Source organism: Pseudarthrobacter sp. CC4 (assembly GCF_048957775.1).
Taxonomy (GTDB): domain Bacteria; phylum Actinomycetota; class Actinomycetes; order Actinomycetales; family Micrococcaceae; genus Arthrobacter.
The window spans coordinates 1-92,828 of the sequence record NZ_JARCCZ010000007.1 but is presented as its reverse complement, the minus strand read 5'-3'; the positions used below and the strand labels follow the sequence as shown (position 1 = coordinate 92,828).

Below are 92,828 nucleotides of genomic sequence, written 5' to 3'. Positions count from 1 at the left end.
ATCCATCGCCTCCGAGAACGTCCCCGTCGCGTTCGCCGTCACCGCCACACCGGTCGCACCAGCGGCCGGAGACGTACCCGTCACCGTCGGAGCCGTCGTATCAGCGCCACTGCTGGGATCGTAGAAGTGCCAGTACCGGCTTGTTGCGTTGACGTCGGCGAGCACCAGCAGACCGCTTTTCGCCGTGCCCCGCGCCGCACTGTTGAGGTTCTGTTTCGTTGACGTCACGTTGTGGACATACTGGTCGGCGTCCACGATGCGGGCTGTCTTCGCTGCTGTGAAGTCGATCTTGTTTAGCGGCGTTGACTTCTCGTAGATCGCGCCCCCGGAGGTGGTGCAGACGCCCGCGTTCGTCGTGCCGTTCGGCTTCGGATACGTGGCGAAGGTGCGCAGCATCTGCGTGCTCTCGTCAATCAGGACGATCACCCGGTTCGGGCACTCTGACACCGGCGCGATCGTGTGGTGCGACCACGTCGTACCGCTCAATTCCAGGAGCTGGATCAACGGCTGGGGCGCCGACGTGAACGACGTCTTGACGGCGGCGAAAACCCGGTCGCCCGAGGAGTCCAGCCACTTCAAGTTCATATGGTCATCAGCGCTGCGCTGCCCCGAAACCGCCGCCACAGGAGTGCTCCATCCGGTGTTCGGGGCTCCGCTTGCACTGTCAGCACGGTAGCTCCAGTACATGCCGTCTGTGGCGTCACCGACCTGCCGGCTCCACATCAGCCCCATCTTGCCGGGTCCGAATGCGATCAGAGCCGATGTGTCGTCCACAGACACGTTGCTGAGAGACGCAGGATGCTGGAACGGCGTTCCCCAGGTCTTGCCATCTGTGCCAGTGGCGTTCAGATAGATCTTGTTCCCCTGCTGCCACGTGGCCCACACCCGACCAGTCGAGTCCTTATCGATGGTCAGGACCTCAACTTTGTAGTTGTTGATCTGTGTGGAACTCAGCAGCGAGTAAGTCTTCGTACTTGAGTTGTAGCTGTAACGCCGCATCAAAGTCGGGAAGTTGGCCTCAGCAGGCAGACCGTCGTTGACGAACATGTGGCTCGCCACATACAACGTCGTCCCGTCCCACAACACGTCATGATGGGTGTTCGCCCGCGTCTCCGTCGCCACGCCCGTATTGACCCACGAGCCCGTCGCGGCATTGAGCCTGAAGATATGGAAATCCGAGCTGGCGGTGTCCCACAGGTTTCCCCACCAGAGCCCGTCGTTGAACCACAACGCACTCTCCGCCCGCTTCGTGCCCGTCGGCGTGCCCGTCCCCGAATGTGACGGACCCTCTACCCCGACATCACCCGCAGCAGCCGACGCCGCAACCGGGGCCACCAGGGCACCCACCGCAACCAGCAGTGCTGTCAGCAGTGCAAAGAGCCGCAGATTCCGCGAAGCGGGTGGACCGAAGCCAGCTACATCGGAGGAATCGTGCACGACCGCGCCTCCGCGCGCAAAACAGTGGTTCATTTCTTCATCCCTCCGACTCATTCGCGCTGTGAAATTCTGACGGTTCCGCTTTCACGCTTTCACTCACTGGACGTCCCTCCAGGCTGCCTCTATGCCAGCCGTGCTACCCAGGCGGGGCGTAACGTGGGCCAAGCGCCGGCCGCGCAGGTAGCCTGCGGCTGTGAAGGCCAGAACCGAAAGCACGGCACCGGCCCGTCCGAGTCCTCCCGGATCCCCGTTTCTGCCCCAGTCATAAAGCCCGGAAACAACGGCGCGTGGCAGGACCCTACGCACATACCGCCTTTCGGGTCCGAGCGCCCTTTTGTGGCCGACCACCTGGCTCACCTGGGCCTTTGACAGGCCTTCAGACCATGACCGGGACAGCATGTAGCGGAACGTGCCCCTGTTGGCCGGGACATGGTGGCGCACCACTGCGGCCGGTTCGTACACAATTCGGGAACCAGGCGAGCCCATCTTTGAGCGAATGCAGATCTCTGTTTCCTCGCATCCCAGGGGAATGGCACCCTGGCGGCCTAAAGCAAGGTTGAAACCCCCCACCTGGCGGAGTACCTCAAGCCGGAATGACATGTTTGCGCCAATAACGTTCCTGACCTCGCAGGCAACCCGTGGCATCCCCAGGTGGCTGCATCCAACGATCCAGTCCAGCTCCTCGCCGAAATAGCCGGGGCGGCCGGTTTCCCAAATAGGCTCCACCCGGCCACCGACGGCAAGGACGTCAGGATCGTCGTACATGGCCAGCAAAAGCTCAAGCCAGTTCGGTGCCGCTTCGGCGTCATCATCCAGGAAGGCGACGATGTCCGTATCAGCCAGGCCCACGCCGGTGTTGCGTGCCCCGGACAGACCCTGCGGCCCCGTGTTCTGGACGACCGTAACGTCATCAACCACCGAAAGAAGGCGTTCATAAAGATCAATGTTGTGGTCGATTACCAGGAGCACCTCCTGCGGACTGACGGTCTGTGCCCTGACGGATTCGATGACATCCAGCAGGTTCGCCCAGCGATCCTCGGTGTAAGTGCAGATGACGACAGTAACGGTGGGCCTGCGAAAAGTCGTCATCTCAGGCTGCTTCCCGTAAGGACAGGAGGCTCTGGGGGTCGGTGGGGGTCCGGGGGAAACTAACGTTTGCATATGCGTATTTGACGCGTCGCAGAGCCTCAGGACGGGCGCCGGCCGTGGGCGCCTCCCACAAGGCACACTCTCGGGCCATTGTCCCCAGCACACGCCAGCCGTCCCGGAACGTCTGCAGGTTCGAAGCCCCCGAGATGCGCTCCAGTTCGATACTCGGCACTTCTGCGATCCGAAGCCCCGCTTTGGCTGCCCTGACGATCAACTCCGTCTCAATCTCAAACCCGTCGGATTCAAGCTGGAGGACTTCCAGGCATTCACGCCTGAAGGCAATGTAGCCGTAGCAGAGATCCGAATAATTGCTGTGCAGCACCGCATTCGCCAAGGCCGTCAGTGCCCGGTTGCCCGTGCGCCGCAGCCAGGTGAGGTCCTCGGACCCGCCTCCGGTTACGTGCCGGGAACCTTTGACAAAGTCATAGTCGTGCTGGAGGGGGGCAACGAACCAGCCGATTTCCTGGGGGTCCATGCTGCCGTCGGCATCGAGCATGACGATGATGTCGCCGGCGGCTGCGGCGAATCCTGACCGGAGGGCTACGCCCTTTCCCTTGCGTTTTTCCTCCACGATCACGACATCCTCGCGGAGGGCCCGAGCAACCCCCACCGTGTTGTCCTGGGATCGGCCGTCCACGATCACTACCTCGTCCACGTACGAGGGCATTCGACGAAGCACCCAAGGCAGGTTCTTCGCCTCATTCAGTGTCGGGATTACTACGCTTACTGACGCTCTCGCTATCGACAACGTTGGCTCGGATAGCGTGTACGGAAGCTGGGTGGAAATGGACAAATGCCTCACCACTTCATGACATCGACGGAAACTGGACAATGCCGCACTCAGCTTGAAGCAAGTGCGCCACTAGCGCTTTATCCGGTCAAGGTCTTGTCTCTGGCCCCAGCAACTCATTAGCCAAGGACTCTGCCCGTGACGAAGAGCCTACTTTTGGTCCACCCGGGTATCACCAGTAGTGAGTACTCGCTTTTGTGTGGCCATCTTTCGGCCGATCAGTAAGTAACGGGGTTAACGAATGGTGAATTCGTTAGGTATAGGGGTTGTCCATCCCATGAATGTTAATAGGTAGGGGGTTGGTTAAAGAGCCGTCCTGAAGAACACTTCCGTCACCGCGGCCAGCCGCCTGGGGTCCTCCACGCCGCACATCTCGCGCGCGGAGTGCATGGAAAGCAACGGCACGCCCACGTCGACGGTCCGGATGCCCAGCCGGGTAGCCGTCAACGGCCCGATGGTGGAGCCGCAGGGGATCGCGTTGTTGGATACGAATTCCTGGTACGGCACCCCGGCCTCCGCGCAGAGCCGGGCCCACAAAGCCGCGCCGGGCGCATCCGTGGCGTAGCGCTGGTTGGCATTGATCTTCAGCAGCGGCCCGCCGTTGAGCACGGGGTGGTTGGCGGGGTCGTGCCGCTCCGGATAGTTGGGGTGCACGGCGTGGCCGGCATCGGCGGACACACAGGACGACGACGCCAGCGCCTGCCGCCGCTGGCTCACCGTGGCGCCGAGGCCGTCAGAGATCCGCACCAGGACGTCTTCAAGGACGGGTCCGCAGGCACCCGAGCGGGAGTTGGAGCCGATCTCCTCGTGGTCGAACGCCGCCAGGACAGCGATGGGCGCGCCAGCGCCGTCGCCGGCGGGCGCGGAGGCATGCGCAATCAGCGCGGCGAGCCCCGCGTGCGTTGACGAAAGGTTGTCGAGCCGCCCGGAGGCGAAGAACTCACTGTTGCCCCCGAAAAGAGAGGGGGCCTGCGTGTCCGCAATGACGACGTCGTACCCGCCAATCTGCCCCGGATCGACGGATGCGCCGGCAACCGACGCCGCCAGCACGCCCAGCAGGTCGGAGTCTGAAGGATTTCCCAGCCCCCACACGGGATTCATGTGCCGCTGCTTGTCCAGGGTGAGCCCGTCGTTGACTGCCCGGTCCAGGTGGATGGCCAACTGCGGGAACCGGAGCATGGGACCGGTGGCGGCCAAATGCTCGGTCCCGTCCAGCATCACCAGGCGTCCGGCCAGCTGCAGCTCACGGTCAAGCCACGAGTTCAGCAGCGGCCCGCCGTAGATCTCCACACCGGCCTGGAGCCAGCCGTGGGCGCCGGTGGTGGCCTTGGGCTTGAGCTTGAAGGTGGGCGAATCGGTGTGTGCGCCCAGGATATTGAACCCGGTGGCCGGTCCGGCGTCTTCGGGGACCACCCACGCGATCAGGGCGCCGTCGCGGATGATGAAGAAGGAACCGGGCCCGGCCTCCCACGGCTGCAGCTCATCCAGGCGGGTGAACCCGGCTTCCTCCAGTCGCCGGCCGCCCTCATGCGCAGCATGGAAGCTCGACGGCGATGCGCTGACGTAGGCGCCAAGGTCCTGGATGTGGTCTGCAGCAGAGGGAGGCAAAGGCATGGTCCCGAGTCTAGCGCCGGGCCTCCTCGACAGGTGCCGGCTCAGCCTCGGTTGCCACGTCCGGCTGGCCCGCGGTGGCCAGGCCCTTCCGACGGTAGCGCAGCACGCCCACCGCCACCACAACGGCGGCCAGCGCAATCGAAAGCAGCAGGGATTCCCGGGTGGACTCCACGATCACCATGCCGATCAGCAGGGCCACGATGCTGATGATCGCTGCCCACGTGAGGTAGGGGAAAAGCCACATCTTCAGCTGCAGGTCCTTTGCTGCGGCTCCCATGCGCCTGCGGAGGACCAGCTGCGAGGCGGAGATGACCAGCCAGACGAACAGCGCGATGGCTCCGGAGGTGTTGACCAGGAAGAGGAACACCGTGTCCGGGGCAATGTAGTTCAGGCCCACCGTGATGAAGCCGACCACGGTGGAGGCCAGGACCGCGGCAGCGGGAACGCCCCGGCGGGAGATGCGGGTCCATGCCCGCGGCGCGTCACCGCGGGTGGAGAGTGAGAACAGCATGCGGCTGGCGGTGTAGAGCCCGGAGTTCAGGCAGGACAGAACGGAGGTCAGCACCACGACGTCCATGATGGTTCCGGCGCCCGGGATGCCGAACAGTTCGATGACCGCCACGTAGGGGCTCTTGGCCACGGAGGCGGAGTTCCATGGAAGCAGGGTGACCACCACGGCGATGGAGCCGATGTAGAAGACCAGGATGCGCCATACGGTGGACTTCACGGCCTTCTTCACGGCGTCCACGGGGTTTTCGGATTCACCGGCAGCAATGGTGGCGATCTCGGCGCCGAAGAAGGAAAAGACCACCACGAGGATTCCGGCCAGGACAGCGCCCGGACCGTTGGGCATGAAGCCGCCGTTGTTGATCAGGTTGCTCAGGCCGGGAGCCGGGACACCGGGGATGAGCCCCAGGATGGCGGCGGCGCCGAAGACCAGGAAGAGGACGATCGCCGCCACCTTGATGGACGCGAACCAGAACTCGAACTCGCCGAAGGACTTCACCGAGCCCAGGTTGGTGAGCGTCAGCAGCACCATGAGGACCAGGGCCCAAACCCACTGGTCAATGCCCGGCACCCAGCGGTGCATGATGGCTGCGCCTGCGGTGGCCTCGATGCCCAGGACGATGATCCAGAACCACGCGTAGAGCCAGCCGATGCTGAACCCTGCCCACCGGCCCAGTGCCTTGTCCGCATAGGTGGAGAATGAGCCCGTTTCCGGGTTTGCCGCGGCCATCTCCCCCAGCATGCGCATTACCAGGATGACCACCAGGCCCGCGGCAGCATACGCGACGAGGATACCGGGGCCGGCCTGCTGGATGGCGGCACCCGAACCGACGAAGAGGCCTGCACCAATGACGCCGGCGATGGCGATCATGGACAGGTGCCTGGGTTTCAGGGACTTTGAGAGTTGCTGGTCAGCATGCATGGAAGCGCCGTCCTGTTGGGAAATAGCATGGGTTGAGCGATGCGCCTTGGTGGACCACCGGGGACCGTGTGATGCACCACATCGTCGTTTCACCCTAGGTCGGCCATTGTGCACCTTGCTTTGTGCACTCCAACAGATCTTATTGCTTCCAACAGGACGTGCCTCCAAGCAGGAACCATCAGGGGCAAACAAAGTTTCCTGCCATGCACTTTTGTAATGTGCCCGAAACCACGCGCTGTCCCTGTCTTCGGGGTGAGCATTGGTTGGCCGCTAAACGTCCCGCCGCTTCAGCAGGACTGCAGCGAGCAGGACGGGGATGACAACCCACGCGCCAAGGACCAGTGCCGCCTGCCAGGCTTCCAGGGTGTCGGGAACATGCTGGGCGGCCGTCAGGGGCTCAACGGTGTTGCCAGGCAGGTACTTGCGGGCCTCCTTGAAGAAGTCCCCGGGAATGAGCTGGAAGGCAATGGGTGCCACGAAGAAGATGCCCACCAGGCTCATGATGCCGCCGGCGGAATTCCTGATCAGCGTGCCGAGGGCCGTGCCGATGGCGGCCACGGCGGCCACATAGATGCTGTTGACCAGCAGGAGCTTCACCGACTGGGAACTGCCAAGGTCCAGCGTGAGGGCGTAGTTGTCCAGGATGGGCACAGCCACCAGCCCTGCCACCCAGGTGGATACGGCGGTAACCACGAACGACGTCACCATGACCACCACGAGCTTTGCAGCGAACGCGGGAAGCCGCCTGGGCACGGCCGCGAAGGTGGACCGCGCCATTCCGGTGGTGAATTCCGAGCTCATCAGGAGCACACCGAGGGAACCAAGGATCAGCTGGGCGAAGGCGATGCCGGAAGTTGGCACGCTGACCGCCAGGTCGCCGCCCTGGGATGCCATCCGCGCCGCAGCCTGCGGATCCCTTGTGGCCGCGTCAGCGAACTGGCCCGTCCCCCATGCGGACAGCGCGCCGAACCCGACCATGACCACCGCGGTGGAAGCGAGCAGGATCAGCGTGGAAAGGAGGCTGCGGAACTTGATGACTTCCGAGTTGAGCACCCGGACGAACGTGGGGCCGGGCAGGGACCGTCCGCCGGCGCGGACGTTGCGGCCTCCGGCGGACGATGAGGGGTCAGGCGAAGACGTTGGTTCAGTGGTGGTTACGCTCATTACTTGCTTACCTCCGCGGCGGGCAGGGAGTGGTATTCGACGTCGTCCTTGGTCAGTTCCATGTACGCCTCCTCGAGGCTGGCGACGAGCGGCGTGAGTTCGTAGACCATGACCTGGTTTTCCAGGGCGGCGGCCGCGATGGTCCTGGGCTCGAGGCCCGTTACTTCGAGCAGTTCCCGCTCCGGGACGTCGATGGACGCGCCCCGGCCGGCGAGCAGCTGGGAGAGACGGTCGGGTTCATCGGTGCGCACCCGGACCCGCGCCTGCCCCTTGCCGGTGATGATGTCACGGATGGGTGCGTCGGCAATCACGCGGCCGCGCCCAATGACAATCAGGTGGTCGGCGGTCTGCGCCATCTCACTCATCAGGTGGCTCGAAAGGAACACCGTGCGTCCCTGCCCTGCGAGGTAGCGGACCAGGTTCCGCACCCAGACCACGCCCTCCGGGTCCAGGCCGTTGACAGGTTCGTCCAGGATGAGGGTCTGCGGATCCCCCAGCAAGGCTGCCGCTATGCCCAGCCGCTGGCCCATCCCCAAGGAGAAGCCACCGGCCTTCTTCCGTGCCACGGCGTCCAGTCCCGTCATCTCAATAACCTCGTGCACCCGGGTTTTGGGAATGCTGTGCGTCGCAGCCATGGCCAGCAGGTGGTTGTAGGCGCTGCGGCTGGTGTGGACCGCCTTGGCATCGAGCAGCGCCCCCACTTCACGGAGGGGTGCCTTGTGCTGGACGTAGGGCAGGCCGTTCACGGTGACCGATCCCGACGTCGGCCGGTCAAGCCCCATGATCATTCTCATGGTGGTCGACTTCCCGGCTCCGTTGGGGCCCAGGAAGCCGGTAACGCGGCCTGCCTGGACTGTGAAGCTGACCCTGTCAACGGCGGTTTTGTCGCCGTAGACCTTGGTCAGCCCTGTTGCCTCAATCATGGATGTTCCTTAGGACGGCAGCTGTGCACTGCGGGATGCGCTTCAGAAGACTGGTAGGCACCACGCTACCCACGGCACGGCTGGATTTCGCCCGTCTCAGGGATGATTCAGGGGCAGATCAGGGTAGTCCCGTTGGATGACCGGCCCAGGAATGACTAGGGGTGGGGAGAGTAGTAGGCAAGCGCCTGGGGCCGGACGGTGTACTCCGCGCTGCGCACGCCGGCCAGCGCTTCGCCGTCCACTGCCAGGGCCATGGGTGACCCGCCTGCGTCGATTCGCAACCGTGTGCCTTCCGACAGGTGGGTGATGCGCGAGGTTGCGACGGTACCGGTCAGCACTGCCCACAGCAGCCGCAGCCGGGCGAAGGACTCGTCCGCAGTGATCATGCGGACGTCCAGGACGCCGTCATCCATCACGGGCCGGAGCAGGGGCGCGTGGTCCCGCGGATAGTATCGGCCCCGCCCCACGTAGGCGATCCACACTTTATGCCGCCTCCCGTCGACAGTCAGGGTGGTGGGAGTGCCGGCGGCAAACGTGCGGAACATTGCCACCACGCCGGCCAGCGGTTTTCCAAGGGCGGGCTGCAGCTGCTCTCGGCGCCGGACAAAGTTCGGGTACAGGCCCACGCTGGACGTGTTCAGCATGGTCAGCTGGGCCGTTTCCGGATTGCCGGCGAGGCCTCTTTCAACGGTGACGATCCCGACGTCGGCCATGGCGGCCTCGCCCCTCGACGCCGCGGCGACGGCCTCCTTGAGGCTCCCGGTTCCGGCGTCCCGGGCGAAGTGGTTCAGCGTCCCGCCAGGGAGGACAAGCAGGGGGAGGGATCTTTCGACGGCGGCAGCGGCGGCCGCTCCAACCGTGCCGTCCCCGCCCCACACACCGAGCGCCCGGGTGCCGGGGTACTCCGCTGTTTTCCGGATCTCCTCGACCAGGTTCTCCTCCGGATGGACGGTGTTTATATGCGCTTCAGGGAATACTTCCTGCAGCGCCGCGGCTGTCTCCTCGGTGAAGGATCCCCCCAGGGTGTTCACTACGATGCTCAGCCCTTGGCCGCCCGGCAGTTCCGGCGCCTCAGTCCAGGTACGTCCAACCTGGGGAAAGGGCGGCCGCACCGGCCACCAGTGTCGGGTCACGAGTGCAGCCCCGGCGCCAAGCGCAGAGCCGAAAAGGACATCGGAGGGCCAGTGGGCTCCGGTGTGTATGCGTGAGTACGCCACCCCTGCAGCTACGGGAGCCAGCACTGCGCCAACGGCGGGCCGGACCAGTCCTGCCCCTACGGCAAACGCGACCGCCGACGCCGAGTGTCCGGACGGCATGGACGAGCTCGTGGGCTGGGGGTGGACGAACCGGAACACCGGAAGGTGCTCCGGCAGCGGCCGGGTTCGGGGGAGCAAGGTCTTGAAGATGCCGTTCGTGACGGCAGATGCCACAGCCTGGGCTATGAGTCCATGCAGTGCCGCGCGGCGCGTCCGCCCCGGGAAGGCCGCCATCACCGCCGCGGCGCCCATCCAGAGCTTGCCGTGGTTGGCGGAGGCGGAGAGGCGCCGGAAGAAGTCGTCGTGGTTTCCGCCAGGGAGGTCCGAAATATGCCTTAGCAGGTATCTATCAAGCCGACTGATCCAACGATGGCTTCGGCGCCAGTTGCTCTGCATCCACTCACCCTATCGCGCTGCTGCACGCGGGTCCGCGGCACGCGCTGGAAGTTTTGCTACTCCGCCTTGAGGGGTTTGGCTGCCCCCGCAAGGAGCAGGGCCAGGAGGATCGGCGCAAGGATGGCCAGGAGCGCGAGGTGGATGCCGGTGAGGTCGCCGAGGTATCCCAGCAGGGGAGGTCCTGCCAGGAACGAGATATAGCCAAGGGTTGATACAACGGAGACCCTGGCTGCAGCATGTTTCGGATCATCCGCCGCCGCCGACATCCCCATGGGGAAGGCCAGCGCGGCCCCAACACCCCACAATGCCGCCCCCACGGCCGCCAGCCAAACGTTTCCGGCAAGCACAAAAAGGCACAACCCCAATGCTGCAGCACCCATGCTGGCCCGCAGCACGGCAGTCCGGCCGTACTTGTCGATGACCCGGCCGCCGAGGAACCGCATGGCCGTCATCGCCAGGACGAAGAGGGCAAACATCAAGGCACCGGTGGACTCGGAGGTGCCCAGCCCGTCCACGGAGGCTTTCGCAATCCAGTCATTGCCCGCGCCCTCCGTCAGCGTGGCTCCCAGGACCACCACGCCGATGAGCAGGGTCCGGCTGTCACGCCATGCTGACGGGCCCTTTGCCGGCTTCGGTTCACCGTCCGGGGTGGACGTTGAGATGTGCGGAAGGAAGTAGCGGGGCGCGGTCAGCGTCACCAGAACCACGATGCCGGCGATGACCAGCAGGTGCAGGGGCAGGCCGATGCCGAGGTTGGAAAGGCCGGCGCCGATCAGGGCGCCCACAAAGGCGCCGCCGCTGAATGCCGCGTGGAACTGGGGCATGATGGTGCGCCGCAGTTTATGCTCGACGTCGGCACCTTCAATGTTCTGGGACACGTCCCACAGGCCGATGGCTATGCCGAAGAAGAACAGCGCGATTGCCGTGCCGGGGAGCGATGCCACGGAGAGCGACAAGGCGATGCCCACCCCCGCGAGGGCGGCCAGGAGCCCGCCAAACCGTACCGTGTTGGCGGTTCCGATCTTGCCCACCACCAGTCCCGCGGTGGGCAGTGCCAGCAGTGATCCCACGGCGGTGCACAGCAGCAGCGTGCCCATCTGCCCGGAGGTGATGGCCAGGATCTCCGTGACGGCAGGGATCCTGGCGGCCCAGCTGGCGAAGACAAGGCCGTTAATGCCAAAGACCACGAAGGTGGCGGCCGCGGCAGCCTTTAGTCCGGAGTCCTCCGAGGTACGGATATTGATGCTCATACAGTCACTACTTCCAGGGAACCTTGGTCGAGTTGTGCGCGCTCTTCGGCGCTGAATTTCTTGTCTGTCACCAGGACGTCCACCCGTTCCAGTCCGGAGACCAGCGCCCTCGCCTGCGCATCCCATTTGGATGCGGAGGCAGCCACCACCACGCGTCCGGCGGATTCCAGGCCAGCGCGTTTCACGGCTGCGTCATCGATGTCGTGGGCCAGGAGGCCGTCCTTGAGGTCCACCGCGCAGGGTGTTATGACGGCCGTGTCAAAGCGCAGGGAACGGATATTGGATTCAGCCATGGGGCCGCGGAAGCTCAGCTCGCCCGGGACCAGGCTGCCGCCGGGCAGCAGCAAGGCAGGGCGGGTACCTGCGGCGTCGGCACCGGCGAGGACGTTGAGGGACCGGAGTGACATCGGCATGATGGTCAGTTCCCTCGCGGACAAGGCGCGGGCAACCTCCGTGGCGGTGCTGCCGCTGTCCAGCCAGACATGTTCACGGTCAACCAGCAGGCCTGCGACGGCGGCTGCGATGCGCTTCTTGGAGTCCCGGTCCTCCAGCTCGCGCTGGCCGTAACCTGGATTTTCGCCGCGCACAATGAGGCTGCGCGCTCCGCCGTGGACCCGGCGGAGAACGCCGTTCGCTGCCAGGATCTCAAGGTCACGCCGGATCGTCGCCCCCGATGCGTCGCAGGCAACCGTCAGCTCCTCCACTGTTACCTCGTGGCGCCGCCGGAGCATTTCGGCAATGGTGCGATGCCGATCATCCGTCTTCATGATCAAATGATAGCAACTTCTGATCATTTGATCATCAGACGCTCTCTCACTTAATGCGGGAGATACCCCATCGCTCTCTCACTGGTGAGAGAGCGATGGCAAAAAAGCCGCAGAAAGTGAGAGAGCGTCGGGGTCAGCGGGCGCGCTCCACGCGTTTCTCGTCCCACACCGGTTCCGGCGACTCGTACACCTTGCCGTCGGACCCGAACACCAGGAACCTGTCGAAGGTCCGGGCAAACCAGCGGTCGTGCGTCACGGCGAGGACGGTGCCTTCGAAGTGGTCGATGGCCCGCTCCAGTGCCTCCGCGGAGTGCAGGTCCAGGTTGTCCGTGGGTTCGTCCAGGAGCAGCAGAGTCGCACCGCTCAACTGCAGCAGGAGGATCTGGAACCGCGCCTGCTGGCCGCCGGAGAGTGACTCGTACTTCTGTTCCGACTGTCCTGCCAGGCCGTAGCCGTCCAGCGCCCCGGCCGCTGCCTCGCGGCCCAGGCCGGAGCGGTGCTCGTCTCCGCGGTGCAGGATTTCCAGCAGCGTCTTGCCCAGGAGGTCCGGCCGGACATGGGTCTGGGCAAAGAACCCGGGGCGGATGCGGGCTCCAAGTTTGACCGTGCCCTCGTGCGGCACTTCGGCGATTTCCACGTCGGAGACGGGCAGGTGCTCGCGCTCCGGATCGGTGCCGCCGGTGGCGAGCAGCCGTAGGAAGTGCGATTTTCCTGAACCGTTGGATCCGAGGACGCCCACCCGGTCACCGAACCACACTTCGGTGGAGAACGGCTTCATCAAGCCTGTCAGTTCCAGTGTCTCGGCAACGATGGCACGCTTGGCGGTTCGTCCGCCCTTGAGCCGCATCTGGACGTTCTGCTCGATCGGCAGTGCCTCGGGCGGGCCGATCTCCAGGAACTTTGCCAGGCGGGTCTGTGCTGCGTGGTACCGGTTGGCCATGTCCGAGCGGAAGGCTGCCTTGTTCTTGTACATGTTGACGAGTTCCTTGAGCTTGATGTGCTCCTCGTCCCAGCGCTTGCGCAGTTCCTCGAAACGGGCATTCCGGTCCGCCCGTGCCTCCACGTACGAGCCGAAACCGCCGCCGTGGATCCAGGCGCCGGCTCCGTTGATGCCGGGTTCCAGCGTCACGATGCGTCCCGCGGCGTTGTTCAGCAGTTCACGGTCGTGGCTGATGAAGAAGACCGTCTTTTTGGATTCGTTCAGTTTGTCCTCGAGCCAGCGCTTGCCGGGAACGTCCAGGTAGTTGTCCGGTTCGTCGAGCAGCAGCAGGTCGTCGGGGCCGGCAAAGAGGGCTTCAAGCACCAGGCGCTTCTGCTCGCCGCCGGAAAGGCTCGACGCCGGGCGGTGCTGCGCGCGGTCAAAGGGAAGTCCCAGCGCGGCCATGCAGACCTCGTCCCAGACTGTCTCAACGTCATACCCGCCCGCGTCACCCCAATCAACAATGGCCTGGGCGTAGCGCATCTGGCTGGGCTCGTCGTCGTTCTCCACCATGGCGAGCTCCGCATCGTCCACCTCGCGCGCCGCTGCGGCCAGGGCCGGCGGAGCTGCGGACACCAGGAGGTCGCGGACCGTGGAGCCGTCCCGGACCTGGCCAACGAACTGGCGCATGATGCCCATGGATCCGGAGCGGCCGATGACGCCTTCATCCGGCAGCAAATCCCCTGCAATAATCCGGAAAAGGGTGGTCTTGCCGGTGCCGTTGGGGCCGATCAGGGCAGTCTTGGTGCCGTCCGGAACCTTGAAGGTCACTCCGTTGAGCAGCTGCGTGCCATCGGAGAGGAAGTAATCGATACCGGAAACGTCAATATGGGCCACGTGTTCCATCCTCCCACGGCAGGCCCGGCGGGTTCTTTCCCCGCGTCACCCGGCGGCGGTGAGGAACTCCTTCAGCAGCGGCCCCGAGGTGGTCGCGCCCAACCCGCCATCCTCCACGAAGACGGCCACGGCCAGGTCGCCGTGGACAGCCACGATCCAGGCATGCGTCTTCGGGGGATTCTCGTTGCCGAACTCCGCCGTGCCGGTCTTGGCCCCTACGGGAGCGCCGGGAACGCTCGAAAGGAAGCCGGCATGCCCGGAGGTGACCACGGCACGCATCATGTCCGCCAAGGAGGCGGCCTCCGCTGCCGTGATCGGCTCGCCCGAGGCCGTCACAGGAGCCTCAGCCGTTGCAGTGGCCGAAGGCTGGGCGGCGGGTGCCGTGGAACCGCTCGTTGTCCCGGCCGATGGGGCGCCGCCGTCGGGATTCAGCACCAGCTGGGGCGAGACGGGGGCACCCTTGGCCACGGAGCCGGCCATCATGGCCGCTGCCAACGGCGAGAGCAGCACCTTTCCCTGGCCAATCATGGAGGCGGCGTGTTCCGTCCCGGCCGCCTCGCCCGGAACGGAACCGAGGAACGCTTCGGCCCCCAGTGAAGGTGCTTCGACGGCGATGCCCATGGCCAGGGCGGCTGCCTCGAGCTGTCCCTGCGACACGGTGTCCCTGGCGGCGATGAACGCCGTGTTGCACGAGTGCGCGAAAGCGTCGCGCAGGCTAACGGAGCCGAGGGAGCCCTCCGGGTAGCCTTCGGCGTTCTTGAAGGTCCGCCCGTCCACTGTCAGCGTGGGCGTGCATTCAACCTTGGAGTCAGGGGTCAAGCCGTTGCGGAACATCGCCAGGGAGTCCACCATCTTGAAGATCGATCCGGGCGCGTACTGGCCCAGCATGGCGGTGTTGTAGCCGTTGCTTCCCGGGCCCGATGCCACGGCCAGGACGGCGCCGCTGGAAGGGCGCAGCGCCACGATGGCGGAGGCCGGAGCGACGCCTTGCAGGGTGCTTTCGGCCAGCGACTGCAGCCTCGGGTCGATCGTTGTCTTCAGCGGCGTTCCCGGCGTGGGCGCCACTTCGAAGAGCACCCGCCGGGGGTCTGTTGCCGCCGATTGGATCTGTTCGCGGGTCAGGTCCGCGCGCTGGGCACGGATCACGACGGCGTCCGTCCCCCGGAGCTGTTCGTCGTACTGCTGCTGCAGCCCGCCGATGCCGGTCATGTCCCCCGCGGTCAGCGCGCCGCCAGAGGCGTCAATCTGCTCGGCGGTGGCCTCGCCGACCGTACCGAGGACGGCACGGGCGAAGGTCCGGCTGGGCGCCAGGGGCACCGAGGCGGGAATGGCGCGGGCACCGGGAATGGCGGCAATCTGCTCGTTGGTGATGGTCCGGCCCTCTTCCCGCAGGGTGATCGCGGAAACGAAGGCTTCGGCGCCGGAGGCCTGCACCTGCTGGACATAGCCGGCGGGGTCAACGCCGACGAGGGCGGCGAGCCTGGCGGCCGAGTCTGCGGGATCGGCACCCACCAGCTGGGGCTTGTCGATACCGACGTTCACCACCGGCCTGTACGTGACCAGCGGGACATCACCGGCTCCGAGGATGTCCGCACGCTGCGGGGACTGGGAGCCCTTGGACAGGATCTCGCTGTCGGCGAGGCCGGGTGCCAGCGTGGCGGGGTCCCAGACCGGCAGCCACTTGTCCCCGGACTTCCTGAACTTTGCCTGGACTGTGTACTTCCACTCCGCCTCACCGAATTTCCAGGTGTAGTCCAGGGGCGCGGAGGCATTGTCACCGTCAAGGGTTACTTCACCCGGTTCAACCGCCGGCTTCTGTGGGTCCAGTGCCGCAAACACGCTTCTCAGCTGGTCATTGGCAGCTGCCGCGTCTTTGCCCTCAAAGGCCACGGTCCCCACGTCCAGTGACGAAAGGCCTGCGGCGAACTGTTGTACTGCCGTTTCGGCCCCGCTCCTGCCGTCGTCGCAGGCCGCCAGCGACGTTCCCAGAATCAGCACAGCGACGGCCACAGAAAGTTTTGTTGATTTCCCCATCCGGCCATTATCACCCGTTGTGCCCGGGGCCATTGGCCATTCAGCGGCCCTTCGCAGGCGGTCCGCGTCCTAGGGCGTGTTCAGGCCCAGCGCTGGAACGGGCAGTTGGAATATGTCCTTTAGCGCATGCGTTGCCGCGTGGAGGCCGGGCATGCCCGTAACCCCAGGGCCGGGCGGCGTGGAGGAGGAGCAAAGGTAGACGCCCCGGAGCGGGGTTCGCCACGGATGCCGCGACACCACCGGCCGCTGGACCAGGCCGCGGAGGTCCATGGTCCCGGCACTGAAGTCCCCGCCGATGTAATTCCGGTTGTACTCTGCCAGCTGCGCCGCGGTAACCACGTTCGTGTCCAGCACCAGGTCCCGGAATCCGGGGGCAAACCGTTCCAGCTGGGCGGTGATGGCCCCGGCCATGTCCTTGGTTGAACCGGCAGGAACGTGGCAATAGGTCCACAGCGTGTGGCGTCCGGCGGGAGCCCGGCCGGGATCGAAGCGCGAAGGCTGGGCCACCAGCACATACGGCCGCTCGGGGTGTCGGCCCGCGCTGACCTCGTTTTCCGCATGCGCGAGTTCGGCCCTGGTACCGCCCACGTGGACTGTTCCGGCGTCTGCCAGTTCCGCAGCTGTCCACGGCACGGGGCCGGAAAGAATGAAGTCCACCTTGCACGAGCCATTCCCGTAGCGGAAGGACTCCAGCGCTTTGCGGTACCGGTGGGGAAGGGAATCCCCGGCCATGTCTGCCAGTCCCCGCGGCGCTACATCAAGCAGGGTGGCCCGGGCGGCCGGGAGGTCCTGCAGCCGGTTTATCGGGGCGTTCGTGTGGAGGACCCCGCCGTGTGCCCTGATGTCCTCCGCCAGGGCGGCGGCAATGGCGGCGGAACCACCCAGGGGAATGGGCCAACCTTCAGCATGGCCCAGCGCCCCCAGCATCAGTCCCGCCCCGGACGCGGCCAGTGACGGCAGGTGGGACACGGCGTGGGCAGCGACGCCGCTGAGGAGGGCAGGGGCAAGTTCTTCGCGGAACCGGGTGTTCCACAGTCCCGAGCCCTGTTCCAGGGTCCGCAGGCCGAAGATGCCCGCAGCGACGGGATTCCGGGGGACACGGAAGAGCTGGTTCTGCGTGAAGTCCATGACGTCGTCGACGGTGCGGACCAAGGGTCCCATGAGGCGCCGGTAGGCGGCCCCGTCCCGCCCGAGTCCCGCTGCCGTCCGGTCTAGGGACCGGTAGGCAAGGGCGGACCGGCCGCCGTCCAGGGGAGAGCCGTAGGACAGCACGGGAGTCACGAGTTGCACCCGCCGGGACAGCTCGAAGGCGCGGAAGAAGGGCGATGCCAGGGCCATGGGGTGGACGGCCGAGCAGACATCGTGGAAGTGTCCCGGCTGCATGAGTTCCGCAGTGCGCGTCCCGCCGCCGATTTCGGCCGCAGCCTCGAAAACCTCTACGGAGAGCCCTGCCCGCGCCATCACCGCTGCGGCCGCCAATCCGTTTGGTCCGGCGCCCACTACCGCAACGTCAGGCATCGGATGCGGCCTTCCGCCGGGCGCCCGGGTCCGCCGGGGTGCGCAGGTTCAGACGGAACCGGTCCGGGGCGCCGGTGAAGGGTCCGCCGTGGGGATCGTCCAGATGGTGCCGCCGGACGGGATCGTAGGTGGGGTCGTAGATGTCCCACGTCACCCGGGCCATCAGGTAGGCGACGGCCACCATGTGCGCCGCCACGGCCAGGACGTAGTAGGGCATATCCAGGTTGTGCTGGGAGGAACCCGCGCTGGTCACCTGTCCAAGGTACATCCACACAGCGGCCCAATGCAGGCCTTCGATGCCCTGCCAGACCAGGAAGTCCCGCCACCGCGGCCTGGCCAGCGCGAGCAGCGGAATCAGCCAGACAACATACTGCGGTGAGTAGACCTTACTGGTGAGGATGAACGCCGCCACTATCAGGAACGCCAATTGGGCCAGGCGCGGGCGGCGTGGCGCCGTGAAGGCAATGAGTGCGATCAGGGCGCAGGCCGCCGCAAACAGGCCGAAGGACAGAAGGTTCACCGCGTCGGCGCCCAGCTCCTGGCCCCTCAACCTGTTCAGCAGCACGTTGTACGCAAACCACGGTGAGCCGTACCCGGCGCCGCGGTCGGCTGAGTACTGGAAGAAGTAGGCCCACCCGGAGGGATTTGCGACGGCGAACGGCAGGTTGACTGCCAACCACGCGGCCCCGGTGGCCACCGCCGTCGTCAGCAGGGGCCGGAAGCGGCCGGTCCGCAGGGCCAGGAGGAGCATGGCGCCCAGGATGAGCAGCGGATACAGCTTCACAGCCGTGGCCAACCCGATGAAGACTCCGGCAAGCACCAGGCGTTCCCGCGAAAAAAAATACATCCCCACGGCAAGCAGTGCCACCGCCCAGAGATCCCAATTAATGGTGCCGGCCAGGACGATGCCCGGCGCCAGCGCCACCATGGCCGCATCCCAAGGGCGGCGGCTGGTCATCCGGGCCGTAGCCAGGACGGCAACCACCGTGGCTGCGGCCAGAAGCGCAACATTGATATCGAAATAGGCGAGGATCCGGGCGTTCGTCACTCCGGTACCGGGAACCAGCCACGCCGTTACCCCCGCGATCAGGGCGGTGAGGACCGGGTACTCAAACTGGCTTCCACTGGCCACGATGGGAAACTGTCCCTCCGCGAGCCCGCGGTTCCGGAAGAGTTCCGGGAAGTCGGAGTAGCAGGTGGCGTAAAACTGGGTGGGGGATTCCCAACCGTTGGCTCGGCAGTAGCCCTTGAGCAAGGTGCCCGCGAGTGCCGCCAGCACCGTCAGCAGGATCAGTACCCGCTCCACAGTGAAGATGCCGGGGGGGACAACACCCGGAGCGGCCCGGAATCCAAGGGGGCCGCCCACCACTTCCGTGAAATTCCTCAGCAGGACATCGCTCCGGCTGGGAACCACCAGGCGCAACCTTTCTTGGTGCTCCGGCGGCTGGGACTCCTGCATGGCTTGAGCTTACCGCCGCAGCGGCCGGGTACAGGGGCCACCCGCGAGCTGGAGCCCCCGCGTCGCCGCGTGGGCTCCAGCCAGAAGGTGGCCCACGTCCATTCGGCCTCCTCGCTGATGGCCGGCACCGTTCCCGCGGACGGGCTGCGGTCCACGTGCCTGCTGCTCCGCCTACCGCGTACCGCCGATCTGCTGGTGCATCAGGACGAAGACGTCTTCGCGCTGCTTCTCCAGCAGGGGTTCGTTGATCAGCCTCCTGCCGCTGCGCCGGCCTTGTGCCGGCAGCAGGAGTTTCCGGAACTTTCTCATGGGTATCACCTCCTTTTGTACTGGCTGGCCCGCAAACCGGGCGCGGCAATTAATCCCTTTTGCGAAATGCAATCGGGACTGGAATTAGGGCGCAGGAAAGCGCACCCAGGAATAACCGGGATTTGTCAGAATTGCCGGAACAAACAGCGCTCAGACTGTTTGATTGGCAAGGCAGGGGAAAGGCCCCAAGGAAAGAGCGTGGCTCCGGCTTACGGGTCTACTCAGGGGTTCTGGCTATGGCGTTGCACGTGGGAGGCTGCGTTCCACCCAAGCGGAGCAAGGCTAGGAGCCGGTTTGTCCCCAAAACGGGCGCGCAAAGGCATCAGAGGCCGGGGCTGCGGTGACGTTCATCTTCCGTCCGCTAGTCAAAGTAATCATTTTCCCAACCTCCTTTTCTGCTCTGCCATTGCTCAGGCCAAGGGCCGTGCAACATGCGCCGATACCCCGGCAGACGCTCTGGGGTCAGGAATAAAACTACACTACGGCGAAGGATATCCGCCAGTAAGAAAGCAAAAATAAATCAAACAAATCCCGGAAAGCCTTTAAAGGCCCCAGCGGACAATAGCGGGTGTTCTTTTGTCCCAGCCCAGCGTGCAGACCTTGGCAGTGCCCAGAATGAAATGGCGGCCTTCCATGGGCGGCAATTCCAGCCAGCGTGCCGTGAGGATCCTCGAGAAGTGGCCGTGGGCCACAATCAGCACATTGTCCATGCCGGATTCCAGCACCCGGCCAATGATTTTGTCCGCCCTGGCCGCGACCTCGTCCAGCGTTTCGCCGTTGGGAACCCCGTGCGTCCAGATCAGGTATTCGGGGTTGTCCTTTCGGATCAGGTCAGAGCTGATGCCTTCGTAGTCACCGTAGTTCCATTCGACGGCCAGGGGTTCATGCTGGGCGTCAGGGAAGCCGGCCAGCTCTGCTGTCCGCCGTGCCCGCCGCAGGGGAGACGTAAGCACCAGGTCGAAGTCGACGGGATCCAGCACCTTGCGGGCCTCCACGGCCTGCTGTTCTCCCTCGACCGTCAACGGCAGATCCGTCAGCCCGGTGTACTGGCCGCTTTTGGACCATTCGGTCTCGCCGTGGCGGAGGATCCACAGCTGGGGGCGCGGGGCAAGGGCGGGAATGGTCACTTGGACTCCTCAGAAGGGGAAGGCTCGACGGCGGCGGGAGGCGTTCCGGCCGCGGCAGGTGCGGGTGCGGCAGGTGCGGGTGCGGGATCGGCTTCAACAGGCGGGCGTCCAGCTTCATCCGGGGCGGATTCCGGCTGTTCCGCCCACCAGCGGAGCAGCCGTGCTTCCGCTTCGTCCGTAGGCAGGGGCCCGCTCTCCATCCGCTCATTCAGCAGGAACTTGTAGGCGCGGCCCACCACGGGCCCTGGTTTGAGCCCCAGCAGGGCCATGATCCGGGCCCCGTCAAGGTCGGGGCGCACAGCGTCCAGCGACTCCTGTTCGCGCAGTGCGGCGATGCGGGCTTCCAGGTCGTCATAGGCGAAAGCGAGCCGTTCGGCCTTCCGCTGATTGCGGGTGGTGACGTCCGAGCGCGTAAGCCGGTGCAGCCGTTCCAGCAGTGGCCCGGCATCGGTCACGTAGCGGCGGACTGCAGAATCGCTCCAGCCGGCGTCCCCGTAGCCGTAGAAGCGCATGTGGAGTTCCACGAGGCGGGCAACAGCCTTGGTGGTGTCGTTGTCGAAGCGCAACGCCTTCATCCGCTTGGAGGTGAGTTTGGCTCCCACCATGTCGTGGTGGCGGAAGCTCACCGCGCCGCCCGGTTCAAAGCGGCGCGTAGCCGGCTTGCCGACGTCGTGCATTAATGCTGCGAAGCGCAGCACGAAGTCCGGCCCCGGCACGGAGCCTTCACCATCCGTCTCCAGCTCCGCTGCCTGCTCAAGGACCTGCAGGGAGTGCTGGTAGACGTCCTTGTGCCGGTGGTGCTCGTCCGATTCCAGGCGGAGCGCGGAAACCTCAGGCAGCACGAACTCGGCGAGGCCGGTATCCACCAGCAGGTCCACGCCGACGCGCGGGCGGGCACCGCAGATGAGCTTGACCAGTTCGTCCCGCACGCGTTCCGCGGAAATGATGGTGATCCGCTCGGCCATCTCCGTCATGGCCCGGCGGACGTCTTCGTGCACGGATACACCCAGCTGGGCAGCGAACCGTGCCGCCCGCATCATCCTCAGCGGATCGTCGGAGAAAGACAGCTCGGGTGCCCCCGGCGTGGCCAGGACGGAAGCATGAAGGTCACGGACCCCGCCGAAGGGATCCACCAGTTCCAGGGAGGGCAGCTTCAGGGCCATGGCGTTGATGGTGAAGTCCCGCCGAAGCAGGTCATCGGTTAAGGACGAACCGAACGCCACCACCGGCTTCCGGGAATCAGGATCGTAGGCCTCTGCCCGGTAGGTGGTGATTTCGATCTGGAAGCCGGCCTTGCGCATGCCGATCGTGCCAAAGGCGCGGCCGATCTCCCAGTAGTTGTCCGCCCACTTCTTGATGAGTGCCACGGTCTGGTCCGGGGTGGCGTCGGTGGTGAAGTCCAGGTCGGGGGACGTCCGGCCCAGGAAAAGGTCACGCACCGGTCCGCCCACCAGGGACAGTTCGTGGCCGGCGTCCACGAAGCGCCGGCCGAGCTCCAGGACCACCGGGTCCACCTGGAAATCAACGGTCTGGGAATCAGTCTTGTGATGTGCGTGCGCCATAGTTACTTAAGCTTGGCAGAAACCAGCGTGTCGGCAGGCCAAATTAGGGTCAAGATCGCGCGGAATCGCTCAGTGCACGGCAAAGTGCGTCATATGCCGTCCATGTTGGTGTCATGTTCCGGTCATCACGAACGGGCAACAGTCGTTAGAGTGGACTCCATGGCCCATCCAGTACCGAGCGCTCCCGGCAGGAGGACGAACGCGCCATTGCCATCGGCAATTGGTGCGCACGTTGCGCCTGCCCAGCATTCGGCACCGGCATCGCTGCCCACGGTGGAGGAGGTCTCCGCCGGCGGCGTCGTGGTGGACACGTCCGACGCCGAGTTGAGGGTTGCGATTATCGCCCGCCTTAATCGCGGCGGACGCCTGGAGTGGTGCCTTCCCAAAGGCCACCCGGAGGGAAAAGAAAACAACGAGCAGGCCGCCGTCCGAGAAATTGCCGAGGAAACCGGCATTGAAGGCGACATCCTCGCACCGCTGGGAAGCATCGACTACTGGTTTACCGTCAGCGGCCATCGGGTCCACAAAACGGTCCATCACTACCTCCTGCGGGCCACGGGCGGCGAGCTCACCATCGAGAACGATCCGGACCAGGAAGCCGTGGACGTGGCCTGGGTCCCCATCCAGGAACTGGCGCGCAAGCTGTCCTTCCCCAACGAGCGCCGGATCGCCGATCTGGCCCGGGAAGTCCTTCCCGGGCACCTTTAGGGCTGCAGCCGCCCCGGGCAGCCGGTGCCTGCATTGCGGCTTTAACTGCCTTCGGGTGAGACGATGAACTCGATGTCAGCTACCAACTTTCCTTCCGATAAAGCCGGCCCGCCCGGTGACGCCGCCCCTGACGGCGTTCCCCCCGCGCCGGCCGGCGCGGACAGTTCCCCTGGCGGCACGGTTGCCAGCGAAACCAGGTCCAGCGCCATCATGGCTGCCGGGACGCTCGTTTCGCGGTTCCTGGGTTTTGGAAAGACCTGGATGCTGGGCACTGCCCTGGGTCTTGGCTCCACCGTCAATGACACCCTCATCAACGCCAACAACCTGCCCAACCTGATCTTCCTGCTGGTTGCCGGGGGCGTGTTCAACGCGGTCCTGGTGCCGCAGATCATCAAGGCAAGCAAGGCTCCGGACAGGGGAGCGGACTACATCAGCCGGCTGCTGACGCTGGCTGTGCTCCTCCTGCTGGGGCTGACAGCCCTGGTAACGCTGGCGGCCCCGGGGGTCATTGAGCTCACCACCCAGGGATACAGTCCCCAGCAGAAGGCCCTGGCCGTCACCTTCGCGTTCTGGTGCCTGCCCCAAATCTTCTTCTACGGCCTTTACGCCCTCCTCACCCAGGTGCTGAACGCAAACGGCGCATTCGGCCCTGCCATGTGGGCGCCCATCCTTAATAACGTGGTGGCCATCGCCGGCCTGGGCATGTTCATCTGGATCTTCGGTGCGAACGAGCTGAATCCGCACACCCTGGACAACTGGGGCAGCACCCAAACCCTGCTGGTGGCGGGCTTTTCCACCATCGGCGTGATATCCCAGACCGCCATCCTGATGATTCCGGTGATCCGGCTGCGGCTGGGCCTCCGGCCCCGGTTCGGCTGGCGGGGAGTAGGACTGGGCCAGGCAGCCAGGCTGAGCGTCTGGACCTTGCTGACGGCCGCCGTCGGGCAGCTTGCCTTCCTGTACGTCATGCGCATCGCCACCATCCCCGGGGCGGAACGCATCCGGCTGCAGCAGGCGGGAGACCCTGCAGCGAACATGCTGCCCGGCAACGCCGTGCTGGAGGTTGCCAGCCAGCTCTACCTGCTGCCGCACTCCATCATCGCGCTGTCACTGGCCACGGTGCTGTTCAACCGGATGACCCGGGCTTCGCAGGACGGGAACCATGACGAGCTGCGCGATGCACTCTCCCACGGCCTGCGGACCATGGCGGTTGCCACTGTGTTTGGTGCCCTGGCCCTCTTTGCCCTCGCCGGTCCCCTGGGCATGTTCTTCTCCGGAGGGCTTCGCCAGGACGGCGTGATGCTGGCCCAGACGCTCACCATCCTGGCGCTGAGCACGCCGTTCATGAGCGCCAACTTCATGATGTCCCGGGTGTTTTACGCGAATGAGGACGCCCGGACGCCGTTCTTCATCCAGCTGCTCCTGGCCGTTGTCTACGTGGCGGGCGCGTTCGCCATCCAGTTCCTGCCGGTCACCCAGATCATCTACGCCATCGCCGTCCTCTATATGGTGGGCAACATCCTGTCGGTGGTCATCAGTGCGTACTTCCTGCGGCGCCTGTTGGGTCACCTGGACGGGCCAAGGATCGCCAACTCCTACATCCGCATGGGGTATGCAGCGCTTGGTTCGGCCATTGCAGGTGCAGGTGCGCTCTGGCTGATGGGCAGCTACAGCCCGGACGGTTTCGCCTGGCGCGACCGGATTACAGCCCTCATAACGCTCGTCGTGGTGGGCCCGGTCATGCTGGTGGCCTACTTCTTCCTGCTCAAGCTGTTCCGCGTTGCCGAACTGCGCGACCTGCTCCGCCCCCTCTTGGGACGGCTGGGCCGCGGCGCACCGCCGTCACCTTCCGCGGAAGCCGGGACCCCGCCGTCGGACTCTCCCCCCGGCGGAGCCTCCGGTGGACCACGGCGGCCCGCGCCGGAGCGTGCCACCACCTCCGTGGACACCGGGCTAATTCCCCGGATTTCCGGCGAGTTCGACGCCGTTTCCTTCAGGGCCGGGCCGGCTCCGGAACAGGAGGACGCGGAACACGGGACACGGCGGAGGCAGGCGCGCGACGGCGACGGCCCGGCTTCGTCCGACGAGGACTACCTTCCCGCGGAGGACCAGCCCAGTACGGCCCGGGGAGGTTTGCTGCGGGAACAGATTCCGCTGCCAGGACGCCGTACCTTCCAGGGGAAGCCCGGCGAGAACCCCTACTTCAAGCCACGGCGCCCCCGAAAAAAGTGACTTTCGAGCCGGCCGCCGCCGCCTTTATCCAGGGCGCAAGGGACGCAATCGGCTAGGATCGAGAAGGTACAGGGGTAGTTGCATCCAGGGCCAGCCGCCCGGCGGCTCCTGGATGGCGGTTGCATCATTCAAGCCGGCACTCCCGGACAGTCTAGGAGGAACACGTGTCCAACCCGATCGATGTCGGATCAGTACTGGGCGGCCGTTACAAGGTCACCGCCACTGTATTGGCCTCGCACGACCACGATCTGGTGCTGGACGGTGTGGACCAGGTCCTGAACCGTCCCGTCAGCATCCTGGTTGCCGGCCCCGGCAACACCGAGCAGGTTGCCCAGAGCGCCCGGGAAGTGGCTACCGGTGAGCGGCCCGGCACCGTCCAGGTCCTGGACCTTGGCATGACCGAGGCTGCCACCTACCTCATCACCAACCACACGTCGGCTGCGGATCTGCTGGACCTGGTGGTCGCGTCGAATCCGCCCTATGTGGAACCCTTCTTCACCGACACCCTGGGCAGCGAGATCTTTGGCCAGCCAAGGTCGAACGAGCCCGAACCCTACGACGACGAAGACCACATTGAAGCGGGCTACATCAAGTACTCCGATGCACACCCAAGCCAGGTGGATCCCTACCGGCAGGCACCGGTTGTGCCGCCGAAACCGCCTGCCCGGCCGGCGGCGTCGCCTTCCTCCGCCCGTAACTCCACCGGTGCCTCCGCAATGGGCGGGGCAGCAGCAGTGGGCGGTGCGGCAGGTGCTGCGGCTGCTGCTGAAGCCGGCTCCGGAACCCGTAGCGGCAGCGAAGCAGAAACCCGCGCCACTCCTCTGAGCGCTGGCCACGGACGGGACCACCAGCCGGTACCGGCTCCCGAAAGCGGGGAGGGTACCCCGGGCGGAAAGCCGAAAGTGTCCCTGTGGTCCGACGCCGATTACGCCTATGCCGAGGACCAGCCTTCCGGCGCGCCGGTTGAAGACGAACCTCAAACGGAGAACAATAAGTCCTCCTTGTTTGCGCGCTCTGCCGCGCCTGCCGCTGCAGGTGCTTCATTTGACAGCCAAAGCGGGTATGACGACGACCGTGACGAGGGCGGCCGCGAGCCCAGGTCCATGCGATGGCTCGTTGGCGGGTTGCTCGCTGTAGTCCTCATTGCCGGGCTTGTTTTCGCCGTAACAAACCTGGGCAGCCTTTTCTCCCCGCAGCCGCAGGCGGTTCCCACCGCCCCTGCCACCAATGGTGGTGCCCCGGAGACCACGGCACCCGGAACGCAGGCGCCGACCTCCGCTGCTCCCGCCGCCCCGCCGGCAATTGAAAATATCAGCAGGCAGGGGAGCTTCGATTTCGCCGCCACCTTCGATGGTGACTTGGTGAAGGCCTATGACGGCAACGCTGCCAGCTACTGGTCGGACATGGAGTTCGCAACCGAAAACTGGGGCGGCCTGGCACCCCAGGGCGTCCCGCTGGTGGTAAAGCTCAAGAACCCTGCCAAGGTTTCATCCATCACGCTTTCGCAGTTGGGGGGATCCGGTGGCAACATCACGGTGTACACCAACGACCGGCCTGCACTGGATGGTGCCAAAGCCGTAGGGACCAACAGTTTCACGTCAACCGACCTGACAATGCCCTTGGCCGAGCCGGTCCAGGCCCAGTACGTGATTGTCTCCATCAACTCCCTGCCACGGCTTGCCGCTCCTAAGACGCGCTATGGTTACGGCGTCCGGCTCGCCGAGATCAAGGTGCAGTAACCTCCCGCTACTTGAAGCGCGGCTGCCGCCGTGATGTGGGCTGTCGGGCGGTTGCCGCTGCCGGTGGCCGGGGGAGGCGCAGCGCCTGCCTGGTGGGGCTGTAACCTTGGAAGAGCGCCTGCGGTGACGGTTGTCTGCTGTCTACCTGTGTTTCAGCACGTCCAGGCGCCGGAATATTCAGGATCAAGTAACAGTTGTGCCATGTGGCCGGCCTCCACGGGGAGGCGCGTCAAATAAGGAAGAGGTTCACCGTTCAGTGACCATCGCAGAAAACACCGCGTCCGACGTACGTGATGTCATCATTGTGGGCTCTGGCCCGGCTGGTTACACGGCAGCTGTATACACCGCCCGTGCCAACCTCAAGCCGCTTTTGCTTGCAGGCTCCGTTACCGCCGGCGGTGAGCTGATGAACACCACCGACGTCGAGAACTATCCCGGTTTCCCGGAAGGGATCATGGGCCCGGACCTGATGGAGAACTTCGAAAAGCAGGCCTCACGCTTTGGCACGGAGATCCAGTTCGAGGATGTGACCTCCCTTGACCTCGAAGGTCCTGTAAAGACGGTGACCATTGCCACGGGCGAGAGCTTCCGTGCGAAGGCAATCATTCTTTCTACAGGGTCCGCCTACCGGGAGCTCGGGCTGCCGAACGAAAAGCGCCTGTCAGGCCACGGCGTTAGCTGGTGTGCAACCTGTGACGGTTTCTTTTTCAAGGACCAGGACATTGCGGTGATCGGCGGGGGAGACTCCGCTATGGAGGAAGCACTCTTCCTCACCAAGTTCGCGAAATCCGTGACAGTTGTCCATCGGCGCGACACCTTGAAGGCATCCAAGATCATGGCCGACCGCGCTTTGGCCCACGAAAAGATCAACTTCATCTGGAACAGCACCGTGGACGATGTTGTAGGCGAGGACAAAGTCAGCGGCCTGAAGCTGAAGAACCTCGTTGACGGAACAGTTTCCGATCTTTCGGTGACCGGCGTGTTCGTGGCCATCGGCAACGATCCCAGGACTGACCTGATCAAGGATGTCCTTGACCTGACACCCGAGGGGACCATTGCCGTCGAAGGCCGCAGCTCGAAGACAAGTATCCCCGGCGTTTTCGCCGCCGGCGACGTTGTGGACCCCACGTACCGCCAAGCCATCACGGCATCCGGTTCGGGTTGTGTAGCCGCAATCGATGTAGAGCATTACCTCGCTGACTTGCCCGCATAATCACCGCAACCAATATCCGAAGAGAGAGACAAGGGTTATGAGTAACGCCAAAGACGTAACAGACGCTAGCTTCAGCACGGACGTTCTGTCCTCCGACAAGCCGGTTATTGTGGATTTCTGGGCCGAATGGTGCGGGCCCTGCCGCAAGCTCGGTCCGATCCTGGACGAGATTTCGGTGGAATACAGCGAGAAGGTTGATGTCGTCAAGGTAAACGTGGACGACAACCCATCCATCGCAGCCGAATACGGCATCACCTCCATCCCGGCTGTCTACCTGTTCCAGGGTGGTGAAGTGAAGAGCACGGTTATTGGCGCTAAGCCGAAGCAGTTCTTCGAAAAGGAATTCGCTGACGTCCTGTCCTAGGTTCTGCGGTTTCTGCAGTTTCTCGAGTGGCCACCGCCTTCCGGCGGTGGCCACTTTTGTTTCAGGAACTGGACACGAGCAACTGTGAGGCTCGTGAGACTGCGGGGGCTGTGCGCGCATCCGCTCGTGAGCGCCGTCAGTCCCTGCGGTCCGCTGTTTCACGTGAAACGTGGCCGTCCGGCAGTCGCGGTACACCGCCTCTATAAGAGGACCGGGTCACCCGCACTTCACCCGCACTGCTAAGGGGAGCTCCATATTAGGGATGACGCACTGCAATCCACGTAGCTCCGCCCTATTTGGTTGGGTTAATCTCGTGCTGAGAAGGCCCCACCATGCGGCCCCGCCCTGCGGATTCCTCCCGCTCCGGTAGGCAATCGCACAGGAACCGTACTTACACCTGCGCCGGGACAGGAATTGCTTCTATCCGTACGTGGTGAGTGGTACACCTCGTGACTGAATGCTGCGGTGCGGGGGCGGCGTGTTTCACGTGAAACACGCCGCCAGCGCGGCACCAAGATTGAAATCGCTACCTAGCCGTTAGGTGAAGCAGAAGACAAATGATGCCTCACGGGCCTTTCCACAACGCACAGCTAAGTTGGGGTGAGCGCAGCCAAGGACAGCCGCCCTACTGGCCGCGCGATGCCGGGCTCAAGGTCAACGCGCAGTCCTTCTTCCGAAGGCTCGCTCTAACTGCAGTGCACCTCGTCTCTAAGTGCCTTCCCACGACCCGCGGACAATCACTGCACGCCAGCGGTGCGCGACACTGGCGAGGCAACCAAAAACCGTGCGCCCCAATCGCACCCCGCAGACTTGGCCCGACAGGCGGCCAAGGGACATTGGAGCTAATAGCCATGAATTTCTCCGGGGGAGCCACCTGGTCTCCTGTACGGACTTCACCCTGTTCTGCTGTCATCTGGTGGTCATTGAAGTTCAACCGGGGTGCTCAACTTGGCTGCGGCGGCTAGATCCAACGGAGCCTGTCCAACCGGTCTGTGTCCCTCTCCTGCCTGAGCAGGTTGGTCGTTCCCCATACTCATACTCATGACACGGCGACTACGAGACCGCCCGCTTAATGAGACCGTCGGCGATGGCTGGTGGATCTGCTCCTCCCGGGCTGCCGCTTGGTTCTAGGTTCTGGAGGCTCGAACTCTCAGGTGGCATGAACGCTGACAGCACACCCCGGCAGTTCGCCGGGGCCCCGGTCGAGTTTGGGGGCACCACCCCTCCCGTTTCAGCCCGGGGGAGCGCGCGCCTAGAACCGACCTTTGTACAGAACCGTTTCACGTGAAACACCGCGGTCGCCGCATGGGAGAGTTTGCGGTGCGACTGCAAACCTCCTGGTGAAGCTGCAGCCCCCTACGTGGTGGCCCCAGAGTGCAGGCACCGCATGATGACTGGGACCTCTCCTCTCATTGGCTAGGACGTTCCCACCTTCGTCTGGCGTCTTGCCTGTGCCTTGCGATGTGGATTTTAGGGTAGCTTGCTGTACCTGACGCCTACAGCTCCACATCGGTGTGACCACCAGGCGCGCACACCGCCGAGTATGAACCTCTCGGCAGGAGCCGGACTCGACAATCCACGAGTCTATAGCCAGCCGATTCTGTCTTGGGCCGTGCACTTACCGGCACCCCTTGGTTCTTCACCAAAACAGAGTCGGGAGCAGGGTGCACGTAATCTAGGGGGCCAACTACTTGCCTCCTACTCTTTCAATGCGTGCGTACCGGCGGCCCCATCTCACAACCGTCACGTCAGGACCATCCAACCAGCCGGCCGCAGTTAACCAATCCGCTGTCTGCCCGGTGGACCCTCAACGCCATAAATCCAGCCAGGTCCTCAATGTGCACCCCATCCATGGGCCACACCTGGGCCTCATGATCCCAAGCAGCCCGCTAGTCTATCCACAAGTTATCCACACCAGCAGTTCGCTCCTATCCACAGCCTTATCCACAGCCACCTAGCCAAGAGCCCGCGCCGCTTGCTGATCCGCCACGACAGCCCCAACCCCCAGTTGCAGCCGAGTGTGGCAAGCTATGGTCGGTCTGCGGTCTCCCGGCGAGCCTGCTCTCAAGATTCCAAGCCCTTCCCAGTCCCTGAATAAACCATAGTTAGTAGATACAGGCGCAGAAACAGCATCGTTCTGCACTCCTAGTTTGTTTCACGTGAAACGAGGCAGTGAATCAATCCGCACCGTAGAGCTGGGGATGCCCCAGAGGAACTGCCCTCTGGCGACGTACCGGTTCAACCTCCCGTTCCGTGAGGCCCACTGTCCACAAAGTTATCCACAGCGCAATCCACAGCCATGTCCACTACACCCGAAGGGTGTGTGGAAGACCACTGCCGGCAGGGACACCTCAAATGGCAAGGCGGCCGGCCCCAAAACCGCTATGTTGGGCACCCCGGGGATATGAGGAACAGGAAGGCGGAAGGGCCCCGACAGAGAACAGCAACGACCTTACCGCCCCGCAGAGGGTGGTGACACCGTAGTGAACGGCCAGTGGACGGCCTCTGCGCATCGTGCGTTGCACCGCGGTTCGAGAGCCCCTTTCGTGCTGGATCGCAGCACGGCTCTTTGCTAGCCGGGACGGCATCCCCTAGTAGCAGGACGCGACAGCCCGCGTTGTTCCACGTGAGAGACTGCAGGCACGTCCAGCCGCCCGTATCTTCTTGACTGAACCCGTGCGGACTACACGACCCCTAACCAGCCGTTGTGGAGTTCTCCGGCCCGGTGCTATGGCGCTATGACGGTCCAGGGGAGTGATGACAACAACCCGCCCACCACAGGTCTGCTCGCGCGGGGATCCGCCTCACTATTCCAGAACGCAAGATTGGATCCCAGAGCTTGACCGCTGGTGGTTATCCTTCCGAGCATCCGGCCTCCGCGTTGCCCCTTTTGAGCCGTCAGTGGCGTGCACCCGATTATGAGTCTGGTGCTTCATCGCTCACTCGCCGGTCATGAGCCTACACCTGTCAGTAGCCCTCTCATCCATACTCCTCGAAGCCAATCATCGAGCTACTGCAGGCGCAAACTCGACGACTGCTCGTGCTGTGCCTTTGCGGAAACCAAGAGCGCTAGGGGTTAGCAATCGTTTCACGTGAAACAAGCAGGGGTCCGTCCGGCAATGTGCCCCACGGACACTGCCGTACGATGCCGTACGTTCAGTCAAAACCTGCCTGGGTGTATCTGCAATGCAGGCCACCACTCACGCCCACCGCGCAGAATCTCCTGGGCCGAGTTGCATCCAGAACCAGGAACGATGTGCCTAGGCGTGTGTGCGCCTTGGTTCGCACGCCCCGGGAGTGGCGGCTGCGAAAAGTGCATGTATGTGCGCCGGATCGGGATATACGGCCCGCGAACTTTGAAGCCTAAGTGGACGGCTTTAACCCGAGTTACCAGCTCTTTGCCTCAAGGGCACATGTTCCACGTGAAACAGTGCGCCTGACACTCGTGCTACCGGCACTGTAGTCGTTACGGGGTAGGGGCCTCCGATAGGACTAAGAACGTGACCATGCGACCACACGGGAAGCTTGCCTTGCAGGACGGGACAACAGACGGCCGCCGACATACCGACGCCGAACCAATGACGATCGGAAAGACTCCGACTAACTATCAGCAGCGAGTGGGCACCGCGGCCCGTGACACTCTGGGCAACCGCTGGGTCCGCTGGGCTAACCCTTCTATCCAGCCCGAAGGAGACGTGGATGATCGGCAACATTGCCTGTTACCAGGGGTTTCACGTGAAACACGCGTGGAATCACTAAGGATTGCGGCTCAGATAGGGTCAGATGCGGGAAGTCCCACCAGGAGAAACGCCCATTTCGTTCCAGAACCTCAATTGTTCGGCTCTACGCGGGTATAGGGAAAGCCCCGAGTGCTACTTGCTTGGTAGTTGTTATCACGTAGGTACTGCCACCAAAAACTTAGAAGGTGGCATTCGAGTTCTCGGGCAACTTTCCTAGGACGACGAGAAAAGAATCGGCCGCCGACATACAACCCAACCTCAACCCCGACCACGATCGGAAATGATTCGAGTATCTATCAGCGGCAAGTGGACAGCGGGACAAGGTGAGTGGGCGCCGCGGCCCCGCGACAGAGATTCTCTGGGCTACTCTAGTGTGCCCGCCGAAGGCAGGCGGGGACACGGATGAGCGGCAACAGAGCCTGGTAATAGGGGGTTTCACGTGAAACACATTTGGGAACGCTGCGGATGGCGGCGCATAAGGACTACATACAGAGAGTTCCACCATGGAAGAGCACCGATTTCGTTCCGGCACCTCAATTATTCGGCTCTCGGGCGGGTATAGGGAGAGTCCGAGACCGCAGCTCCATGGGAGTGACGATAGCGAGCGGGGGATCATCAGTGCCGGAGACCTGGACTTCCGGGGCAGTCCGAATAGAAACCCGATCTGCCTAAGACGCAGCAACTCCACTCAGCCTTCGCGTGAAAGTCTTAACAGACTAGATGGTCAGGAAACGAAGAGATCCAGCATCCTGGCACCCCAAAACCCAGACAATGACCACTAAGCGGAAGTAGCCCCAGCTCAAAGAAGAAGGCCTGATTCACACGGAATCAGGCCTTCCTTCTGCGGAACGATGCGCTTTAGTTGTTCGAACCAGGCGCGAGGACATCCATAATCCGGTTGAGATCCTCGACGCTTGCGAATTCGATACTCACCTTGCCCTTGCGGACACCAAGGGAAATCTTGACGTTGGTATCAAGCCGGTCAGAAAGGGAGGACGCCAAGTAATCGAGCCGCTCGTGGCGGGCACCAGGACGGGGGATATTGTTCTTCGCCGGCTTGGCGGGATCCTGGTACATCGTTACGGCCTCTTCAGTGGCTCGCACTGACATCCCCTCAGCCACGATCTTCTGGGCCAGTCGCTCCATCGCTGCAGCGTCGGGCAGGGCCAACAGTGCACGGGCGTGGCCTGCGGACAATACACCTGCCGCGACCCGGCGCTGTACCAAAGGGGGCAGTTTGAGCAGCCGAAGGGTGTTCGACACCTGGGGACGCGAACGCCCGATACGATCCGCCAGCTGCTCATGGGTGGTTCCGAAGTCTTCGAGGAGCTGCTGGTAGGCCGCCGCCTCTTCGAGGGGGTTCAGCTGGCTCCGGTGCAGGTTCTCCAGCAGGGCGTCCCGCAGAAGATCGTCGTCGGTGGTGTCCCTGACAATTGCAGGGATGGTCTCGAGGCCGGCAGCCTGAACCGCCCGCCATCGACGCTCACCCATGACGAGCTCAAAGGGTTCACCACCGGGTTCGGTTGATTTGCGGACAACAATTGGCTGGAGGACGCCTATTTCACGAACGGAGTGAACGAGCTCAGCCATATCGTCTTCATCGAAGACCGATCGCGGCTGTTTGCGGTTGGGGTGGATGTCCGTGACTGAAATTTCTGCGAAGCGAACGCCCGGCACCTCTACCAGCTCCACGCCTGAGTCAGTCCAGGTGGGCTCGTCCTCCCGTTCAGCGGAATCACCAGACGCCGACGCCGTAGCGGCCACCCCTGGCTGCTCCGCCTGCAGATCAGGAGCGGCCTCAACCTTGCGAGGGGATTCACTGCCCTCTTCTGTTTTGGCGGAAACACTGCCGGAAGAACGGGGCTTTGCGGCGGCGCTTCTTCCGGCAGTGCTCTTGCCTGCGGGAGATGCGGTGGACGGCTGCTTAGTGGACGGAGCAGCGGTCCCTTGGCTTGCTGCCTTGTCCGAGGACTGGTTGGCCGCGGCCTCTTCGGCTGGTTCCGTCTTCCTTCGTCCCTCAGGGAAGAAGAGGTCTACCGGACGGGAGGCGGCTGTACCGTTGCCCGAACCGTTGGCGGCGGCGGAACTTGGAATCAGCGCGCCAAGACCGCGGCCCAGGCCACGTCGCTTCTCGCTCATTGGTAATCCCTCCAGTGGTAGATCCCGGCCATGCCGTGCTCCGGTCGTTGCAGTTTGAAGATTCAGCGCTCTGCTATTTCAGCAGCGGCTTCCAGATAAGACAGGGCTCCACTGGAGGAAGGGTCGTACGTCATGACAGTCTGCTGGTAGCTCGGTGCCTCTGATATCCGCACGGAACGCGGAACAACAGCAGACAGCACCTGGTCCGGAAAATGCTGGCGGACCTCGGCCGCGACCTGGGCGGCAAGATTCGTCCGCCCGTCGTACATCGTCAAAAGGATGGTGGAAACCACAAGGTCCGCGTTGAGGTGCTTCTGGATCATCTCAATGTTCTTGAGAAGCTGGCTCAGTCCTTCAAGTGCGTAGTACTCGCACTGTATGGGGATCAGCACCTCGTTGGCTGCACAGAAGGCATTGACCGTCAGCAGTCCAAGGCTTGGCGGGCAATCGATAAAGATGTAGTCGAGCCGCTGCTCGCCGTTCTTTTCCCGCGCCTTTGCATAGACGTCAATTGCCCGGCGCAGTCGCTGCTCACGGGCCACCAGCGAAACGAGTTCAATCTCCGCGCCGGCAAGGTGGATGGTGGCGGGTGCACAGATCAAATTGTTGATGTCCGGGCAGGGCGCCACTACGTCCGCGAGCGGGACGTCGTTTATCAGGACATCGTAGATGCTGTCCACGTCGGCATGGTGTTCGATTCCCAGGGCGGTGGACGCGTTGCCCTGAGGATCGATATCAATGACCAGGACATTCAATCCGGCCGCGGCAAGGGCGGCAGCAATGTTGACGGTGGTGGTGGTCTTTCCTACCCCACCCTTCTGGTTCGAGACAGTAAAAACGCGCGTGTTCTCCGGACGGGGAAGCTTCCGGCCCACCAGCCGTTCACGGCGTTTGGTCTCATGTGCCAATTCGCGGGCGATCGGGCTGGAATCATCAATGGCGTCGATGATGTTGGATCTACCGGAGACGGTTGTTTCACGTGAAACGGCCATGGCGTTGGCGCCTGCCGCAACCCTTTCCGGATGAATTCCACCCTTGGCCGGGGGCACAATGGGACCAGCGACGGAACGTGCTGACCCCAAGGACACGAACGGCGGTATCCGTTGCGTGGAGGCTTCGCTACTGGTCACTGGGGCACACTCACTCTCGTTCGGCCAAATTTGCTGCCGTTGTCTAGCCTAACCGCTGGACCCGGCAGAGTTGGGTCACCGGGCCTGAACTAGGCTTTCTTTTGGGACTTGTTTACAACGATGCGCACCACAGTAGTAGGTTCCTCCAGCAGGCTCTCGCCCACAGTCAGAACAGACGTTTCAATGCCGCCCAGTTTGCGAATGGTCTTGGCGGCCTTTTCGATTTCCTCAGCCGCACTGCGCCCCTTGATGGCCACCACCTCGCCCTTACCGGCGAGGAGCGGAATCGTGAGGCCGGCGAGGTTGCTGAGGGCAGACACCGCCCGGGCTGTCACCACGTCAGCCTCCACATGTCCCACTGCCAACTCGGCCCGGGTCCGCATTACGGTGACGTTGTCCAGGCCAAGATCGTCAACCACTTCCTGAAGCCAGATAACCCTGCGCTCCAGTGGCTCGATCAAGGTCAGTTCCAGGTCCGGACGGGCAATCGCGAGGCAGAGGCCCGGCAGGCCTGCACCACTGCCGACGTCGGCCACATGGCTGCCCTCGGGAATCTCGCTCTCAATGACAGCGCAATTGAGCACATGACGGCTCCAGAGCCGGGGAATCTCCCGCGGCCCAATAAGGCCGCGCTCCGTTCCGGAGGTAGCCAAGTGCTCCACATAGCGCTTAGCCAGGTCCAACCGGTCGCCGAATATTTTCTCAGCGGCCACGAGTTCAGCTGCCGTGATGTCAACCATGATTAGCGGATCAGCAATTCTCTAGTCTGCGGACACAACAATGTGGCGTCCGGCGCCTTCGCCCTCGGACTCACTGACCAGTCCCAGGTCTGCAACAGCGTCATGAACAATCTTGCGCTCATAGGCGCTCATCGGTTCCAGTGCCACCGGCTCGCCGTTTTCCCTCACTGAAGCTGCCGCATCTTCCGCGATCTTCTGCAGGTGGCCGGTACGCTCCTGGCGGTAGCCGTTGATATCCAGGACCAGCCTGGACCGGTTGTCAGTCGCCGAGAGAACGGAGAGCCTGGTGAGCTCCTGGAGTGCCTCAAGGACTTCTCCGTCTTCACCCACCAGATTGTCCAGGGCATCGGACTCTTCCTCTGTCACGATGGAGATGTAGGTGCGCCCGTTGCGGACTTCAATGTCGATATCGCCGTCGATGTCGGCAATGTCCAGCAGCTCCTCCAGGTAGTCCGCTGCCACGTCGCCCTCTTCCTCCAGGCGGCTGGCTGACGATCCCTTGGGTACGTCAGTTCCCGTGGATTCCCCATTCGCGGACGCGTCCCGGCTCTCGATGATGTCCTCGGAAAGGGCGTGTTCGGTGCTCTCGGCAGACATTACTTCTTCTTCCTGTTCTTGCGTTGTGGCTGGATGCGCTGGGCTTTGGCCTGCGCCACGGCCGCGGCGGCAGCAGCCTCGGCTGCCGCCTCGTCCTTCTTACCGCCCAGGATGGGCAAGGCCGGAAGGCCCTTGGCGGCACGGCGCTCGGCGAGGGCCTTGGCGGCGGGGGATCCCGGCGTCGGCATGCGGCGGATGACGAAGAACTGCTGTGCCATGGTCCAAAGGTTGGTGGTGGTCCAGTAGATCAGGACACCGATGGGGAAGTTGATGCCGCCGACGCCAAAGACGATGGGCAGGATGTAGAGCATCATTTTCTGCTGGCGCATGAACGGGCTGGCCATGGCCTCTTCGGACATGTTCTTGGCCATGATCTGCTTCTGCGTAATGAACTGCGAGGCCGTCATGGCAAGGATCATGAGGATGGAGAGGATCCACACTGAAGTGAGGTTGCCCTCGCCACCGTGCAGGAGCGAGGCGGACAGCGTGGCCCCGAAGATGGTGGACTCGTCAAACTGGACCACCTGGTCGTGGCTCATGGCCCCGATACCGACGCCCTTGTCACGGGCGGCGCTGATGCCGGAGAGCACGGTGAACAGTGCGAAGAAGAACGGCATCTGGATCAGCATGGGGAGGCAGGCAGAGAACGGGTTGGTGCCGTGCTTCTTATACATGGCCATCTGTTCCTGGGCCATGGCCTGGCGGGACAGCTGGTCGGTCTTGCCCTTGTACTTGTCCTGGAGCTTCTTCAGGTCAGGCTGCAGCAGCTGCATTCCGCGCTGGGCCTTGATCTGCTTGACGAACACGGGAATCAAGGCGGCACGGATCACCAGTACCAGCCCGATGATGGACAGCGTCCACGTCCAGCCGGAGGCTTCCGGCAGGCCGATGCTGCTCAGCCCTTCGTGGAAGCCCACCATGATGATGGAAACAAGCCACTTGAACGGAAACATGATTGTTTCAAAGAAGTCCATACGATATCCCTATTCGTCAGGCCGCAGTGCGGCCTTCTCCATCAGACTGCGCAGCCAGGTATTTGTCCGGGTTGTTCAGTACAACAATTGTGGGGGTCTGGTTTTCAGGCCAGTGGCGGTGGCCGGCGGGGACGTGGTCCACACCGCCGGCGTTCCAGGGATGGCAGCGCGCCAGGCGCCGGGCTGCCAGCCAGCTGCCCTTGACGGCGCCGTGCACCGTAATCGCCTCGAGGGCATAGGCCGAGCACGAAGGAAAGAAGCGGCAGACCTGGCCGTACAAGGGTGAAATCACCTTGCGGTAGGCCATCAATAAAAGAATGAGTATGCTGCGGGGCAGGTTCCAGAGGAACAGCGCAACTGCTGCGGCACTACGTCGGAGACAGGTAACGACGACGGCGGTGGCGTTACGCACGCAGTGTCCCCTCCTGTGTAGTACCGGCCGAACTGTTGGCGGCAGCCCTTGCAGGGCGGCCGGCCAGCCGGGTCATCGTTGATTCCAATGCGGCATTGTAATCCGACAGCAGCTGGTCCCAGCTGGCAGTTGCGGACGCAGGAAGCGCCCGGACCACTATGGCAAACCCGGTGCCGTACTCGCGCAGCGAGGCAGCACCTGCTTCTCTCAGTCTCCTCTTAACGAGGTTCCTGGCCACAGCGTTCCCTACACTCTTGGAAACGATGAACCCGATCCGGCTGGGTTCGTCGGCAGCAATAGCTGCCGTATATAACACTACGTTCCGGCGTCCATTGCGGACACCGGAACGTACAGTTGTTGAAAAATCGGCTGCAGTCCTCAAACGGTTACGGGTGGCCAGCACCTTAAACTCGCAAAGAAATGTCTACCGACAAGTCAGTTATTTACGCCGACAGCTCGGTACGGCCCTTGCCACGACGGGCCGCCAAGATGGCGCGGCCGGCACGGGTACGCATACGAAGGCGGAAGCCGTGCTTCTTGGCTCGACGGCGGTTATTCGGCTGAAAAGTCCGCTTGCTCACGTTAGTTACTCCAGTGGATCAAAGGTGCGCCCACCGTATGGGGAAGAACTGGCCGACGCTAAGTTTTGTATATGCACGCTTCCCCCGGCTGCTCAAGCGCACTGCGCCTAAGAGATTCAGATGGGGCCAAAAAGCGGACACAAAGGACTTCACAACGTTAGGGCAACCTGAACCCCTGAGTCAAACTGAGGCTCCACGTGCGGGCTATCCCCAACTGTGCTTAACCTGCCCTCCGAGGCTGTGGATGAAGTGGCTCACAGGGCCGTTTTGGAAACCACATCCATGTAATTATCCACAAGCTCCTTGCCAGCTATCTTCTAGGCTTTTCATCCCCTAGAGTGGCCCAGTAGCCGATTATCCACGTGCTGTGCATAACCCTGTGGATGAAGCTGAACCCATCCTGGTTCAAGACTCGCGGCTGCAGGCAATGCAGGCAAAGCAAGTTTTGAGGGAACCGATTGATGACAGTAGACGAAGCCAACCACGCCAATACTGTCGGAAGTTCCTGGCGGCGCGTTGTCAGCCTGCTGGAACAGGACCACCGTGTCTCACCGCGGCAGCGTGGCTTTGTCATCCTTGCCCAGGCGCAGGGCCTGATCGGGTCCACGCTCCTGGTGGCAGTTCCCAACGAACTCACCCGCGAAGTGCTCCAGACGCAGGTCAAGGACGCCCTGGATGACGCACTGCACAACGTTTTCTCCGAGGACATCCGGTGCGCCATCGACGTGGACACGGACCTGGTTCCCATCCACAAAGAACCCGAGCCCGTCGTCGTCGAGCCGTCCTTCTCCCCGGACCAGCTCATCGAACAGAAGCCGCAGCCCATGCTCCCCAGCACTTCGCACGAGTTCGGCCGCCTGAACCCGAAGTACGTCTTCGACACCTTCGTCATTGGTTCCTCCAACCGCTTCGCCCACGCTGCGGCCGTCGCCGTCGCTGAAGCGCCGGCAAAGGCCTACAACCCGCTGTTCATTTACGGTGATTCGGGGCTGGGCAAGACGCACCTGCTGCACGCCATCGGCCACTATGCCCGCCGGCTCTACAGCGGCATCCGCGTCCGCTACGTGAACTCGGAAGAGTTCACCAACGACTTCATCAACTCCATCCGTGACGATGAGGGCGCCAGCTTCAAGACCACCTACCGCAACGTGGATGTACTGCTCATCGATGACATCCAGTTCCTCGCGGGCAAGGACCGGACGTTGGAGGAGTTCTTCCACACTTTCAATTCCCTGCACAACAACAACAAGCAGGTGGTCATCACTTCGGACCAGCCGCCCAAGCTGCTGGCAGGATTCGAGGACCGCATGAAGTCCCGCTTCGAGTGGGGCCTCCTCACGGACATCCAGCCGCCGGAACTCGAAACCCGCATCGCCATCCTCCGCAAGAAGGCCCTGAGCGAAGGTCTCTCTGCTCCCGATGACGCACTGGAATACATCGCATCCAAGATTTCCAGCAACATCCGTGAACTTGAGGGTGCACTGATCCGGGTCACCGCCTTTGCAAGCCTCAACCGGCAGCCCGTGGATGTGGCACTTGCGGAGATGGTCCTCAAGGACCTCATTACCGACGACGGCGCCCAGGAGATCACGTCCGGCCAGATCCTCCAGCAGACGGCCGAGTACTTCAAGCTGAGCATGGAAGAGCTGTGCAGCAAGTCGCGGACCAGGACCCTGGTGACGGCGCGCCAGATTGCCATGTACCTCTGCCGCGAGCTCACGGACATGTCGCTGCCGAAGATCGGCCAGGAACTTGGCGGCCGCGACCACACCACAGTGATCCACGCTGACAGGAAGATCCGCGAACTGATGGCCGAGCGGCGTGTGATCTACAACCAGGTAACTGAGCTGACCAACCGGATCAAGCAGCAGCAGCGCGACTCCTAGCCGGCCGCACCTATACCTTATTAACAGGTGCATGTGGATAAGCCTGTGGATACTTAAGGGGACAACCGCGGTTAATGGGCTTAAAACCCTTAAGGCGCCTGTGGATTCGCAAAATCGCAAAAAATCTTGTCCCCATCCACACCCTGTTTAAAACCTGCGCCGCCCACAGTGGATGAACAGGGCTTAACCGCTGGAACCCGCGGCAGGGGGAGGTTATCCACAGTTTCCACAGCAGTTATTAACACTACTAATCCCAAAAAATTGAAATCCCTCAAACAACAAGACCTGTGCGCTCGTCCAGACCACACCGGGCCGGGCGGCCCTCCGGGCAGTCGGGACCACCGGGGATGGGTTAATCCCCGATCTTCCGGCTAAGCTGTCAGCAGCGCTCCCATCCTTGGGTTTTCGTGTGGTTCCTGCAGCACGGACCATGCAGGTTCAGGTGGTGGGGCACCCCACTCTTTGGAACTGCCTGCGGGAAGTTCCAGGTCTTATGGCAGCAGCAATGAAAGGCGGCACCCTTCCGTGAAGTTCAGAGTCGATCGGGACGTCCTGGCAGAAGCCGTCACCTGGACAGCCCGGTCGTTGTCTCCGCGGCCGCCGGTGCCCGTCCTGTCCGGCCTGCTGTTGAAGGCCGAAGCGGGCACCGTGAGCCTCTCCAGCTTTGACTACGAGACCTCCGCCCGGCTGGAAATCACAGCGGACATCCGGGACGAAGGCACCATCCTGGTATCCGGCCGGCTCCTGGCCGACATCTGCCGCAGCCTCCCCTCGGCACCGGTCGACGTCGAAACGGACGGCAACAAAGTCACGCTGACCTGCCGCCGAAGCAGCTTCCATCTCGCCACGATGCCCGAGGCCGAGTACCCGCCGCTTCCCGCACTCCCGCCCATCAGCGGAACTGTCCCCGGTGATTCCTTCGCCCAGGCGGTTTCACAGGTCATCATTGCCGCCAGCAAGGATGACACGCTGCCCATCCTCACCGGCGTGCGGATGGAAATCGAGGACGACCTCATCACGCTGCTCGCCACTGACCGGTACCGCCTTGCCATGCGTGAAGTGCCGTGGAAGCCGGTCACCCCGGGCATCTCCACCAGCGCCCTGGTCAAGGCAAAAACCCTGAACGAAGTTGCCAAGACCCTCGGCAACAGCGGTGACATCAACCTTGCCCTCGCCGACGACGACAGCAGGCTGATCGGTTTCGAAAGCGGCGGACGAACCACCACCTCATTGCTGGTGGACGGGGACTACCCCAAGATCCGGTCGCTGTTCCCGGACTCGACTCCCATCCATGCCACGGTTCAGACCCAGGAGCTTGTTGAAGCGGTGCGCCGTGTCTCCCTGGTAGCTGAACGCAACACCCCCGTTCGGCTCGCCTTCACCCAGGGGCTCCTGAACCTGGACGCCGGTACCGGCGAGGACGCCCAGGCTTCCGAGGAACTTGAGGCCCAGCTTTCCGGTGACGACATCACCGTGGCCTTCAACCCCCACTACCTGGTGGAAGGCCTCAGCGTGATCGAGACCAAGTTCGTCCGGTTCTCGTTCACCACTGCGCCCAAGCCGGCCATGATCACAGCCCAGGCGGACGCCGACGGCGAGGACCAGGATGACTACCGCTACCTGGTGATGCCGGTCCGCCTGCCCAACTAGCCCCCTCCAACTAGGTAGCGCTAAGTGTCGTTTTGGAGGTTCAAAACGACACTTAGCGCTACCTAGTTGGGAACACGGTCCCGCAGCCACACCTCTAGCGCAGAAACGAGTTCCAGAATGCACATTGGACTGATCGGCCTTGGCAAAATGGGATTCAACATGCGCGAACGCCTGCGCAAGGGCGGCGTGGAGGTCACCGGTTTCGACCGGAACCCGGACATCACCGACGTCGCCACCCTTGATGAACTCCTTGCCGCAGTCCCGGTGCCGCGGTTGATCTGGGTCATGGTTCCCGCCGGTGAGATCACGGACGCCGTCATCAAGGAACTTGGCGACAAACTCGCCGAGGGCGACCTGGTGATCGACGGCGGAAACTCGCGGTTCACGGAAGACCAGAAACACGGCGAACTCCTCGCCGCCAAGGGCATCCGCTTTGCGGACTGTGGCGTCTCCGGCGGAGTCTGGGGCCTGCAGAACGGTTACGGCCTGATGGCGGGCGGAGATGCTGCGGATATCGAACGCGCCCTTCCGGTGTTTGATGCCCTGCGCCCGGAGGGCGAACGTGAGGACAGCTTTGTGCACGTGGGCGGGATCGGCGCAGGGCATTACGCCAAGATGGTCCACAACGGGATCGAATACGGCCTGATGCAGGCATACGCCGAGGGATACCAGCTGCTGGCTTCCAAAGACATCATCAACGACCTTCCCGGAACCTTCCGCGCCTGGCAAAAAGGCACGGTGGTCCGGTCCTGGCTGCTGGACCTGTTGGTCAAGGCGCTGGATGAAGACCCGGGATTGCAGAACATCGACGACTACGTCGAGGATTCGGGCGAGGGCAGGTGGACGGTGGAAGAGGCCATTGCCAACGCAATTCCCGCCCCGGCCATCACTGCGGCACTGTTCGCCCGCTTCGAATCGCGCGAGGACAGCTCACCGGCCATGAAGATGGTATCCGCACTGCGCCACCAGTTCGGCGGCCACGCCACCCGCCCCGCCAAGTAGCATCCAGCCGGGAACCGCGAGGTTCCCAGAATTGCCGAAAACCGCGTGTACCTCGAACACCTCTCCCTGACCGACTTCCGCAGCTACGCCCAGGTTGACCTTGCCCTGGCTCCGGGCGTCACAGTCCTGGTGGGATACAACGGCATCGGCAAGACCAACCTGATGGAGGCCATCGGCTACCTGGCCACCCTCAGCTCCCACCGCGTCAGCTCGGATGCACCCCTCCTGCGGTTTGGAACGGACCGGGCGTTGGTGCGGGCCCGCCTGGTCCGGGGCGGGCAGACTACGGTCCTGGAACTTGAAATCAACGCAGGGCGGGCAAACCGCGGCCGGATCAACCGCAGTAATCCGGTGCGTGCCCGTGACCTGCTCGGCATATGCCAAACGGTCCTCTTCGCTCCGGAGGACCTGGCCCTGGTCAAGGGGGATCCCTCGAACCGGCGCCGCTTCCTGGATGAGCTGCTCGCGAGCCTTATTCCGCATCATGCCGCGACCCGCAGCGACTACGACCGCGTGTTGAAGCAGCGCAATGCGCTGCTGAAGTCTGCCCGGGCGGGCAAATTCACTCCTGCCCATGAGGCAACCCTCGACGTGTGGGACCAGCACATGGCGAAGGCCGGCGCCGAACTGCTCCACGCCAGGCTTGAACTGGTGGAGCGGCTGCGCCCGCATCTGGCGCGGGCATATGCGGACCTCACCGACGCGTCAAAACCGGCAGACGCCGTCTACCGCTCCACCCTCCAGAGCCAGATGGACGACGACGGCGCAGCGCTCCCTCCCGCTGCGGGCACCGCGGCCGGAGGTGCTTCGCCGGACGTGGAAGACCTGCGCCGGTTCTCTGTGGACGAGTTGGCGGAGCGGTACGTCCGCGCTTTCGCCGAATCCCGCCGGAAGGAAATCGAACGGGGCATTTCGCTCGTGGGACCGCACCGCGACGAGCTGGAACTCATCCTGGGCCAGGCGCCGGCCAAGGGTTATGCCTCGCATGGCGAAACATGGTCCATGTGCCTCTCGCTGCGGCTCGCCTCCTACTATGTGATGCTGGACGACGCCCGTACCGGAGGGTCTGCTCCCATCCTGATCCTCGACGACGTTTTTGCCGAGCTGGACGTCCAGCGGCGGCGTAAACTGGCCGCAATAGTCTCCGGCGCGGAGCAGGTCCTGGTGACCGCCGCCGTCGACGCCGACATCCCGGAAGAGCTGTCCGGACGGCGGGTGAAGGTCATCCCGGGAGGTATTGATGAGCAGGGACAATGAAAAGGGCGGCGGGCTCCAGCCCGGCCGCGATCCCGACAACATCGATGCCCCGCAGGTTGCCCTGAACCGGATGCGGGAAGCAGCCGCAGCGCGCGGCGAAATCCGCAGGGCAGCGCACCGCCCGGGCACCTCAAAGGCGAAAAAGGGCACCCGCGACAGCCGAGGCTTCAGCCAGTTCCACGCCACGGGCCGCGACCCCCTTGGCCTGGGCAAGGTGGTGGGACGCCTGGTGGCGGAACGCGGCTGGACCTCCCCGGTGGCGGTGGGGTCCGTGATGGCTGAATGGGCAACCCTGGTTGGCCCTGAAATCTCGGCCCACTGCGTCCCGGAAAGTTTCACCGACACCACCCTGCACGTCCGGTGCGACTCAACCGCCTGGGCCACCCAGCTGCGCCTGCTAAGCACCAGCCTCCTGGAGAAGTTCCGGGTGGAGCTGGGCGACGGAGTGGTAACCAGCATCAAGGTGCTCGGCCCTGCGGCACCGAGCTGGCGCAAGGGCGGCCGCTCGGTAAACGGCCGGGGCCCCCGGGACACTTACGGGTAGTGCCGGCACCGGACTCTTGAAAATCCGCCCAACGGCGTGTAGAGCGCTGTAAGGGACGCCGGGCGTATAGGCACCCGGAGGCCGTACTTCCAGCGCGCCCTAGGCGCGGCCAATGCCCTCGCATGGGCACACCACTGTCCGCCGACGGCCCTGGAATGCGGGGAAATGGGCTGTCGCGCGGTAGAATCGGTGTAGATAACTGGGCGCGGGTGAAACGTTGACTGAGTCCGTTTTCGCGCGCTCACAGCACGCGGAGTGCGGATCCCCACCGTCAGCAGGCCACCGGCGCTATAAGTTTGTGCCTGTTGGCGGATGACTTTCCTGATCCAGGAGGGGACTCGGCCGGCCATCATCGAGAACAGAGGAGTCGACAGCGCCTGTGGCTAACGACAATACAGATATTCTGGCAGCTGAACCCGCAGTCGAGGATGCCCGTACGCCTGACACCCCGGCCGCATCGGCGACGCCGCGTGAATACGGTGCCAGCGACATCACTGTCCTTGAAGGCCTGGAGGCGGTACGGAAGCGCCCGGGCATGTACATCGGTTCTACAGGACCGCGCGGACTCCACCACCTCGTCTACGAAGTTGTTGATAACTCGGTGGATGAGGCCCTTGCAGGCTACTGCACCCACATCGAGGTTGTCCTGCAGGCCGACGGCGGCGTGAAAGTGGTGGACGACGGCCGCGGCATTCCCGTGGACATGCACCCTACGGAGCACAAGCCCACGGTTGAAGTGGTCATGACCATCCTGCACGCCGGCGGAAAGTTCGGCGGCGGCGGTTATGCCGTGTCCGGCGGCCTCCACGGCGTCGGCATCTCCGTGGTCAATGCCCTCTCCAGCCGCGTTGATACTGAAGTGCGGCGCCAGGGCCATGTCTGGCGGATGTCCTTCGCGGACGGCGGCAAGCCGCAGGGCAGCCTGGTCAAGGGTGAGGAAACGGACCTCACCGGTACCACCCAGACCTTCTACCCGGATCCCGCGATCTTCGAAAGCACCGAATTCGACTTTGAGACGCTGCGCGCCCGCTTCCAGCAGATGGCCTTCCTCAACAAGGGCCTTCGCATCACGCTGACGGACGAGCGCACCGCTGCTGAGGCGGATGCCGACGCCGACCTGGACCTGGACGCCGTCGTTACCGAGGGCGAAGTCAGCGCAGAGCACCGCACCGTGGTGTACCAGTACGACGAAGGCCTGCTGGACTACGTCAAGCACCTGAATTCCGGCAAAAAGGTGGATGTGGTCCACGAAGACGTCATCGCCTTCGAAACCGAGGACAAAGAACGCAAGATAGCCCTCGAAATGGCGATGCAGTGGACCAACGCCTACTCGGAGAGTGTGCACACGTACGCCAACACCATCAACACCCATGAAGGCGGAACCCACGAAGAAGGCTTCCGCGCTGCCATGACGTCCCTGATCAACCGCTACGCGCGTGAGAAGGGAATCATCAAGGAAAAAGACGACAACCTCACCGGTGACGACATCCGCGAAGGCCTTACCGCCGTCATTTCCGTCAAGCTTGCCGAACCCCAGTTCGAAGGCCAGACCAAGACCAAACTCGGCAACTCCGAGGTCAAGGGCTTCGTCCAGCGCGTGGTAACTGACGGACTGGGTGACTGGCTGGAACGCAACCCCGGGCCCGCCCGGGACGTCATCCGGAAGGCGATATCCGCAGCGCAGGCCCGAATGGCCGCACGCAAGGCACGGGACAACGCCCGCCGGAAGAGCCCGCTGGAATCCTTCGGCATGCCGGGCAAGCTCTCTGACTGCTCCTCGAAGAACCCGGAAAAGTGCGAGGTCTACATCGTCGAGGGTGACTCCGCCGGCGGCTCCGCAAAACGCGGCCGCAATCCGGAGACCCAGGCCATCCTGCCCTTGCGCGGAAAGATCCTGAACGTGGAGCGCGCACGCCTGGACAAAGCGTTGGGCAATGCCGAAGTCCAGTCCATGATCACCGCCTTCGGAACCGGTATTGGAGAGGATTTCGACCTCTCCAAGCTCCGCTACCACAAGATCGTCCTGATGGCGGATGCCGACGTGGACGGACAGCACATCACCACCCTGCTGATGACGCTGCTGTTCCGCTACATGCGCCCCCTCATTGAGAACGGCTATGTCTACCTTGCCCAGCCGCCGCTGTACCGCATCAAGTGGTCCAACGCAGCCCATGATTACGTCTACAGCGACCGCGAACGCGACGCGAAACTCGTGGCCGGCCAGGCGGCCGGACGCCGGATCCCCAAGGACAACGGCATCCAGCGCTACAAGGGCCTCGGCGAAATGGACTACACCGAACTGTGGGACACCACCATGGATCCGGACCACCGCACCCTGCTGCAGGTGACGATGGACGATGCCCTCGCGGCGGACCAGATCTTCTCGGTCCTGATGGGCGAGGACGTTGAATCACGCCGCAACTTCATTCAGCAGAACGCCAAGGACGTCAGGTTCCTCGATATCTAGGAAGCACGCTGTCCTAATATTCGGAATCTCACATATACCTGAAACGGAAATTAATTAATGAGCGACGAAACACCCGAGAACCCGGCCTCCGACGCCGGCACTCCGGACACCGTTCTTGAAGGCGACGTGCTGATCGACCGCGTGGAGCAGGTGGACCTCCAGACAGAAATGCAGCGGTCCTACCTGGACTACGCCATGGCTGTCATTGTTGGCCGTGCCCTCCCGGACGTCCGGGACGGCCTGAAGCCGGTCCACCGCCGGGTCCTTTACGCGATGTTCGACGGCGGCTACCGGCCTGACCGTTCCTTCAACAAGTGTGCCCGTGTGGTGGGCGAGGTCATGGGCCAGTACCACCCGCACGGCGATACGGCGATCTACGACGCTTTGGTCCGCCTCATCCAGGACTGGACCATGCGCTACCCCCTGGCCCTCGGCCAGGGCAACTTCGGCTCCCCGGGCAATGATGGCGCTGCGGCACCCCGGTACACCGAAACGAAGATGGCCCCGCTTGCCATGGAAATGGTCAGGGACATCGACGAGGAAACCGTCGATTTCCAGGACAACTACGACGGCAAGAACCAGGAACCCACCATCCTGCCTGCAAGGTTCCCCAACCTGCTGGTGAACGGGTCCTCCGGCATCGCCGTCGGCATGGCCACCAACATTCCGCCGCACAACCTGCGCGAAGTGGCGGACGGCGTGCAGTGGTACCTGGCGAACCCCGGCGCCAGCCGCGAAGAACTGCTGGAAGAACTCCTGCTGCGGATCAAGGGTCCCGATTTCCCCACCGGCGCCACCATCCTGGGCCACAAGGGCATCGAGGATGCCTACCGGACCGGCCGCGGCTCCGTCACCATGCGCGCGGTGGTAAATGTCGAAGAGCTGCAGGGACGCACCTGCCTGGTGGTCACCGAGCTGCCGTACCAGGCAAACCCGGACAACCTGGCCATCAAGATCGCCGAACTGGTCAAGGACGGCAAGATCCAGGGCATTGCGGACCTCCGCGACGAGACCTCCGGACGCACGGGCCAGCGCCTGGTCATCGTGCTCAAGCGCGATGCCGTGGCCAAGGTGGTGCTGAACAACCTTTACAAGCACACCGAACTGCAAAGCAACTTTTCCGCCAACATGCTGGCCATTGTTGACGGCGTCCCCCGCACCCTGAGCCTGGACGCCTTCATCCGGCACTGGGTGACCCACCAGATGGATGTCATTGCCCGCCGCACACGGTACCGGCTGCGCAAGGCCGAGGAAGAGGCCCACATCCTGCGGGCGCTCCTGAAGGCACTGGACATGCTGGACGAGGTGATCGCCCTCATCCGCGCGTCCAACACCACCGAAGCGGCACGCGACGGACTGATGGAACTGCTCGACATCGACGAGCTCCAGGCCCGCGCCATCCTTGACATGCAGCTGCGCCGCCTCGCCGCCCTGGAACGGCAAAAGATCCAGGACCGGCACTCCGAGCTTGAAGCGTTGATCGCCGAGTACAACGAAATCCTTGGCTCGGAGCAGCGCCAGCGCGGGATCATCAGCACCGAGCTCGGCGAGATCGTGGACAAGCACGGGGACGATCGCCGTACCCGGATCCTCATGGGATTCGACGGCGACATGTCCATGGAAGACCTCATTCCCGAAGAGGAGATGGTGGTTACCATTACGCGCGGCGGCTACGTCAAGCGCACCCGCAGCGACAACTACCGTTCGCAGCAGCGCGGCGGCAAGGGCATCAAGGGTGCCCAGCTCCGCGGCGACGACGTGGTGGAGCACTTCTTCGTCACCACCACCCACCACTGGCTGCTCTTCTTCACCAACCTGGGCCGCGTCTACCGCGCCAAGGCCTATGAGCTGATGGAGGCGGGCCGCGATGCCAAGGGCCAGCACGTGGCCAACCTCATGGCGTTCCAGCCGGACGAACACATCGCCCAGGTCCTGGACCTGAAGGACTACCAGCAGGCGCCGTACCTGGTCCTGGCCACCAAGCGAGGGCTGGTCAAGAAGACCCGGCTCGAGGATTACGACACCAACCGTTCCGCCGGCGTGATTGCCATCAACCTGCGCGACGGCGACGAGCTGGTGTCCGCGCAGCTGGTTTCGGAAACCGACGACCTCCTGCTGGTGTCCCGCAAGGGCCAGTCCATCCGTTTCACCGCCACCGAGGATGCCCTCCGGCCCATGGGCCGGGCAACCTCCGGAGTCACCGGAATGAAGTTCCGCGAGGAGGATGAGCTGCTGGCCGCCAATGTGGTGACTGACGGCTCCTACGTCTTCATCGTGACCGAGGGCGGGTACGCCAAACGGACAGCGGTGGAGGAATACCGGCTCCAGGGACGCGGCGGGCTGGGCATCAAGGTCGCCAAGCTTGCCGAAGAACGCGGCGACCTCGTGGGCGCGCTGATCGTCCAGGAAGAGGATGAGGTGCTGGTGGTCATGGAGGGCGGCAAAGTGGTCCGGTCCTCCGTTGCCGGCGTCCCCGCCAAGGGTCGTGACACCATGGGCGTGATCTTTGCCAAGCCGGACAAAAACGACCGGATTATCGAGGTGGCACGCAACAGCGAACGCGGCCTCGAGGGCGAGGAATCACCGGAGGATGACGTAACGTTGGCTGAAGACGGCGGATCCCTCGAGGAATCAGCCAGCCCAGCATTGGCAGAAGAACCACCGGCCGTTGAGTCAGAGGACGCCTCGGGCAACGCTGAGCAGAACGAAGACTACACGGAGGTAACGAGTGAGTAATCCCGACTCATTTCCCAAGTCGAACAGTACCGTTCCCGACGGCAGCCGGCCCTCAGCCGCTCCACGGGTAAACGCCCCCGTTCGTCCGCAACAGCGCCCTGCCGCCCCTGCCGCCGCCCAGGGGCAGCGCCCGGCAGTCCCCGGCCAGCGTCCGACCCAGGGCGACCGGCCGGCGGGACCGCCGGCCCAGCGTCCCGTGGGACAGCCCGGCCAGCGCCCGGCACCCGGCCAGCGTCCGCCGTCGGCCGGTACAGGGCAAGGCACCCCGGGCCTCGTCAAGCCTGCTCCGAAAGCGAAGGTCCGGCGTGCACGGCTGCTGATCAGCAAGGTGGACCCGTGGTCCGTCCTCAAGATGGCTTTCCTGCTGTCCGTGGCACTGGGAATTGTCACCGTGGTGGCCGCCATTGTGCTGTGGACTGTTCTTGACCTCACCGGAATCTTCGATCAGGTGGACAGCCTGTTGGGTACCTTGGCCGGCTCCGAAGGCGGCGGCTTTGAGCTGAAGAAGGTGGCTTCCCTGGGCCAGGTGGCATCCTTCGCCACCATCATCGCGGTGGTGAACGTGGTCCTGCTGACCGCGCTCTCCATGCTTTCCGCCGTGCTCTATAACATCTCTGCCACCCTTGTGGGCGGCATTGGCGTCACCCTCACGGACGACTAGTTCCCTGTTTTCGCCGGCCAGATACCGGCGAAAACGCCCGATTTGAGATCGGGCCGGGATGTGCTGTAAAGTCATGTCTCGGCCCGATGAGGCATCGGGGCGTATAGCTCAGGCGGTTAGAGCGCTTCGCTGATAACGAAGAGGTCCCAGGTTCAAGTCCTGGTACGCCCACGGAACCTGTGCAGGTTCAAGCAGGTCTGGTTCGCGTAACCCGCAGCCGGACCGGAACGGGGAGCATGTGAAGAGGTTGCTTGTACTGGCAGCGGCGATCGCAGGCGTCCTGCTCTACCGGAAAGCACAGGAATCCGAAGCCCGGAAAGATGCCTGGAGCAAGTCAACCGACTCGGTGGACTAGCGCCGGGACCCGGACTGGAGCTGGTCAAAGGCCTCCAGGTTCTAGGGTATGATTGACGGGTTGCTTCTTATGGGGGCATGGCGCAATTGGTAGCGCACCTGCTTTGCAAGCAGGGGGTTCGGGGTTCGAGTCCCCGTGCCTCCACCATAGGAAAGTCCCGGTCAGCGGAAACGCCGGCCGGGACTTTTGCTTTGTCCGCGGCATGAGCTCAAACAGCAGTCGAACTGCGCATTAGGGTTGGTCAGTGAACTTCTTTCTTGCAGCCCTCGGCGTCCTGGGCGTCGCGTCATCCGGTCCGCTGATTGCTGCCACCCTGGGCGCCACCACTGTGAGTGCACTCGCCATTGCCTTTTGGCGCAATGCGATCGGCGCGGCCGTGATGGCCTCCCCCACTCTCGTCCGGGAGCCCCGGCAATTCGGCAGGATCACCAAACGTGAGTTTCGCTGGTGCCTGCTGGCCGCCATTGCCCTGGCATTCCACTTTGCCTGCTTCATCACCTCGCTGCAGCTCACCTCTGTCGCGGCAGCTACTGCGCTGGTGTGCCTGCAGTCGGCGTGGATTGCGGTGTTTCAACTCTTCCGCGGCACCCGCCACCGTTGGCAGGTGCTGGCCGGGCTGGGCATTGCTTTCGGCGGTGTTGTAGCCATCACCGGGTTTGACATGGGGTCCTCCCCGCAGGCCCTGCTGGGTGACCTCCTGGCCGTGGCCGGCGGCGCGCTGGCCGGCCTTTACACGCTGGCAGGCGGGAAGGCCCGGCAAAGCATGACGACGGGCACCTACACCACCCTCTGCTATGGGATGTGTGCAGCAGTCGTGGCCGTCATGGCTCTGCTGGCCGGGCAACCGCTGGCGGGCTTCGAAGCGGCGGGCTGGCTGGGGATCCTGGCGATCACAGTCTGCGCGCAGCTTGTGGGCCACACAGCGTTCAATCACCTGCTGGCCACTATGAGCCCGCTGCTGGTGTCCATGATCATCCTTCTGGAAATTCCGGGGGCTGCGCTGCTCGCCGCGGTCTTCCTCAAGGAGACGCTCCCGGCCGGAACCTATGCCGGGCTGGGCCTGATTCTGGCCGGACTCGCCGTCGTCGTGACGGGCCAAAGGTCGGGCAGGTCCGGGCGCCGGGGAAGGCCAGCGCGGAACGGGCAGGAGGAACCGCCGTCGGACCGCCCGCTTGCAGAGCTGGGAACGGACTGAGGGCGCCCTGTCCGGCGGCCTACTGGCCGCCGCGGCGCACAGGCTGGGCCGTGTTGACCGTGTGGATGGCCCGGAGGAGCTTTGCGGGGAAGTACACCGAAAAGAACACCACCATGGGAGCCTTTAGCGCCATCTTCTTTACGTTGTGGGCCTTGTAGGTGCGGTCGAACCGCGTGACGTAATAGCGGTAGTCCCGCGGTGAGTCCTCCAGCCGCCGGGCGGACATGCCGGAGACCATCTGCGGGCAGTACTGGATTTTCAGGTCGTGTTCGGCGAGGTGCAGGGACAGATCGATGTCCTCATGCATCTCGTCCTTTTCATCAAGGCAGGTCTCTGCCCGGATGGCGTCCCAGGCGGAGGAGCGGAGGGCCATGTTGGAGCCGAACAGGAAATGGTACTGGTGTTTAGCCAGCTTCAGCATCAGCTGGCGCATTTTGTCATCGGCTTTGAGCCCGAACCGGCGCATGGGCATGTCGTAATAGACCACCGGACCCGTGGCCGCCTGGACTGAATGGTCCACGAACGCCCTCTGCACCTGCTCCACCCAGTCGGGCTCCACTACCGAATCGGCGTCGATCCGGCCCAGGACATCTCCCGTGGCGTTGTCCAGCCCGAAGTTCCGGGTGGGAATAAGGCCCTGCTGCTGATCCTGGCTCAACAGCACCAGCGGGCTTTCCGGGTATTCGAGCTGCATTTGGCGCACGATGTCAGCGGTCCGGTCCTTGGAAAGGTTGTCCACCACCACGATCTCGTGGGCCGGGACCGACTGGTAGATGGCTGCTATCAGGCACTGCCTGATAACGCCCTCCTCGTTGTAGGCCGGGATGACAATGGATACGCGGGGCAGGTTTGCTGCGTCGTTCAAGGCATCCCCAGAGGGTTGTTGGGCTGGCATCAGTTCAAATCTAGCATCCAACCGCAGCCGCTCCCGGATGGCGGAAACCATGGGAGACGGGAAAAGGGCCCCGCCTGCGGCGGAGCCCTTTCCGGCTGAGCTCTCCGGCCTTGGCCGGACGACACAGCGGACAGCTGATCAGGACTGGGTAGTGCCCTTGTTCCCGTTGCTGATGTTGGCCGCGATGTTCTTGGTGGCAGTCTTGGCATCGGTAGCTGGAGCCGCGCTTTCCGAGGCGTCTTCAGCCACGTGCTTTGCCTTTTCCCCGGCGTCCTCGGCCTTGTCCGCCGTGGCGGCGTCGGTCGAAGGGGAAACCGGCGCTGCCGCAGGTTCAGCGGCGTCGGCTGCCTTTTCCTTGACCTCGTTCACTGTGGTGGCCGGAACCGGTGCGGGCGTGGGTGTCACCGGGGAAGGGGTCTTCCACGGATCCTCAACCGGCTTGGATGCTTTCCAGGCAGCTACTGCAGCGGCAACCGCCGCCGCAATGACGCCGAAAACGAGCCAGCCGCGCTTCTTCGGCTTCTCCGGCTCGGCAAGCTGGATCCCTACGGTCCGGCCCGCCTCCGTTGCTGCTGCCTTGAGCTGTGTGCCGGTGGCCTGGGCCTGCTCCTGGATGGCGTGGATGATTCCCACATCCCCAAGCTTCTGCGCAACGGCGTCAACGTGCGCGGGAGTGTTCTCCAGGGTGCGGTGCACGGCCTCCGAGGCGTGGCCGATCTGGTCTGACAGGCGCGGCAGGTATTCAACGACAACCCGGTCACGGGCGTTGAGGATCACCGGGGTGGCCTTGTCCAGGGCCTCATGAAGACGGGGAGAGGCGCCTTCCACAGCTTCGTTGATCTTGGGCGCGAGCTGCGCCAGGCCGTCCTGGATGCGTGGGGTCACGGTGGCCACGCCGTCCGCCAGGTTGTGGGCAGCGGATTTCAAGCCTTCCTGGATCTTTGGCGACGCAGTGTCCAGGCCGTGCTGGAGACGGTCAACAGCTGCTTCCACACGGGGGGCTGCCCAATCCTTGGCGTTCTCTACGGCGCTGGCGACTTGCAGCTCAAGGTCACGGGCAATACGGTCCGACTTCTTCACAACTACCTCCCGGTTAGGTGACGGTTCTGTGGTTAGCCTACGTTGCTTGGTGTTCACCGGCTATTCCCACGGCGGATTTTAGGCGGATTTCACCCAGCGCGGAACTCCCGCCGCAGCCGCAACGGCCCGGATGGGCCATGGAAGAATGGAGGCTATGACTGCCATCGCAACCGCAAAAGCAACCATCCACACGAGCCTCGGCGACATCGCCGTGAACCTCTTCGGCAACCACGCTCCCAAGACCGTCAAGAACTTCGTAGGCCTTGCCACCGGCGAGCAGGCGTGGACCCACCCGGAGACGGGTGAGGACAAGACCGGCACCCCGCTCTACAACGGGACCATCTTCCACCGCATCATCAAGGACTTCATGATCCAGGCCGGCGATCCGCTGGGCCGTGGTGTGGGCGGCCCGGGCTACCAGTTCGATGACGAGATCCACCCCGAACTGAGCTTCAACCAGCCTTACAAGCTGGCCATGGCCAACGCAGGCATCCGCATGGGCAAGGGAACCAACGGTTCGCAGTTCTTCATCACCACCATCCCCACGGACTGGCTCCAGGGCAAGCACACGATCTTCGGTGAAGTGGCTGACGAAGAATCCAAGAAGGTTGTTGACGCAATCGAAGGCGTCCGTACCGGCATGGGTGACCGTCCCGTGGAGGACGTCACCATCAACAGCATCGACATCGAACAGCTGTAACACCGAACCATGAGTTACGGAATTCCGTCGGCTGAGCCGTCCGCGCAGGTTCCGGTATGCCCGCGGCACCCGGACCGGCCCTCCTATGTGCGCTGCCAGCGTTGCGGTCGCCCCGCATGCCCTGACTGCCAGCGGGCGGCCGCCGTCGGATTCCAATGCATTGACTGCGTCAACGAAACAAAACGTTCGACGCCGGAGGTCCGGACGGTCTATGGCGGCGTCGCCGCTGCTGGCAAGCCTTTGGTGACGTTCGGAATAATCGCCGTATGTGCTGTGGTGTACGCGCTGCAGTGGCTCATCCCGGGCCAGGCTGTGTACGAACAGTTTGCCTACAACAATGTCTTTGCCACCCCCCAGTACGGGGCGTTCGAGCCGTGGCGCATGTTGACGGCGGCTTTCCTGCACTCACCCGATTCACTGCTGCACATCCTGCTGAACATGTACACGCTGTGGATCTTCGGCCAGGTCCTGGAACCGCTCCTTGGCCGCGTGCGTTTCCTGGCCCTCTACCTGTTGTCGGCCGTGGGGGGTAGCGTCGGCTACCTGCTCCTGAACCCTGTCCTGGTGCCCGGCCAGGGGCTGGTGGGAGTAGTGGGCGCATCCGGCGCGATCTTCGGCCTGTTCGGCGCCATGCTGCTGGTCCAGCGCCAGCGTGGCGGGGACACCCGGCAGCTGTGGGTCCTCATAGCTATTAATGGAGTCATAGGTTTCCTGATTCCCCAGATTGCCTGGCAAGCCCATTTGGGCGGGCTCATTACGGGCGCGCTGTGCGCAGCAGTCCTTGCCTACACTCCCCGCGGGCCCCGGCAGGGCTTCCTCCAGGCCGCCGGACTGGTGGCCGTGCTGGCCCTGCTGTTAGCCGTCAGCTGGGTGAGGATTTCCGTCTAGTCCCCCGCCCCGGCTGCCAAGCCGGCCCGAGCAGAAAAACCCTGGCCTCCGAAAGGACGCCAGGGTTTCTGCTTATCCACAGCAGTTATCCACATTGTTGGTAACTTACATCCCTGTAGTTCTCCGTTCGGCGCTTCAGCTACCGCGGAGTAGCAGGGATTTTGCGGTGCAGGTTCCATTCTTCTCCACATCTGTGGATAACTGTTGGGGATAGGGGTGTGCTTAAGTGGACAAACAGCCCGTAAAAAGCCGTTCTGTGGATAACGCGGTGAAAACCCCTTGGCACCCTTGGTTCTCCCCGGGTCAGGGACGTCCCATCAACAGGGTTATGCACATTGTTAATAGAGAACAGCGGTGTAGTTTTTGGCTGTTTGCGCCGCTGCATCGCAATGTGCGGGCCACCGACCTTCCCATGAGTCCCGGCCTGTTTCCACACCTGTGGATAACTTGTGGGTATCCCGATGTTGGTAAGTGGATAAGCTTCAGGTGCCTACCTTTGCGCCTGAGCCCCTTCCCGACAGGAGAATTCATGACCGCCACTGCCCAGCACGTTTTCCTGGACAAGCAGCATCCTGCATTGTGGCGGGCCCTGAACGGATTGGGGCTCAAGGTCAAGGAGGCGGCCCAGGAAGCCGGCATCGAGGTCCGGACCATGGAGCTGCTTAATGTACGCATTTCGCAGCTGAACGGCTGCGCCTTCTGCCTGGACCTCCACGTCAGGGAAGCTGTCGAGGCGGGCGAGACCCCGCAGAGGCTGGCGGTACTTCCTGCATGGCGCGACACAGCACTTTTCACGGAGAAGGAACGTGCTGCACTGGCGTTGACCGAGAGCATCACGGAATTGCCTGGTCACGGTCCACAGGAGCACGAGGAATCTTACGCCCGGGAGCACCTCACCGAGGAAGAGTTCTCCGTGGTGAGCTGGCTGGCCATCACGATGAACGCCTTCAACCGGGTTTCCATCACCAGCCACCACCCGGTCCGGCGTAAGCGGTAGGGCACCGCCTTGTCCTTGGGATTATCCACAGGTATTCCACACTGTTAATAACCGCATGTGCATCGGGGATCGGCCGTTGCTGCCGTGTGAAAGGCGGCCACGCACGTACATGCGTCGGCAGTGCGGCCGCTTATCCCCATTGTGGATAACTTTCCCAACAGCTGGGGATAAAAACAAAACCCTTAGCGGGCAGGAGCGGGCCAGACCCCGGAGGACCCGCGCCGGTGGCTCCCCACCAGGTGGGTGTCCACCATGCCGATCGCTTCCATCAGGGCAAACATGGTGGTGGGGCCGACGAAGGAGAACCCCTTTTTCCTCAGGGCCTTGGAGAGCGCAACGGATTCGGCCGACTGGGTGGGGATGTCCGCATGGACGGCGGGGTGCGGAGTGGAAGCGGGCTGGAACTGCCACACGAAGTCCACCAGCCCGCCGTCCTGGCGCAGCGCGAGGGTGGCTTGGGCGTTGTTGATGGCAGCACGGATTTTCAACCGGTTCCGGACGATGCCTGCATCCTGCATGAGCCGCTCAACGTCGGCGTCGGTGAACAGCGCAACCGCATCCGGGCTGAAACCGGCGAAGGCGGCACGGAACGCGGGGCGCTTGCGAAGGATGGTGGCCCAGGAAAGCCCTGCCTGGAAGCCCTCCAGGCAGATGCGTTCGTAGAGGCCTTGTTCGTCCCTGACCGGCAGGCCCCACTCGGTGTCGTAGTAGTCGCGCATGAGCGGGTCCGTGGACGCCCACGCGGGACGGGCGAGGCCGTCGTCACCTACCAGGACACCGGCAGCGTCAGGAGTCACGCTTTTCTCCTTTAGGATTACCTGCCGGGCCGGCCGGCCGTCCGGGAGTGGATCTCGTCCTTGAAGGGGCCTAGGAGCGCCAGCGGGTGGTCATGAGGAAGCCTACGATGGCGATGCCGAACCCGGCTACGATGTTCCACGATTCCCAGGCCTGGACGGGAAAGCGGCCTTCGCTGATGTAGAACGTGATGATCCAGAAGAGCCCGATGATCATCAGGCCGAACATAACGGGCTTGAACCATACCGGGTTGGGCTTGTACGCCTGGGAAGCAGTCTGCTGCGGGGTGCTGGCGGTCTTCTTGCGCGGCTTTGACTCGGGCACTGGCTCTCCTTGGCGGGCTGAGGCAAGATCGGCGGTCCGGCCTTGATATCCTGCAAGAAGGAAATTGCCAGCGGTCTGCGCGATCTTGGTCAAATCTGGATTCTTACTAGCAGCCAATTCTAGCCGCAGTTCAGGGGCCGCCGGTGCCCGTCGGAACCGCCCGGAGGAGAACGCGTGGTATTGCAGGAGAAGGCGAGGCAAGCCGCTGCGCCGCCTGCCGGCGTCGTTATACTGCGCGGAACGGTCCAGGTTATTGGCGAGCTGCTCATCACTGCCGGCATCATCCTCCTGTTGTTCGTGGCCTGGCAGCTGTGGTGGACCAACGTGGAATCAGACGCCAGGCAGAGCGAAGTGATCAAGGAATTCGCGCAGGATATTGCCGGCGCCGCCCCTTCCGCGCCGGCCGCTGCTGATCCTCCTGCCGCTGGTGAAGACTTCGGCGAGCCGGCCGTGGCTGCCGCGCCGGCCCACGCCGGCACGATCGGCATCATGTACATTCCCCGGTTCGGGGCGAACTACACGCGGCCGATTGTCCAGGGAACCAGCAGCGATGTGCTGGACACCCTGGGCCTGGGACATTACGGGACCACGGCCATGCCCGGCGCGGTGGGCAACTTCGCTGTCGCGGGGCACCGCCAGACCCATGGCGCAGTGCTGGACAACATCCACACGCTGGTTCCGGGGGACAAAATTTACGTCCAGACGAAAGACGGTTATTACGTCTACGTCTTCCGCAACAACCAGATCGTCATGCCGTCCCGCACCGACGTCCTGGAACCGGTGCCGACGCTTCCTGGGGTTACCCCCACCGAAAGATACCTGACCATGACAAGCTGCAACCCGCGCTTCGGCGCTGAAGAACGCATCATCGCCTACGCGCTGCTGGACAGTTGGCGCCCTGCATCAGCTGGTCCGCCCGCGGAAATCGCGGACCAGGTGGCTTCGGCGATCGGAAAGGGCTGATCATGTACGGCTGGATATTCCGCCATCTCCCAGGGCCGCTTTGGCTGCGGATTGTCACCTCATTGGTGCTCATTGCCGCCGCACTGGTATTGATGGTTCAGTTCCTTTTCCCCTGGATGTCCCACTACACCCAGTTCACCGACTCAACGATTGGTGCAGCAAGCCAGCCATGACCACAACCAAGATCCTCGTGGTGGATAACTACGACAGCTTTGTCTACACCCTGGTGGGCTACCTCCAGGAACTCGGCGCCGAAACCACCGTTGTCCGCAATGACGACGTCACCCTGGCGGAGGCCATTGAACTGGCGAGCACCCGCGACGGCGTACTGATCTCGCCCGGCCCCGGCAACCCGGCTGAAGCAGGAGTCTGCATCGAACTGATCAAGTGGTGCGGTGAGAACAGCGTGCCCATGTTCGGCGTCTGCCTGGGCCACCAGGCGCTTGCCGAGGCCTTCGGCGGCAAGGTGACGCACGCCCCCGAACTCATGCACGGCAAAACATCCCTGGTGCAGCACGTGGGAACCAGCGTGTTTTCCGGGCTCCCCTCCCCCGTCACCGCCACGCGGTACCACTCGCTGGCGGCCGTGCGGGAATCGATTCCGGACGTCCTGGAAATCACTGCTGAGACAGCAACGGGCGTGGTGATGGGCCTCCAGCACCGGACGGCGCCCCTGTGCGGCGTGCAGTTCCACCCGGAATCCGTGCTCACAGAGGGCGGCTACCAGATGCTGGGCAACTGGCTTGAGTCGCTGGGAATGAAGGGCGCGGCTGCCCGGGCAGCCAAACTGAGCCCGCTCATCCAGCGCTGAGCCGGCCCGTTCAGCACTGAATCCGATTGATGCAGCGCTGTGCCGGGCTTAGCCCTTTTTGGTGGAGGTCGGCGTCGGAGTAGGCGTGGGTGTGGGGCTTGGCGGGGGCGGCGGGGCTTTTGCCACCACGATGGTGACGGTCTTGCCCTGGTCCACGGCCGCGTTCACGGGGTCGCTTTGCTCCGTCACCCTGCCCGGCTCAACCTGGGCATTCTCGGCCTCAACGACGTTGGGCACCAGGCTCAGTTCCTTCAACGCCGCTTCCGCCTCTTCGCGGGTGCGTCCCCGCAGTTCAGGCATGGCTACCTTGCCGGTGGACACCACCAGTTCGACGCTGGTTCCGACGCCCACCTTCTGGCCGGGCGCGGGGCTTGTGGTGATCACAATTCCGGCAGGCACGGTGGCACTGTTTGCCGTGGTGGTGGAGGGGGCCCCTACCAGTCCGCTTTGACGCAGGATGTCCCGGGCCGCCGCCTCTGTTTTGCCCGGAAGGCTCTCAGGGATCATGACGGCGCTGGGGCCCTCTGAAATATTGAGGATCACCTCGGCGCCGGGATCCAGCGAAGCACCGGACGCGGGATCGGTACCGATCGCCGTACCCTTGGCAACGGTGTCGTGCTGCGACCGGACAATCCGGGGCCGGAGCTCCGCGTTATACAGTTCCTGCAGCGCCGCCGACTCTGTCATGGCGGCCACTGCCGGGACCGTGATCTTGGGCGCTGCCGGAGCAGGGCGGTTGATAATGCTGTACAGCCACAGGGCGCCGCCTGCCAGGACAAGGAGCGTGAAGACCACCAGCGTGCCAATCCATGCACGACGACGGGACTTCTGCCGCGGGCTGCGCTCACGTTCCGGAGTCAGGCCCAGCGGCAACGCATCAGCTGACCGATGGTCATCGACGCCGGACGCGAAGGGAACCAGGGTTTCGTGGTCCTCGGCAGAGGAAGGGATAGCCGCCGGCAGCCGGCCGGTAGGTGCGTCGTCGAGGAAGCCTGCCCCTGCGGCGGGGAAGGCCTCGGTGGCCGGCGACGGGACATGGTCGTTGGGGTCCGTGGGCGCTTCGGAGGCCGGAACCGCCGGGACCGGGACGCCGGACCGTGCAGCGCGCAGGGCACGCCGGAACGCCGCAGCATCCTGGAACCGGTCATCCCGGTTCTTTTGCAGCGCCTTCGCCAGCACACTGTCCAGGGCAGGAGTCACATCGGGGTTGAGGCTGCTGGGAGGCTCGGGAATCTCCCGTACATGCTGGTAGGCCACGGACACCGGGCTGTCACCGACGAACGGCGGCCTGGACGTGAGCATTTCGTACAACAGGCAGGCAGCGGAATACAGGTCGCTGCGGGCGTCAACGGTTTCGCCGCGGGCCTGCTCGGGGGACAGGTACTGCGCGGTGCCCACCACGGCCTGTGTCTGCGTCATGGTGGCTGAAGAGTCGGCGATGGCGCGGGCGATGCCGAAGTCCATCACCTTCACCGAGTTGGTGTTTTCGCAGTACATGACGTTGGCCGGCTTGATGTCCCGGTGCACGATGCCGGCCTTGTGGCTGTATTCGAGGGCGCCGAGGACACCCAGGCAGTAGTCGATTGCCTGGTCAATGGTGACGTCATGGGCACGGATCAGGTCGCGGATGGTCTTGCCCTCCACGAATTCCATCACGATGTAGGGCACGCGGACGTTGTCCTCCGAGCCATCGTGGACCAGGTGTTCGCCGGTGTCGTAGATGGCAACAATCGAGGAATGGTTGAGGGCAGCAACCGCCTGTGCTTCACGCTTGAACCTGGCCTGGAACTGCGGGTCACGCGCCATGTCCGGCCGAAGCAGTTTCACGGCGACAGTCCGCCCCAGCCGGGTGTCCACTCCCCGGTAGACGTCCGCCATGCCGCCGCGGCCGATCAGGCCGCCCAGTTCATACCGGCCGCTGAGGACACGGCGGTTATCCACCGGGAGGCTGTCCTCGCGGTGCAACGGTGTGCGCGCTGACTCGTTCACTGGCTGTCCTGGCGGTTACGGCTTGCAGGTTGGCGGGGCGCCGGGCAGTTGGCCGGCGGTGCAGGCGGGCAGGGGCGTTGCCACGGTGGGCGCCGCCACCGCCGACGTGGTGGGTGACGGGGCCGGCGCGGGAGCAGATGTGGTGGGTGCCGGCGGCGCTACGGCATAGACCACAGTAATGGGCGAGCCTTGGGGCACCAGGCCCGTAGGATTCAATTCTATGACCTTGCCCGGGCCATCCGCGGTACTCTCCTGCGGAATCACGGTGACGGCCAGCCCGAGCCCGGCAAGCTCCGCCTGAACCTTCCGATAGTCCTGCCCGAGGTAGGCGGCCGGGATGACATTGACCGTTTCCTGGGTGGGTGTGGGCGTAGGCGTGCTGCGCGTGGCCGTGGGCGTGGGCGACTGCGTGGTCCTGGTGGGGCTGGCACTGGTGCTCGCCGGGCTGCTTGTGGTTGCCCCGGAGGTGGCGTCATTCGAGGGGAAGAGAATGCCCCGCTGGCTGAGGAAGAAACCCACCAACGCGAACAGGAGCAGCAGGATTAACGCAATCAGAGGCCATGTCCAGGGACTGCGGCCTTTGCGCTGCGGCTCATCGGCGGGCTCGTCGTCGTACGTTGTTTCTTCCGGAACCCACCTGCGCTCCGCAGCGAGGGCATTGGCCCGGGCAAGTGCGCCCTGGGGAGCGTCCGGCTCCGCCGCTGATGCCCCGGCAGCCCCGGCGGCTGCGCCGGCCGCACCCGCACCCAGCACCGGCAAAGCGGAGGTGGGGGTGGGCGAGCTGTCGCGCTGGGCTCCGATGACGCCGGTGGGCGCTGTTGCGGTGTCCACGGGAGCCGTGATGGGGCCCGTGTTGTCCGCGTCAAAGAGGAGCATGCCGGGAACGGCGGCCCGGGCGGCGCTGATGTCGCCGTTCCGGATGGCCTCGGCTGCCTCTGCCAGCTTGATGGCGTTCTCCGGCCGGTTCTTTGGGTCCTTGGCAAGCATGGACATCAGGAGGGCGCGCACCGGGGTGGGAAGGGATTCCGGCAGCGGCGGCGGCGCATCGTTGACTTGGGCCAGGGCGATAGCGATCTGGGACTCGCCGGAGAAGGGACGGTGGCCGGTCAGGCACTCGTAGCCGATGACGCCGAGCGCATAGATGTCCGAGGAACCCGTGGCGGTCTGGCCGGTGGCCTGCTCGGGAGCAAGGTACTGGGCGGTGCCCATCACCTGGCCGGTCTGGGTGAGGGGAACCTGGTCAGCCAGGCGGGCGATGCCGAAGTCGGTGACCTTGACCCGTCCGTCAGGGGTGATCAGGAGGTTGCCGGGCTTCACGTCGCGGTGCACCAGGCCCTGCGCGTGGGCAACGGACAGCGCACGGGCGGTTTGCGCAATGATGGACAGCGTGCGGTCCGGGGACAGGACCTGCTCGTGCTCGATGATGTTGCTCAGGGGCTGGCCGGGGACCAGTTCCATGACCAGGTAGGCGGATCCCTCCTCCTCGCCGTAGTCGAAGACGTTGGCGATGCCCACGTGGTTCAGGAGTGCGGTGTGGCGGGCCTCGGCGCGGAAACGCTGGAGGAACCCGGGATCGCCGGTGTACTCCTCCTTCAGCACCTTGATGGCGACGATGCGGCCCAGGACGAGGTCTTTCGCTTTCCAGACTTCGCCCATGCCGCCGATCGCGATCCGCGTGGTCAGCTGGAATCTGCCGCCGAGGGTGATTCCGGTTGTAGGCCTCACTTATTCAACACCGCCTCAAAAATTCTCTTCGCGTTCGGACTGGTTAGCTGGGCTCCCGTGGTGATGTCCACGCCTTCCATGACGATCGTGACACCCACCTGCGGGTTGTTTGCGGGGGCAAAGCCGGTGAACCAGGAGTTGTTGGTGCCGTTCCCCAGTTCCGCGGTTCCCGTCTTGCCGGCCACCTGGACACCGGGAACGGCTGCCCTGTTGGCGATGCCTTCACTGACGGCACTGACCATCCACTCGGTGATCTGGTTTGCAATATCCGGGGTGGTGGAGGTCCGCAGCTGCTGGGGCCGGGGTTCGTCGATGACCCGCAGGTCCGGAGAGCGCAGGGTCTTGACCAGGGTGGGCCTCATCTGGACGCCGTCGTTGGCAATCGCCGCGGTCATCAACGCAACCTGCAGCGGCGTGGCCCGGACGTCCTTCTGGCCGATGGCGGACTGGGCCAGCCCGGGAGCGTCCAGGTCATCCGGGAAGCCGTTGCCCCGGGCATAGCCGAGCTTGATCTGGTCACCCATGTCCTCACCGAAACCGAACTTTTTCGCCTGCTCTGCGATGGCGTCCCGGCCCAGGTCCAGCGCAATGCTGGCGAACGGGGTGTTGCAGGACTGTTGCAGCGCGAAGGCGAAGGTCGCCGTGTCCCGGGTGTAGCAGTTGCCGCCCGCATAGTTGGGAAGCTTGTACTGGATTCCCTCGAACGGCATTTCCGCAGGGTTGGGGAGCACGCTGTCCTTGTTGTACTTCCCCGATGCAAGCGCCGCGGCGGTGTCCACCAGCTTGTAGACCGAACCGGGAGCCAGCAGTTCCCCGGTGGGACCGCTGACGTTCTGGTTCAGGTTGATGCCGGGGACCTTGAGCAGTTCGTTGATGTTGGCGGTCTCGGCGTTCGGATCCTGGATGGCGATCAGGTTCGGATCGTAGGAGGGTTTGGAGACCATGGCAAGGATGGCCCCGGTTTTGGGATTGGTGACCACGATGGACCCGCGCTGCCCGTCCGGGATCAGGCTGTAGGCGAGCTGCTGGATTTTGGGGTCAATGGTGAGCTCCACCGACGCGCCCTTGGGCTGGTTCCCCAGGAAGAGCTGGCCCACGCGGTCCAGGAACAGCTGGTCCGAGTTGCCGGTGAGTACTTCACCCATTGCCTGCTCCAGGCCGGTGGCACCGAAATTCTGCGAGAAGTATCCAGTGATTCCTGCGTAAAGTTCCGGCTGCGGGTAGGTCCGCTGGAACTTGCAGGTCTCCGACGTGCCTTCGACCGATTCTGCCACCGGAGTGCCGCCCACGATGATGGCCCCGCGGTCGTTGCAGTAGTTCTGCAGGATGGCACGCTGGTTCCACGGGTTGGCCTTGAGCTCATCGGCTCCCACCACCTGGACGTAGCTGATGGCGCCGAAGATGAGGGCGAACATGGCGACGGCCGCCACCCATGAATGCCGTATTGCCTGGTTCACGAGTGCTTCACCGCCTCAGTAGGAGTATCAATGCCCATCGAATCTGCTGCCTCGCCCGGCCGCAGCGGTGTGGTGTCCACCGGGCCGCGGGCTGTATGGGAAATCATCAGGAGCAGGCCCACAATGATCCAGTTGGCCAGCAGCGACGAACCGCCGGCTGCAAGGAACGGCGTTGTCAGGCCGGTCAGGGGGATGAGCCGTGTGACCCCGCCGATCACCACGAAGCACTGCAGCGCCACGGCAAAGGAGAGGCCGCAGGCGAGGAGCTTTCCGAACGCGTCACGGGTGCCCAGCGCGGCCCTGAACCCGCGCGTGAACAGCAGCAGGTACATCAGGACGACGGCGAACAGGCCCACCAGGCCGAGTTCCTCGCCAAGGGACGCGATGATCATGTCGCTGTTGGCGAACGGGACCAGGTCCGGGCGGCCCTGCCCCAGTCCGGTTCCCACCAGTCCGCCGTTGGCCATGCCGAAGAGCCCCTGGACAATCTGGCCGCTTCCGCCCGGTGAGCGGTCGTAGACCTCCGGAGTGAAGGCGTTGAGCCAGCCGTCGATCCGGAGTGCAACGTGGGAGAAGACCTGGGCGGCGATGAAGCCGCCGCCAAAGATGAGGGCCAGGCCGATTACTACCCAGCTGATGCGGCTTGTGGCCACGTAGATCATCACGATGAACAGGCCGAAGAAGAGCACCGATGAACCAAGGTCCCGCTGGAAGATGAGCACGCCGATGCTGACCAGCCAGGCCGTGATCATGGGGCCCATGTCCTTGAACCGCGGGAATTGCAGCGGACCGACTTTGCGGCCGGCCAGGAGGATCAGGTCGCGGTTGGATGAAAGGTAACCGGCAAAGAATATGGCGAGGGTGATCTTGGCGACCTCGCCGGGCTGGAACGTCATGGGACCGAGCCGGATCCAGACGCGGGCGCCCAGGATCTCGCCCGCGCTGATGCCGGGAATCAGCGGCAGGAGCAGGAGGACGGCGCTGGCTGCCAGGGAGATGAAGGTGAACCTGCGGAGCACGCGGTGGTCCTTGAGCAGCCAGATGACCGCGATCGCCACCGCCATTGCAATGAGGGTCCACCGCAGCTGGTTGTTGCCCGTGTCATCACCGGGTGCGTCCAGGCGGTGGATCATGGCCAGCCCGAGTCCGTTAAGGGCGACCACCAGTGGAAGTATTACCGGGTCGGCATACTTGGCGCGGAAGCGCAGGACTGCATGGAAAACCAGGGAGGCAACGGCGAGGAGGCTGGACTGGAACCAGAAATCCGAGTCAAAGGCCTTTTCCTGGTCGACGCCCACCAGCATGTTGGCGCCGATGCCGACGGCCAGGGCCAGCAGGAGCAGTGCGAGTTCGACGTTCCGCCGTGGCTTGGGAATGGTGCTGAGCTGGCTCATGGGACCGCCTTGCAGGTGACGGTGGGGCTGGGGGACTGGCTTGCCGGAGAGGCGGTTGCCTCCGGGGCCGGTGCAGGAGCGGCCGGGTCCGTAGGGGCCGGCGCCGGTGTGGATGCTCCAGGTGACGCGGAAACTGTTGGACACCCTTCCTCTGGGGAGGTGGTCCCGGTGAGTTCGAGGTTCTTCACGATCCGCTGGGCATCGTAGAGGTCATTGGCGGGCACGGTCTGGCGCACGCGCTGCTGCGAGAACGGGGGCAGGGAATCCATCCGGATTTCTGTGACGGTTTCAAGGCTGGAAAGGCCGATGGGGCCAAGGCGCTGGGAGACACCGTTGAAGATGGCGACGCGGGAGTCGTACTCGCCGACGTAGTAGCGCGTCTGGGTCCAGGCATACCCCAGCCAGAGGCCCACTGTCAGGGCCACCAGCACGGATGCGGCGATCGCCCAGGTAATCCAGCGCCGCGGCTTGAGCGGCACCACGTTGTCATCAGCCTCGGTGCCGGACTGTTCTGCCCTGTGGGTGAGGAGGGTGGCTGCCCTCCGCGCCACGGTGCGTCCGGCGATGGTGGGAATGGACCCGGATTCTGCCGCTGCTGCCGCTGCACCCACAAGCTCGTGGGGGCGTGAGGCGAGTTCGTCCCGCAGGACCTCAGCGGACAGGTGTTCGCCCAAGTGCGGGTCGGTGGAGCCCGGTTCCACTGAGCGCTGTCCATGGCCGTCCTTGGCAGGGCCCTCCTTGGAAGGTCCGGCGGCGGCCGGACCGGCGCTGGCTGCTGGGTCGTTGCCCGCGCCGGGGCCCTTGCCGGGGCTTTCCGTGCCGGACGTGTTCTTGCCGGGAGCTTTGGTGCCCTCAGCCGGATCCTGCGGCCCTGCGGCGGGCGGTGCTGCCGGCTGGACTGCTGCGGCAGGGGCTGCGGCGATGGCTGTGGAAGGGACGACTTCGACGGCGGCGGTTCTGACGTCGTCGGGCGTTTCCTCGACAATTTCCACCATGACCACTGTGACGTTGTCCGGGGAGCCGGCTTCGAGGGTCAGGTCCACGAGGGTTTCCACGCACTCGCGGAGGTCCTTGGTTTCCCGCACCGTCCGTTCCACGGCGTGGCCGGCAACGTAGTTGAGCCCGTCGGAGCAGAGCAGCCAGCGGTCGCCGGGGCGGACGTCCAGGGTATCGAGATCGAGTTCCGGGCTGGCGTCCACGTCGCCCAGGACGCGCATCAGGACGTTTTTGTGCGGGTGGCTTTCGGCCTCCTCAGGGCGGAGCCGGCCTTCGTCGATGAGGCGCTGGACAAAGGTGTGGTCCACGCTGACCTGCTTGAATTCGCCGTCGCGCAGGAGGTAGGCCCGGGAATCGCCGATGTGTGCAAAGTAGAGCTTGCCCCCGGCCAGCAGGAGCGCCGTGACGGTGGTGCCCATCCCCGCCAGTTTGGGGTTCTGGTGCACGAGTTCGGAAAGCAGGGAATTGGCCGTCTGGATTTCGTCGGCAAGGACGGTGCCGGCGTCGCCGTCGTAGTCGCCGCGGTCCAGGTGGATCATGTCCAGGACAGTGGCGGCGGAGGCTACGTCGCCGCCCGCGTGGCCGCCCATGCCGTCCGCGACGACGGCGAGGTGCCGTCCCACGTAGGCGGAGTCGTCGTTCTTTGAGCGGATCCGGCCGACGTCGGAACGTGCGGCGTAGCGCATGATGAGGGGCCGCTGCGCGGGCCGGGGCCCGTTGGCGGGGGTTTGCGTGACGGCCACGGCTATGGCCTCAATTCGATGACCGTCTTGCCGATTCTCACGGGAACCCCTGGCTCAACCGGCAGGGCACGGGTAAGTTGCTGGTCCGCCAGGTAGGTTCCGTTCGTGGACCCCAGGTCCTCGATGAACCAGCGGCTGCCTTGGGGGAACAGCCTGGCGTGGCGGCCGGACGCGTAGTCGTCCTCCAGGACCAGGGTGGCTTCCTGGGCGCGGCCCAGGAGGATGGGACTGGCAGCCAGCGGAAGGGTGGTTCCCTTGAGTGGACCTTCGACGACGACCAGCTGGTGCGCCTGCTGCTTCGCCGGCTGCGGAGGGGCTTCAGCAAGCTCCGGGTTCCTGCGGACCTGGCGCTGGGTGGGCGCGCCGGAGGCTGCCTTCCGGCCCACCATGAGGTCCCGGCGCATGGCTGAGACGATGCTGAAGATCAGCACCCAGAGGAGCAGGAGGAAGCCGAACCGCAGGACGGTGATGGTGAGGTCGCTCATGTGCGGCCACCCGTGCTTGCAGGCAAAAGGCGGAAGATGATTTTTGTCCGTCCCATAGTGATGGTGGAGCCGTCAGTGAGTTCGGTGCTCCCTGACACCTTCTGCCCGTTGACATAGCTGCCGTTGGTGGAACCCATATCCACTGCGCTGGTCACGCCGTTGGCCGTGCGGATTTCCAGGTGGCGGCGGGACACGCCCGTGTCTTCGACATGGATGTCGGCTTCGGACGACCTGCCAAGGACGATGGATGGAGCGTTGAGGGAGTAACGCTGCCCGTCGATATCCAATACGGGCTGAAGCCGTACCGGCTGGCGGCTCGGAGCGGCCGGCAGGTTGGGGCGTTGTGGCTGGCCTGCGGGTGCGCCCTTCGATTTCTCGGTTGAAGAGAGGATTTCGAAGTTGCCGGCGCGCAACTCGGCGTCCCGGCGGAAGGAAATCCGTACCGGGCCCTGAAGGGTGTAGCCCTGGCTGCGGACGTGGTTGATGACTACGTCGCAGAGTTCCTCGGCCAGCGGGGTTCCCCATTCCTGGGCCCGCTTGAAGTCGTCATCGCTGAGCTGCACATCAAAAACGTTTGGGGCGAGTGTCCGGCCGGCGGCCACAGTCAGGGCCTTGTGGTCAACTTCCCGGCGCAGCCTGCTGGCGATCTCCACAGGTTCGACCTGGGCGCGCGAGCCGGTAGAGAAGACGCCCCGGACAGCCTTTTCAATGCCGCGTTCAACCTTGTCCAGCAGACCCATGGTTCTTCTCCTTTCCCCCCAGCCGCGGGGCAGTTTTCGTTCCGGAACTTCACCCGCAGTGCAGCTCGCAAGTCAGCGGTGTGCCTGCCTGCAGCAGCCACTCCTACATCAGATACTACTGGGCAGGGCTGTGAATGACCTTAATCAGCAACGCCCGGGGGCCGCCAAAAGTTCAGTCTGTTGCCGGGCCTTGCCTGGGCCGGCGGAGGCCAATTGGTGTTTTCCGTCCACCTTCCGTTATGCTTGATCTCGCTGCTTTTACAAGGTAACGGATCCGGGAAACCGGCCGGAACTTGGTGAAAGAAGTTGCGCGCGAGTGGCGGAACGGCAGACGCGCTGGCTTCAGGTGCCAGTATCCGAAAGGGTGTGGGGGTTCAAATCCCCCCTCGCGCACGCAAATGAAAGAGCTCCGGTCGAGAGACCGGGGCTCTTTTTGCGTTAACGCGCCGATCCTGGGGTTGTTCGCGAATCCGGGCCTTGAAGGGTTGGATCCGCGAACAAGCTGAGGTTTCGTGCCCGATAGCCAGGCGGCACGCCAGGTTACGGCCGCGCGGAAGCCTTGAACCGGCGTCGTGAATTGGCCAGGTGGCTGCGCATGGCAGCCGCTGCGGCAGCCTCGTCACCGTCCGCAATGGCCTCCGAAATGGAGCGGTGCTCCTGGACCACCTGGTCGAAGTGGTCCCGGGCGTAATGCTCGACGCCGGTCATGAGGCGGGTGCGCGGCATCGCGATCATCGTTTGGCCAAGCGCCGCCAGGCAGTCGGAGTAGTAGGGGTTGCCGGAGGCCGCGGCAACGGCGCGGTGGAACTCGAAATCCGACTTCATGGCGCGGGCGGGGTGCCCCGCGCTGGCGGTGAACTCCTCAAGGGCCGCGGTGACGGCGCGCAGCTGCCGCTCGGTGTGGTTCCGTGCGGCCAATGCGGCGGCTTCGGTTTCCACGCCCATACGGAACTCCAGCAGGTGGACCCGGTCCTCCATGGTGGTCACGGGACGGGCCCCGGGTGCTGCCTGGGGCCGGTCCGTCGGCGGCGTGAGGGCGAAGCTTCCCCGCCCCCGCTCGGTTTCAACAAGCCCCTCGGCCTGAAGCCGGGTCAGCGCCGCGCGGACAACCGTCCGGCTGACGCCGAAGTCGCTGATGAGGGTGTTCTCGCTGGGGAGCTTCTCACCCGGCTGGATGACGCCGTCAACGATGCGGTTGCGAAGGTCAGCGGCGAGGTCCGCGGTGAGGTTCCGGCTCATGGCTTCAAGGTTACGCGCCGAACTCCACGGTCTCGGTGGTCCAGGCACGTGCCTGGTCGCTGAGGGTGACGCCGAGGCCCGGGCGGTCCGGGACGATCATCCGGCCGTCCTTGGTTTCGAGCCGCTCATTGAACAGCGGGTCGAGCCAGTCGAAGTGTTCCACCCAGGGCTCGCGCGGGTAGGCGGCGGCGAGATGGAGATGGATTTCCATGGCGAAGTGCGGGGCCAGGCCCAGCCCGCGCTCGTCGGCCAGGGCGGCGAGGCGGAGGAATTGGGTGATGCCGCCGATGCGGGGGGCGTCGGGCTGGATGATGTCGCAGCCGTCGGCGTTGATGAGGCTCTTGTGTTCGGCCACAGACGCCAGCATTTCACCGGTGGCGATGGGGGTGTCCAGGACGTTGGCCAGGTGGGCGTGGCCCTCGAAGTCGTAGGCGTCCAGGGGTTCTTCGATCCAGATCAGGTTGAACTCCTCGAACTGGCGGCCCATCCGCAGGGCGGTGGCCCGGTCCCACTGCTGGTTGGCGTCCACCATCAGCGGGACGTCCCAGCCGATGTGTTCGCGGATGCCTGCGACGCGGCGCAGGTCCTCTTTGCTGTCCGGGAGGCCCACTTTGACCTTAATGCCGCCGATGCCTTCCTCGAGTGACTGGGTGGCCCGGGCCTTCACTTCCTCGAGGGTTGCGTTCAGGAATCCGCCGGACGTGTTGTACGTCTGCACGGAGTCGCGGTACGAGCCCAGGAGCTTGGCCAGCGGCAGGCCGGCCCGCTTGGCTTTGAGGTCGTAGAGGGCGATGTCGATGGCGGCCAGTGCCTGGGTGGCGACGCCGGACCGGCCCACTGACGCCCCGGCCCACAGCAGCTTGGTGTAGATCTTGGCAATGTCGTTGGGATCCTCGCCGATGACGCCCTCGGCCACTTCCCTGGCGTGTGCGTACTGCGCCGGCCCGCCGGCCCGCTTGGAGTAGCTGAATCCGACGCCGGTGTGCCCCAGCTCCGTGGTGATTTCCGCGAACAGGAAGACCACCTCCGTCATGGGCTTCTGCCTGCCCGTGAAGACCTTGGCATCGCTGATGGGAACAGCGAGGGGAAGGCGGGCGGTGGACAGTTTGACGTGCCGGATCAGGTCGACGGTACTCACGGTTTCTCCTTTGGGCGGGGCCGGGCTCCTTTGCCCGCCAACTTAGGATATAAGTGCTGTACTTATATTACAAGTGGTGCCTTGTTAGGCTGCTCGTCCTTGGCCTGGCTCAAGGGGCTGGCAGACCGAATTCCTGGTGATTCCGTACCACGCGGGCCAGGACGGACTTCTCAACAACGGATGCGGCACGCCGATCCACCTCCGCAGCATCGAATTCGACGAGGCCCACGATCTAAAGCATCAGGTTGGCCACGGAGGCGTTTCGCCGGTGAAGACCAGAGGACAACTGTGGTGTCCCCGTCCAGTCGAAGCCTCCTGAGCCTAAATGCTGTCAGGATGAAATCTAAGACTCGTTGAGAACCCTGTCTGGGAAGGGGCGAACCTGCTCTTTTCTGACGTCGGATGACTGGTCGCCTGACGTCAGGTTGGGGTGTGCCCTAACCCGACCGGGCTCGTCGAATACATGCGAGTCTCGAAGGCCGACGGTTCTCAGACGACAGATTTGCAGCGGGACGCACTTTTGGCCTCCGGCACCGACGCGGCTTCGCTCTACGAAGACAAGGCTTCGGGAAAGAAGGACGACCGGCCCCACCTGGCCGCGTTTCTCAAAGCACTGCGCCAAAGCGACACCTTGGTGGTCTGGAAACTCGACCGGCTCGGCCGGCACCTCCGGCACCTGGTTAACATCGTCCACTACCTGACTGAACGGGGCATCGGACTGAAAGTCCTTACCGGCCAGGGCACCGCTATCGACACAACCACAGCATCTGGAAAGCTCGTCTTCGGGATCTTCGCCGCCTTGGCCGAGTTCGAACGCGAACTGATCTCCGAGCGCACCCTCGCCGGCCTCGCCTCAGCCCGCGGCCGCAACGGTGGTCGCCCCTATAAGATGACACCAGCGAAACTTCGTCTCGCCATGGCCTCCATGGGTAAGCCCGGCAGCGAACTTTGCCCGGTAGACGCCGCCTGTCCGGTCCGCTGGTTCCCGCGTGTTTCCGTGTTCGTGCCTCGGAGGCGTCTTCCTCCCATCGGGAGCGCATGGGCCAGCATGGATCGTTTGATGCCTTGACGAGAAGGGACTTGGAGACCCTTCGGGGCCGCCGCTTCCTCCTGCCCCATGTCGTCTAGGCCTGCACGAGTAGTCCGGTTGCGAACATCACGGCCAGTCCCAGGATGATCCCGGTGGTGGTTGGTGCCGTGAGCGTTTTTTCTGTGCGGTCCTTGAGTAGGGGGATGAGTTTGACGGCCACTTGGGCGACCGCTCCGGCGCCGATGCCAAGCAGGAAGGCGGAGAGGGCTGGCTGGTAGACGGTTGCTCCGATCAGTGCCCCGGCGATGGCGGGCGAGCCGGCGATGAGTCCTAGGAGTGCCAGGCGGGCAAGGCCTGGCGGTTGCTTCGCCAAGGGGGTGACGATGGCCAGGCCTTCGGTGGTGTTGTGGATGGCGAAGCCGACGATAAGGGACGCGCCCAGGGCTAGTGAGCCCACGGCGTAGGCGGACCCGATGGCGAGTCCTTCGCCAAAGTTGTGCAGTCCGATGCCTATCGCAATCAGCAGTGCCAGGCGGCCCGGGGGCGGTGTGGCGGGCTGGGATGTGGCGCTCAGTTTCTGGTGCCGGCGCATCCAGGCGTCGGTGCCTTCAAGGACCAGGTAGGCTGCCACCGCGCCGAGGAACACCACTATCGGGCCGCCGAACGCTCCGTTGTCCGCCACGAGTTCCACGGCTTCGAGCGTGGCATCGATGGCAAGGAACGCGAGAAGTCCCACGGTGACGCCCAGCAGGACCCGGACCCATGATGCGGGCGCGCGACGAACGAATGGCATCCACAGCATCCCCAAGGCAACGGGGATGACGCCGACGTACACGCCAAGGAGCGTCATGAGGCCGAAGAAGGAGCTGCCGCGTTCCGGACTCAGTGCCGCGGCTTCGATGTCCGCCGGGACCTTGCCTCCGAGGGAGGTCACCAGTGCAACTTCGTAGGGATCACCGGCCACCCAGTTGTAGCTGATGGTCAGGGTGGTGGACTCCAGCGGCGCCATGGTCTCGCGGGTCTGGGTGAACAGCGCGTAGTAGTCCGAGACATTGACCTGGGCGATCGAGACAGGGTCCGGTCCTTCGTTTCGGACGGTGATGGCGATCTGGCCCGGCGTGAGCCGGATGTCTTCGACGGCGACTTCCTCCTTGGGCGGAACGCCCTCGGACAGCTCGGACAACCCGGGCGCATTCAGGAGCGAAAACAGGCCCAGCAGGATCGCGATCAAGACCAGCGGTCCAACGCCGAGCAGCCACCGCGGCACCGGGGTCCGGCGGTGGGGTTCGGCCGCCTGTGCGGCGGCTGTCTTTTCGTCCAGGCTCATGACGCGCTCACTTCGAAGAAGCCCATCCAGCCCAGTTCGGCGAACTCGGTCTTATGGGCGTGGAACATGTACTTGCCCGGGTACGGGAAGCGAACCTCCACGATGCCGCGCTGGCCCTGTGCCTGGGAGATGGTGTCCGTGTATTCGCTGGGCGTAAGCATGGTCCCGGTCGGGTAGTAGTGAAAGAAGTTCCCGTGCAGGTGGAAAGAGTTGATGGGGTCGTATTCGAGGATGTTGATCAGGTGGATCCGCACCAGCTCGTTCTGTTTGACCTGGACAGGGAAGTCCATGAAATGGAAGGGCAAGCCGTTGACAGAGTAGAACTCGTTGTCGTCTCCGCCGTCGGTGTTGTAGCCGTTCATCACCATCACCATTTCGTTGTCGGCCTTCGGGCGGCCTTCCTTGGGCTCGATGATGAACCCCCCGTAGAGGCCCTTGGCGATATGGGGGGCCAAGGGTGACTGATGGCAGTGGTACAGATGCGTGCCGAACGGTGTGGCGTCGAATTCGTAGGTAAAGCTCTGCCCCGGGGCGATCGAACCGGCCCCGATGCCTGGCGTTCCGTCCATTTCCGCGCGGTGGATCCCGTGGAAGTGCATCGTGTGCGGGTGCGCCCCTGCGTTGGTGAAGTGAATCCGCAGCGCGTCCCCTTCCTGCGCCCAGAGGGTGGGGCCGGGGATGCGGCCGTTGTAGCTCCAGCCCGGGAATGTCACACCCGGGGCGATCTCAAAATCCTTGTCCACTGCGACGATGTCCCACTCCCGCAGGGTCCTGCCGTCGGGCAGAGTGCTGGTGGTGCCCCGGTCGAAGTCATGCAGGATGGCAGTGGGGTCAATGCCCGCACGCTCCGGCGGGACAGATCCGCCAGCAAAACCGGCATGCCCGGCGTGGTTGGCCGCATGGGCGGCACCCGAGCCTGTCGAGGCCTCCGGGGCAACCGAAGGCCCGGCAAAGGCCTGCCTACCATGCGCCCCATGCCCGGACGCCGGATCTTGGGCCCCGCCAAGCGACACCCAGGCGCCAACGGCGGGAAGTGCAGCGAAAGCAGCAGCGCCGGAGAGCATGTTCCGGCGGCTGGGCATGCCCTTGGCCGCATAATTCGGTGACCCGTCCATCTAATCTCCCATGATCAAAAACATTTGTTAGGCCACTCTAACACTCGTCTTCTGTTGATAATATCAGGGTATGACTGTCTCCGATCTGACCACCCCTGCCCAGGACTATCTGAAGATGATCTGGTCAGCCACAGAATGGTCGGAAACCCCGATTACTGTCAGCGCCATGGCCGAGCGTTTGGGCGTCAAACCCTCCACGGTTTCTGATGGGATCCGGCGGCTGGCCCGACAGGGCCTCGTTACGCACGCCCCTTACGGGAAAATCGAGTTGACCGCGGACGGGCGTGAGCACGCCGTTCAAATGGTGCGCAGGCACCGGCTGCTGGAGACTTTCCTTGTCCAGATCCTGGGCTACGGCTGGGACGAGGTGCATGATGAAGCCGAAATTCTCGAACATGCAGTGTCGGACACCATGGTTGAACGCATCGCTGAACGCCTCGGCCACCCGACCAAAGATCCGCACGGAGACCCCATCCCCACAGCCAACGGTGGGCTGCCACTGCCCCGGGGCTTCCAGCTCGCCGAAGCTGAACCAGCACAGGTGCTGACGATAACCAGGATTTCGGACTCAGATCCGGACATGCTGCGCTATTTTGCCGAACTCGGTTTGGGACCCGACACAGAACTCACCGTCTTGGCACACCGCCCATACGCGGACGTCACCACCGTCCGGCTGCCAGACCGTGACATCGACCTTGGCCCCTCAGCAGCAGAGGCGATCTGGGTCATCGCGAATTAGCTGCCGGCAAGGCAGCCCCGTCCTCGGCTGGCCCTCTTCACCCTGTATAACTGTGCTGGTTTCTCAGAAGCGAAGGCTCCCACGAAACATCCTTGATATTGACCCATCCATGTTCCTGCGTCGACCGAATAGTCATTGAGACACCAGCCACGGGGCCGGTGAACATCGGTCGAGGCCAAGTAACCTGCCACAATTCAAGGGAGAACAAGAATGCAGACAATCAAGCGCACAACCTTCACCGTCGCAGGCGTTGCAGCCGCGGCTTTGCTCAGCCTTACCGCTTGCGGCGGAACGGCTTCCACCCCAAGCTCATCCGCGCCCGCCGCAGCGCCTACTGCTTCCAGCACGGCCCCGTCAGCATCCGCCAGCACCTCGGCCGGCACGATGGACCCGGCCGCCAACCTGGTAGGTCCGGGCTGTGCCGCCTACGCCGAGCAGGTCCCCACGGGTGCAGGCTCCGTCGAGGGCATGGCCCTTGACCCGGTAGCCGTCGCAGCATCGAACAACCCGATCCTGACCACCCTCACCGCCGCCGTGTCCGGCAAGCTCAACCCGAAGGTGGACCTGGTGGACACCCTCAACGGCGGCGAGTTCACCGTCTTCGCCCCGGTGGATGATGCCTTCGCAAAGATCGACGCCGCAACCATCGAGACCCTGAAGACCGATGATGCCCTGCTGAGCAAGATCCTGACCTACCACGTGGTTCCGGGCCAGATCACCCCTGACAAGATCGCCGGCACCCACGCCACCGTCCAGGGCGGCTCCGTGACGGTCGCCGGCAGCGGCGACAATCTCAAGGTCGACGACGCCAACGTGATCTGCGGCGGCGTCCAGACCAAGAACGCAACCGTCTACCTCATCGACTCGGTGCTGATGCCCAAGTAGTTCGGCACTCATCCGGAACCAGAAGGCTGCTCCCTGAGGGTTTGGACTAATTTCTCAGTCCAAACCCTCGGGGAGCAGTTCATTGTGTAGCCACAGTCTCTCTTTGGCCGCGATAAGAAGTACCGAAGTCTCAGATCGGAAGCCTAAGTCTACGGGACAGGAATGCCATGGAGGGCCGGAAGCCTAGAGAGTGAATCTCCTCCATCCGTCATCTCCGACGGATGCCTCGCAGAGCCGCCAATCTCCTGCAGCCGCGCGGACCAAAACTGCTCCGCCGCGCTAGCCATATCCTTTCTGAACGACTGTGGAAAAAACTCAAATACGTAAAGCTTCATTGACTCATGTGAGTTTAAGGAGTGTTCCACAGCCGGCGGTGCGGGGGAGTGGGGCGGAGGGTGCCGCCTTAGCTGGATTGGAGGGTTCGGTTCGTCCAGATGATCCGGGGGACGATCTGAACGTAGGCCACCATCCCAATGAGTTCCACTAATGTCTGGGTGACGACGACGAGGGATACCAGGGCGAGCGGCTCAGGAAGGGCCAGGGCCAGGGGAAGTACGACCAATGAGTTACGGGTTGCGCCACTGAAGATCACGGCCTTCGTACTGGCGGCGTCCAATCCGCCTACCCGCGCCGCTGCCATGCCCAGCGGGACCATCACCACAAGGAACGCTGCATACACCGGGAAGACCAACAGCAGGGATCCGATCCGGCTGCCCACACCGACGATCTGTGACCCGATAACGACGGCCAGGGTCAGCATCATCAAGGGAACCATCAGCCCTTCCATCATCGTCATCACGGCACGGCCTGCGGCTGCCCGTCTGGCCCACGCCTGGGTGAGCGCCGCCAGAACAAGCGGGATGACGATCAGGAAAACGAGCGCCTCGATGAAGGGCCCTGGCTCTATCTCTGACACCAGGTCGGGGCCGACAAAGAACAGCAGATACAGCGGTAACAGCAGCATCTGCGTGAGCATCAGCAGCGGCGCGGCCGCTAAAAGCCGATCGCTTGAGCCGCCGGCCAGTCCGGAGAAGACGATCACGTAATCGATGCAGGGTGTCAGCAGCACCATCATCACCCCGATCAGAAGGGCCTGATCATGTGCGATGAACCGGGACAGGGCAAAGACAACGCCCGGGGCGATAAGGAAGTTCAGGACCAAAACGGTCGCCATAAACCGGACATCCCGTACCGCCTCACCGATCGAGGCAAACGGGATGCCCAGGAACGTCGCAAACAGCAGCAACCCCAGGACAGGGAAGATGGCCTGCTCCAGGGGTACAGACACGGCAGGAACCAACCAGCCGAGACCGGCTCCAGCGCCAATGGCCAGCAGGTAAAGGCCGATCTGACGGCGTTCCATGACGTTGATCAACCGAGCTACTCGCATACATCAAGCGTAGGCGGGTGCATATTGTGGGGCGTCGGAAGATGACGAAGTAGGCCAGCCGGCCCGGGAACAAAGCACGAGCGGGCCTCAGCTGACGAAAAACCACCCGCCGCCGCACCGGACCTTTACCCACAGCGTTCAGTTGCCCGGCCCAAGGCAATGAAAAGGGAGACCGAATATTATTTTTCGGTGTACCTAACTTTGCGTTATTCTCAGTGGTATCACCACGCCCACAATGACGAGGACCATGATGGCTATTCCGACACTTCAGGCACGCCCGGCCGCGGGCCGGCGATGGTCCCGCTTGCTGCTGATGGGCCCGGCTTTTGTGGCGGCGATCGCCTATGTGGATCCTGGAAATGTGGCCGCGAACCTCACTGCGGGTGCGAGCTACGGGTATTTGCTGGTCTGGGTTTTGGTGGCAGCGAACGCCATGGCCGTGCTGGTGCAGTATCAGTCGGCCAAACTCGGGCTGGCCACGGGCCTGAGCCTTCCCGAGATTCTGGGCAAGCGTCTTGGCAACGGCCGACGGCGGATGTACTGGCTCCAGGCTGAGGTGGTCGCCGGCGCAACCGACATGGCGGAGGTCATCGGCGGTGCCGTGGCGCTGAACCTGCTGTTCGGCCTTCCGCTGCTGGCCGGCGGCCTCATCATTGGTGTGGCATCAATGCTGCTTCTCGCGTTGCAGAACGCACGGGGCCAGAAGTCCTTTGAGTACGCGATCCTGATCCTGCTTGGCGTCATCGCGGTCGGTTTCGTATCCGGGCTGTTCGTGAACCCACCCGATGCCGGGAGCGCCCTGGGCGGCCTGATTCCCCGCTTCGAGGGAACGGACACCGTCCTGCTCGCGGCCAGCATGCTGGGAGCCACGGTGATGCCGCACGCGATTTATCTGCATTCGGCGCTGGCGAGGGACCGGCACGGCTTCTCCAAGGATCCCGCCGTCCGGACACGACTCATTAAGGCCACCCGCTTCGACGTGGCGGGCGCCCTGATGCTCGCCGGGGTAGTTAACATTGCGATGCTTTTGTTGGCTGCGTCCAGCCTGCGCGGCATCGAAGGAACAGACACCATTGCCGGTGCCCACGCCGCTGTCACCTCCGCCCTGGGCCCGGTCATCGGCGTCGTGTTCGCGATCGGGCTGCTGGCCTCGGGACTGGCCTCAACATCTGTGGGCTGCTACGCGGGCGCCACGATCATGGGTGGGCTGCTGAAGCTCCGCGTACCCCTGCTTACCCGTCGCGTCATCACCTTGATCCCTGCCCTGCTGATCCTCGGTGCCGGGATCGAGCCGACCTTGGCCCTGGTCCTGAGCCAGGTCCTGCTCAGCTTCGGCATCCCGTTCGCCCTGATCCCGCTGATCCGGCTCACCGGAAAACGTGACGTGATGGGCATCCACACCGACTCGACACCGCTGAAGATCGCGGGCTGGACCAGCGCGACGCTCATCGTCGGCCTGAACTGCGTCCTCATCGCCCTCACTATCACCGGTCAAGCCTAATCATCCCGGAGTTACCTGGAAGCGGAGTCACCGCTGCGGACCGGAGCCACCCTCACCGCGTGCGTCACTCTTGGTTCCCTGGGTGACGTCCTGGCCGCTGCTGGTCATGCGGACGGTTGTTCCACCAATGAAGGGCGAAGTCGTCCAGGGCTCTGCCATCGACGAGCCAAGGAGTTGGCGGCACGAGCCGGAGACCGCGGAGCTCACCACTCTCCAGCATCTTCAAAACTTCTGCTTCACTGATGCCCAGTGCCCCGGAGGCCGTTTTGACCGTGTAAAAGTGGGCCATCCGCCGTGCCGGTTTGGGGGCGTCACATGGCGACATGCCAGAACTCCTTTTCGGATCGTGCAAGTGTTGGCCGCCTGATGGGAAGTGCCGTCATTTCCACGGCCGTGCATTCCGGTCCGGTACCGCAATCTAAGGGCTTCAGTTCCATTTTGTCGACCACCAAATTTGGGGACAGTACTGCCCACCCGTGTCGTTGGGGTCCGGTGAAGGAGATTTCGGGGCAACAGGCAGTCGCTGACCAACGCGACATTGATCGTGGGCCTGACCTGCGTTCTCAGCATCACCGGCAAGCCTGTTCGGACAGCCGGGCTTACCCGGATGCGGTATCCCCGCTGCTGGCGGGGATACCCACACGGCCTCCGTCGCTTCGGTTCCGAGCATGATGGCCTGCCCGCTGCGGGTCACGTGGAAGGTTGTCCCTGTAGTGAAGGGCTTCCGCTCCCTGATGGTGAGCTCGGTACCTGGGCTGAGGCCGAGGCCGGAAAAATAACGCAGCAACTTCGGGTCCGCGTCCGAGACCCGGCAAATTACCACGTTTTGTCCTGGCTGCGCGGCGGTCAGCTGGCTGGCTCCGGGCCGGCGCATCTGTCCGTCGACTGTGGGGATGGGATCGCCGTGAGGGACAGCGGACGGGTGTTCCAGGAGTTCATCCATTGTGGCGATCAGGTGTTCGGAGGCCGCGTGTTCGAGCTTTGCGGCCTCGTCGTGGATTTCGTCCCAGGTGTATCCAAGGGTCTGCACCAGGAAGGTTTTTAGAGCCGGTGTCGGCGGACCATGACCAGCGCATACCGCCGCCCATTGGGCGTGAGGCTGACGCTGCTGTACTTGGCGTGTGTGACAAGACCCTGCCGCGCGAGTTTTGCGTTGCCCTCCGAGACCGTGGACCTACTGAGGCCCAGCCGGTCCGCCAGTAATCCAACAGTTACCGGCGCATCCGACCATTCACCGGCGGTGTAGAGGAGCTTCAAGTAGGCCTGGGCGGCAACGGTCAGGTCAGGAACGACGGGCTTAACCACTGCCGCGCCGCCCACCCTGTAGGCAGCCAGTGAGCCGTCGTTTTGGTGGAAGGATGATCAAGGCCGGGGGCTCAGTCCTTGATGCCAGTCCACGGCCTGCGGAGCAAACAACCGCCCATGGTCCGGTCGTCACCCCTGCAGCAGATCCACCAGCCCGACGGAGGCTTGCAGTCAGGAACTCCACACGTGGCTGGCCTCCGCTGTCAGAGGCCCATGGCGTCCAGAAGAGCATCTTCCTCGTCATCAGAGCGTGGGCGCCGTGGTTTGCCCTGTGGGCTGGCCTGCTGTCCAGGTTCGGACGGTTCCGCAGCTTCACGTTCCTCCCGGCCGATGCGGGCCTGCTGCCGCGCTACATAGCCGAACCCGACAAAGGCCAGCACTCCGAAGGTAATCCACTGCATTGCGTAGGACAGGTTGGATCCTTCCTGCACCTTGGGTGGGGCGAGTTGCTGAGGCGCAAGCTCCGGCGGGGGTGATTCGGAGGCCATGAGCCCATAACTGCCGGTCTTAACCGGGTACTCCAGCTGACGCGCATAGGAGGCCAGGTCAATGCTGGCCAGTTGCCCTTCGGGGGCACTCCGGTCCACGTTGGCCTCTGATGGTTTGATCCGCACCACTGCTGCGACAGTTCCGGGGGGCGGTGCAGGAACCGTATCAGGGTAGCCTGGCCGATTGTTCCCGATGGGAACCCAGCCCCGGTTGACGATGATCGTTTCACCGGAAACCAGCCGGAACGGGACCAGAACCTCGTACCCGGCGGCCGAGTAGTTGGGCCGGTTCCGGACGATCCGCTGGTCGTTGGCCAGGTACTGGCCCCTGACAGATACCGTGGTCCACTTGGCGTCCGGGTCCGGGTCGTCAAAGTAGCGGCTGGCTTCTTCGTAGGGCACGGGCGGCTTGTCATAGTTCTGCTGGACGCGGCGGATTTCGGTGACCGCCTGGTTCCGCCGGTCCATCTGCCAGTTACCCAGCCCCATGCAGGCCGCTGCAAACAGAACGGCCATGCCCAGGATACCCAGCCACCGCCAGGACAGCAGGAATCCGTAGGCCCGGGGCGTCCGGTCCTTGTTCGGCAGCAAGGTCAGCCCTGCACGCCGCCGGAACAAACGGCCCCGGGCTCAGGTGCCTGCGGGCCTTGCCGGTATTTCTTAATAAACGGTGCCAGGCGTTCGTCGCTGCCGCTGTCCACGGCAAGCTGTTTTCCCCAGGCTGTTGCCACAACCGGGGAGGCTTGTTCGGCTACCGGGCTGAGCAGGAGGTAGTCCTGCTTGCCGGCCAAAGCGGTCAGTTCGGCGAGCTCGTCCGGGGCAAGGTCGGGGCGGTAGGTGAGCCACACCGCCCCGTGTTCGAGGGAATGCACTGCCCGGGTCTGTTCAACGGGGTCCGTGTAGATCCCGCAGTTGGTCCAGACCGGCGCATGGTCCCCGCCGGTGGCCGGAGTCTGTGGATAACTGACTGCCTGGCTGGTGTGGTTCCTGGATTGGTCCGGATAGTCCTGCTCACCCTCGATCGGCCGTGCGGCCGCGGCATTAAGCTGTTCGCGCTGCTGCACCTCCCCCACGAGGACAAAGGTCACCGCGGCAATGATTGCGAGGACGACGGCCGCGCCGGTGCCGTAGATCAGCCAGGCCCGCCGTCTGTCAGCGGCCCGCTGTTTGGCCTGCACTGCTGCCAGGAGCGCTTTGCGGTCCTCACCGGCTTTTGGTTTTCCGGTCATCGGCGGTCTCACTCTCTTTTTGGGGCGATCAGAGTCGGCTTCGGAGTTCTTCAAGGGCCGTGATTTCAGCTGTCTGTGCTTCGAGGATACGGGCAGCGAAGTCCCGGACCTTCGAGGTTTCCGCCAGCCGGGTCCCGGCGGTGGCCATGGCGACACCTCCTTGATGATGGCGGATCATCAAATCAACGAACAGACGGTCGGCCTCCGCACCTGAAGCTTCCCGCAGCGCCTGCATCTGTTCCGGGGTCGCCATGCCTTCCATGGCACCTTCAGGGCCGGACGCCTGGGCGGTATGCGCGGCTCCGGTTCCTTCATGTGCGCCGCCGGGCGTCATCCAGGCCATCGGCGGCGCTGTCCCGGCCGGGGACAGTCCCCAGTCCTGCAGCCAAGCGAACATCTGCCCGTTCTGATGCTGCTGCGCGGTGGCAATATCGTAGGCGACCGCCCGGACCTCGGGGTGGTCGGACTTGTCCCGAATCACCAGGGCCATCTCCACCGCCTGGGCATGATGGGTCTGCATATCCCGGGCAAATCCGGCATCCGGGCCGGAGTCCGGGACGAGTGCGGGCGCCGCGGAAAGCCGGCCCAAAGCGAAGAAGCCCAGCCCCGTGAGGGCCACTACTATGACGAAAACAGCCCAAAGCCGCTTCCGGTGCATTGGTGACGTTGCCGGCGCCTGGTCGCCCGGTTCCATGAGGGTCACGGCCGGAGCCAGCCCTGGGGATCCACCGTCACGCCGTCGCGGACGATTTCGAAGTGCAGGTGGCATCCGGTGGAGTTTCCGGTTGTTCCGGCCCCGCCGAGCCGCTGGCCCTTGGCCACCACGGAACCGACGGAGACCTCTATTGAGGACAGATGGTTGTACGTGCTTTTCATCCCATTGCCATGATCGACAACGATGCGGTTTCCGCCGCCGTTCTGGGACCATCCAGCTTCCACGACGGTCCCCGAGCCGGCCGTGAACACTGCCGTCTGGCACGAAGCCACCAGATCCAGCCCGGTATGCAATTCACCGGACGCGCCCGTGATCGGGCTCGTCCGGAACCCGAACGGAGAGGAAATGGACATGCTGGCCAGCGGAGCGCCCAGGGTGGTATCCACGGGCACAACCGTTGGCGGTGCCGTCGCTGCAGCGGAAGGAACTGCGGAGGGGGTCCCTGCGGTGGATCCTGTTGCGGCAGGCGCGGGCGTCTCAGGCCGTTCGGCCGGACGGGTCCCGACGTCAGTGCGCTGATAAGTGATGACCGCCTGTTCCTGCGCTGTTATGGCCGGGGCTGCCTCCACAGCGGCCGGCTCGGCGGCGGGAACGGTGCCGGCGGCAATAAGCCCGGCATGCGCGGCGGGTATGCCGGCTGCAAGCATCACGACGGCGGCAAAAGCGGAGGCCCCGGGAAGCCAGACAGGGCGCGGGGACGGGGCCACGGGACGGACGGCGCGGCGCGCAGTTCTGGCAGCACCGGCGCGGCGCCGGGAGCGGTCACTGGGCAGAGCGCGGCGGCGGCCATGGAGGGAGGAGGGCACAGCGGAATCCTTTCGGGTCGCCTGCGAAGTTAGCTGTCGGGTTCGGGCCAAGGAGAAAGCCCGGACGCCCGTGGAGCCGGCCCTCGTGGCCCGGCACAGTGTGCGTCTTCACCCCAAGGCAGCAAGCTGCCGTTTGTGGGTCCTCCGCCCCCGCCGTTCATGTTCGGATCTGACACCGCCGGCGGGGCTGAGCGTGCGGCGTCGAGGGCTCAATACAGGAAAGCCTGAACTAACGTTACCTAAGAAAGCCTGAATATCACAATCTGATAACAGCAGCAAGGAAGGCGCAGTTCTACGCTTCGTAAAATTCATCTGCAGATATCTTCATATGACCAGGCCCGCGGGTCAAGTTGACCGGGCCCTTTATCGGCGACGGGGTTCAGGTCTGTCTGCCAGCTGCTGCAGGTAGCTGTTGTAGGCGTCCAGCTCCGGGGTTCCTCCGGTGAGCTCGGCCCGCTCAATTCTGGCGTTGGATCTGGCTTCCTCACGCTGCCAGCGGACCAGGATGAACATCAGCAGAAGCACTCCGGGTAATTCCCCGTAGGACCAGGCCAATCCGCCGGCTACGCCCTGGTCCGTCAGGGGGTTGATGTTCCAGCTCGCAGGCGGCGTGGCAAAGAATTTAACCATGGGAGTGGTGGCCATCATGATGACCACCCCGAAGAACGCGTGCAACGGCATCTCTGCGAAGATATCGATCATCCGTCCGAAGTGGGTTTGGCGGCTCGGCAGCGGGTCAGCGGAAATCAACGGCACGGTGAAGAGGATCCCGGAGATCAGGAACAGCAGTTCCAGGCCGACGTGGCCGTACCAGTTTGGCAGCAGCAGGTCCGCCAGACCGGAGAAGTACACGCCGTAAAAGCTGAGCAGGAACAGCGGGACCATGAAGGCCGGGTGAATAGCAACGCGTCCCCATCGGGAACGCAGGCCCCATAGCGCGGCCCGGAGGGCGCGGCGGCCCAGCCTGCCGTGGGGTGTTGCCCGCAGCAGCAGTGTTCCTGGTGATCCGATGACCAGCAGCGGCGGAACGGCCATCATCAGGGTCAGTTGCTGGAACATAAAGATGGAGAACATCCGCAGTCCGTACCCTTCGATGCCGGCTCCCATGACCACGATGATGGCCAGGCAGCCGACCAGGAAGGAACACGTCCGCACCACGGACCAGCCCCGGCCCTGCCGCCACAGCCGGATCGCCCCTGCCAGGTAAAGCGCCGCGGCCAGCAGCGTCAGGGCAGGGATCAGCGGTACCGGCTGCAGGTTCGGCGCCAGGTATTCAGGAAGCGAGGGCGGCAGCGACGGAAGCCAGACCGGACCGGTGATCTCAGGCTCAGACATGGCAGCACCGGCTGTCGCACTGTGCGGGCAGGCCCGCCCCTGTCAGGGTGCCTGGCCGCCTTCGACCATGCGCAACCGGTCCTTGCCTGTATGTCCAACGTGCGTCAAGCCGAGATCGAGGAGCATGCGGACGTGCGAATCCGCCAGAGAGTAGTAGGCCATCCTGCCCGAGCGGCGCACCTGAACAACCCGCGGCCCGCGCAGCAGGCGAAGGGCGTGGGAGACGCCGGACTCGCTCAGCCCGGTAGTTGCTGCCAGGTCGCAGACGCACATTTCTCCTTCGAGAAGGGCGATCAGGATCCTGACCCGGCCAGGGTCCGAGAGCAGCCCGAAGATCACCGCCAAGTCGGTTACGTCCGAATCTCCTGGCATCCTGGATCTGACCGCGCCGACTTTTTCTGCGTCGACGAGCCGGACCGAACACTCCGGCCCGGCGGGGACCCGGGGTGGAATCTGCATCATCCATCTAGGCTACCTTTACGCGCTAAAGCTTCGAGTTCCCCCGGTTACGTGCGGCAAGTGCAGGAGGCCCGCGGCGCCGGGGGAGTGCACGCCCTGACACGCACGTTTAACGTGTGAACAACTCTACAGATAATCTGGTGTCGCGCGCTGTGCTTCGTTTCGCGCTCCATCCCCACCCTTCCGTAGGGGCCAGGACCAGGTTAGGACGTATTGTGGCGCTCAAAGTCTCCACTTCACAGGAGAGGCCCGCTGTCTCACCCCGGCCGGTCTGGCTGGCAGCCGCCTGCGCAATCGCCCTGGTGGTGGTTCTGGCCGCGACCGCCTACGGCAGGGGAACTCTTCCGGCCGAGACCCGGGACCCCGGGGCGCTGGTCCAGTGGGGATACGGCCTGGCACAGACGGTGCACAACCTCGCGGCGGCGGCAACGATCGGCGGACTCGTCTTGGCCGCTTTCATTATCCCGCCCACCCTGAGAAGCTCAGGCCGGGCGTCAAGGACACGCCATGACGAGCAGGGCCCGACAACAGGCGCTGAGCACCCCGCCTTTACCCGGATCATGGTCCTGGTTTCGGCCACCAGTGTCATATGGACCCTCTCCGCCCTGGCGGTCCTGGTCCTGGGCTTCGCCGACATAGCCGGCGTCCCGGTCTCCGGCAGCCCCGAATTTTCCGCGGGCCTTGTCGCCTATATGACACAACTGCCCAGTGGAAGCGCCTGGCTGTCGGTCGTCATCATCGCAGCGGTGGTGTCAACCGCGGTGTTCGGTGCCCGTTCTCCCGGCCCCCTGGCCGCGGCCGCGCTGCTGGCGATCGCAGGACTGGTGCCCGTCATCCTTATCGGCCATGCCTCCAGCGGCACCGACCACGAACAGGCCACCAATTCCCTGGGCCTTCACCTGGTCGGGGTGTGCCTCTGGTTCGGCGGACTGATCGCCCTCGCCGCCGCCGGAACAGCCCTGGGCAAGGACACAGCCGCGGTCCTTCGCCGGTTCTCCTCCCTGGCCTTGTTCGCCTTCATCCTGGTCTCCGCCTCGGGCATCATCAACGCCTCAATCCGGCTGCCGCTGCCCGAAGGACTGACCTCCCCCTATGGTGTCCTGGTGATGGCTAAAACCGCCGCCGTCATCATCCTGGGCATCATCGGATATCTGCACCGTACCCGCCTCATCCCCGCCCTGACCCGGAAAGACGGGCCGGGTGCAGGCAGGGTGCTGTGGCGGTTCATCGTCGCCGAACTGCTGATCATGGGCGCCGTCAGCGGCCTCGCGGCGGCATTGGGCCGAACGCCTCCCCCCGGTGGGGAGGAGATCCGCGCCGCCCTCACCCCGGCAGAAGTGCTCACCGGATACCCCCTGCCGCCGGAGCTGACCCCCGAACGCTGGTTTACCGTCTGGCGGCCGGACTGGCTGTGGATTGCCGTGGCCGCCACCGCTGCCGTCCTCTACCTTTTGGGCGCGCATCGCCTGCGCCGGCGAGGGGACAACTGGCCGTGGATCCGGACGGTGCTCTGGCTCACCGGGCTTGCGGCGCTGGTCTTTTTCACCTCCGGCGGCCCTTCGGTCTACGGCCGCATACTTTTCAGTGCGCACATGGTCGACCACATGGCCCTGACCATGGTCGTCCCCGTCTTCCTGGTCCTCGGCGCGCCGGTTACCCTCGCCCTGCGCACCCTGGCTCCACGGCGGGACGGCTCCCGCGGGCCCAGGGAATGGATCATGGTCCTGGTCCATTCCCGGCCGGCCGCGGTCCTGACCCACCCGTTGTTCGTTGCGGCCAACTTCGCCGGCTCCATCGTCCTGTTCTACTACTCGGACGCCTTCGGGTTCGCCCTGCGTGAACACGCCGGACACGAGCTGATGACAGCCCACTTCCTGATAACCGGCTACCTGTTCATCCTCTCGATGATCGGGACCGACCCGGTACCCCGCCGCGCCCCCTATCCGCTGCGGCTTCTGCTGCTGTTGGCAACGATGGCCTTCCATGCCTTCTTCGGTGTGACGCTCATGGGCTCGCCAACGCTTCTGCAGCCTGACTGGTTCACCGGCCTGGGCCGGGACTGGGGACCGCCGGCCCTGGCCGACCAGCAGATGGGCGGAGCCATCACCTGGGGTATCGGCGAGGTCCCCACCCTGCTCATCGCCATCGGTGTCGCCGTCATGTGGTCCCGCTCCGACGCCAGGGAAATGCGCCGAACCGATCGTGCGGCAGTCCGGAACAACGACGCGGATCTGGACGCATACAACGACATGCTCGCCCAGCTGCAGGAACGCGACAGCAGGATAGACCGGCAGCGGGACGGCCAGTGAACCGCGTCAATTCAGGCTTCTCTGAATCCACCATTATCTGTACTCTTGCCGGTATGCGTATCCTCTCAAGCACTGAGGTCCTGGCCCGGTTCGGCAAAGCCCTCGCGGACCCGACCCGGGCAGCTGTCCTGCTCACGCTGCGAAACGGCCCGGCGTTTCCCTCCGATCTGGCCGAAGGGATTGGTGTGAGCCGCCAAATTCTTTCCAACCACCTTGCCTGCCTGCGCGACTGCGGGCTGGTCCTGGCCGAGCCCGTAGGGCGGCGCGTCAGGTACGAACTTTCTGATCCCCGCCTTGCCCATGCCTTGGGTGACCTGCTCGGTACCATCCTTACGGTCGGCACCATTTGCCAGTGCGCCGACCCTGACTGCGCCCAAGAGACAACCGCATACTCCCGGACCGGGGCCGTAAACCAGGAGATCCATTCGTGAGCGGGCACGACCACGCCCACGGCGCCGGGGACGGGGCAGTACAGCGTGGAAAAATGATCATCGTTTTCACCATCACCTTTGCCGTGATGGTCGCCGAGATCATCGGCTCGGTCCTGACCGGCAGCCTTGCCCTGCTGGCCGACGCCGGGCACATGTTCACCGATTCGGCCGGTTTGCTGATCGCCCTGATCGCCGCGTCGCTGGCGCTCAAGCCCGCCACCATGAAGCGGACCTGGGGCTATAAACGGGCAGAAATCGTCGCCGCGGCCGGGCAGGCGGCCCTGCTCCTGGGCGTGGGCGGCTTCGTCATCATCGAAGGCATCCGCCGGCTCTTCGAACCTCCCGAAGTCGGGGGCTCCACGATGCTCTGGTTTGGCATCATCGGCCTGGCCGGCAACGCCATCGGCCTGATCGTGCTCGCCTCGGGCCGGAAACACAACTTCAACATGCGCGCCGCGTTCCTCGAAGTCCTCAACGACGCCCTCGGATCCGTCGCCGTCATCGCCGCCGCGATCATCATCGCCGTCACCGGCTGGGTGCAGGCCGACGCCGTCGTATCGCTGCTGATCGGTGCCCTGATCATCCCCCGGACACTGAAGCTCCTCAGCGAAACCCTGAACGTGCTGATGGAGAACGCCCCGGCAGGCCTTGACCTGGCAAAGGTCCGTGAACACATCCTCGCCCTGCCGCACGTCATCGACGTCCATGACCTGCACGCCTCCCTCGTCGCCTCCGGCACCCCGGTCCTCTCCGCGCACGTCACGGTCGAAGACGGCTGCATGATGGACGGCCACGCCGCGGAGATCCTGGCGGACCTGCAGCGCTGCGTCGCAGAACACTTTGAAGTCAGCGTCGAACACTCAACTTTTCAAATCGAACCCGCCGCCCACCGCGACCAGGAAAGCATCCCCCACTAATGACAAAAACAACACCCACCACCAAGCCCACCGACCCGGCACGGAAGGTCCGCATAGTCCTCTGGATCCTCCTGGCCGCCGCCGTCGGCGCCGGCCTGATCTGGTACGCGGTCTTCACCTTCAACAAACCCGAACCGGCAGCCCTGCAGCCCGTCGCGGACGCCCAGGTCGTCAGGGAGGACAGCCATCGCCTCACCACCCCCGCGACCGAGAAAGCCCAGCTCGTGGAGTTCCTGGACTTCGAGTGCGAGGCCTGCGGCGCCGCCGCGCCGCTGGTGGAGGAACTGAAGAAGGAATACGGGGACCGGATCACCTTCGTGAACCGCTACTTCCCCCTGCCCTCGCACAAGAACTCCGGCCAGGCCGCCCTGGCAGTGGAAGCCGCGGCGCAGCAGGGCAAGTACGAACAGATGGCCGCCAAGATGTTTGAGACCCAGCCGCAGTGGGGCGAGAAGCAGGACTTCCAAAACGCCCTGTTCAGGACCTTCGCCGAAGAGCTCGGCCTGGACATGGAGAAGTACGACGCTGCCATGGCCGCCGAAGAGACCAAGGAACGGATCCGCAAAGACATCGCCGACGGAAAAGCCCTCGGCGTCACCGGCACCCCTACCTTTTTCCTGAACGGTGAAAAGCTGACCCTCAACACCGAAGCGGAATTCCGGCAGAAACTCGACGACGCCGTCAAATAGACGGCACATGGCGTGGCTTGCAGAACCGCTATCGTTCTACATGATGTAGCAGAACAACGCCCGGAAGGAGCTGGCACGTGGTCGTTCACGCGCCTTTGCGCCTGCCCCGCGCAGGGGTTCTGGCCCTGACCGTTCTCACGCTCGCCGCCGCGGCACACCTGGGCGCCGGGGGCGAACTTCCAGGGCCGTCAATCATGATGGCGCTTGCCGCGGTCGTGGGACTCTCCGCAGTCCTGCTCGCGGGGCTGAAAATGACAGCGCCCCTCCTTGCGGCCTACCTTGGCGGGTCCCAGCTGAGCCTGCACCTGGCCTTCTCAACGCTGTCCGCCAGCGCCGTGCCAGGCTCTGAGCCTTCACATCATGGGCTGGGACTGGCGGCCACCGGCCCATTGATGCTGGAAAGCGCAACGTCCCATCGGCATCTGATGGCCGACGCCGGTTCACCAATGACGTTCGCACACCTCATTGCAACGCTGGCCACAGCACTCCTCCTTGCCCGCGGCGAGGACGCCCTCTGGGCGCTTGCGGCGTGGCTGCGTCCCCTCAACGGACCCATCGATCCTGTCATTATTCCCCCGGGCTTCCGCCAGCCGCCGCGTACCCAGCGTCCTGTTCCTCTTTGCGCCAAGGTTCCCGTTCAAACCGTTGTCCGTGGGCCACCGCAGGGATTCGGCTGCTCATAAGAGCCTCGCCGGTGACGGCGGGGCAACCCGCCTGCGGTATGCAGTGCGGTGACCGGATACGAACAGAATCGAATGAACCCATGACAGTACGAAAAAAGAACGCACGCTCCCGGGCTGGCCTCGCTCTTGCCGGAGCGCTGCTGCTTGCTGTGATCGGCGCCGGCCCGGCGCAGGCCCACGACGCTCTCCAGTCCACGTCCCCGGACCGGGACGCGACAGTGACAGCCGCCCCTGACACGGTGACCCTCACCTTGTCAGAACCGCCCACGGATTCAGAGAGCCTGAACCTGAGCGTGATCACCGTGACCGATTCAACCGGAAAGACGCTCAGCGACGGCAAGGTCACAGTGACCGGCCCGACGATCTCGACCAGAGTCGCCCCCGGAAGCAACGGACCCTACACGGTGCTGTGGCGGACGGTTTCCTCCGACGGTCACCCCATCGAGGGAAACTACTCTTTCACGGTCCAGGACCCCGCAGCAGTAACGCCGGCTGCACCGCCAGCCTCGACAACAGAGTCGGTGCCGCCCTCGGCTGCACCATCGCCAACTCAGAGCGCGGCGGCAAACACCGTTCCGAAGGCTCCGCGCCCGGATGACAGCAATGGTCCGCTCGTCGTAGGGATCGGCGCAGTCATCATCGCCATCTTGGGGGGCATCCTTTACCTCGCCCGGCGCCGCCGGGAGCAGACCCGGTAACGGGTAACTGACCCCTGAGGGATTTTCTGGAACCGTAGCTGCCGGGCCCGGCCACCTGACAGGAAGGGTGCGACCGGGGCCGGCATCTCTTTTTAGGCCGTGGTCTTAGTGCTTTTGCGGCTGCTGTCCGGCTTTCACCGAACGCCTGCGGTCCCGGTACCTGGAGACCGCAGCAGCCGCAACGGCCCCGGCCATTAGCCCGAATGCGGCGAAGCCAACGTAGAACAATACGGAGGACACCGGCGGTGCAGGTGCGGACGCATCGGCGGCCGCAACAATGGTCAGCCAGTACGCGATGGTGGCTCCTGTCCACGCTACGCCCGCACAAGCTGTCAGCCATGACCACCGGGAAAACCACGCCGTTCCGTGCCGATAGGACAAGGCGACGGCTATCGCCACTACCCCGGCGACTGCCAGGAGCTGCAGGCCGAGCAGGTACGGCCCGGCAATCAATCCGACGGGAACGCCTAATCCGCCCAGGAGTACCAGCCGCTTGGCACCCAGGGGCATTCCGGCCGTGCCTCCCTGGTCCCCGTCGGGCCGTGCCCCGTCGCTTGTCGTCTTATCTGGCATGGTCGTATCCATGGACTTCCTCTTAAAAAATGGGGCTTGGCCGGCGCAGGGGCTGCCCGGCGCCGCACGATGGCACGGCAAATGTTTGGCCCCCCCTGACGTTACAGCATCAGCTGGATCGAACCTGGCCGGGGCGAATCTACGGGGGAACGGAACTTTTCACCGGAGTAACGCGATTGAGCTGTTATTCCTGCGAGGCGTCCGGCCCCGGGTCCCGGGCTCTTCCTTTGGCAGTGTGAGGAAGGTATCCATGACGCCAACTAATCAGGGGCTCCGCGGGCAGGAGATCTGTTACGGGCAAAAGCACCTTCTCCGGGCACAAGAGACGATGTGCGCTGAGGACTATCCCGTTGACGGTTCTGATCCATCTGTTTCCTTCGTTCAGTAACGGGCCAGAACGTCATCTCGATGGAAACCGCCACGACGATAAGACGCCGGTCACTCCTGGTGTAAGCGGCCATGAAAAACTGCCCATAGGCGGCCACGTAATTGCCCACTGACGGCCAGTAGAACTGCCCAGCGG

The 92,828-nt window shown here is 64.0% G+C and carries 81 protein-coding genes, 3 tRNA genes and 1 riboswitch; of the genes, 33 read left to right on the top strand and 51 right to left on the bottom strand.

The genetic code is table 11. From position 1 onward, the window contains the following. From PV768_RS06755 to PV768_RS06675, 17 genes are all read right to left on the bottom strand, one after another. Positions 1-1,470 (bottom strand): Ig-like domain-containing protein (locus tag PV768_RS06755; RefSeq protein ID WP_421092604.1); only part of this gene is annotated, 1,470 nt, incomplete at its 3' end. A gap of 63 nt (positions 1,471-1,533) precedes the next feature. After that, entirely contained in the window at positions 1,534-2,526 is a 993-nt protein-coding gene (locus PV768_RS06750; RefSeq protein WP_421092603.1) for a glycosyltransferase family 2 protein, read from the bottom strand. 1 nt (position 2,527) lies between these two features. Then, positions 2,528-3,388, bottom strand: coding sequence for a glycosyltransferase family 2 protein (locus tag PV768_RS06745; protein WP_370460521.1), 861 nt, complete (start codon positions 3,386-3,388; stop codon positions 2,528-2,530). 291 nt (positions 3,389-3,679) lie between these two features. Beyond that, positions 3,680-4,990, bottom strand: coding sequence for a M18 family aminopeptidase (locus PV768_RS06740; protein ID WP_421092602.1), 1,311 nt, complete (start codon positions 4,988-4,990; stop codon positions 3,680-3,682). Between the two features lie 10 nt (positions 4,991-5,000). Beyond that, positions 5,001-6,419: an amino acid permease gene (locus PV768_RS06735; protein WP_421092601.1), complete on the bottom strand. Its 1,419-nt coding sequence runs from the start codon at positions 6,417-6,419 to the stop codon at positions 5,001-5,003. A 270-nt stretch (positions 6,420-6,689) separates the two neighbouring features. Beyond that, positions 6,690-7,583, bottom strand: a complete 894-nt coding sequence (locus tag PV768_RS06730; RefSeq protein ID WP_421092600.1) for an ABC transporter permease — start codon at positions 7,581-7,583, stop codon at positions 6,690-6,692. Beyond that, positions 7,583-8,506 (bottom strand): ABC transporter ATP-binding protein, encoded by a 924-nt coding sequence (locus tag PV768_RS06725; protein ID WP_157240182.1) that lies wholly within the window; start codon positions 8,504-8,506, stop codon positions 7,583-7,585. The genes PV768_RS06730 and PV768_RS06725 overlap by 1 nt, the downstream gene beginning before the upstream one ends. Positions 8,507-8,661: 155 nt before the next feature. Next, on the bottom strand, positions 8,662-10,158 hold the full coding sequence (locus tag PV768_RS06720; protein WP_321214821.1) for a bifunctional phosphatase PAP2/diacylglycerol kinase family protein: 1,497 nt from the start codon (positions 10,156-10,158) through the stop codon (positions 8,662-8,664). Positions 10,159-10,214: 56 nt separating this feature from the next. Continuing rightward, positions 10,215-11,408, bottom strand: a complete 1,194-nt coding sequence (locus PV768_RS06715) for an MFS transporter (protein WP_321214822.1) — start codon at positions 11,406-11,408, stop codon at positions 10,215-10,217. Further along, positions 11,405-12,175, bottom strand: coding sequence for a DeoR/GlpR family DNA-binding transcription regulator (locus tag PV768_RS06710; RefSeq protein ID WP_321214823.1), 771 nt, complete (start codon positions 12,173-12,175; stop codon positions 11,405-11,407). Before PV768_RS06710 ends, PV768_RS06715 begins: the two co-directional genes overlap by 4 nt. A gap of 133 nt (positions 12,176-12,308) precedes the next feature. Further along, positions 12,309-13,991 (bottom strand): ATP-binding cassette domain-containing protein, encoded by a 1,683-nt coding sequence (locus PV768_RS06705; protein WP_323058132.1) that lies wholly within the window; start codon positions 13,989-13,991, stop codon positions 12,309-12,311. A gap of 45 nt (positions 13,992-14,036) precedes the next feature. Then, positions 14,037-16,025, bottom strand: coding sequence for a penicillin-binding transpeptidase domain-containing protein (locus PV768_RS06700; RefSeq protein ID WP_421092599.1), 1,989 nt, complete (start codon positions 16,023-16,025; stop codon positions 14,037-14,039). A 69-nt stretch (positions 16,026-16,094) separates the two neighbouring features. After that, a complete protein-coding gene (locus PV768_RS06695) occupies positions 16,095-17,543 on the bottom strand; it encodes an NAD(P)/FAD-dependent oxidoreductase (protein WP_323058130.1) in 1,449 nt (482 codons plus the stop codon). After that, entirely contained in the window at positions 17,536-19,002 is a 1,467-nt protein-coding gene (locus PV768_RS06690; protein WP_421092598.1) for a glycosyltransferase family 87 protein, read from the bottom strand. Before PV768_RS06690 ends, PV768_RS06695 begins: the two co-directional genes overlap by 8 nt. 171 nt (positions 19,003-19,173) lie before the next feature. After that, positions 19,174-19,311 carry a hypothetical protein gene (locus PV768_RS06685; protein WP_199775297.1) on the bottom strand — a complete coding sequence of 46 codons (138 nt, stop codon included), beginning with the start codon at positions 19,309-19,311 and terminating at the stop codon, positions 19,174-19,176. Between the two features lie 542 nt (positions 19,312-19,853). Further along, positions 19,854-20,438, bottom strand: coding sequence for a histidine phosphatase family protein (locus PV768_RS06680; RefSeq protein WP_321214835.1), 585 nt, complete (start codon positions 20,436-20,438; stop codon positions 19,854-19,856). Beyond that, entirely contained in the window at positions 20,435-22,000 is a 1,566-nt protein-coding gene (locus PV768_RS06675; RefSeq protein WP_323058128.1) for a CCA tRNA nucleotidyltransferase, read from the bottom strand. The genes PV768_RS06680 and PV768_RS06675 overlap by 4 nt, the downstream gene beginning before the upstream one ends. A 207-nt stretch (positions 22,001-22,207) precedes the next feature. On the opposite strand from PV768_RS06675, the gene PV768_RS06670 reads away from it, so the two are divergent. The 5 genes from PV768_RS06670 (at position 22,208) to trxA (ending at position 28,256) form a co-directional block, all read left to right on the top strand. After that, complete coding sequence (locus tag PV768_RS06670) at positions 22,208-22,708, top strand: NUDIX hydrolase (protein ID WP_157242834.1); 501 nt, start codon at positions 22,208-22,210, stop codon at positions 22,706-22,708. Between the two features lie 72 nt (positions 22,709-22,780). Further along, complete coding sequence (gene murJ / locus PV768_RS06665) at positions 22,781-24,940, top strand: murein biosynthesis integral membrane protein MurJ (protein ID WP_421092597.1); 2,160 nt, start codon at positions 22,781-22,783, stop codon at positions 24,938-24,940. 164 nt (positions 24,941-25,104) lie between these two features. Then, complete coding sequence (locus tag PV768_RS06660) at positions 25,105-26,679, top strand: ABC transporter substrate-binding protein (RefSeq protein ID WP_323058127.1); 1,575 nt, start codon at positions 25,105-25,107, stop codon at positions 26,677-26,679. 256 nt (positions 26,680-26,935) lie between these two features. After that, positions 26,936-27,892 carry a thioredoxin-disulfide reductase gene (gene trxB, locus PV768_RS06655; protein ID WP_370460519.1) on the top strand — a complete coding sequence of 319 codons (957 nt, stop codon included), beginning with the start codon at positions 26,936-26,938 and terminating at the stop codon, positions 27,890-27,892. A 37-nt stretch (positions 27,893-27,929) separates the two neighbouring features. Further along, entirely contained in the window at positions 27,930-28,256 is a 327-nt protein-coding gene (trxA, locus tag PV768_RS06650; protein ID WP_139027242.1) for a thioredoxin, read from the top strand. Between the two features lie 4,598 nt (positions 28,257-32,854). Here trxA and PV768_RS06645 read toward each other — a convergent pair. From PV768_RS06645 to rpmH, 8 genes are all read right to left on the bottom strand, one after another. After that, entirely contained in the window at positions 32,855-34,135 is a 1,281-nt protein-coding gene (locus PV768_RS06645; RefSeq protein WP_421092596.1) for a ParB/RepB/Spo0J family partition protein, read from the bottom strand. Positions 34,136-34,197: 62 nt separating this feature from the next. Then, complete coding sequence (locus tag PV768_RS06640) at positions 34,198-35,265, bottom strand: ParA family protein (protein ID WP_421092595.1); 1,068 nt, start codon at positions 35,263-35,265, stop codon at positions 34,198-34,200. Between the two features lie 89 nt (positions 35,266-35,354). Continuing rightward, complete coding sequence (gene rsmG / locus PV768_RS06635) at positions 35,355-36,005, bottom strand: 16S rRNA (guanine(527)-N(7))-methyltransferase RsmG (protein ID WP_157240159.1); 651 nt, start codon at positions 36,003-36,005, stop codon at positions 35,355-35,357. Between the two features lie 21 nt (positions 36,006-36,026). Beyond that, the gene (locus PV768_RS06630) at positions 36,027-36,602 is read right to left on the bottom strand and encodes a protein jag (protein ID WP_157240157.1); all 576 of its coding nucleotides are present in this window, start codon (positions 36,600-36,602) and stop codon (positions 36,027-36,029) included. Beyond that, a complete protein-coding gene (gene yidC / locus PV768_RS06625; protein ID WP_321214842.1) occupies positions 36,602-37,576 on the bottom strand; it encodes a membrane protein insertase YidC in 975 nt (324 codons plus the stop codon). The genes PV768_RS06630 and yidC overlap by 1 nt, the downstream gene beginning before the upstream one ends. Positions 37,577-37,592: 16 nt before the next feature. Beyond that, the gene (yidD, locus tag PV768_RS06620; RefSeq protein WP_321214843.1) at positions 37,593-37,988 is read right to left on the bottom strand and encodes a membrane protein insertion efficiency factor YidD; all 396 of its coding nucleotides are present in this window, start codon (positions 37,986-37,988) and stop codon (positions 37,593-37,595) included. Next, complete coding sequence (rnpA, locus tag PV768_RS06615) at positions 37,981-38,391, bottom strand: ribonuclease P protein component (protein WP_321214844.1); 411 nt, start codon at positions 38,389-38,391, stop codon at positions 37,981-37,983. Before rnpA ends, yidD begins: the two co-directional genes overlap by 8 nt. Before the next feature lie 40 nt (positions 38,392-38,431). Then, positions 38,432-38,569, bottom strand: coding sequence for a 50S ribosomal protein L34 (rpmH, locus tag PV768_RS06610; RefSeq protein WP_003800212.1), 138 nt, complete (start codon positions 38,567-38,569; stop codon positions 38,432-38,434). Positions 38,570-39,030: 461 nt separating this feature from the next. Here rpmH and dnaA point away from each other — a divergent pair, with 461 nt between their 5' ends. From dnaA to PV768_RS06550, 12 genes are all read left to right on the top strand, one after another. After that, positions 39,031-40,455: a chromosomal replication initiator protein DnaA gene (dnaA, locus tag PV768_RS06605; RefSeq protein WP_157240151.1), complete on the top strand. Its 1,425-nt coding sequence runs from the start codon at positions 39,031-39,033 to the stop codon at positions 40,453-40,455. A gap of 525 nt (positions 40,456-40,980) precedes the next feature. Further along, on the top strand, positions 40,981-42,105 hold the full coding sequence (gene dnaN / locus PV768_RS06600) for a DNA polymerase III subunit beta (protein WP_321214845.1): 1,125 nt from the start codon (positions 40,981-40,983) through the stop codon (positions 42,103-42,105). A gap of 117 nt (positions 42,106-42,222) precedes the next feature. Further along, positions 42,223-43,107, top strand: a complete 885-nt coding sequence (gnd, locus tag PV768_RS06595) for a phosphogluconate dehydrogenase (NAD(+)-dependent, decarboxylating) (protein WP_421092594.1) — start codon at positions 42,223-42,225, stop codon at positions 43,105-43,107. Between the two features lie 45 nt (positions 43,108-43,152). Further along, positions 43,153-44,364: a DNA replication/repair protein RecF gene (recF, locus tag PV768_RS06590; RefSeq protein WP_323058121.1), complete on the top strand. Its 1,212-nt coding sequence runs from the start codon at positions 43,153-43,155 to the stop codon at positions 44,362-44,364. After that, positions 44,348-44,908: a DUF721 domain-containing protein gene (locus tag PV768_RS06585; RefSeq protein WP_421092593.1), complete on the top strand. Its 561-nt coding sequence runs from the start codon at positions 44,348-44,350 to the stop codon at positions 44,906-44,908. Before recF ends, PV768_RS06585 begins: the two co-directional genes overlap by 17 nt. Before the next feature lie 379 nt (positions 44,909-45,287). Beyond that, positions 45,288-47,375 (top strand): DNA topoisomerase (ATP-hydrolyzing) subunit B, encoded by a 2,088-nt coding sequence (gene gyrB / locus PV768_RS06580; RefSeq protein WP_321214848.1) that lies wholly within the window; start codon positions 45,288-45,290, stop codon positions 47,373-47,375. 57 nt (positions 47,376-47,432) lie between these two features. Then, on the top strand, positions 47,433-50,111 hold the full coding sequence (gene gyrA / locus PV768_RS06575) for a DNA gyrase subunit A (RefSeq protein ID WP_421092592.1): 2,679 nt from the start codon (positions 47,433-47,435) through the stop codon (positions 50,109-50,111). Then, entirely contained in the window at positions 50,104-50,772 is a 669-nt protein-coding gene (locus tag PV768_RS06570; RefSeq protein ID WP_421092591.1) for a DUF3566 domain-containing protein, read from the top strand. The genes gyrA and PV768_RS06570 overlap by 8 nt, the downstream gene beginning before the upstream one ends. Before the next feature lie 97 nt (positions 50,773-50,869). Beyond that, positions 50,870-50,943: transfer RNA gene (locus PV768_RS06565), tRNA-Ile, on the top strand. 67 nt (positions 50,944-51,010) lie between these two features. After that, complete coding sequence (locus PV768_RS06560) at positions 51,011-51,127, top strand: DLW-39 family protein (RefSeq protein WP_421092590.1); 117 nt, start codon at positions 51,011-51,013, stop codon at positions 51,125-51,127. Between the two features lie 71 nt (positions 51,128-51,198). Continuing rightward, positions 51,199-51,274 (top strand) — tRNA-Ala (locus PV768_RS06555). Between the two features lie 97 nt (positions 51,275-51,371). Next, positions 51,372-52,322: a DMT family transporter gene (locus PV768_RS06550; RefSeq protein WP_321214851.1), complete on the top strand. Its 951-nt coding sequence runs from the start codon at positions 51,372-51,374 to the stop codon at positions 52,320-52,322. Between the two features lie 19 nt (positions 52,323-52,341). Here PV768_RS06550 and PV768_RS06545 read toward each other — a convergent pair whose 3' ends face one another. Together PV768_RS06545 and PV768_RS06540 are read right to left on the bottom strand one after the other, a co-directional pair. Further along, on the bottom strand, positions 52,342-53,217 hold the full coding sequence (locus tag PV768_RS06545) for a glycosyltransferase family 2 protein (RefSeq protein WP_321214852.1): 876 nt from the start codon (positions 53,215-53,217) through the stop codon (positions 52,342-52,344). A 138-nt stretch (positions 53,218-53,355) separates the two neighbouring features. Next, positions 53,356-54,297, bottom strand: a complete 942-nt coding sequence (locus PV768_RS06540) for a hypothetical protein (protein WP_321214853.1) — start codon at positions 54,295-54,297, stop codon at positions 53,356-53,358. A 154-nt stretch (positions 54,298-54,451) separates the two neighbouring features. Here PV768_RS06540 and PV768_RS06535 point away from each other — a divergent pair, with 154 nt between their 5' ends. From PV768_RS06535 to PV768_RS06525, 3 genes are all read left to right on the top strand, one after another. Next, positions 54,452-54,997, top strand: coding sequence for a peptidylprolyl isomerase (locus PV768_RS06535; RefSeq protein WP_139027259.1), 546 nt, complete (start codon positions 54,452-54,454; stop codon positions 54,995-54,997). Between the two features lie 9 nt (positions 54,998-55,006). After that, on the top strand, positions 55,007-55,885 hold the full coding sequence (locus PV768_RS06530; protein WP_421092589.1) for a rhomboid family intramembrane serine protease: 879 nt from the start codon (positions 55,007-55,009) through the stop codon (positions 55,883-55,885). Between the two features lie 529 nt (positions 55,886-56,414). Continuing rightward, the gene (locus tag PV768_RS06525) at positions 56,415-56,882 is read left to right on the top strand and encodes a carboxymuconolactone decarboxylase family protein (RefSeq protein ID WP_157240140.1); all 468 of its coding nucleotides are present in this window, start codon (positions 56,415-56,417) and stop codon (positions 56,880-56,882) included. 182 nt (positions 56,883-57,064) lie between these two features. On the opposite strand, the gene PV768_RS06520 is transcribed toward PV768_RS06525, so the two are convergent. Together PV768_RS06520 and PV768_RS06515 are read right to left on the bottom strand one after the other, a co-directional pair. Continuing rightward, entirely contained in the window at positions 57,065-57,679 is a 615-nt protein-coding gene (locus PV768_RS06520) for a DNA-3-methyladenine glycosylase I (RefSeq protein WP_421092588.1), read from the bottom strand. A gap of 70 nt (positions 57,680-57,749) precedes the next feature. Further along, a complete protein-coding gene (locus PV768_RS06515) occupies positions 57,750-58,001 on the bottom strand; it encodes a cell division protein CrgA (protein WP_321214856.1) in 252 nt (83 codons plus the stop codon). A 174-nt stretch (positions 58,002-58,175) separates the two neighbouring features. Here PV768_RS06515 and PV768_RS06510 point away from each other — a divergent pair, with 174 nt between their 5' ends. Next, complete coding sequence (locus tag PV768_RS06510) at positions 58,176-58,964, top strand: class E sortase (protein WP_321214857.1); 789 nt, start codon at positions 58,176-58,178, stop codon at positions 58,962-58,964. A 169-nt stretch (positions 58,965-59,133) separates the two neighbouring features. Beyond that, complete coding sequence (locus tag PV768_RS06505; RefSeq protein ID WP_321214858.1) at positions 59,134-59,775, top strand: aminodeoxychorismate/anthranilate synthase component II; 642 nt, start codon at positions 59,134-59,136, stop codon at positions 59,773-59,775. Between the two features lie 48 nt (positions 59,776-59,823). Here the strand turns inward: PV768_RS06505 and pknB are convergent, their stop codons facing one another. From pknB to PV768_RS06470, 7 genes are read right to left on the bottom strand one after another with little or no spacing between them, the layout of a single operon-like run. Further along, on the bottom strand, positions 59,824-61,764 hold the full coding sequence (gene pknB / locus PV768_RS06500) for a Stk1 family PASTA domain-containing Ser/Thr kinase (RefSeq protein WP_321214859.1): 1,941 nt from the start codon (positions 61,762-61,764) through the stop codon (positions 59,824-59,826). A 15-nt stretch (positions 61,765-61,779) separates the two neighbouring features. Then, on the bottom strand, positions 61,780-63,489 hold the full coding sequence (locus PV768_RS06495) for a protein kinase domain-containing protein (RefSeq protein ID WP_421092587.1): 1,710 nt from the start codon (positions 63,487-63,489) through the stop codon (positions 61,780-61,782). Next, complete coding sequence (locus tag PV768_RS06490; protein ID WP_321214861.1) at positions 63,486-64,946, bottom strand: penicillin-binding protein 2; 1,461 nt, start codon at positions 64,944-64,946, stop codon at positions 63,486-63,488. The genes PV768_RS06495 and PV768_RS06490 overlap by 4 nt, the downstream gene beginning before the upstream one ends. Next, on the bottom strand, positions 64,943-66,340 hold the full coding sequence (locus tag PV768_RS06485) for an FtsW/RodA/SpoVE family cell cycle protein (protein WP_157240135.1): 1,398 nt from the start codon (positions 66,338-66,340) through the stop codon (positions 64,943-64,945). Before PV768_RS06485 ends, PV768_RS06490 begins: the two co-directional genes overlap by 4 nt. After that, positions 66,337-68,079: a PP2C family protein-serine/threonine phosphatase gene (locus PV768_RS06480; protein WP_421092586.1), complete on the bottom strand. Its 1,743-nt coding sequence runs from the start codon at positions 68,077-68,079 to the stop codon at positions 66,337-66,339. The genes PV768_RS06485 and PV768_RS06480 overlap by 4 nt, the downstream gene beginning before the upstream one ends. Positions 68,080-68,081: 2 nt before the next feature. After that, the gene (locus tag PV768_RS06475; protein WP_157240134.1) at positions 68,082-68,564 is read right to left on the bottom strand and encodes an FHA domain-containing protein FhaB/FipA; all 483 of its coding nucleotides are present in this window, start codon (positions 68,562-68,564) and stop codon (positions 68,082-68,084) included. After that, positions 68,561-69,304, bottom strand: a complete 744-nt coding sequence (locus tag PV768_RS06470; RefSeq protein WP_321214862.1) for a DUF3662 and FHA domain-containing protein — start codon at positions 69,302-69,304, stop codon at positions 68,561-68,563. The genes PV768_RS06475 and PV768_RS06470 overlap by 4 nt, the downstream gene beginning before the upstream one ends. A gap of 310 nt (positions 69,305-69,614) precedes the next feature. Between PV768_RS06470 and PV768_RS06465 the strand changes: the two genes are divergently transcribed. Then, positions 69,615-69,697: transfer RNA gene (locus tag PV768_RS06465), tRNA-Leu, on the top strand. 147 nt (positions 69,698-69,844) lie between these two features. Here the strand turns inward: PV768_RS06465 and PV768_RS06460 are convergent. Next, complete coding sequence (locus PV768_RS06460) at positions 69,845-70,543, bottom strand: FadR/GntR family transcriptional regulator (RefSeq protein ID WP_421092585.1); 699 nt, start codon at positions 70,541-70,543, stop codon at positions 69,845-69,847. 10 nt (positions 70,544-70,553) lie between these two features. Further along, positions 70,554-71,681 (bottom strand): L-talarate/galactarate dehydratase, encoded by a 1,128-nt coding sequence (locus tag PV768_RS06455; RefSeq protein ID WP_421092584.1) that lies wholly within the window; start codon positions 71,679-71,681, stop codon positions 70,554-70,556. A gap of 463 nt (positions 71,682-72,144) precedes the next feature. Here PV768_RS06455 and PV768_RS06450 point away from each other — a divergent pair, with 463 nt between their 5' ends. Continuing rightward, positions 72,145-72,750: a recombinase family protein gene (locus PV768_RS06450; protein WP_366284902.1), complete on the top strand. Its 606-nt coding sequence runs from the start codon at positions 72,145-72,147 to the stop codon at positions 72,748-72,750. A gap of 55 nt (positions 72,751-72,805) precedes the next feature. Here PV768_RS06450 and PV768_RS06445 read toward each other — a convergent pair whose 3' ends face one another. Both PV768_RS06445 and PV768_RS06440 read right to left on the bottom strand, forming a co-directional pair. Further along, positions 72,806-74,038, bottom strand: coding sequence for a ZIP family metal transporter (locus PV768_RS06445; protein WP_366284899.1), 1,233 nt, complete (start codon positions 74,036-74,038; stop codon positions 72,806-72,808). Next, positions 74,035-75,153: a multicopper oxidase domain-containing protein gene (locus PV768_RS06440; RefSeq protein ID WP_366284896.1), complete on the bottom strand. Its 1,119-nt coding sequence runs from the start codon at positions 75,151-75,153 to the stop codon at positions 74,035-74,037. The genes PV768_RS06445 and PV768_RS06440 overlap by 4 nt, the downstream gene beginning before the upstream one ends. A gap of 70 nt (positions 75,154-75,223) precedes the next feature. Between PV768_RS06440 and PV768_RS06435 the strand changes: the two genes are divergently transcribed. Together PV768_RS06435 and PV768_RS06430 are read left to right on the top strand one after the other, a co-directional pair. Further along, the gene (locus PV768_RS06435) at positions 75,224-75,892 is read left to right on the top strand and encodes a metal-dependent transcriptional regulator (RefSeq protein WP_366284893.1); all 669 of its coding nucleotides are present in this window, start codon (positions 75,224-75,226) and stop codon (positions 75,890-75,892) included. Between the two features lie 210 nt (positions 75,893-76,102). Then, positions 76,103-76,777: a fasciclin domain-containing protein gene (locus PV768_RS06430; protein ID WP_366284891.1), complete on the top strand. Its 675-nt coding sequence runs from the start codon at positions 76,103-76,105 to the stop codon at positions 76,775-76,777. Positions 76,778-77,180: 403 nt separating this feature from the next. Here PV768_RS06430 and PV768_RS06425 read toward each other — a convergent pair whose 3' ends face one another. Further along, complete coding sequence (locus tag PV768_RS06425; RefSeq protein ID WP_421092583.1) at positions 77,181-78,167, bottom strand: arsenic resistance protein; 987 nt, start codon at positions 78,165-78,167, stop codon at positions 77,181-77,183. 250 nt (positions 78,168-78,417) lie between these two features. Here PV768_RS06425 and PV768_RS06420 point away from each other — a divergent pair, with 250 nt between their 5' ends. Next, positions 78,418-79,668, top strand: a complete 1,251-nt coding sequence (locus PV768_RS06420) for an Nramp family divalent metal transporter (RefSeq protein WP_366284888.1) — start codon at positions 78,418-78,420, stop codon at positions 79,666-79,668. Between the two features lie 427 nt (positions 79,669-80,095). Here PV768_RS06420 and PV768_RS06415 read toward each other — a convergent pair whose 3' ends face one another. From PV768_RS06415 to PV768_RS06380, 8 genes are all read right to left on the bottom strand, one after another. Next, positions 80,096-80,698: a metal-dependent transcriptional regulator gene (locus tag PV768_RS06415; protein ID WP_366284885.1), complete on the bottom strand. Its 603-nt coding sequence runs from the start codon at positions 80,696-80,698 to the stop codon at positions 80,096-80,098. Positions 80,699-80,709: 11 nt separating this feature from the next. Then, complete coding sequence (locus PV768_RS06410) at positions 80,710-80,973, bottom strand: metal-dependent transcriptional regulator (RefSeq protein ID WP_366284882.1); 264 nt, start codon at positions 80,971-80,973, stop codon at positions 80,710-80,712. Positions 80,974-81,176: 203 nt separating this feature from the next. After that, a complete protein-coding gene (locus PV768_RS06405) occupies positions 81,177-81,977 on the bottom strand; it encodes an SURF1 family protein (protein WP_366285043.1) in 801 nt (266 codons plus the stop codon). A 77-nt stretch (positions 81,978-82,054) separates the two neighbouring features. Continuing rightward, positions 82,055-82,690 (bottom strand): DUF3105 domain-containing protein, encoded by a 636-nt coding sequence (locus PV768_RS06400; RefSeq protein ID WP_366284880.1) that lies wholly within the window; start codon positions 82,688-82,690, stop codon positions 82,055-82,057. 28 nt (positions 82,691-82,718) lie between these two features. Next, positions 82,719-83,384 (bottom strand): DUF305 domain-containing protein, encoded by a 666-nt coding sequence (locus tag PV768_RS06395; protein ID WP_366285040.1) that lies wholly within the window; start codon positions 83,382-83,384, stop codon positions 82,719-82,721. Positions 83,385-83,389: 5 nt separating this feature from the next. After that, a complete protein-coding gene (locus PV768_RS06390) occupies positions 83,390-84,211 on the bottom strand; it encodes a M23 family metallopeptidase (protein ID WP_421092582.1) in 822 nt (273 codons plus the stop codon). Positions 84,212-84,215: 4 nt separating this feature from the next. Then, positions 84,216-84,396: riboswitch (cyclic di-AMP (ydaO/yuaA leader) on the bottom strand. 178 nt (positions 84,397-84,574) lie between these two features. Beyond that, complete coding sequence (locus PV768_RS06385) at positions 84,575-85,546, bottom strand: cytochrome c oxidase assembly protein (protein ID WP_421092581.1); 972 nt, start codon at positions 85,544-85,546, stop codon at positions 84,575-84,577. Positions 85,547-85,588: 42 nt separating this feature from the next. After that, complete coding sequence (locus tag PV768_RS06380) at positions 85,589-86,008, bottom strand: ArsR/SmtB family transcription factor (protein WP_397425288.1); 420 nt, start codon at positions 86,006-86,008, stop codon at positions 85,589-85,591. A gap of 212 nt (positions 86,009-86,220) precedes the next feature. Here PV768_RS06380 and PV768_RS06375 point away from each other — a divergent pair, with 212 nt between their 5' ends. From PV768_RS06375 to PV768_RS06350, 6 genes are all read left to right on the top strand, one after another. Further along, complete coding sequence (locus tag PV768_RS06375) at positions 86,221-88,314, top strand: cytochrome c oxidase assembly protein (protein ID WP_366284872.1); 2,094 nt, start codon at positions 86,221-86,223, stop codon at positions 88,312-88,314. Between the two features lie 53 nt (positions 88,315-88,367). Next, the gene (locus PV768_RS06370) at positions 88,368-88,745 is read left to right on the top strand and encodes an ArsR/SmtB family transcription factor (protein ID WP_366284869.1); all 378 of its coding nucleotides are present in this window, start codon (positions 88,368-88,370) and stop codon (positions 88,743-88,745) included. Further along, the gene (locus PV768_RS06365) at positions 88,742-89,662 is read left to right on the top strand and encodes a cation diffusion facilitator family transporter (protein ID WP_421092580.1); all 921 of its coding nucleotides are present in this window, start codon (positions 88,742-88,744) and stop codon (positions 89,660-89,662) included. The genes PV768_RS06370 and PV768_RS06365 overlap by 4 nt, the downstream gene beginning before the upstream one ends. Beyond that, the gene (locus tag PV768_RS06360; protein WP_366284866.1) at positions 89,662-90,351 is read left to right on the top strand and encodes a DsbA family protein; all 690 of its coding nucleotides are present in this window, start codon (positions 89,662-89,664) and stop codon (positions 90,349-90,351) included. The genes PV768_RS06365 and PV768_RS06360 overlap by 1 nt, the downstream gene beginning before the upstream one ends. A gap of 77 nt (positions 90,352-90,428) precedes the next feature. Beyond that, positions 90,429-91,034, top strand: coding sequence for a hypothetical protein (locus PV768_RS06355; RefSeq protein ID WP_366284864.1), 606 nt, complete (start codon positions 90,429-90,431; stop codon positions 91,032-91,034). Positions 91,035-91,114: 80 nt separating this feature from the next. Further along, on the top strand, positions 91,115-91,732 hold the full coding sequence (locus tag PV768_RS06350) for a copper resistance CopC family protein (RefSeq protein WP_366284861.1): 618 nt from the start codon (positions 91,115-91,117) through the stop codon (positions 91,730-91,732). A 105-nt stretch (positions 91,733-91,837) separates the two neighbouring features. Here PV768_RS06350 and PV768_RS06345 read toward each other — a convergent pair whose 3' ends face one another. Then, a complete protein-coding gene (locus tag PV768_RS06345) occupies positions 91,838-92,305 on the bottom strand; it encodes a hypothetical protein (RefSeq protein WP_366284860.1) in 468 nt (155 codons plus the stop codon). 260 nt (positions 92,306-92,565) lie between these two features. Further along, positions 92,566-92,828, bottom strand: a 263-nt coding sequence (locus PV768_RS06340) for a hypothetical protein (protein WP_421092579.1), incomplete at its 5' end; no start/stop codon positions are given.

Bases quoted from the DNA above. Each gene is read 5' to 3' on its own strand.
- PV768_RS06370 (WP_366284869.1), top strand. From the start codon at position 88,368: ATGCGTATCCTCTCAAGCACTGAGGTCCTGGCCCGGTTCGGCAAAGCC.
- PV768_RS06395 (WP_366285040.1), bottom strand. From the start codon at position 83,384: ATGGAACCGGGCGACCAGGCGCCGGCAACGTCACCAATGCACCGGAAG.
- PV768_RS06505 (WP_321214858.1), top strand. From the start codon at position 59,134: ATGACCACAACCAAGATCCTCGTGGTGGATAACTACGACAGCTTTGTC.
- PV768_RS06450 (WP_366284902.1), top strand. From the start codon at position 72,145: ATGCGAGTCTCGAAGGCCGACGGTTCTCAGACGACAGATTTGCAGCGG.
- PV768_RS06725 (WP_157240182.1), bottom strand. From the start codon at position 8,506: ATGATTGAGGCAACAGGGCTGACCAAGGTCTACGGCGACAAAACCGCC.
- PV768_RS06350 (WP_366284861.1), top strand. From the start codon at position 91,115: ATGACAGTACGAAAAAAGAACGCACGCTCCCGGGCTGGCCTCGCTCTT.
- dnaA (WP_157240151.1), top strand. From the start codon at position 39,031: ATGACAGTAGACGAAGCCAACCACGCCAATACTGTCGGAAGTTCCTGG.
- PV768_RS06630 (WP_157240157.1), bottom strand. From the start codon at position 36,602: ATGTCTGCCGAGAGCACCGAACACGCCCTTTCCGAGGACATCATCGAG.
- PV768_RS06535 (WP_139027259.1), top strand. From the start codon at position 54,452: ATGACTGCCATCGCAACCGCAAAAGCAACCATCCACACGAGCCTCGGC.
- gnd (WP_421092594.1), top strand. From the start codon at position 42,223: ATGCACATTGGACTGATCGGCCTTGGCAAAATGGGATTCAACATGCGC.
- PV768_RS06645 (WP_421092596.1), bottom strand. From the start codon at position 34,135: ATGAGCGAGAAGCGACGTGGCCTGGGCCGCGGTCTTGGCGCGCTGATT.
- PV768_RS06445 (WP_366284899.1), bottom strand. From the start codon at position 74,038: ATGAGCCTGGACGAAAAGACAGCCGCCGCACAGGCGGCCGAACCCCAC.
- PV768_RS06695 (WP_323058130.1), bottom strand. From the start codon at position 17,543: ATGCCTGACGTTGCGGTAGTGGGCGCCGGACCAAACGGATTGGCGGCC.
- PV768_RS06750 (WP_421092603.1), bottom strand. From the start codon at position 2,526: ATGACGACTTTTCGCAGGCCCACCGTTACTGTCGTCATCTGCACTTAC.
- PV768_RS06585 (WP_421092593.1), top strand. From the start codon at position 44,348: ATGAGCAGGGACAATGAAAAGGGCGGCGGGCTCCAGCCCGGCCGCGAT.
- PV768_RS06405 (WP_366285043.1), bottom strand. From the start codon at position 81,977: ATGGCCGTTCTGTTTGCAGCGGCCTGCATGGGGCTGGGTAACTGGCAG.
- PV768_RS06420 (WP_366284888.1), top strand. From the start codon at position 78,418: ATGGCTATTCCGACACTTCAGGCACGCCCGGCCGCGGGCCGGCGATGG.
- PV768_RS06685 (WP_199775297.1), bottom strand. From the start codon at position 19,311: ATGAGAAAGTTCCGGAAACTCCTGCTGCCGGCACAAGGCCGGCGCAGC.
- PV768_RS06380 (WP_397425288.1), bottom strand. From the start codon at position 86,008: ATGATGCAGATTCCACCCCGGGTCCCCGCCGGGCCGGAGTGTTCGGTC.
- murJ (WP_421092597.1), top strand. From the start codon at position 22,781: ATGTCAGCTACCAACTTTCCTTCCGATAAAGCCGGCCCGCCCGGTGAC.
- PV768_RS06400 (WP_366284880.1), bottom strand. From the start codon at position 82,690: ATGACCGGAAAACCAAAAGCCGGTGAGGACCGCAAAGCGCTCCTGGCA.
- rsmG (WP_157240159.1), bottom strand. From the start codon at position 36,005: ATGGTTGACATCACGGCAGCTGAACTCGTGGCCGCTGAGAAAATATTC.
- PV768_RS06675 (WP_323058128.1), bottom strand. From the start codon at position 22,000: ATGGCGCACGCACATCACAAGACTGATTCCCAGACCGTTGATTTCCAG.
- PV768_RS06440 (WP_366284896.1), bottom strand. From the start codon at position 75,153: ATGGACGGGTCACCGAATTATGCGGCCAAGGGCATGCCCAGCCGCCGG.
- PV768_RS06740 (WP_421092602.1), bottom strand. From the start codon at position 4,990: ATGCCTTTGCCTCCCTCTGCTGCAGACCACATCCAGGACCTTGGCGCC.
- PV768_RS06525 (WP_157240140.1), top strand. From the start codon at position 56,415: ATGACCGCCACTGCCCAGCACGTTTTCCTGGACAAGCAGCATCCTGCA.
- PV768_RS06425 (WP_421092583.1), bottom strand. From the start codon at position 78,167: ATGCGAGTAGCTCGGTTGATCAACGTCATGGAACGCCGTCAGATCGGC.
- PV768_RS06345 (WP_366284860.1), bottom strand. From the start codon at position 92,305: ATGCCAGATAAGACGACAAGCGACGGGGCACGGCCCGACGGGGACCAG.
- PV768_RS06735 (WP_421092601.1), bottom strand. From the start codon at position 6,419: ATGCATGCTGACCAGCAACTCTCAAAGTCCCTGAAACCCAGGCACCTG.
- PV768_RS06485 (WP_157240135.1), bottom strand. From the start codon at position 66,340: ATGAGCCAGCTCAGCACCATTCCCAAGCCACGGCGGAACGTCGAACTC.
- PV768_RS06700 (WP_421092599.1), bottom strand. From the start codon at position 16,025: ATGGGGAAATCAACAAAACTTTCTGTGGCCGTCGCTGTGCTGATTCTG.
- PV768_RS06730 (WP_421092600.1), bottom strand. From the start codon at position 7,583: ATGAGCGTAACCACCACTGAACCAACGTCTTCGCCTGACCCCTCATCG.
- PV768_RS06710 (WP_321214823.1), bottom strand. From the start codon at position 12,175: ATGAAGACGGATGATCGGCATCGCACCATTGCCGAAATGCTCCGGCGG.
- yidC (WP_321214842.1), bottom strand. From the start codon at position 37,576: ATGGACTTCTTTGAAACAATCATGTTTCCGTTCAAGTGGCTTGTTTCC.
- PV768_RS06475 (WP_157240134.1), bottom strand. From the start codon at position 68,564: ATGAGCGACCTCACCATCACCGTCCTGCGGTTCGGCTTCCTCCTGCTC.
- PV768_RS06460 (WP_421092585.1), bottom strand. From the start codon at position 70,543: ATGAGCCGGAACCTCACCGCGGACCTCGCCGCTGACCTTCGCAACCGC.
- gyrA (WP_421092592.1), top strand. From the start codon at position 47,433: ATGAGCGACGAAACACCCGAGAACCCGGCCTCCGACGCCGGCACTCCG.
- PV768_RS06360 (WP_366284866.1), top strand. From the start codon at position 89,662: ATGACAAAAACAACACCCACCACCAAGCCCACCGACCCGGCACGGAAG.
- PV768_RS06690 (WP_421092598.1), bottom strand. From the start codon at position 19,002: ATGCAGGAGTCCCAGCCGCCGGAGCACCAAGAAAGGTTGCGCCTGGTG.
- PV768_RS06470 (WP_321214862.1), bottom strand. From the start codon at position 69,304: ATGGGTCTGCTGGACAAGGTTGAACGCGGCATTGAAAAGGCTGTCCGG.
- PV768_RS06530 (WP_421092589.1), top strand. From the start codon at position 55,007: ATGAGTTACGGAATTCCGTCGGCTGAGCCGTCCGCGCAGGTTCCGGTA.
- PV768_RS06385 (WP_421092581.1), bottom strand. From the start codon at position 85,546: ATGTCTGAGCCTGAGATCACCGGTCCGGTCTGGCTTCCGTCGCTGCCG.
- PV768_RS06430 (WP_366284891.1), top strand. From the start codon at position 76,103: ATGCAGACAATCAAGCGCACAACCTTCACCGTCGCAGGCGTTGCAGCC.
- trxA (WP_139027242.1), top strand. From the start codon at position 27,930: ATGAGTAACGCCAAAGACGTAACAGACGCTAGCTTCAGCACGGACGTT.
- PV768_RS06715 (WP_321214822.1), bottom strand. From the start codon at position 11,408: ATGAGCATCAATATCCGTACCTCGGAGGACTCCGGACTAAAGGCTGCC.
- PV768_RS06435 (WP_366284893.1), top strand. From the start codon at position 75,224: ATGACTGTCTCCGATCTGACCACCCCTGCCCAGGACTATCTGAAGATG.
- PV768_RS06545 (WP_321214852.1), bottom strand. From the start codon at position 53,217: ATGCCAGCCCAACAACCCTCTGGGGATGCCTTGAACGACGCAGCAAAC.
- PV768_RS06720 (WP_321214821.1), bottom strand. From the start codon at position 10,158: ATGCAGAGCAACTGGCGCCGAAGCCATCGTTGGATCAGTCGGCTTGAT.